At 65.5% G+C, this 111,483-nt stretch carries 109 protein-coding genes and 1 tRNA gene (2 of these 110 running past the window's edge); 59 read left to right on the top strand and 51 right to left on the bottom strand.

All coding sequences use genetic code 11. The features are described from left to right. The 11 genes from plsX to AC3RCE_RS18370 form a co-directional block, all read left to right on the top strand. Positions 1–1,006 carry the 3' portion of a phosphate acyltransferase PlsX gene (gene plsX / locus AC3RCE_RS18420; RefSeq protein WP_218295604.1) on the top strand. It extends 50 nt beyond the left edge of the window, so the window shows 1,006 of its 1,056 coding nt (coding positions 51–1,056); its start codon lies off the left edge, out of view; the stop codon is at positions 1,004–1,006. Next, a complete protein-coding gene (locus AC3RCE_RS18415; RefSeq protein WP_218295603.1) occupies positions 1,006–1,983 on the top strand; it encodes a beta-ketoacyl-ACP synthase III in 978 nt (325 codons plus the stop codon). Before plsX ends, AC3RCE_RS18415 begins: the two co-directional genes overlap by 1 nt. A 60-nt stretch (positions 1,984–2,043) precedes the next feature. Continuing rightward, the gene (gene fabD / locus AC3RCE_RS18410) at positions 2,044–2,994 is read left to right on the top strand and encodes an ACP S-malonyltransferase (protein WP_218295602.1); all 951 of its coding nucleotides are present in this window, start codon (positions 2,044–2,046) and stop codon (positions 2,992–2,994) included. Beyond that, entirely contained in the window at positions 2,991–3,737 is a 747-nt protein-coding gene (gene fabG / locus AC3RCE_RS18405) for a 3-oxoacyl-ACP reductase FabG (protein WP_218295601.1), read from the top strand. The genes fabD and fabG overlap by 4 nt, the downstream gene beginning before the upstream one ends. A gap of 103 nt (positions 3,738–3,840) precedes the next feature. Then, positions 3,841–4,080, top strand: coding sequence for an acyl carrier protein (gene acpP, locus AC3RCE_RS18400; protein WP_003058049.1), 240 nt, complete (start codon positions 3,841–3,843; stop codon positions 4,078–4,080). Positions 4,081–4,128: 48 nt separating this feature from the next. Beyond that, a complete protein-coding gene (gene fabF, locus AC3RCE_RS18395; RefSeq protein WP_218295600.1) occupies positions 4,129–5,373 on the top strand; it encodes a beta-ketoacyl-ACP synthase II in 1,245 nt (414 codons plus the stop codon). A gap of 135 nt (positions 5,374–5,508) precedes the next feature. Further along, complete coding sequence (locus AC3RCE_RS18390; RefSeq protein WP_218295599.1) at positions 5,509–6,021, top strand: hypothetical protein; 513 nt, start codon at positions 5,509–5,511, stop codon at positions 6,019–6,021. A 6-nt stretch (positions 6,022–6,027) separates the two neighbouring features. Continuing rightward, a complete protein-coding gene (gene rpoE, locus AC3RCE_RS18385) occupies positions 6,028–6,654 on the top strand; it encodes an RNA polymerase sigma factor RpoE (RefSeq protein WP_218295598.1) in 627 nt (208 codons plus the stop codon). Positions 6,655–6,663: 9 nt separating this feature from the next. After that, entirely contained in the window at positions 6,664–7,332 is a 669-nt protein-coding gene (locus AC3RCE_RS18380) for a sigma-E factor negative regulatory protein (protein WP_218295597.1), read from the top strand. A 231-nt stretch (positions 7,333–7,563) separates the two neighbouring features. After that, on the top strand, positions 7,564–8,445 hold the full coding sequence (locus AC3RCE_RS18375) for a MucB/RseB C-terminal domain-containing protein (protein WP_369643006.1): 882 nt from the start codon (positions 7,564–7,566) through the stop codon (positions 8,443–8,445). Between the two features lie 166 nt (positions 8,446–8,611). Beyond that, complete coding sequence (locus AC3RCE_RS18370; RefSeq protein WP_492255407.1) at positions 8,612–10,078, top strand: Do family serine endopeptidase; 1,467 nt, start codon at positions 8,612–8,614, stop codon at positions 10,076–10,078. A gap of 120 nt (positions 10,079–10,198) precedes the next feature. Here the strand turns inward: AC3RCE_RS18370 and AC3RCE_RS18365 are convergent, their stop codons facing one another. Continuing rightward, positions 10,199–10,597, bottom strand: a complete 399-nt coding sequence (locus AC3RCE_RS18365) for a hypothetical protein (RefSeq protein ID WP_218340104.1) — start codon at positions 10,595–10,597, stop codon at positions 10,199–10,201. Between AC3RCE_RS18365 and lepA the strand changes: the two genes are divergently transcribed. From lepA to nagZ, 9 genes are all read left to right on the top strand, one after another. Then, positions 10,587–12,395: a translation elongation factor 4 gene (gene lepA / locus AC3RCE_RS18360; RefSeq protein ID WP_218295594.1), complete on the top strand. Its 1,809-nt coding sequence runs from the start codon at positions 10,587–10,589 to the stop codon at positions 12,393–12,395. The genes AC3RCE_RS18365 and lepA overlap by 11 nt on opposite strands. Continuing rightward, on the top strand, positions 12,395–13,369 hold the full coding sequence (lepB, locus tag AC3RCE_RS18355; RefSeq protein ID WP_369643004.1) for a signal peptidase I: 975 nt from the start codon (positions 12,395–12,397) through the stop codon (positions 13,367–13,369). The genes lepA and lepB overlap by 1 nt, the downstream gene beginning before the upstream one ends. A gap of 39 nt (positions 13,370–13,408) precedes the next feature. Next, a complete protein-coding gene (locus AC3RCE_RS18350) occupies positions 13,409–13,774 on the top strand; it encodes a DUF4845 domain-containing protein (RefSeq protein ID WP_218295592.1) in 366 nt (121 codons plus the stop codon). Continuing rightward, positions 13,774–14,457: a ribonuclease III gene (rnc, locus tag AC3RCE_RS18345; protein ID WP_218295591.1), complete on the top strand. Its 684-nt coding sequence runs from the start codon at positions 13,774–13,776 to the stop codon at positions 14,455–14,457. Before AC3RCE_RS18350 ends, rnc begins: the two co-directional genes overlap by 1 nt. Further along, the gene (era, locus tag AC3RCE_RS18340) at positions 14,454–15,458 is read left to right on the top strand and encodes a GTPase Era (protein ID WP_218295590.1); all 1,005 of its coding nucleotides are present in this window, start codon (positions 14,454–14,456) and stop codon (positions 15,456–15,458) included. Before rnc ends, era begins: the two co-directional genes overlap by 4 nt. A gap of 94 nt (positions 15,459–15,552) precedes the next feature. Continuing rightward, on the top strand, positions 15,553–16,317 hold the full coding sequence (gene recO / locus AC3RCE_RS18335; protein WP_218295589.1) for a DNA repair protein RecO: 765 nt from the start codon (positions 15,553–15,555) through the stop codon (positions 16,315–16,317). Then, a complete protein-coding gene (locus AC3RCE_RS18330) occupies positions 16,314–17,102 on the top strand; it encodes a pyridoxine 5'-phosphate synthase (RefSeq protein WP_492253634.1) in 789 nt (262 codons plus the stop codon). The genes recO and AC3RCE_RS18330 overlap by 4 nt, the downstream gene beginning before the upstream one ends. 59 nt (positions 17,103–17,161) lie before the next feature. Then, entirely contained in the window at positions 17,162–17,578 is a 417-nt protein-coding gene (gene acpS, locus AC3RCE_RS18325) for a holo-ACP synthase (RefSeq protein WP_218340109.1), read from the top strand. A 52-nt stretch (positions 17,579–17,630) separates the two neighbouring features. Next, a complete protein-coding gene (gene nagZ / locus AC3RCE_RS18320; RefSeq protein ID WP_218340110.1) occupies positions 17,631–18,722 on the top strand; it encodes a beta-N-acetylhexosaminidase in 1,092 nt (363 codons plus the stop codon). 60 nt (positions 18,723–18,782) lie between these two features. Here nagZ and AC3RCE_RS18315 read toward each other — a convergent pair whose 3' ends face one another. The 12 genes from AC3RCE_RS18315 to AC3RCE_RS18260 all read right to left on the bottom strand — a co-directional run bounded on the left by AC3RCE_RS18315 (position 18,783) and on the right by AC3RCE_RS18260 (position 31,236). Continuing rightward, a complete protein-coding gene (locus AC3RCE_RS18315; RefSeq protein ID WP_218295818.1) occupies positions 18,783–19,439 on the bottom strand; it encodes a mechanosensitive ion channel family protein in 657 nt (218 codons plus the stop codon). A gap of 62 nt (positions 19,440–19,501) precedes the next feature. After that, on the bottom strand, positions 19,502–20,527 hold the full coding sequence (locus tag AC3RCE_RS18310) for a GGDEF domain-containing protein (protein ID WP_369643777.1): 1,026 nt from the start codon (positions 20,525–20,527) through the stop codon (positions 19,502–19,504). A gap of 81 nt (positions 20,528–20,608) precedes the next feature. Further along, the gene (gene lysS / locus AC3RCE_RS18305; RefSeq protein ID WP_218295584.1) at positions 20,609–22,153 is read right to left on the bottom strand and encodes a lysine--tRNA ligase; all 1,545 of its coding nucleotides are present in this window, start codon (positions 22,151–22,153) and stop codon (positions 20,609–20,611) included. Between the two features lie 87 nt (positions 22,154–22,240). Then, positions 22,241–22,852, bottom strand: coding sequence for a sugar transferase (locus AC3RCE_RS18300; RefSeq protein ID WP_218340111.1), 612 nt, complete (start codon positions 22,850–22,852; stop codon positions 22,241–22,243). A 1-nt stretch (position 22,853) separates the two neighbouring features. Further along, positions 22,854–24,029: a DegT/DnrJ/EryC1/StrS family aminotransferase gene (locus AC3RCE_RS18295; protein ID WP_218340112.1), complete on the bottom strand. Its 1,176-nt coding sequence runs from the start codon at positions 24,027–24,029 to the stop codon at positions 22,854–22,856. 28 nt (positions 24,030–24,057) lie between these two features. Further along, positions 24,058–24,756 (bottom strand): class I SAM-dependent methyltransferase, encoded by a 699-nt coding sequence (locus AC3RCE_RS18290; protein ID WP_492253633.1) that lies wholly within the window; start codon positions 24,754–24,756, stop codon positions 24,058–24,060. Beyond that, positions 24,753–25,784, bottom strand: coding sequence for a glycosyltransferase family 2 protein (locus AC3RCE_RS18285; protein WP_218295580.1), 1,032 nt, complete (start codon positions 25,782–25,784; stop codon positions 24,753–24,755). The genes AC3RCE_RS18290 and AC3RCE_RS18285 overlap by 4 nt, the downstream gene beginning before the upstream one ends. Positions 25,785–25,789: 5 nt before the next feature. Further along, the gene (locus AC3RCE_RS18280; RefSeq protein WP_492253632.1) at positions 25,790–26,845 is read right to left on the bottom strand and encodes a glycosyltransferase; all 1,056 of its coding nucleotides are present in this window, start codon (positions 26,843–26,845) and stop codon (positions 25,790–25,792) included. A gap of 1 nt (position 26,846) precedes the next feature. Continuing rightward, positions 26,847–27,425 carry an acyltransferase gene (locus AC3RCE_RS18275; RefSeq protein WP_218340116.1) on the bottom strand — a complete coding sequence of 193 codons (579 nt, stop codon included), beginning with the start codon at positions 27,423–27,425 and terminating at the stop codon, positions 26,847–26,849. Further along, the gene (locus tag AC3RCE_RS18270) at positions 27,409–28,641 is read right to left on the bottom strand and encodes a lipopolysaccharide biosynthesis protein (protein ID WP_492244128.1); all 1,233 of its coding nucleotides are present in this window, start codon (positions 28,639–28,641) and stop codon (positions 27,409–27,411) included. The genes AC3RCE_RS18275 and AC3RCE_RS18270 overlap by 17 nt, the downstream gene beginning before the upstream one ends. Next, positions 28,638–30,548 carry a polysaccharide biosynthesis protein gene (locus AC3RCE_RS18265; protein WP_492253631.1) on the bottom strand — a complete coding sequence of 637 codons (1,911 nt, stop codon included), beginning with the start codon at positions 30,546–30,548 and terminating at the stop codon, positions 28,638–28,640. Before AC3RCE_RS18265 ends, AC3RCE_RS18270 begins: the two co-directional genes overlap by 4 nt. A gap of 46 nt (positions 30,549–30,594) precedes the next feature. Continuing rightward, a complete protein-coding gene (locus AC3RCE_RS18260; RefSeq protein WP_218295575.1) occupies positions 30,595–31,236 on the bottom strand; it encodes an LON peptidase substrate-binding domain-containing protein in 642 nt (213 codons plus the stop codon). A gap of 79 nt (positions 31,237–31,315) precedes the next feature. On the opposite strand from AC3RCE_RS18260, the gene AC3RCE_RS18255 reads away from it, so the two are divergent. Further along, positions 31,316–31,864: a YggT family protein gene (locus AC3RCE_RS18255; protein ID WP_218295574.1), complete on the top strand. Its 549-nt coding sequence runs from the start codon at positions 31,316–31,318 to the stop codon at positions 31,862–31,864. Between the two features lie 241 nt (positions 31,865–32,105). Here AC3RCE_RS18255 and accD read toward each other — a convergent pair whose 3' ends face one another. The 7 genes from accD to asd form a co-directional block, all read right to left on the bottom strand. Continuing rightward, the gene (accD, locus tag AC3RCE_RS18250; protein ID WP_218295573.1) at positions 32,106–32,978 is read right to left on the bottom strand and encodes an acetyl-CoA carboxylase, carboxyltransferase subunit beta; all 873 of its coding nucleotides are present in this window, start codon (positions 32,976–32,978) and stop codon (positions 32,106–32,108) included. A gap of 177 nt (positions 32,979–33,155) precedes the next feature. Further along, positions 33,156–33,965 (bottom strand): tryptophan synthase subunit alpha, encoded by an 810-nt coding sequence (gene trpA / locus AC3RCE_RS18245; protein ID WP_492244126.1) that lies wholly within the window; start codon positions 33,963–33,965, stop codon positions 33,156–33,158. Next, a complete protein-coding gene (gene trpB, locus AC3RCE_RS18240) occupies positions 33,962–35,239 on the bottom strand; it encodes a tryptophan synthase subunit beta (RefSeq protein ID WP_218295571.1) in 1,278 nt (425 codons plus the stop codon). Before trpB ends, trpA begins: the two co-directional genes overlap by 4 nt. Beyond that, entirely contained in the window at positions 35,217–35,972 is a 756-nt protein-coding gene (locus AC3RCE_RS18235) for a phosphoribosylanthranilate isomerase (RefSeq protein ID WP_369642983.1), read from the bottom strand. The genes trpB and AC3RCE_RS18235 overlap by 23 nt, the downstream gene beginning before the upstream one ends. After that, a complete protein-coding gene (truA, locus tag AC3RCE_RS18230; protein ID WP_492253630.1) occupies positions 35,969–36,790 on the bottom strand; it encodes a tRNA pseudouridine(38-40) synthase TruA in 822 nt (273 codons plus the stop codon). The genes AC3RCE_RS18235 and truA overlap by 4 nt, the downstream gene beginning before the upstream one ends. A gap of 49 nt (positions 36,791–36,839) precedes the next feature. After that, positions 36,840–39,500, bottom strand: coding sequence for a motility hub landmark protein FimV (locus AC3RCE_RS18225; protein ID WP_218295568.1), 2,661 nt, complete (start codon positions 39,498–39,500; stop codon positions 36,840–36,842). Positions 39,501–39,789: 289 nt separating this feature from the next. Beyond that, the gene (gene asd / locus AC3RCE_RS18220; protein ID WP_492253629.1) at positions 39,790–40,920 is read right to left on the bottom strand and encodes an aspartate-semialdehyde dehydrogenase; all 1,131 of its coding nucleotides are present in this window, start codon (positions 40,918–40,920) and stop codon (positions 39,790–39,792) included. A 367-nt stretch (positions 40,921–41,287) separates the two neighbouring features. Between asd and AC3RCE_RS18215 the strand changes: the two genes are divergently transcribed. Then, the gene (locus tag AC3RCE_RS18215; protein ID WP_218340123.1) at positions 41,288–41,962 is read left to right on the top strand and encodes a dihydrodipicolinate reductase C-terminal domain-containing protein; all 675 of its coding nucleotides are present in this window, start codon (positions 41,288–41,290) and stop codon (positions 41,960–41,962) included. Between the two features lie 75 nt (positions 41,963–42,037). Here the strand turns inward: AC3RCE_RS18215 and leuB are convergent, their stop codons facing one another. The 6 genes from leuB to AC3RCE_RS18185 all read right to left on the bottom strand — a co-directional run bounded on the left by leuB (position 42,038) and on the right by AC3RCE_RS18185 (position 47,920). Further along, entirely contained in the window at positions 42,038–43,111 is a 1,074-nt protein-coding gene (gene leuB / locus AC3RCE_RS18210; protein ID WP_218295565.1) for a 3-isopropylmalate dehydrogenase, read from the bottom strand. Positions 43,112–43,200: 89 nt separating this feature from the next. Then, positions 43,201–43,851: a 3-isopropylmalate dehydratase small subunit gene (gene leuD / locus AC3RCE_RS18205; protein ID WP_218295564.1), complete on the bottom strand. Its 651-nt coding sequence runs from the start codon at positions 43,849–43,851 to the stop codon at positions 43,201–43,203. Between the two features lie 13 nt (positions 43,852–43,864). Then, on the bottom strand, positions 43,865–43,990 hold the full coding sequence (locus AC3RCE_RS18200) for an entericidin A/B family lipoprotein (RefSeq protein WP_010463809.1): 126 nt from the start codon (positions 43,988–43,990) through the stop codon (positions 43,865–43,867). Between the two features lie 12 nt (positions 43,991–44,002). Then, positions 44,003–45,424, bottom strand: a complete 1,422-nt coding sequence (gene leuC, locus AC3RCE_RS18195; RefSeq protein WP_218295563.1) for a 3-isopropylmalate dehydratase large subunit — start codon at positions 45,422–45,424, stop codon at positions 44,003–44,005. 32 nt (positions 45,425–45,456) lie between these two features. Further along, entirely contained in the window at positions 45,457–46,410 is a 954-nt protein-coding gene (locus AC3RCE_RS18190) for a LysR family transcriptional regulator (RefSeq protein WP_218295562.1), read from the bottom strand. Between the two features lie 139 nt (positions 46,411–46,549). Beyond that, positions 46,550–47,920, bottom strand: coding sequence for an MBL fold metallo-hydrolase (locus tag AC3RCE_RS18185; RefSeq protein ID WP_218295561.1), 1,371 nt, complete (start codon positions 47,918–47,920; stop codon positions 46,550–46,552). 245 nt (positions 47,921–48,165) lie between these two features. Between AC3RCE_RS18185 and AC3RCE_RS18180 the strand changes: the two genes are divergently transcribed. Beyond that, entirely contained in the window at positions 48,166–49,104 is a 939-nt protein-coding gene (locus AC3RCE_RS18180; RefSeq protein ID WP_492253628.1) for a lytic transglycosylase domain-containing protein, read from the top strand. Between the two features lie 40 nt (positions 49,105–49,144). Here the strand turns inward: AC3RCE_RS18180 and dnaJ are convergent, their stop codons facing one another. The 3 genes from dnaJ to grpE form a co-directional block, all read right to left on the bottom strand. Then, positions 49,145–50,290 (bottom strand): molecular chaperone DnaJ, encoded by a 1,146-nt coding sequence (dnaJ, locus tag AC3RCE_RS18175; RefSeq protein WP_218295559.1) that lies wholly within the window; start codon positions 50,288–50,290, stop codon positions 49,145–49,147. Between the two features lie 89 nt (positions 50,291–50,379). After that, positions 50,380–52,335 (bottom strand): molecular chaperone DnaK, encoded by a 1,956-nt coding sequence (gene dnaK, locus AC3RCE_RS18170; protein WP_218295558.1) that lies wholly within the window; start codon positions 52,333–52,335, stop codon positions 50,380–50,382. 94 nt (positions 52,336–52,429) lie between these two features. Next, a complete protein-coding gene (grpE, locus tag AC3RCE_RS18165; protein WP_218295557.1) occupies positions 52,430–52,981 on the bottom strand; it encodes a nucleotide exchange factor GrpE in 552 nt (183 codons plus the stop codon). Positions 52,982–53,290: 309 nt separating this feature from the next. On the opposite strand from grpE, the gene rpsF reads away from it, so the two are divergent. From rpsF to dnaB, 5 genes are all read left to right on the top strand, one after another. Beyond that, positions 53,291–53,680: a 30S ribosomal protein S6 gene (gene rpsF / locus AC3RCE_RS18160; RefSeq protein WP_094285575.1), complete on the top strand. Its 390-nt coding sequence runs from the start codon at positions 53,291–53,293 to the stop codon at positions 53,678–53,680. Between the two features lie 15 nt (positions 53,681–53,695). Continuing rightward, positions 53,696–53,986, top strand: a complete 291-nt coding sequence (gene priB, locus AC3RCE_RS18155; RefSeq protein WP_492253627.1) for a primosomal replication protein N — start codon at positions 53,696–53,698, stop codon at positions 53,984–53,986. 17 nt (positions 53,987–54,003) lie between these two features. Further along, complete coding sequence (rpsR, locus tag AC3RCE_RS18150) at positions 54,004–54,285, top strand: 30S ribosomal protein S18 (protein WP_005795932.1); 282 nt, start codon at positions 54,004–54,006, stop codon at positions 54,283–54,285. Between the two features lie 12 nt (positions 54,286–54,297). Further along, positions 54,298–54,750 carry a 50S ribosomal protein L9 gene (gene rplI, locus AC3RCE_RS18145; RefSeq protein ID WP_218295555.1) on the top strand — a complete coding sequence of 151 codons (453 nt, stop codon included), beginning with the start codon at positions 54,298–54,300 and terminating at the stop codon, positions 54,748–54,750. Positions 54,751–54,998: 248 nt separating this feature from the next. Further along, entirely contained in the window at positions 54,999–56,411 is a 1,413-nt protein-coding gene (dnaB, locus tag AC3RCE_RS18140; protein WP_218295554.1) for a replicative DNA helicase, read from the top strand. Positions 56,412–56,538: 127 nt separating this feature from the next. Here dnaB and AC3RCE_RS18135 read toward each other — a convergent pair whose 3' ends face one another. The 4 genes from AC3RCE_RS18135 to AC3RCE_RS18120 form a co-directional block, all read right to left on the bottom strand. Beyond that, on the bottom strand, positions 56,539–56,925 hold the full coding sequence (locus tag AC3RCE_RS18135) for a hypothetical protein (RefSeq protein ID WP_492244118.1): 387 nt from the start codon (positions 56,923–56,925) through the stop codon (positions 56,539–56,541). 1 nt (position 56,926) lies between these two features. Further along, complete coding sequence (locus tag AC3RCE_RS18130) at positions 56,927–58,684, bottom strand: PhoH family protein (RefSeq protein WP_218340131.1); 1,758 nt, start codon at positions 58,682–58,684, stop codon at positions 56,927–56,929. 190 nt (positions 58,685–58,874) lie between these two features. Then, positions 58,875–59,360, bottom strand: coding sequence for a peroxiredoxin (locus AC3RCE_RS18125; RefSeq protein WP_184858228.1), 486 nt, complete (start codon positions 59,358–59,360; stop codon positions 58,875–58,877). Between the two features lie 236 nt (positions 59,361–59,596). Next, the gene (locus AC3RCE_RS18120; protein ID WP_218295551.1) at positions 59,597–59,968 is read right to left on the bottom strand and encodes an Mth938-like domain-containing protein; all 372 of its coding nucleotides are present in this window, start codon (positions 59,966–59,968) and stop codon (positions 59,597–59,599) included. A 150-nt stretch (positions 59,969–60,118) separates the two neighbouring features. On the opposite strand from AC3RCE_RS18120, the gene AC3RCE_RS18115 reads away from it, so the two are divergent. The 7 genes from AC3RCE_RS18115 (at position 60,119) to moaD (ending at position 67,534) form a co-directional block, all read left to right on the top strand. Continuing rightward, positions 60,119–61,360 carry a pyridoxal phosphate-dependent aminotransferase gene (locus tag AC3RCE_RS18115; RefSeq protein WP_492253626.1) on the top strand — a complete coding sequence of 414 codons (1,242 nt, stop codon included), beginning with the start codon at positions 60,119–60,121 and terminating at the stop codon, positions 61,358–61,360. A 31-nt stretch (positions 61,361–61,391) separates the two neighbouring features. Further along, positions 61,392–62,414 (top strand): DUF1176 domain-containing protein, encoded by a 1,023-nt coding sequence (locus tag AC3RCE_RS18110; protein WP_492253625.1) that lies wholly within the window; start codon positions 61,392–61,394, stop codon positions 62,412–62,414. Between the two features lie 68 nt (positions 62,415–62,482). Beyond that, on the top strand, positions 62,483–63,817 hold the full coding sequence (locus AC3RCE_RS18105) for a homoserine dehydrogenase (RefSeq protein WP_218295817.1): 1,335 nt from the start codon (positions 62,483–62,485) through the stop codon (positions 63,815–63,817). Beyond that, positions 63,817–65,256: a threonine synthase gene (gene thrC, locus AC3RCE_RS18100; RefSeq protein WP_492253624.1), complete on the top strand. Its 1,440-nt coding sequence runs from the start codon at positions 63,817–63,819 to the stop codon at positions 65,254–65,256. The genes AC3RCE_RS18105 and thrC overlap by 1 nt, the downstream gene beginning before the upstream one ends. Positions 65,257–65,404: 148 nt before the next feature. Then, positions 65,405–65,962, top strand: a complete 558-nt coding sequence (gene mobB, locus AC3RCE_RS18095; RefSeq protein ID WP_218340137.1) for a molybdopterin-guanine dinucleotide biosynthesis protein B — start codon at positions 65,405–65,407, stop codon at positions 65,960–65,962. Then, the gene (locus tag AC3RCE_RS18090) at positions 65,959–67,200 is read left to right on the top strand and encodes a molybdopterin molybdotransferase MoeA (RefSeq protein ID WP_492253623.1); all 1,242 of its coding nucleotides are present in this window, start codon (positions 65,959–65,961) and stop codon (positions 67,198–67,200) included. Before mobB ends, AC3RCE_RS18090 begins: the two co-directional genes overlap by 4 nt. Positions 67,201–67,279: 79 nt before the next feature. Continuing rightward, the gene (gene moaD, locus AC3RCE_RS18085; protein ID WP_218295545.1) at positions 67,280–67,534 is read left to right on the top strand and encodes a molybdopterin converting factor subunit 1; all 255 of its coding nucleotides are present in this window, start codon (positions 67,280–67,282) and stop codon (positions 67,532–67,534) included. Here moaD and dapA read toward each other — a convergent pair. The 4 genes from dapA to AC3RCE_RS18065 form a co-directional block, all read right to left on the bottom strand. Then, positions 67,521–68,417: a 4-hydroxy-tetrahydrodipicolinate synthase gene (gene dapA / locus AC3RCE_RS18080; RefSeq protein WP_492253622.1), complete on the bottom strand. Its 897-nt coding sequence runs from the start codon at positions 68,415–68,417 to the stop codon at positions 67,521–67,523. The two genes, moaD and dapA, sit on opposite strands and share 14 nt — an antisense overlap. A gap of 279 nt (positions 68,418–68,696) precedes the next feature. Continuing rightward, positions 68,697–69,056, bottom strand: coding sequence for a hypothetical protein (locus tag AC3RCE_RS18075; protein WP_218295543.1), 360 nt, complete (start codon positions 69,054–69,056; stop codon positions 68,697–68,699). A gap of 61 nt (positions 69,057–69,117) precedes the next feature. Further along, the gene (locus AC3RCE_RS18070; RefSeq protein ID WP_492253621.1) at positions 69,118–70,029 is read right to left on the bottom strand and encodes a hypothetical protein; all 912 of its coding nucleotides are present in this window, start codon (positions 70,027–70,029) and stop codon (positions 69,118–69,120) included. A 29-nt stretch (positions 70,030–70,058) separates the two neighbouring features. After that, positions 70,059–70,313, bottom strand: a complete 255-nt coding sequence (locus tag AC3RCE_RS18065; protein WP_218295541.1) for a hypothetical protein — start codon at positions 70,311–70,313, stop codon at positions 70,059–70,061. 76 nt (positions 70,314–70,389) lie between these two features. On the opposite strand from AC3RCE_RS18065, the gene AC3RCE_RS18060 reads away from it, so the two are divergent. The 6 genes from AC3RCE_RS18060 (at position 70,390) to AC3RCE_RS18035 (ending at position 79,347) form a co-directional block, all read left to right on the top strand. Further along, positions 70,390–70,620: a hypothetical protein gene (locus AC3RCE_RS18060; RefSeq protein ID WP_218295540.1), complete on the top strand. Its 231-nt coding sequence runs from the start codon at positions 70,390–70,392 to the stop codon at positions 70,618–70,620. Between the two features lie 57 nt (positions 70,621–70,677). After that, entirely contained in the window at positions 70,678–71,154 is a 477-nt protein-coding gene (locus AC3RCE_RS18055; RefSeq protein ID WP_218340141.1) for a molybdenum cofactor biosynthesis protein MoaE, read from the top strand. A 183-nt stretch (positions 71,155–71,337) separates the two neighbouring features. After that, positions 71,338–74,586 carry an IPTL-CTERM sorting domain-containing protein gene (locus AC3RCE_RS18050; protein WP_492253620.1) on the top strand — a complete coding sequence of 1,083 codons (3,249 nt, stop codon included), beginning with the start codon at positions 71,338–71,340 and terminating at the stop codon, positions 74,584–74,586. 159 nt (positions 74,587–74,745) lie between these two features. Further along, the gene (gene clpB / locus AC3RCE_RS18045) at positions 74,746–77,352 is read left to right on the top strand and encodes an ATP-dependent chaperone ClpB (protein ID WP_218340143.1); all 2,607 of its coding nucleotides are present in this window, start codon (positions 74,746–74,748) and stop codon (positions 77,350–77,352) included. A gap of 75 nt (positions 77,353–77,427) precedes the next feature. After that, a complete protein-coding gene (locus AC3RCE_RS18040; RefSeq protein ID WP_218295536.1) occupies positions 77,428–77,787 on the top strand; it encodes a hypothetical protein in 360 nt (119 codons plus the stop codon). Between the two features lie 120 nt (positions 77,788–77,907). Beyond that, positions 77,908–79,347: a coniferyl aldehyde dehydrogenase gene (locus AC3RCE_RS18035; protein WP_492253619.1), complete on the top strand. Its 1,440-nt coding sequence runs from the start codon at positions 77,908–77,910 to the stop codon at positions 79,345–79,347. Here AC3RCE_RS18035 and AC3RCE_RS18030 read toward each other — a convergent pair. Beyond that, a complete protein-coding gene (locus AC3RCE_RS18030) occupies positions 79,319–81,199 on the bottom strand; it encodes an ATP-binding response regulator (RefSeq protein ID WP_255591106.1) in 1,881 nt (626 codons plus the stop codon). The genes AC3RCE_RS18035 and AC3RCE_RS18030 overlap by 29 nt on opposite strands. Next, positions 81,186–81,821: a response regulator gene (locus AC3RCE_RS18025; protein WP_218295534.1), complete on the bottom strand. Its 636-nt coding sequence runs from the start codon at positions 81,819–81,821 to the stop codon at positions 81,186–81,188. Before AC3RCE_RS18025 ends, AC3RCE_RS18030 begins: the two co-directional genes overlap by 14 nt. A 163-nt stretch (positions 81,822–81,984) precedes the next feature. On the opposite strand from AC3RCE_RS18025, the gene AC3RCE_RS18020 reads away from it, so the two are divergent. The 3 genes from AC3RCE_RS18020 to AC3RCE_RS18010 all read left to right on the top strand — a co-directional run bounded on the left by AC3RCE_RS18020 (position 81,985) and on the right by AC3RCE_RS18010 (position 84,666). Then, positions 81,985–82,584: a hypothetical protein gene (locus AC3RCE_RS18020; RefSeq protein WP_218340144.1), complete on the top strand. Its 600-nt coding sequence runs from the start codon at positions 81,985–81,987 to the stop codon at positions 82,582–82,584. A gap of 199 nt (positions 82,585–82,783) precedes the next feature. Beyond that, on the top strand, positions 82,784–83,305 hold the full coding sequence (locus tag AC3RCE_RS18015) for a GNAT family N-acetyltransferase (protein ID WP_055393295.1): 522 nt from the start codon (positions 82,784–82,786) through the stop codon (positions 83,303–83,305). A 185-nt stretch (positions 83,306–83,490) separates the two neighbouring features. Next, complete coding sequence (locus tag AC3RCE_RS18010) at positions 83,491–84,666, top strand: methyltransferase (RefSeq protein WP_492255406.1); 1,176 nt, start codon at positions 83,491–83,493, stop codon at positions 84,664–84,666. A gap of 36 nt (positions 84,667–84,702) precedes the next feature. Here the strand turns inward: AC3RCE_RS18010 and AC3RCE_RS18005 are convergent, their stop codons facing one another. Then, on the bottom strand, positions 84,703–85,221 hold the full coding sequence (locus AC3RCE_RS18005) for a hypothetical protein (protein ID WP_218295532.1): 519 nt from the start codon (positions 85,219–85,221) through the stop codon (positions 84,703–84,705). Positions 85,222–85,463: 242 nt separating this feature from the next. Here AC3RCE_RS18005 and AC3RCE_RS18000 point away from each other — a divergent pair, with 242 nt between their 5' ends. Then, complete coding sequence (locus AC3RCE_RS18000) at positions 85,464–86,423, top strand: tRNA dihydrouridine synthase (protein ID WP_369642971.1); 960 nt, start codon at positions 85,464–85,466, stop codon at positions 86,421–86,423. Between the two features lie 46 nt (positions 86,424–86,469). On the opposite strand, the gene AC3RCE_RS17995 is transcribed toward AC3RCE_RS18000, so the two are convergent. The 11 genes from AC3RCE_RS17995 to AC3RCE_RS17945 all read right to left on the bottom strand — a co-directional run bounded on the left by AC3RCE_RS17995 (position 86,470) and on the right by AC3RCE_RS17945 (position 99,128). After that, positions 86,470–88,386 (bottom strand): phospholipase D family protein, encoded by a 1,917-nt coding sequence (locus AC3RCE_RS17995; protein ID WP_492253618.1) that lies wholly within the window; start codon positions 88,384–88,386, stop codon positions 86,470–86,472. 118 nt (positions 88,387–88,504) lie between these two features. Next, positions 88,505–89,707 (bottom strand): ammonium transporter, encoded by a 1,203-nt coding sequence (locus AC3RCE_RS17990; protein WP_492253617.1) that lies wholly within the window; start codon positions 89,705–89,707, stop codon positions 88,505–88,507. A gap of 154 nt (positions 89,708–89,861) precedes the next feature. Continuing rightward, the gene (gene ribD, locus AC3RCE_RS17985) at positions 89,862–90,971 is read right to left on the bottom strand and encodes a bifunctional diaminohydroxyphosphoribosylaminopyrimidine deaminase/5-amino-6-(5-phosphoribosylamino)uracil reductase RibD (protein ID WP_492253616.1); all 1,110 of its coding nucleotides are present in this window, start codon (positions 90,969–90,971) and stop codon (positions 89,862–89,864) included. Positions 90,972–90,995: 24 nt separating this feature from the next. After that, on the bottom strand, positions 90,996–91,445 hold the full coding sequence (locus AC3RCE_RS17980) for a type IV pilin protein (protein ID WP_218295527.1): 450 nt from the start codon (positions 91,443–91,445) through the stop codon (positions 90,996–90,998). Between the two features lie 10 nt (positions 91,446–91,455). Next, complete coding sequence (locus tag AC3RCE_RS17975) at positions 91,456–95,214, bottom strand: pilus assembly protein (protein ID WP_492253615.1); 3,759 nt, start codon at positions 95,212–95,214, stop codon at positions 91,456–91,458. Positions 95,215–95,306: 92 nt separating this feature from the next. Further along, positions 95,307–96,065 (bottom strand): pilus assembly PilX family protein, encoded by a 759-nt coding sequence (locus AC3RCE_RS17970; protein WP_218295525.1) that lies wholly within the window; start codon positions 96,063–96,065, stop codon positions 95,307–95,309. A 21-nt stretch (positions 96,066–96,086) separates the two neighbouring features. Continuing rightward, positions 96,087–96,995, bottom strand: coding sequence for a PilW family protein (locus AC3RCE_RS17965; RefSeq protein WP_255594725.1), 909 nt, complete (start codon positions 96,993–96,995; stop codon positions 96,087–96,089). A gap of 1 nt (position 96,996) precedes the next feature. Beyond that, the gene (pilV, locus tag AC3RCE_RS17960; protein WP_218295524.1) at positions 96,997–97,668 is read right to left on the bottom strand and encodes a type IV pilus modification protein PilV; all 672 of its coding nucleotides are present in this window, start codon (positions 97,666–97,668) and stop codon (positions 96,997–96,999) included. 5 nt (positions 97,669–97,673) lie between these two features. Further along, the gene (locus AC3RCE_RS17955) at positions 97,674–98,237 is read right to left on the bottom strand and encodes a GspH/FimT family pseudopilin (RefSeq protein WP_492253614.1); all 564 of its coding nucleotides are present in this window, start codon (positions 98,235–98,237) and stop codon (positions 97,674–97,676) included. Further along, positions 98,231–98,671, bottom strand: coding sequence for a GspH/FimT family pseudopilin (locus tag AC3RCE_RS17950; RefSeq protein WP_370628500.1), 441 nt, complete (start codon positions 98,669–98,671; stop codon positions 98,231–98,233). Before AC3RCE_RS17950 ends, AC3RCE_RS17955 begins: the two co-directional genes overlap by 7 nt. 169 nt (positions 98,672–98,840) lie before the next feature. Continuing rightward, positions 98,841–99,128: a hypothetical protein gene (locus tag AC3RCE_RS17945; RefSeq protein WP_492253613.1), complete on the bottom strand. Its 288-nt coding sequence runs from the start codon at positions 99,126–99,128 to the stop codon at positions 98,841–98,843. A 173-nt stretch (positions 99,129–99,301) separates the two neighbouring features. Between AC3RCE_RS17945 and rpsO the strand changes: the two genes are divergently transcribed. From rpsO to nuoH, 14 genes are all read left to right on the top strand, one after another. After that, positions 99,302–99,568, top strand: coding sequence for a 30S ribosomal protein S15 (gene rpsO / locus AC3RCE_RS17940; protein ID WP_005793232.1), 267 nt, complete (start codon positions 99,302–99,304; stop codon positions 99,566–99,568). Positions 99,569–99,775: 207 nt separating this feature from the next. Continuing rightward, positions 99,776–102,022, top strand: coding sequence for a polyribonucleotide nucleotidyltransferase (gene pnp, locus AC3RCE_RS17935; RefSeq protein WP_492253612.1), 2,247 nt, complete (start codon positions 99,776–99,778; stop codon positions 102,020–102,022). A gap of 104 nt (positions 102,023–102,126) precedes the next feature. Then, positions 102,127–103,113, top strand: coding sequence for an NAD(P)H-quinone oxidoreductase (locus AC3RCE_RS17930; RefSeq protein ID WP_492253611.1), 987 nt, complete (start codon positions 102,127–102,129; stop codon positions 103,111–103,113). Between the two features lie 2 nt (positions 103,114–103,115). After that, positions 103,116–103,865, top strand: a complete 750-nt coding sequence (gene tpiA, locus AC3RCE_RS17925) for a triose-phosphate isomerase (protein ID WP_492253610.1) — start codon at positions 103,116–103,118, stop codon at positions 103,863–103,865. 39 nt (positions 103,866–103,904) lie between these two features. Further along, positions 103,905–104,279 (top strand): preprotein translocase subunit SecG, encoded by a 375-nt coding sequence (gene secG / locus AC3RCE_RS17920; protein ID WP_218295517.1) that lies wholly within the window; start codon positions 103,905–103,907, stop codon positions 104,277–104,279. A gap of 114 nt (positions 104,280–104,393) precedes the next feature. After that, positions 104,394–104,478, top strand: a tRNA-Leu gene (locus AC3RCE_RS17915). Positions 104,479–104,551: 73 nt separating this feature from the next. Further along, a complete protein-coding gene (locus AC3RCE_RS17910; protein WP_055393226.1) occupies positions 104,552–104,911 on the top strand; it encodes an NADH-quinone oxidoreductase subunit A in 360 nt (119 codons plus the stop codon). A 24-nt stretch (positions 104,912–104,935) separates the two neighbouring features. Beyond that, positions 104,936–105,415: a NuoB/complex I 20 kDa subunit family protein gene (locus tag AC3RCE_RS17905; protein ID WP_007849129.1), complete on the top strand. Its 480-nt coding sequence runs from the start codon at positions 104,936–104,938 to the stop codon at positions 105,413–105,415. A gap of 10 nt (positions 105,416–105,425) precedes the next feature. Further along, the gene (locus AC3RCE_RS17900) at positions 105,426–106,034 is read left to right on the top strand and encodes an NADH-quinone oxidoreductase subunit C (RefSeq protein ID WP_218295516.1); all 609 of its coding nucleotides are present in this window, start codon (positions 105,426–105,428) and stop codon (positions 106,032–106,034) included. Positions 106,035–106,061: 27 nt separating this feature from the next. Beyond that, positions 106,062–107,315 (top strand): NADH-quinone oxidoreductase subunit D, encoded by a 1,254-nt coding sequence (locus AC3RCE_RS17895; protein WP_369642959.1) that lies wholly within the window; start codon positions 106,062–106,064, stop codon positions 107,313–107,315. Continuing rightward, positions 107,312–107,845 carry an NADH-quinone oxidoreductase subunit NuoE gene (nuoE, locus tag AC3RCE_RS17890; protein ID WP_218340157.1) on the top strand — a complete coding sequence of 178 codons (534 nt, stop codon included), beginning with the start codon at positions 107,312–107,314 and terminating at the stop codon, positions 107,843–107,845. Before AC3RCE_RS17895 ends, nuoE begins: the two co-directional genes overlap by 4 nt. Further along, positions 107,842–109,200, top strand: coding sequence for an NADH-quinone oxidoreductase subunit NuoF (gene nuoF / locus AC3RCE_RS17885; RefSeq protein ID WP_218340158.1), 1,359 nt, complete (start codon positions 107,842–107,844; stop codon positions 109,198–109,200). The genes nuoE and nuoF overlap by 4 nt, the downstream gene beginning before the upstream one ends. A 15-nt stretch (positions 109,201–109,215) precedes the next feature. Then, on the top strand, positions 109,216–111,351 hold the full coding sequence (nuoG, locus tag AC3RCE_RS17880; protein ID WP_492253609.1) for an NADH-quinone oxidoreductase subunit NuoG: 2,136 nt from the start codon (positions 109,216–109,218) through the stop codon (positions 111,349–111,351). After that, positions 111,348–111,483 carry the 5' end (the start) of an NADH-quinone oxidoreductase subunit NuoH gene (nuoH, locus tag AC3RCE_RS17875; RefSeq protein WP_218295511.1) on the top strand. The gene runs 941 nt beyond the window's last position, so only the first 136 of its 1,077 coding nucleotides appear in the window; the start codon lies at positions 111,348–111,350; its stop codon lies off the right edge, out of view. The genes nuoG and nuoH overlap by 4 nt, the downstream gene beginning before the upstream one ends.

The raw sequence follows: 111,483 nt of genomic DNA, 5'->3' as shown, positions 1-111,483 counted from the left end.
CACGCTCGCGGCGTGCCGTCAGTTCCTAGATAACCACCCTGATGCCCGCCTGCTGCTCGTTGGCCTGGCGGACAGCCTGCAGTCGTTCTCGCACGACCGCGCCACCATCGTGCCCGCTTCCGAAGTGGTGGCCATGGATGACCCCGTGGAGGTGGCCCTGCGCAGGAAGAAGGACTCTTCGATGCGCGTGGCGATCCAGCAGGTCAAGGATGGCGCCGCCTCGGCGGCTGTCTCCGCAGGCAATACCGGCGCCCTGATGGCCATTGCCCGCTATCTGCTCAAGACGCTCGACGGCATCGACCGCCCGGCCATCGCCACGCAGATGCCCAATGCCGCCGGCGGCGCCACCACGGTACTGGACCTGGGCGCCAACGTGGATTGCTCTGCGGAGCACCTGCTTCAGTTCGCCGTCATGGGCTCCGCGCTGGTGTCCGCCCTCAGGGATGGCGGCGAGCCGACGGTGGGTCTCCTCAATATCGGTGAGGAAGTCATCAAGGGCAGCGAAGTGATTAAAAAAGCAGGTGAACTCCTGCGATCTGCTGCCAATTCTGGCGATCTGAATTTCTATGGAAATGTCGAAGGCAATGACATCTTCAAGGGAACGGTGGATATCGTCGTGTGTGACGGCTTTGTCGGCAACGTGGCCCTCAAGGCCAGCGAAGGCGTCGCGTCGATGATCATCGGTGCGCTCAAGACCGAGTTCTCGCGCAACATCTTCACCAAAGTTGCTGCCATCACTGCCTATCCGGTCTTAAAAGCGCTGATGAAGCGTATGGACTACCGTCGGTACAACGGTGCGGCCCTTCTGGGGCTGCGTGGACTGGTGTTCAAGAGCCATGGGTCGGCTGACACAATGGCCTTCGAGCAGGCGTTGAACCGGGCGTATGATGCAGCCCGCAACAACTTGCTCGACCGTGTCCGGACCCGGATTGCGCATGCAGCGCCTCTTCTGGTGCCTGCAGATGCACAGCCCCAGCCTGGCGTTGCGGCGACGATCACACATTGATGAGACGCTACTCCCGCATTACCGGCACCGGCAGCTACCTGCCCCCGCGCCGGCTGACCAACGCTGATCTGGTGGCCGAACTGGCCCAGCGCGGCATAGAAACCTCGGACGAATGGATCGTGGAGCGCACGGGCATCCGCGCCCGCCATTTCGCGGCGCCTGATGTCGCCAGCAGCGATCTGGGGCTGGAAGCCGCGCGCAACGCCCTGGAGGCCGCGGGGCTGCAGCCCACGGACATCGATCTGATCATCGTGGCCACGTCCACGCCGGACATGGTGTTTCCTTCGGCTGCCTGCATATTGCAGAACAAGCTGGGCGCCAATGGTTGCCCGGCGTTTGATGTGCAGGCGGTGTGCAGCGGTTTTGTCTATGCCCTGTCCGTGGCGGATGCCATGATCCAGACGGGGGCCGCCAACCGCGCGCTGGTCATTGGCGCTGAGGTTTTCAGCCGTATCCTGGACTTCAACGACCGTACCACCTGCGTGCTGTTTGGCGATGGGGCGGGTGCTGTGGTGCTGGAAGCCTCTGAGACGCCCGGCATCCTGTCCAGCGACCTGCACGCCGACGGCAGGCATGTGGGAATCCTGTGCGTGCCCGGCAACGTGGCCGGTGGCCAGGTGCTGGGGGACCCGGTCCTCAAGATGGACGGGCAGGCTGTTTTCAAGCTCGCTGTCGGGGTGCTCGAAAAGGCCGCACATGCGGTGCTCGCGAAGGCGGGCATGACGGAGGCCGACATCGACTGGCTGATCCCGCACCAGGCCAACATCCGCATCATGCAGGGCACCGCCCGCAAGCTCAAGCTGTCCATGGACAAGGTGGTGGTCACGGTGGACCAGCATGGCAATACATCGGCCGCTTCCATTCCCCTCGCGCTGGACCACGCGGTGCGCTCCGGCCAGGTCAAAAAGGGCGAGACCCTGCTGCTCGAAGGTGTGGGCGGTGGCTTTACCTGGGGCGCGGTGCTCCTGAAGTTATAGCTTTCAGCGCTTATTGAATAAGCGCTGGGACTCGATTTCAATCATATTTCTGGATTTTTCATGAAATCTTTTGCATTTGTCTTTCCGGGGCAAGGCTCGCAATCGGTGGGCATGCTCGACGGATGGGGCGATCACCCGGTGGTCGTCCAGACCCTGCAGGAGGCATCGGATGCCCTGGGCGAGAACGTCGGCCTGTTGATCAAGGACGGCCCCAAGGAGGCGCTTGCGCTGACCACCAATACGCAGCCCGTGATGCTGGTGGCGGGGGTCGCTGCATGGCGCGTGTGGCGCGCGGAGGGCGGCGCGGCTCCCGTGGCTGTGGCTGGCCATTCGCTGGGCGAATATTCGGCGCTGGTGGCGGCGGGGGTGCTGACGCTGGCCCAGGCCGCGCCACTGGTGCGCCTGCGGGCGGCCGCCATGCAGGAGGCCGTGCCCGTCGGCACCGGAGCGATGGCGGCGATTCTGGGCATGGAAGCCTCCAAGGTCATCGCGGGCTGCGCCGAGGCGCTGGCTTCGCTGGGTGCGGGCACGTCCGAGGTGGTCGAGGCGGTCAATTTCAACGACCCCATCCAGACCGTCATTGCAGGGACCAAGGCTGGTGTCGACAAGGCCTGCGAAGTTCTCAAGGCGGCGGGTGCCAAGCGTGCATTGCTGTTGCCTGTCTCCGCACCCTTTCATTCCAGCCTGATGAAGCCCGCCGCCGAGAAGCTGCGGCTGGCGCTGGCGGATGTGGCGTTTGCCGTTCCCCAGATCCCTGTGCTGAACAACGTGGATGTCGCGGTTCGCCAGGACGCGGATGCGATCCGGGATGCGCTGTACCGGCAGGCCTTTGGCCCCGTGCGCTGGGTGGAATGCGTGCAGGCCCTCAAGGCGCGCGGCGTGACCCATATTGTTGAAAGTGGCCCTGGCAAGGTGCTGGCTGGCCTGACCAAGCGCATCGACCCCGAGTTGGTGGGTGGTGCAATGTTTGATCCGGCCACGCTGGCCGAAACCCGGGAGTTGCTGGCATGACGGAAACCTCATCGGCCGCGCAGGTGGCGTTGGTGACAGGCGCATCGCGCGGCATTGGCGCGGCCATTGCGCTGGAACTGGCTGTTCGTGGCTATCAAGTGGTGGGCACGGCCACGACCGACGAGGGGGCTGAGCGCATCAGCCAGGCCCTGTCGGCCTATCCGGGCTGCCGCGGCGCCAACCTGAACGTGAACGATGCGGCCGCCGTTGATGCGCTGCTGGATGCCATCGTCAAGCAGCAGGGCGGATTGCATGTGCTGGTGAACAATGCGGGCATCACCCGCGATACGCTGGCCATGCGCATGAAGGACGACGACTGGGACGCGGTGCTCGACACCAATCTCAAGGCCGTCTTTCGCGTGAGCCGTGCGGCGATCCGTCCGATGATGAAGCAGCGTTTTGGGCGCATCATCAGCATCACCAGCGTGGTGGGTGCCTCGGGCAATCCAGGCCAGGCCAACTACGCGGCCGCCAAGGCGGGCGTGGCCGGCATGGCGCGCGCACTGGCCCGCGAACTGGGCAGCCGCGGCATCACGGTCAACTGTGTGGCGCCGGGTTTTATCGAAACCGACATGACCTCCGTGTTGCCCGAAGACCAGCAAAAAGCGCTCAATGCGCAGATTCCCCTGGGCCACATGGGCAAGCCCGCAGACATCGCCCATGCGGTGGCCTACCTGGCTTCGCGCGAGGCTGGCTATGTCACCGGGCAGGAGTTGCATGTCAATGGCGGCATGTATATGTAATTGATGGAAGATAACGCCGGTTCATCCGGACGGCGGGCTGCTGAGGGGCTTCTCCTGAAGCAGCTAGAATCGCGGATTCATTCACAACCCCCAGAGGGAAACCATGAGCGATATCGAAGCACGCGTCAAAAAAATCATTGCCGAACAACTCGGCGTGGAAGAGTCCCAAGTCACCAATGAAAAGGCCTTCGTGGCAGACCTCGGTGCCGACTCGCTTGACACGGTGGAGCTGGTGATGGCGCTGGAAGACGAATTCGGCATCGAGATTCCGGATGAAGACGCCGAGAAGATCACCACGGTGCAAAACGCCATCGACTACGCCAATACCCACCAGAAGGCCTGAGCGGCGCTCTGCGCCTGACTCAAGCGATCAGCAGAAGGTTTTTTACGCATGAGCCGTCGTCGCGTTGTCGTGACCGGCCTGGGATGCGTCAGCCCCGTGGGCAACACGGTGGCCGAATCCTGGGCCAACCTCCTTGCCGGAAAATCCGGCATTGATCTCATCACCAAGTTCGACGCGTCGAACTTCGCCTGCAAGATCGCGGGGGAGGTCAAAGGTCTTGACCTGGAGTCGTACATCAGCGCCAAGGATGCGCGCGCGATGGACAGCTTCATTCATTTCGGCATCGCGGCAGCTGCGCAGGCGGTGCAGGATGCCGGCCTGCCCACGGGTGAGGCGCTCAGCGAAGAGTTCGCCACGCGCATTGCCTGTGTGATCGGATCGGGGATTGGTGGCCTGCCACTGATCGAGAACACCCACGCGGAACTGGTCAGCCGCGGCCCCCGTCGCATCACGCCGTTCTTCGTGCCGGCGTCCATCATCAACATGGTGGCGGGCCACGTGTCCATGCGCTTTGGCTTCAAGGGCCCCAACCTGGCGGTGGTCACTGCCTGCACCACGGGCCTGCACTGCATCGGCGAGGCCGGCCGGATGATCGAGTACGGCGATGCCGACGTGGTGGTCGCCGGTGGCACGGAATCCACCGTATCGCCGCTGGGCATCGGGGGGTTCGCGGCCATGCGTGCCCTGTCCACCCGCAACGACGACCCCAAGACAGCATCCCGCCCCTGGGACAAGGACCGCGATGGTTTTGTGCTGGGCGAGGGCGCCGGCGTGATGGTGCTGGAAGAATACGAGCATGCCAAAGCCCGGGGTGCCAAGATTTACGCAGAATTGAGCGGCTTTGGCATGAGTGCCGATGCCGGGCACATGACGGCCCCCAACATGGATGGCCCGCGCCGCGCCATGCTGAACGCCTTGCGCAATGCGGGCATGAATGCCGACCAGGTCGACTACCTGAACGCCCACGGTACTTCCACGCCCCTGGGTGACATCAACGAAACAAATGCCATCAAGGCGGCCTTGGGCGACCATGCCTACAAGACCGTGGTGAGTTCTACCAAATCCATGACCGGCCACTTGCTGGGCGGCGCGGGTGGTATCGAGAGCATCTTCACGGTGTTGGCGCTGCATGAGCAAAAGGTGCCGCCGACCATCAATTTGCTGAATCAGGATCCGGAGTGCGATCTGGATTACTGCGCCAACACGGCGCGTGACATGAAGATCGACGTGGCCGTCAAGAACAACTTCGGTTTTGGCGGCACCAACGGAACCCTGGTCTTCAAACGCGTCTGATCCTCTGGCACCACATCCTGCCGCGCTGGATGACAAGGCCTTTCTGCCTTGTTGTTGCCTTGAGCCCGAGGGCGGGCCCGCCGCGAAGCTGTGCCCCTGCTTGGGCCGTGGGCTTTTGGTGACCGGTGGCGCGCCATGGACGTGATCTCCTCGCGGCGGCCGCCGGCGGTGCTGTACCCCCTGCGGCGCAGCCGTGCCCTGGGCTGTGTGCTGGCTGGCGTGCTGCTGGCAGGCGCGGGCGGGCTCGGGGCGTGGTTCTTTCGAGGCTCGGGTGCGGGCTCCCTCTGGCCTGTTCTGGCCGGCGGCGGGCTCTGGCTCGTGGCCGCCGCCAGCGCACTGCACTTCTGGGTTCACCAGCTTTCTGGTGCCATTCGCTGGGACGGACAGTCCTGGGCTCTGGAGAGTGGGCAGCCCGGCGACACATTGGCGGCACTTTCCGCTTCCCCGGAAGTCCTTCTCGACGTGCAATCGCATCTGTGGCTGCATGCGCGGCCCGCGGGGCGCGGCCGCATCTGGCTGTGGCTGGAGCGTTCCACCCAGCCTGAACGTTGGATGGATCTGCGCCGTGCGGTATATTCGCGCCCCAGACCGGGCGCTGGCAACGCTGACGAAACCGCCCCGGCAGCAGCCGTGGGGCGTGAATCCTGAGTATCCATGACTGTAATTCCGCCTTCCCCTTCCGAAGACAGCGATCTCCAACTGGTGGAGCGCACGGTGGCGGGCGATCAGCGCGCCTATGAGCTACTGGTCATCAAGTACCAGCGCCGCATCGAGCGCCTCATTGGACGCATGGTGCGCGACACCGACCTCGTGCAGGACATCGCACAGGAGACGTTCATCCGTGCCTACCGCGCACTGCATCAGTTCCGCGGCGATGCGCAGTTCTATACCTGGCTCTACCGGATTGCCGTCAATACCGCCAAGAAGGCGCTGATGGACATGAAACGCAATCCCGTCATTTCGGAGAATGCGCTGCGAGGGAATGAGGATGAAGATGAAACTTCCCGCCTCGGACACGAACTAACCAGCGAAGAAACCCCCGAAACCGTGCTCGCGGCCCGAGAAATCGCGCAAGCCGTCAATGCGGCCATGGAGGCATTGCCCGAAGATCTGCGCCAGGCGGTGACCTTGCGCGAGATCGAGGGATTGAGTTACGAAGAGATCGCAACGGCCATGGATTGCCCCATTGGCACGGTGCGGTCCCGGATTTTCCGGGCGCGTGAGGCCATTTCGGCAAAAGTGCGCCCCTTGCTTGAAAACCAGTCGGGCAAACGGTGGTGAGGTAATGAAATGAACAAGGCTGTACGTAGCGATGGATTGGCAGAGGGCGCCGTGGTGAATGAGATGCACAGGCGCGAACAGTTGTCTGCACTGGCCGATGGCCAGTTGCAGGGGGATGAGTTGGCTGATGCCCTGGCCTACGCGGAGCAAGCCGAGGGGCATGCGGCGTGGCAGCTCTACCACCTAGTGGGTGACGTATTGCGTTCGTCCGATCTGGCGCGGCCCTCCAGCCCGGATTTCATGGCACGGCTGCGCGATGAGCTCGCCAAGGAAGGGCCTGCCCTGGGCGTTCAGCCCCCGGTGCAGGTGGCAGTGGTGGCTCCCGTGATGGAGAGTGCCGCCAATGCGTCCGTCTTCCGCTGGAAGATGGTCGCTGGTTTTGCGTCGCTGGCGGCGGTGGCCGCGATTGGATGGACCTCCTTGGCCAGCCTGCAAGGCACTGGTGCGGCGGGTCCGTCGGGCGGTGCCCAGCTCGCTCTTGCGCCGGAATCCGCTCCCAGCACCGCTGGCACGCCCGTGGTGGCCGTGGCGGATGCCGAAGGTGGGGCACAGGTGATGATTCGCGATCCCCGCCTGGACGAGTTGCTGGCGGCGCACAAGCAGTTTGGCAGCACTTCCGCCCTGCAGATGCCCGCGGGCTTCCTGCGCAATGCGACATTTGAGACACCCGGCCGCTGAGTCAAGGATGGCTCTTTGTGCTGAGACCGTGCGATGACCAATACAAGGGTTGCGGGCAATAGCGTGATTGCGCCATGTCGGTGGTTCAGGTCCGGGTGGGTGGCGGTGCTTCTGTGCGTGGCGGGGCTTTCCGCCGCGATGGGGGAGGCGCAACCGGAAAAGTCGCCTCGTCCGTTGGGAGACGCGGCCCCGGTGCCCGCGGCGCGCACCATCGTGCAATGGATTGAGCGCATGCACAGCGCGCCCTGCATCCGGCCCTATGCGGGAACCTTCGTGGTGCTTGCAGCGTCGGGCGCGATGGCCAGTTCGCGCATCTGGCACGCCTGTGAAGGGCAGCAGCAGATGGAGCGCGTGGAGGCGCTGAGCGGCACGCCGCGGACTATTTTCCGGCGCGATGACGAGGTGCGCACTTTCTGGCCCCAGTCCCGGGTGGTCCGCTCGGACCGCCGCGAAGCCTCGGGGCAGTTTCCGCGCGTTCCTGTGGTCAACGGTACGTCGATCTCCCAGTTCTATGTCTCGCGTTCGGTGGGGCAGGAGCGGGTGGCGGGTTTTGTCGCGGACGTGGTGTGGTTCAAGCCGGTGGACTCCCTGCGTTTCGGCTACAGGCTGTGGAGCGAGCGGGACACCGGCCTTGTCGTGAAGCTGCAGACACTGGCTGCGGATGGCCGCGTTCTGGAGCAGGCCGCCTTTTCAGAGCTGGATCTGAATGCGCCCGTGCGAGTGGAGCAGCTCTCGCGCCTGATGGATGCCACGGAGGGCTACAAGGTCGTGGCACCGGCCGTGGTCAAGACCACCGCGTCGGCAGAGGGGTGGGCTTTGCGCCAGCCGGTCGCGGGATTTGTTCCGGTGAGTTGCCATCGGCGCGCGGTGTCTGCCGCGGACGATGCCCAGGGCATTCTGCAATGCCTGTACTCCGATGGCCTCGCGTCGGTCTCGCTGTTCGTGGAGCCGTTTGATCCCCAGCGGCACCCGGCGCAGCCCCAGGTGTCGAGCATGGGCGCCACCCAATTGCTGGCGATGCGGGTCTTGCCCGATGTGTGGCTCACCGCGGTCGGAGAGGTACCGCTGCAGACCCTTCGTCTGTTTGCCGGGCAACTGGAGCGCACCCGCTGATTGCACGGCTGCCACTCCGTGGGGTGGCGGGCCGCTGCGGGTTGCGGCCTGCCCTTCAGAGGGGCATGCAGACAGCACGTCAGCGCGGGAACCAAATGGCCGCACACTCTTCACAGTTACATACAGTTTGATGACTGCGTTCGTCACAATTCACGAAAGGTCGATGATGCCGAAGTTCGATGGAAATGCGCTGCGCTCCGTAGCATTTGCGTGCATGTTCGCCGGGGTTGCCGGTGGAGCGTTTTTGCCCCAGGCCGCCTTCGCGCAGCCCGCCGCAGCTGTGCGTGGCCTGCCAGACTTTACCGACCTGGTGGACCAGGTGGGCCCGTCCGTGGTCAACATACGGACCGTGGAAAAGGCGTCGAGCCGCGCGAGCGCGAATGGCATGGACGAGGAAATGCTGGAGTTCTTCCGCCGTTTCGGAGTGCCGATTCCCAACGTGCCGAGGCAGCAGCGCCCGCAGCGGCCCCAGGACGACGAGCAGCCCCGTGGCGTGGGCTCGGGCTTCATCCTGACCACGGACGGGTTTGTCATGACGAACGCGCATGTCGTGGAGGGGGCCGATGAAGTGATCGTCACGCTGACCGACAAGCGTGAGTTCAAGGCCAAGATCATCGGCGCGGACAAGCGCACGGACGTGGCCGTGGTCAAGATCGAGGCCACCGGGCTGCCCGCAGTGAAGGTGGGTGATCTGGGACGCCTGCGTGTCGGAGAGTGGGTCATGGCGATTGGCTCGCCTTTCGGGCTGGAGAACACGGTGACCGCGGGCATCGTCAGTGCCAAGCAGCGCGATACCGGCGACTACCTGCCCTTCATCCAGACCGACGTGGCCATCAACCCTGGGAACTCGGGGGGGCCCCTGATCAACATGCGCGGCGAGGTGGTGGGGATCAACAGCCAGATCTATTCGCGCTCGGGTGGATTCATGGGTATTTCGTTTGCCATCCCGATGGATGAAGCCATCCGGGTGAGCGAACAATTGCGCGCGTCCGGGCGGGTCACGCGGGGTCGCATCGGCGTGCAGATCGGACAGGTCACCAAGGACGTGGCGGAATCGATTGGCCTGGGCAAGGCGCAGGGGGCCCTGGTGACCGGCGTGGAGGCTGGATCGCCGGCAGACAAGGCCGGGGTGGAAGCGGGGGACATCATCACCCGTTTCGATGGCAAGACCATCGAGAAGGTGGCTGATTTGCCCCGGCTGGTGGGCAACACCAAGCCCGGCACCAAGAGCACCATGACCGTATTCCGCCGGGGCGCTTCGCGGGATCTGGGCATCACCATTGCCGAGATCGAGCCTGACAAGCCCGCGGCCGCCAAAGCGGCAGAACGGGAAGAGAAGCCCAAGGCATCGGCCGCTGCGCAGCAAATCGGGCTGGCGGTGATTGAACTTTCCGATGTGCAGAAGAAGGAACTCAAGGTCAAGGGCGGGGTACTGGTGGCGACCGCCACGGAGGCTGCCGCGCGTGCCGGCCTGCGCGAAGGTGACGTGATTCTTGCGATCGCAAACACCGAGGTATCGGGGGTCAAGGAGTTCGAAGCCGTGCTGGCAAAGGCGGACAAGAGCAAGGCTATCAATGTGCTGTACCGACGTGGAGAGTGGGCGCAATATGCCTTGATCCGGCCCGGACGCTGAGGCGTCGGATGTGCGGGTGGGGGCGCCTGGGCGGCGATTCCCCACTTTTGCAATGGGCTATTTGACCGCGGCGAAAGGTTTTTTGGCGTTTTTGCTGGAACCTCTCCGAAGGCATGAATGTTAGCTTTTGCTAACTTTTTCAAGGTCTATCAACTGGATTCGATAGAATAGAGGCTCCTGTTCAACGCTAATCTGTATATTGGCCAGGCGCGGATTCACGATGCGGGATGCGCTGGTGCAATGCACAGCTGATCCACAGCTCACCCACAAGTTGTCCAGCGTTGTTGTTGTGCAGACTGTGAATAAGTTGTGAATAAAAGCCCTGTTGCACCCTGGCAACTCCCCCTGGATGCAGTCGTATGGGCTTTTTCCTGCGGGCTTTTTGCCTACAATGAAGCTCCAACTATCGCAGTTGCCAATGATTGTTGGTTCAGGGCGCGTCGCCATTCGACGCGCCCTTTTTTCTTGTGTGCTCCGTTTTAATTCAATCACTTGACGCTTTCCGTTGATGAACCACATCAGAAATTTTTCCATCATTGCGCACATCGACCATGGCAAGTCGACGCTCGCTGATCGCTTGATCCAGCGCTGTGGCGGCCTTGCGGACCGTGAGATGGAGGCCCAGGTTCTGGACTCGATGGACATCGAAAAGGAGCGTGGGATAACCATCAAGGCGCAGACGGCGGCACTGCAATACAAGGCACAGGATGGCCAGGTCTACAACCTCAATCTGATCGACACGCCGGGTCATGTGGACTTCTCGTATGAAGTGAGCCGCTCGCTGTCTGCCTGCGAGGGCGCGTTGCTGGTGGTCGATGCATCCCAGGGCGTCGAAGCCCAGACGGTCGCGAACTGCTACACGGCGCTGGACCTGGGTGTCGAGGTCGTGCCGGTGCTCAACAAGATGGATCTGCCCAATGCGGATCCGGACAACGCCAAGGCCGAGATCGAGGACGTGATCGGCATCGACGCCACGGATGCCATTCCATGTTCCGCCAAGACGGGCATGGGCATCGAGGAGATCCTGGAAGCCATCGTCGCCAAGGTGCCCGCGCCGCGCGGCAATGCGCAGGGTCCGCTGCGGGCCATGATCATCGACAGCTGGTTTGACAGCTATGTCGGCGTCGTGATGCTGGTGCGCGTGGTGGACGGGCGGCTGCTCAAGGGCGAGCGCATCAAGATGATGGCCAGTGGCGCCGTGTACAACGCCGACAACCTGGGGGTGTTCACGCCCGCCAACGAGCCGCGCAATTCGCTGGATGCGGGGCAGGTGGGCTACATCATCGCGGGCATCAAGGAGCTGCAGGCCGCCAAGGTCGGCGACACGATCACGCTGGAAAAGAAGCTGCCCAACAACGCAGGCCCCGCCGCCGAGGCCTTGCCCGGCTTCAAGGAAATCCAGCCGCAGGTTTTCGCGGGGCTGTACCCCACCGAAGCGAGCGAGTACGACTCGCTGCGCGATGCGCTGGAAAAGCTCAAGCTCAACGACGCCTCGCTGCACTACGAACCCGAAGTGAGCCAGGCGCTGGGCTTTGGTTTTCGTTGCGGATTCCTCGGGCTCCTGCACATGGAAATCGTGCAGGAGCGCCTGGAGCGAGAGTTCGACCAGGACCTCATCACCACGGCGCCCAGCGTGGTCTACCAGGTGGTCAAGGCCGATGGCGAAGTGATCATGGTCGAGAATCCCTCCAAGATGCCGGACCAGGGGCGGCTGGAGGAGATCCGCGAGCCCATCGTCACGGTGCATCTGTACATGCCGCAGGACTATGTGGGCCCGGTGATGACACTGGCCAACCAGAAGCGCGGCGTGCAGATGAACATGGCATACCACGGCCGCCAGGTGATGCTCACCTACGAAATGCCGCTGGGCGAAATCGTGCTCGACTTCTTCGACAAGCTCAAGTCGGTGTCGCGCGGCTATGCCTCCATGGACTACGAGTTCAAGGAATACCGCGCCTCCGATGTGGTGAAGGTCGACATCCTGCTCAACGGTGAAAAGGTCGACGCGCTGTCCATCATCGTGCACCGCTCGCAATCGCAGTACCGCGGACGTGCCGTGGTCGCCAAGATGCGCGAGATCATCAGCCGCCAGATGTACGACGTGGCCATTCAGGCCGCCATCGGTGCCAACATCATTGCGCGCGAAACCATCAAGGCATTGCGCAAGAACGTGCTGGCAAAATGTTACGGCGGTGATATCACCCGCAAGCGCAAGCTCCTCGAGAAGCAGAAAGCAGGTAAGAAACGCATGAAACAGATTGGATCGGTCGAGGTGCCCCAGGAGGCCTTCCTGGCCATTTTGCAGGTGGAAGACTGATGCAGGCCATGCAGATTCTCACCTCTGTGGTGCTGGCCGCATTTGGCGGGTATATCGGCGCTTGGTACTTTGGGGCCGTGGAAGGCAACTTTGCCCTGCTGTTGTTCCTGGCCACGGTGGTCACGGGTGCCTACTGGCTGGCCGAGCGGCTGTACTTTTTGCCGCAGCGCCGCCGGGCGGCCCAGGCCGTGGAAGATGCCGCGGTGCAGCGCCGCGCCGAACTGGACCGCATGGGCATCCAGAAAGTTGATGTGGATGTCCAGGAAGCCAAGGGGAGGCTGCTCATGCAGCCCTGGTGGCTGGACTGGACCGCAGGACTGTTCCCGGTGATCGTCGCGGTGTTCCTGCTGAGGTCATTTCTGTTCGAGCCTTTCAAGATTCCGTCGGGTTCCATGATTCCCACGCTGCTGGTGGGCGACCTGATCCTGGTGAACAAGTTCACCTACGGTATCCGCCTGCCGGTCATCCACACCAAGATCACCGAAGGCACCAAGCCTGCGCGGGGGGATGTGCTGGTGTTTCGCTACCCGCCGCAGCCCAGCCTGGACTACATCAAGCGGGTGGTCGGAGTGCCGGGGGACGAGGTCGCCTACCTCAACAAGCGCCTCACGATCAACGGCCAAGCCGTGGATACCAAGGCAGCGCCGGATTTCTTCGAAGAGGATTCGATGCGCTACTTCAAGCAGTTTGAAGAGCAACTGGGCCCGCAGCCGCATCGCTTGCTGAACAACCCCGATGTTCCTGCCTTCGTGCAGGGCGCGAGCAATTTTGCCTACCGGCAAAACTGCCGCTACAGTGTCGAAGGCGTCGTCTGCAAGGTGCCGGAAGGCCACTATTTCATGATGGGGGACAACCGGGACAACTCGCTCGATTCGCGCTACTGGGGATTCGTTCCAGAAGGCAATATCGTCGGGAAGGCCTTTTTTGTCTGGATGAATTTCGGTAACCTCAAGCGCATCGGTTCATTCCACTAAGCCACGGCCGTCAAGGCAAACAAGGAGAGGGAATACATCATGGTGAAAGTCCATCGCGTGGCCAGCCGGTCGCGCCAGCGCGGATTGTCTTTTTTTGGTCTGGTCTTCATTGGTGTCCTGGCTGTGGCCGTTTTCGCCATTGGCGGCCAGTCGGTCCCCATTTTTCTTGAATATGTGGCCATTAAAAAAGCCGTTGAAAAGGCCAAAGTAGAAAGCTCCGTGGCTGGTGTTCAGGCGGCGTTTGACCGCGCAGCGGCAATTGACAACATTGCCTCCATCCAGGGCAAGGACCTGGAGGTGGGCAAGCGTGGCGACAAGGTCGTGGTGTCCTACAAGTACTCCCGCGAAATCGCGCTGGCGGGTCCGGCCTATCTTGTCTACCGCTTTGAAGGACACACAAACTAGTGCACGCCGGCCTTCAAGCGCTGCAGTCCCGCCTGCAGCATGTTTTTTCCGATCCATCCCTTCTCCAGCGCGCCACCACGCACCGCAGCTTTTCGGCCGACCATAACGAGCGGCTGGAGTTTCTGGGTGATTCCGTGTTGAATCTGGCGGTCGCAAGCCTGCTCTATCGGCAATTGTCGGCCTTGCCGGAAGGCGATTTGTCCCGTGTCCGTGCCAACCTCGTCAAGCAGGACACCCTGCACCAGCTGGCGCTGGGCCTCAAGATTTCCGAGGTGCTGCGTTTGGGGGAGGGGGAGTCCAAATCCGGCGGCCAGCAGCGGCCGTCCATCCTGGCCGATGCGCTGGAGGCGCTCATCGGCGCGGTGTACCTTGACGCGGGGTATGGCAGCGCGGAGGCGCTGGTGCACCGCCTGTTCCAGGGTGTCGAGATCAACCCGCAGATGCAGGCGGCGTCCAAGGATGCCAAAACCGCGTTGCAGGAGTGGCTCCAGGGCCGCAAAATGAAGCTGCCGCAGTACCGCGTGGTGGCGACGGTCGGGGCGGCGCACCGCCAGACCTTCGATGTCGAATGCGACATTCCCGAGTTGGGCCTGACCGAGCGTGGCATCGGCGGCTCCCGCCGGGCCGGCGAGCAGGCCGCAGCGGTGGCCATGCTGGCCACATTGAAAGCAAAGAATCTATGAATGATGCTACCAAAGACGTAGCTGGTGACGAAGGTGCAGCAAGCGCAGGGGCGCAAAATGACCTGGAGGCCATGCTCGCGGCGGCGGGCGCCCCCGCGGCCGTCCCCGGCCAGCGCTGCGGCGTGATCGCCATCGTGGGCAAGCCCAACGTGGGCAAGTCCACGCTGCTCAATGCGCTGGTGGGGCAGAAGATCAGCATCACCTCGCGCAAGGCGCAGACCACGCGCCACCGCATCACCGGCATCCGCACCCGCGAGCAGACGCAGTTCATTTTCGTGGACACGCCGGGCTTCCAGACGCGCCACGCCACCGCGCTCAACAAGTCCCTGAACAAGACCGTGATGGGGGCGATCGGCGACGTGGACCTGATCCTGTTCGTGGTGGAGGCCGGCAACTTCACGCTGGCCGATGCCAAGGTACTCTCGCTGTTCAAGCCCGGCATTCCCACGCTCCTGGTGGCGAACAAGCTCGACATGGTGCACCGCCGCGCGGAGATCGCGCCCTGGCTCAAGAGCATGCAGGAGCGCCATCCGTTCACCGAATTCGTGCCCATGTCGGCTAAGAACAAGGGCGACATCGAGCGCCTTTTCGGCATCTGCGAAAAATACCTGCCCGAGCAGGGCTGGTGGTACGGCGAGGACGAACTGACCGACCGCAGCGAGAAATTCCTGGCCTCCGAAACCGTGCGCGAAAAGCTGTTCCGCTTCACCGGGGATGAACTGCCCTACACCTCCACCGTCGTCATCGACAAGTTCGAGGAAGAGGCGAGCAAGCAGCACAAGCGACTGGTCAAGATCGCCGCCACCATCGTGGTGGAGCGGGACAACCACAAGATGATGGTCATCGGCGACAAGGGTGAGCGGCTCAAGCGCATCGGTACCGAGGCGCGGCAGGAGCTGGAAAAGCTCATGGATGCCAAGGTGTTCCTGGAGCTGTGGGTCAAGGTCCGCTCCGGCTGGGCTGACGATGAAGCCCGGGTGCGTTCCTTCGGCTACGAGTAAGTGCATGCCATCAGCGCCCGCTGCCCGCCGGGTGGCCGGCGTTGGTTGAGCCGCCGCCACACTCCATCCTCACGCCTACCCCTGCGACCCCCACGTGGCTGCCGCCAAGCGCATCTCCGATGAACCTGCCTTCGTGCTGCACAGCTACGACTGGAGCGAGTCCAGCCTGATCCTGGAGGTCTTCAGCCGCCACTACGGCCGTGTCGCCCTGGTGGCCAAGGGCGCGAAGAAGCCCAGCTCCAACTTCCGACCGGTGCTGCTGCCGCTGCAGCCCCTGCTGCTGACCTACACCCTGGCCGGCAATGGCGACGCGGACATCCACGCGCTCAAGGGCGCCGAGTGGGTGGGCGGCCACGTGATGCCCACGGGCGACGCCCTGCTGTCGGGCCTGTACCTCAACGAACTGCTGCTGCGCCTGCTGGCCCGCGCGGACCCGCACGCCGCGCTGTTCGACGCCTACGCGGGCGTGGTGCGGGTGTTGGCCAGCGAGCATGGCGACGCCCTGGAGCCCGTGCTGCGCAGTTTCGAACTGCTGCTGCTGCGCGAGATCGGCCTGTTGCCGAGCCTCGACGTTCAGACCATGACCCTGGCCCCCCTGCAGGCCGGCACGCGCTACACGCTGGTCCCCGAAGGAGGCCTGCGCGCTGCCTCGGCGGTCGAGCGGGGCGGGCTGCCGGGCAGCCAGTGGCAGGCATTGCAGCGGGCGCTGGACGATGCCGCCAGCTATACCGCCACACTGCGGGCCTGCGTTGCCGTCTCGGCCGAACTCAAGCCCCAGCTGCGGGCCCTGCTGCAATACCATTGCGGCAGCCCGACGCTGCGCACCCGCCAGCTCATGATCGACCTGCAGGCCCTATGAACCAGCCACACCGCCCCTCGCACCCGACCACCGCCCTGTCGGTCAACGTCAACAAGGTCGCCCTGGTGCGCAACACGCGCCACCTGGGCATTCCGAGCGTCACGCGCGCGGCCGAGCTGTGCCTGCGGGCGGGCGCGCAGGGCATCACCGTGCATCCCCGGCCCGACGAGCGGCACATCCGCGGCCAGGACGTGTTCGAGCTGGCCGCCTTGATGAAGGCCTGGCCCGATCGCGAATACAACATCGAAGGCAACCCGTCGCAGAACCTGATGGACTTCATCCGCCAAGTGCGCCCCCACCAGGCGACCTTCGTGCCCGACAGCGAAGACCAGTTCACCAGCGACCACGGCTGGAGCTTTCCGCAGGATGCCGGGCGCCTGGCGCCTCTGATCGCCGAGTGCAAGGCACTGGGTGTGCGCGTGAGCCTGTTCATGGACCCGGTGCCGGAGCAGATGGCCGCCGCCAGGGCGGTGGGCGCTGACCGGGTGGAGCTGTACACCGAGCCCTACGCCGCCGCCTGGGAGACTCCGCAGCAAGCCTTTGAGCTTCAGCGCTACGCCGCGGCCGCACAGGCCGCGCTGGATGCGGGCCTGGGCGTGAATGCGGGCCACGACCTCAACCGCGACAACCTCGCCGCCTTCGTGCGCGGCGTGCCCGGCGTGCGGGAGGTCTCGATTGGGCATGCACTGATCGCCGACGCGCTGGAGCTGGGCTACGCCGCCACGGTGTTGGCCTACCTGGGCTGCATCCGGTCGGGTTTCGCGGCACAGGCAGATAACTCCTGATTTGATAGCTGCTTGCGCTTGATAGATAAGCGCTAGCAGCCAATTTGATTCAACAAAACATGATCTACGGCATTGGCACCGACATCTGCGACGTGCGCCGCATCGCGGCCAGCCTGGAGCGCCACGGCGAACGCTTTGCCCAGAAGGTGCTGGCCGACGGCGAACTGGCCACCTGGCGCGAGAGGAGCAGCCGCTGGCCCGACCGGGGCCTGCGCTACCTGGCCACGCGCTTTTCCGCCAAGGAAGCCTTCAGCAAGGCCATCGGCCTGGGCATGCGCATGCCCATGACCTGGCGCCACTGCGAGGTCGCCAAGCTGCCATCCGGCCAGCCAGTCATCGTGCTGCACGGCGCGCTCAAGGAATGGTTCGAGGCCCGGGGGCTGCAGGCGCACCTGAGCGTGACCGACGAGACCGACTACGCCGCCAGTTTCTGCGTGGTCGAGAGGGCTGAAGAAAAATCGGCATCCAGCGCTTGATTGGCAAGCGCTGATAGCTATTATTTGCATAGCAAAATCATTCTTGAAACCCATGACCGAACACGCACCCCTTATCCTCGACGTGGCTGGCAAAGAGCTGACCAGCGCTGACCGCCGCCGCCTCGCGCACCCGCTGACCGGCGGCATCATCCTGTTTGCCCGCAACTGGGAGAACCGCGCGCAGCTGCTGCAGCTCACGAGCAGCATCAAGGCCGTGCGCGACGACCTGCTGATCTGCGTGGACCACGAAGGCGGCCGCGTGCAGCGCTTTCGCACCGATGGCTTTACGCACCTGCCGCCCATGCGCGCGCTGGGTGATATGTGGATGGACGACGGCAAAGGCGCCAAGGCCGTGCCCGGCAGCGGCGCGCTGCGTGCGACCAATGCGGCCACGGCGGCGGGCTATGTGCTGGGCGCCGAGCTGCGCGCCTGCGGTGTGGACTTCAGCTTCACGCCCGTGCTCGACCTCGATTGGGGTGAAAGCGGTGTGATCGGCGACCGCGCCTTTCACCGCGACCCGCGCGTGGTGGCGCTGCTCGCCAAGAGCCTCATGCATGGTCTGCTGCAGGCCGGCATGGCCAACTGCGGCAAACACTTTCCCGGCCATGGCTTCGTCAAGGCCGACTCGCACACCGAGGTACCCGTGGACAAGCGCAGCCTCAAGGCCATCCTGGCCGACGACGCCGCCCCGTACCCCTGGCTCAGCAGCACGCTCACCAGCGTGATGCCGGCCCATGTGATCTACCCCAAGGTCGACAGCCGCCCCGCGGGTTTCTCGCAGCGCTGGCTGCAGGACATCCTGCGCCGCCAGATGCGCTTTGATGGCGCGATCTTCAGCGACGACCTCAGCATGGAAGGCGCACGCCGCCTGGACGGCCAGGTGGTCGGCTACACCGATGCGGCCGTGGCGGCGCTCCAGGCCGGCTGCGACCTCGTGCTGCTGTGCAACCAGAGCGTGGGCGATGGCCGCGCGGTGGATGAACTCATCGCCGGCCTGGACCAGGCCCGCGCCCAGGGCCGCTGGCAGCCGAGCGTGGACAGCGAGTCTCGCCGTCTGGCGCTGCTGCCCGAAACCTTGCCCCAGGCGTGGGACGAGCTGATGTACCAGCCCGCCTACCTGCAGGCGCTCGACCTGCTGCCCTGACGCAGAGCAACCGCTTGCGCGCGGCCTGGCGCAGGGCAGTGCCGCGCCCGGTTGGTTGCGCTATGGCGTGTTGAAAGGCCCGGGCGTGACCGGTGGCGGGGCCGCCGGCGCACTTTCCGCGGCATGCGCAGCGCTGGCGGGGGGCGCGGGCGGCGGTGGCACCCCCTGGAATCTGCGCACCACCCGCTGAAACACCAACGCATTCGGAATCTGCAACCAGGCCACCTGGCCCGCTGCTGCGCCATGGTCCTCCAGCGTGGTGTACAGCAGGTTGATGTCCACCACCCGGCCCTTGGCGCCCGGTTTCTCCGCGGTGTCCAGCACCTCGATGTAGTCGCCGATGCGAAAGGGCCGTACCGTGAAGATGAGCAGCGCGCAGAACAGGTTGGAGAGCACGCTCCACGCGGCAAAGAACGCCACGGCGCCCACCGTGGCGAAGCCCGTGAATGCCGTCCAGAGCACGGTGGCGGACACTCCCATGCGCTCGAGCACCAGCAGCAGGGCGCCCGCCACGATGAACCAGCGGATGAGCCCATTCATGGGCACGACCAGCTCGTCGGGCACCTGGTAGTGCGCACTGGCGCGGCGCACGATGCGGCGCAGCATGCGCTGCAGCAGCCAGGCGACAAACAGGATCAGCAGGATCTGCGTGCCGGGGATGATGACTTCCAGCCAGTCCTGCACCCAGTCGGGCAGGCGGGCCTTCAGGATTTGCATGCGCGAAACGGCGGTGCGCGCGCTGCGCTCGGTGGCGTCGAACGAGAAGGCGGAAAAGAAACTCAATTGCGCAATTGCTCCACGGTGTCCATCTGCATTTCAAAGCTGAAGAAGCGGTTGCGGCCCTGGGCCTTGGCGGCATACAGGGCCTGGTCGGCGCGCATGATCATGCTTTCGGCATTGGTGCTGTCGTCGGGCACGCAGGTGGTGATGCCGCCCGACAGTGTCAGGATGCTGCCCAGTGGCGAATCCGCATGCGGTATGGCGCGGACCTTGAGCAGCTGCGCCAATGCCCTTGCAAAGGTCATCGCGCCCGAGCGCGGCGTGTTCGGCAGGATGAGTGCGAATTCCTCGCCGCCATAGCGCGAAGCCACATCCCTGGGGCGCACGCAGACCTCGCGCAGCAGGCGGCCCACCTCTTTCAGGCAGGCATCGCCCTGCACATGCCCGCTGGCATCGTTGAACAGCTTGAAGTGGTCCAGGTCGCACAGCATCAGCGTGAGCGGCGTGGCATCGCGGCGTGCGGCCAGGATCTCGTTGTGCAGGATGCGGTCGAAGCCGCGGCGGTTGACCAGGCCGGTCAGCGCGTCGACCTCGACCATTTCGTTGAGGCGCTGGTTGGCCAGGTGCAGCTCGGCCGATACCGACACGAGCCTGCGGCGCATGTCCAGCAGCCGCCGCATGGCCCGCAGCTTGGCCATCAGCACGATGGGCCTCACGGGCTTGACCAGGTAGTCATCGCCCCCCACTTCGATGCCGCGCCAGACGTCGAGCTCGTTGTCCAGGCCCGACAGGAAGATGATGGGCGTCCAGTCGCCGGCCTCGCTCTCGCGCATCTGCTGCGCCACCCAATAGCCATCCTTGCCGGGCAGCTTGATGTCCAGCAGCACCAGGTCGGGCCGGTGGGCCTTGAACAGGTGCAGTGCCGCGCTGCCCTCCGGGGCCTCGAAGATGGCGGACACGCCCGCGCGCCGCAGTTCGGCCACCAGCGCGGCCCGCACGGAGCCCTGGTCCTCGACCACCAGCACCGAAAAGCCTGCGCCCGCGGGCAGTGGCGCGTTGGCCGGATAAGGGGCGGTGCTGGAGATGAATGGCACGGTGGCTCCTGGTGTGTCCTGTGAAACGGCGCGATCAGGCGGACGTGGCGGCCGGGCGCTGCGGATGCGGTCTCAGGACTCCCGGCGCAGCGCTGGGAAAAGAATCACGTCGCGGATGCTGGGGCTGTCGGTCAGCAGCATCATGAGGCGGTCGATGCCGATGCCGCAACCCCCCGTGGGGGGCATGCCGTATTCCAGCGCCCGCACGAAGTCATGGTCGTAGAACATGGCCTCGTCGTCGCCGCTGTCCTTGGCGGCCACCTGGGCATGGAAACGCGCGGCCTGGTCTTCGGCATCGTTCAGCTCGCTGAAGCCGTTGCCGAACTCGCGGCCCGTGATGTACAGCTCGAAACGCTCGGTGACCTCGGGACGGGCATCGTTGGCGCGTGCCAGTGGCGAGATCTCGGTCGGGTGCTCCATGATGAACGTCGGCTGCCAGAGCTTGTCTTCCACCGTTTCTTCGAAATACAGCACCTGCAGGCTGGCCAGCGTGCGTGCCGAGAGCTTGTCCTTCTCCTCGGTCATGCCCAGCTTCTTGAGCGCGCTGACCAGCCACGCGGCATCGTCCACGTGGGCGCCGGCTTCGGTGTACTGGAAGATCGCTTCGCGGATGGTCAGGCGCGCGAACGGCTGCGTCAGGTCCACGGCGCGGCCCTGGTAGGTCATTTGCAGCGAGCCCGTGGCCTTGAGCGCCACTTCGCGGATCAGCGTCTCGGTGAAGTCCATCAGGTCCAGGTAGTTCCAGTACGCCGCGTAGAACTCCATCATGGTGAACTCGGGGTTGTGGCGCACCGAGATGCCCTCGTTGCGGTAGCTGCGGTTGATCTCGAATACCCGCTCGAAACCGCCCACGATCAGGCGCTTCAGGTACAGCTCGGGCGCGATGCGCAGGTACATCTCCTGCTCCAGCGCGTTGTGGTGCGTGACGAACGGCTTGGCATTGGCGCCGCCCGGGATGGGGTGCAGCATGGGCGTTTCGACTTCAAGGAAGCCGTGGCCCACCATGAACTCGCGCAGGCCGCTCACCGCCTTGCTGCGCGCCATGAAGCGCTTGCGGGCCTGCTCGTCGGTAATCAGGTCCACATAGCGCTGGCGGTACTTCTGCTCCTGGTCGGCCATGCCGTGGAACTTGTCGGGCAGGGGGCGCAGGCTCTTGGTCAAGAGGCGCAGGCCGGTCACCTTGACCGACAGCTCGCCCGTCTTGGTCTTCATGAGCGTGCCTTCGGCGCCCACGATGTCGCCCAGGTCCCAGTGCTTGAAGGCGGCATACAGCTCTTCGCCCACGGCGTCGCGGGTCACGTAAAGCTGGATGCGCCCGCCCACGTCGCCCAGCGAGCCATCCTGCACCGTGGCAAAACTGGCCTTGCCCATGACGCGCTTGAGCATCATGCGGCCGGCCACCGAGACGTTCACCGGCGTGGCTTCCAGGGCCTCGTTCGTGGCAGCGCTGTGCTCCAGGTGCAACTGGGCGGCCTTGTGGCCGGGCTTGAAGTTGTTGGGGAAGGCAACGCCACCGCCGTTGGCCTGGGCCTCGCGCAGAGCGCGGAGCTTTTCGCGGCGCTCGGCGATGAGCTGGTTTTCGTCCTGGGGAGCGGGGGCGTGGTTTTGGTCTGACATAGGTGCCGTCGGTGCGGGGGCGTGAAATTTTGGGGCTGGGTTCAGCCAAACCCCTGATTTTATCGGCTACGGGGTGCCGACTGGTCCTTATCCCCTGGACGGACGGTCGCTCCACAGCGCGGATGCCGTTCCGGCGATGATCTTCAGGTCGGTCCAGAGCGTGTGCGAGCGGGCGTAGTCGGCGGCGTAGCGGAGCTTGATGGGCAGGATCTGCTCCACGTAAGTGCGCTCCGGATCGCCGCTCTGGCCCAGCAAGGTGCTTTCGTCGCGGAATTCGATGGAGGCGCGGTCTGTGATGCCCGGCCGCACGCTGAGCACCAGTTCCCGCACGGAATCCGGGTAGAGCGCGACATAGTGCGGCACCTCAGGCCGGGGGCCGACGAGGCTCATGTGGCCCAGCAGCACGTTGAAAAGCTGGGGCAATTCATCGATCTTGGTGCGCCGCAGCCAGTGGCCGGCCCGGGTAATGCGGGCATCGGCCCCTACGGTAATCGCCGGGCCCAAGGCTTCGGCGCGCGGGTGCATGGTGCGGAACTTGTAGATGCGGAACAACCTGCCTGCGCGGCCCACGCGCTGCTGGCGAAAGAATGCTGGACCGGGCGAATCCCGCACCACCCACAGTGCCACGGCCAGCAGCACGGGGGCGAGCAGCAGCAAGCCGAGGGCAGCAAAGAAAAGGTCGAACAGCCGCTTGGGCATGTCAGCGCAGCACCTCGTGCAGCGCTGCAATCACGCGGTCCTGGTCGCTGTCACTCATGGCGGTGAACAAGGGGATGCTGATCATGGCCTGGTAGGCTGCATCGGCCTGGGGGAACATGGCGGGCGTCAATTGGTACCGGTCGCGCCAGTACGGGTGCCGGTGCAGCGGCACATAGTGCACGCTGGTGCCGATGCCCCTGTCCGACAGTGCCTGGATGACCTCGTCACGCCCCAGTGGCGCGTCCGCCCGCAGCCGGATGACATAGAGGTGCCACGCATGGGTGTCGCCTGGTGGCGCAGTGGCTGGCAAGGTCAGGGGCAGGGGCGCCAGCTGTTCGTGGTAGCGGATTGCCAGGTCTTGCCGTCGCTGCACGAATTGCGGCAGCCGCGCCAGTTGCTCCACGCCCATGGCGGCTGCAACGTCCGTCATGTTGTACTTGAATCCCGGAGCCACCACCTCGTAGTACCAGGCGGGCGTCTTGGACGTGAAGCGGTCGAAGGCATCCCGGTTCATGCCGTGCAGGCGCATCACGCGCATGCGCTTGGCGAGCTCCGGGTCGCGCGTCATCGCCATGCCGCCTTCTCCGGTGGTGATGGTCTTGTTGGCGTAGAAGCTGAACACCGTGACATCGGACTGCAGTTGTCCCACCAGGGTGCCGCGCCAGGTGGTGGGCAAGGCATGGGCTGCGTCTTCCACCACCTTGAGCTGGTGTTCTTTGGCGATGGACAGGATGGCGTCCATGTCGCAGGCCAGGCCCCCGTAGTGCACGGGCATGATGGCTTTTGTTCGGGGCGTGATGGCGGCGCGCACCTTGGCCGGGTCGATGTTGAGGGTCACCGGGTCCACATCCACCAGTACCGGTTCGGCGCCCAGGTAGCGCACCACCTCCACGGTGGCGGTGAAGGTCAGTGTGGGCGCGATCACCTCGTCGCCGGGGCCGATGCCCAGGGCTTCCAGCGCAAGGTGCAGACCCGCCGTGGCGGAGTTGACGGCAAGGCTCTGGAGCCCGCCGCCCCCCAGGAAGGCGGCGAATGCCTGCTCGAACTCCTTGGTCTTGGGCCCGGTCGTGACCCACCCCGAAAGCAGGGCTGCGCTGACGGCATCGATTTCCGCAGCACCGATATCGGGGCGGGCGAACGGCAGGAAGGGCAGGTCAGGGGAAGAAGGGTGGGGCATGGAGGGCGTCCAGACGGGCAGGCGGTGCTCAGCGGGGCTTCACGGCCCAGGTCAGGCGGTGGGTGCGCAGGAACCAGAGCAAGGTGGATGCGGGAGGAATCATCGGTGGGGGCAGGCACCGCGCGAGCGGGGGCGCCAGGGTAAGGCGGCACGAGTGTATCTGCGCGGCGGGAAACAGCGTTTTCAATTCGCGCAGGGGCATGCCTCGCACATCGGCATTGGCAGGGTTGTTGACGACAAAGTCATAGACCAGCACTCCGCCGCCGGGCGCGACCCATTGCCAGATCGCCTGGGCCAGATGGCGGCGATAGCCCTCGTCGAGCAAAGAGCTGAAGAGCGTGAAGGCGAGCACGGCATCCTGGCTGGCAGGCTGCACCGGGGCCAAGACGGCATCTCCTTCCACAATGGCCGCGTCCGCTGGCAGCGAGGCGCGCGCTGCGGCGGCTCGTTCGGGAAGAAGCTCCAGGCCCGTCAGGCAGGCGGGGGTGGCACCCAGCCGCACCAGGTCGTGCAGATTGCCCGCGCTTCCGCAGCCAACTTCCAGCATCGGCCGGTGGGCCAGGCTGCTCCAGCCGTGGGCCTGCCAGATGCCTGCCATGGTACGGAGGCGCTCCTGCTGCGCCTGCAGCGCCGCCGCATTGGCATACAGGCTGTAGCGCGCTTCATCGGCCGCTGGGTCTCGCCGTGCGTAGCGGGCCTTGACGGCCTGGGGTTCGTTGTCGGTCATCGCGTGATGCGTGCAAAGTCGGAGGAAGGCGCGCGCGAGCGTGCAACGTCCCACAGCCCTCGCCAGGTGCCCAGGCCGTAGCCCACATGAAACGCCGCAATCGTCGCCGGGAGGCGGGGCAGCAGCCCCCAGTTGCGGGCCGATCGGGCTGCCGCCACCGATGCCGCCAGAAGATAGGTTGCGTAGGCGAGGCCCAGCGCGGCCCCGGGCCAGGCGGACCAGGGCAACACCACGGCGCTGGCCACCGCGCTGGCCACAAATGCTGCAGGCACCAGCTGCCGCACGGAGCCTGGCTGCCCATGTTTGCGCATCACAAAAGGCCGCCAGTAGCCGTACTGCCGTTGTTGCGCGAACAGGTGCCTGAGCGAATTGCGCGGGTGGTAGGTGGAATGGATGAGCCGGCTCTGCCAGATGCGTGCCCCCCCCAGGCGCATGCGCAGGTTGTGCTCGTCGTCCTGGTTGCGCACCAGGGCTTCGTCAAACAGTCCGAACCGGTCAAACACGCTGCGGGGCCAGCATCCCAGGTAGACGGTATCCACCTCGCCTTCGTACTGGTCATCGCGCGAGCGCGCGCCGCCCACCACCCAGCGGCACTGGAAGGCGGCGGCGACGGCGGCCCCGGCGGGCCCGGTTCCCCGGGCCACCCACGGGCCGCCCACGTTGTCGGCGCGGGTGCGTTCGAGCGCCTCGATGCACTGCGCAAGGTAGTCGGGGGCAAACTGGCTGTGCACGTCCATGCGGGCAATGGTGCCGCCCCGCGCGCGGGCAATGCAGGCGTTGAGCCCGGTGGAGACAATGCGGCCGGGGTTGTCCACCAGGACGAGCCGTGGGTCCGCAGCACAGCGCTGCAGGAGGTGCTCGCGCGTGCCGTCATCGCTGTCGCCGTCTGCAATCAGCACTTCCATGCGCCAGCCCGCCGGGAGTTGCTGGCGAAGGGCGGAGTCGCAGAATGCGTCAATGTGCTGGCGCTCGTTGCGGCACGGCACGATCACGCTGATCAGGTTGTCCAATTCAAGGCCTTGGGGCATGGGGTTCAAGGTGTATGGAGCAACTGCTGGTACAGCGCGTGCATGCGGTTCATCTGTACCGCGCGGTCGCCGTCCTGGGCGATGCGGGTGGCATTGTGCAGGCCGGCTTGTTCCGCCAGGGTGTCGTTGGCGATCAGGGCTTCCAGCCGGGCGGCGAGCGCTGTGGCGTTCCCCGCCTCAACCAGCCACTGCGGGTCGATCCAGTGCCGGTTGGCCTGCAGTTCGCTGGCGACCACCGCGAGGCCACACGCCATGCTCTCCAGCATGGCGACGGATGTTGCGTCACTGCTGGGCACCGAGACAGATATCTTGCCTTCGCCCAGTACCCGGGTCATGCCCGCATCATCGAGTCGGCCGTGGAACTGCACCTTGTTGTCCAGCTGCGCCTTGTGCACCTGGCTGCGCAGGGCGCTTTCCATGCTGCCTCCTCCGAGCAGGTGCAAGCGCAGGTCGGCCGAGGGCAACCGCGCCTGCAGAAGAGCGAATGCCTCGATGATGGTGTCGATGTTGTAGTTGGGTTCCCAGGCGCGCAGGCTCACCAGCTGGCTGCCTTGCTTGTGGCTCCAGGGAACGGGGTGGAAGCGCTGCAGTTCCACCCCCCAGTGGATTTCCTCGGCGGTGCAGCGGGGTCGGAATTGGGCCACTGCGCTCATCAGGCTGGCGGAGTCGCCGGTGATGAGGTCGGCCTGGCGCAGTATCCAGCCGGTCAGCCAGCGCATCCAGGCGCTCTTGCCGGGGGTCACCAACAGGTCGCTTCCCCAGGCGGTCATTACCACCGGATGTTTGCCGCAACGTGCGGCCAGATAGCCGTAGGAGGTGACGTAATGGGCATGCAGGAGGTCGGGGGCCAGTTCGGCCACGTGGCGCCTGGTTTCCCGGACACGGAACAGCCAGTCGAGCGAGCGGTGCACGGGCCGGATGGCCCGCACGGTGACGCCATCGATGGACGCGGGGCGTGCCGTGATCAGCGAAACGCGGTAGCCACGCTGGAGCATTTCCCGCGCCCACCGCTGAACATGGGGGCTGGTGGCATCACCCAGGAGGCACAGGTGTGTTGCCATGTCAGATTGTCCGCGTCCAGGATTCGTAGTGCGGGCGCAGTTCTGGATGCTGCGAAAGCAGGCGCTCATCCTGTTCGCGCACGTCGCCGATCTGCCGCGCCGGGACCCCCGCCACGATAGCGAAGTCGGGCACTTCGCCGCGCACCTGCGAGTAGGCACACACCACCACCCCCTTGCCGATGCGCGTGCCGGCTTCGATCAGGCTGTGGGGGCCGATGAAAGTGTAGGCGCCGATCTCGATGGGCGCGCTGATGTAGCCAGGCTTGGAGCCCTCGTGGACTGCGTAGCCGCTGCCCAGGAGGCGAATGGCGCGGTGGGAGCTGTGCGTCACGATGCTGACGAAGTTGGTGATCTGGACCCCTTGCCCAATCTGCAGGCCCGCTGTGGCGTCGATGAAATTGAATTGGCCGATGAACACGTGGTCTGCCAGCCGCAGTGCATGCTCCCCCTCGATGCAGGTGCTGGGGGCGATGCGGGTGTTTGGCAGAGGCTGGCCGAGGTGGTTGCTTTCCCCGAAGACGATGCGATGGAGCAGCGCATGCCAGAGGCGGCGGCGCCATCGGTTAAACACGGCTCTCATGGGGCACCTCCCTCCAGTTCGCCAACACCCAGAAATAATAGGCAAAGTAGGCCAGCATGCTCGCTGACACGCCCCATCCGGCACCTTGCAGGCCGCCCAGGTACAGGCCCAGCAGCAGTCCGGCGAAGAAAAGGCATTGTCCGATCAATGCCAGGCGCAGCGCCCAGGCCTGTGCATTCCAGGCCATGGTGACCACGGCGAGGGGTGACGCCACGAAGTGCAGGGCGATGTACGGGGCGATGGCCCGTGCAAGTTCCCCCGTCTGGGCCCATCTTGCCCCAAAGGCCAGGGCGAAAATATCCGGCCCCCAGAGGAGAAGGATCGCCGCGAGCGGGCAGGCCAGGGCAGCGAGCCCCAGCATGGCCCGGCGCACCAGCGCCCGGGCGTCGCCAGGGCTCTCTGCCTTCAGAAGGCGCGGGTACAGGGTTTGCGACAGCGCACCCCCGACGAGGGTTGCCGGGGCCTTGAGATAGCGCAGTGCCAGGGCCCAGAACCCCGCTGAGGCGTCCCCTGTCCACGCCGCCACCAGCACCAGCGTGAGCGTATCCTGCAGCGCACCCATGAACGCGTGTGGCGTGTTGAGCAGCGGGAAGTCCTTGTGCTGCAGGGCCATGGACCGCAGCCTGGCAAGGGGCTGGCGCCACATGGCCGTCCAGCCCCCGGCTGGCGCCGGCCGGGCCAGCATCCAAGCCCCTCCCAGGCTGGCCAGCGTGGCCCCGAGCACCAGGCCCAGGGGGCCGGCCTTCAGCAGGCCGAGCACGAGCTGCAGGATGGCGCCCCCACCTTGCTGCAGCAGCCTTGCCGCCGACAGCAGTCCAAAACGCTGCGACCGGGTGGCCCACATGGTGAGCCATTGCATGGCGCCGCCCGCCAGCACCGCGAAGGGCAGTGCCCAGGCCATCGGCATGCGTTGCCAGAGCATGAGCACGGCAGCAGTTGCGGCGGAAGCCGCCGTCACCGCGAGCAGCACGCGCGCGCACAAAGCCATGAGTTCGGCAGCCCGTGGCTCCGTGGATTCCAGGGGGAGTGCGAATTCGTAGCGCGCGCAGCCGACCACCGCCATGTTGGTGGCCAACGCCCACAGCAGCGCGAACTGCCCGAAGGCCTCCGGGCTGTACAGGCGCGTGAGCGCCGGGCCCAGCACGAGTGGAATGGCGTGGGCCGCAACGCTGCCCGTGAGCAGGGTCAGCGTTGCCCGCAGGAGTCCCGGCTTCATGGCAGTGCTTGTGTTTCAGGACGGTAGCCCGGCACCAGCTGGCCCAGCAGGGCCGTCATGGCGGCCCGATCGCCATCGCGCGCGGCCTGCTGCAGTGACTGCAGCAGGGCCTGCAGTTCGGCCCAGGGGCGAAACTCCTCGCGGGCCCGCAGTATGCGGGGGTGGACGGTGGGCAGCGGGTTGTCTCCAATCAGCAGCTCTTCGAAGAGTTTCTCGCCGGGGCGCAATCCCGTGAAGACGATTTCGATGTCGCCCTCGGGGTGCTGGTCGTCGCGCACTGTCAGGCCCGACAGGGCCACCATGCGTTGCGCGAGGTCCAGGATCTGTAGCGGCTCGCCCATGTCCAGCAGGAATACGTCGCCCCCGTCCGCCATCGTCCCCGCCTGCAGCACGAGCTGGGCCGCTTCGGCGATGGTCATGAAATAGCGCGTGACATCGGGATGCGTCACCGTGAGGGGGCCGCCGGCCGCGATCTGCTGGCGGAACAGCGGTATCACGCTGCCGCTGGAGCCCAGCACATTGCCAAAGCGCACCATGGACAGGCGTGTCGGGCATCTCCAGCCCGGTGGGCTTTCGGCCGAGAGCCCGAAAGGCATGCGCTGGGACGCCGCGACGGCTTGCAGCACCATTTCTGCCACACGCTTGGTGGCGCCCATGATGTTGGTGGGGCGAACAGCCTTGTCTGTGGAAATCAGGACGAAGTGGCGAGCGCCATGCTTCAGCGCGACCTGCACCATATTGAGCGTGCCGAACACGTTGTTCAGGATGCCTTCGCCCGGATTGGCTTCCACCATGGGCACGTGCTTGTAGGCGGCTGCGTGGTAGATGGAGGTGGGGCTGTACTGCTGGCAGATGTCGTCCATGCGCTGCTTCTGGTTGACGCTGGCGAGCAGGGGTACCAGGGCGCACTGGTGCGCGCCCTGGTGGGCGAGCGCCTGCAGCTCGTGGTGAATGGAATACAGCGCATATTCGCTGTGATCCACGAGCAGCAGCTGGCGGGGGCCCTCGCGCACGATCTGCCGGCACAGTTCGCTGCCGATGCTGCCGCCGGCGCCGGTGACCATCACCACGGCGCTCTCGAGATCGCGCCCCAGCAAGCCAGGGTCCGGGGCCACCGGTTCGCGGCCCAGCAGGTCCTCGATCTCGAGGTCCTGGAAGTCGGTGACCGTGACCCGGCCGCTGGCGAGGTCCGACAGGCCGGGCAGGGTGCGTATCCGAACGGGCAATTGGCGCAGGCTTTCGATGATCTGCCGGCGCCGCAGGCGCGTGGTGCTGGGCAGTGCCAGCAGCACATCGGTGATCGCGAGCCGGCGCGCCACCTCGGGCAGTGCAGTGGGGGAATGCACCCGCACTCCGTTGATGCTGCGTCCGACCTTGCTCGGATCGTCATCAACAAAGCCCTTGAGCACGTACTGGCGCATGGCGCCCAGTCCCGCTGCGGTCTGGGCGCCAGCGCTGCCGGCTCCGTAGATCAGCAGGCGGTAGGGGGCATGGCTGCTGTGGCCGGCCAGCGCCAGCCACCCCAGTGCGCGGCTGGAGCCCACCAGGAGCATAAACAGCAGAGGCTGCAGAATGCCGACGCTGCGTGGCACGCCTTCCCATTGCGCTGCCAGGAGGCAGCCCAGCAGGAGTGCTCCATAGATGGCCACCGCCTTGCCGGTGGTGATGAGTGCCGTGATTCCTGTGTAGCGGAATATCGCGCGGTACAGCCCCAGTTTGGCGAAAATGGGAAACGCCAGGGCCGGGGCCAGTGCATACGCGAGCCACTGCATGCCTTCGGGCCAGTGCGGTGTCTCCAGCCTCAGCGTGAAGGCGAGCCACATGGCGACGAGGCCCAGGCAAACGTCCATCGCCACCACCACAACGCGCTTGGCTGCGCGCGACCAGCCCAGGATGCGGTTCAGCATGGGCGTTCAAAGGGGAGGCTGGGTGGGATGGCGGTGGGTTTGCGGCTCATTGTGTTGGCGCGATCCCCGTGCGCTCGAGCACGTCCCCGACCAGCTCCAGCCGCACCAGCGGGTTGTCCAGTTCCATCAGGCGCTGCTTGAGTTCCAGGGGCACGGGCAGCAGTTCGCACCAGCGGTTGGCCACCCATCCGCAGTCGTCCAGCTGCGCAGCCGTCGGGATGATCGCGGTCGGGGTGTCCGGGTCACGCTGGTGCAGGGTGTGGAGCACCTGCGCCAGCGCCGTCGCGGCCTTCTTCAGATCCTCTGGCACCGCGACGGTCAGGTCCTGGTCGATATGCCCCACATCGGCGATCCACAGGCCATGGGGCAGGTGGCTGCGCTGGGTGATGCGAAAGCGCTGGCCGCCGCGGCACAGCAACGTGATCAGGCCGGGCTGCGGCGTGTCGATCTGCTCGATGACCGCCAGGGTGCCCACGTCGTTGAATTGCTCTTCGGGCGCGCCGGCCTGACGCACTTCGCGGCCTTGCGTGAGGGCCACCACGCCAAAAGGCGCACCGGCCTGATGGCATTTGCGCACCATGTCCAGGTAGCGCACCTCGAACACGCGCAGGGCCAGCACACCGCCCGGGAACAGCACGGAACCCAGGGGGAAAAGGGGCAAGGATGACAGGGTGAGGGGTTGTGTCATGAATGGGGGAATGCCTTGGCCCGCTATCATCCCATGGCGCAGCCTGCTTTCGCAGCGGCCCCTTGCTTTTGTCTCATCCATGCTCTACCAGATCGCCTCATTCCTGCTCGACGTTGTTGGTGGCCTGCTCACGGGGGCCTGCCTGCTGCGCCTGTATATGCAATGGCAGCGCATCCCGTTTTCCAACCCTGTCGGCGGGCTGGTTTTTGCACTGACGGACTGGCTGGTCATGCCGCTGCGCAAGGTGATTCGGCCCGTGGGGCGCTGGGATGTGTCAAGCCTCGTCGCGGCCGCGCTGTTGCAACTGCTGCAGTATTTCCTGCTCACGCTCCTGCTGGGCGCGGCGTCCGCATGGGCGTGGCTGCCGTGGCTTGCCTTGTTCGGGCTGGCGCGTGTGGCGGTGTCGGGGCTGATCGGCCTCCTGATCGTCCATGCCGTGATGTCCTGGGTGCAGGCACGGTCGCAACTCTCGGACGTGATCGCCCGGCTGTGCGAGCCGGTGTTGCGGCCATTTCGCCGCATCATCCCGCTGGTCGGAGGGATCGATCTGTCGCCCCTGGCCGTGCTGGTGCTGCTGCAGGTGGCCATGATCGTGCTGGGCCATCTGCAGGCCAGCGTGATGAGGTAACCCCCCTGAGTCGCCTTCGGCGCCTTCCCCCTCAAGGGGATGAGGGGGACGCGGGCCTCGCTGCGGGGCAGCCCTTCCTTGCCCTCTCTGGCAGGCACCGCGCCGGTATCAACGGCTGCGTGCTGTGCGGGGGGCTGATCAAATATGCCTCTAGCGCTTATGTGGTAAGCGCTGAAAGCTATCAAAAAAGAAGCATCCCTCTCGTGGGGCACCTTTGCGGACCCGCTGTCCCGCAGATGACTTACATCACTGCGTCGGCGGGCAGACGCTGCAGCATGGCCAGGCTGCTGGCCACGGTGTTGCGCAGTTCGCGGCGGTCGCAGATGAAGTCCACGGCGCCCTTGGTCTGCAGGAATTCGGCGCGCTGGAAGCCTTCTGGCAGCGTCACGCGCACGGTGGATTCGATCACGCGCGGGCCGGCAAAGCCGATCAGGGCCTTGGGCTCGGCGATCACGATGTCGCCCACGAAGGCAAAGCCCGCGCTCACGCCGCCCATGGTCGGATCGGTCAGCACGCTGATGTAGGGCAGGCCCTTCTTGGCCAGGCGGGTCAGGGCGGCATTGGTCTTGGCCATCTGCATCAGCGACAGCAGGCCTTCCTGCATGCGCGCGCCGCCGGTGGCGGTGAAGCAGATGAAAGGCACTTTCTGTTCGATGGCGGTTTCCACGCCCCGCACGAAGCGCTCGCCCACCACGGAGCCCATGGAGCCGCCCATGAAGTCGAACTCGAAGCACGCGGCCACCACGTTGATGCTCTTGACCGCGCCGCCCATGACGATGAGGGCGTCGGTCTCGCCGGTGTTCTCCAGGGCTTCCTTCAGGCGCTCGGGGTATTTGCGGCTGTCCTTGAACTTGAGGGCGTCCACCGGCAGCACTTCCTGGCCGATTTCGTAGCGGCCTTCGGCGTCCAGGAACGCATTCAGGCGCGCGCGGGCGCCGATGCGGTGGTGGTGGCTGCAGTGGGGGCAGACGTTCTGGTTGTGCTCCAGATCGGCCTTGTAAAGCACCGTTTCGCAGCTCGGGCACTTGATCCACAGGCCTTCAGGCACCTGGCGGCGCTCGGTGGGGTCCGTTTGCTGGATCTTGGAGGGCAGAAGTTTTTCGAGCCAGGACATGGTTTTCCTCTGTATGAATGGGCCAGCAGCGGCGGCACGGCCTTGAAAACTGGCGCGGCCCAAAGGCCACGGCTCCCGCGCAAGGGCCGCCCCGCCGCGCTGGGAGCGTCCCCCTTCCCGCGCGAAGCGCGAGAGAAGGGGGAAACGGCAAAGCCGCTCAGGGGGATGCTCTTTATTCTACGCGTCCAAAGCCTTGCGGATGCCGCGCAGGAAGTCGATGGTCAGGGGCACCACCTTGGCGTGTTCCTGGTCCTCGATGAGCTGGATGATGCGGCTGCCGATGACCACGGCATCCGCCACCTTGCCGATCGCCTGGGCCGTCGCCGCATCGCGGATGCCGAAGCCCACGCCCACGGGGATGGTCACATGCTGGCGGATGCGGGGCAGCATCTGCTCCACGGCCGAGGTGTCGAGCGCGCCCGAACCGGTCACGCCCTTGAGCGATACGTAGTACACATAGCCGCTGGCCACGCGCGCCACCTGGGCCATGCGTTCATTCGTGCTGGTGGGGGCCAGCAGGAAGATCAGGTCCATGCCGTGCGCGCGCAGGCTGGCCGCGAAGGCCTCGCATTCCTCGGGCGGGTAGTCCACGATGAGCACGCCATCGACACCGGCCTCGGCGCTGTCGCGCACAAAGGCGCCTGCGCCGTGGATCTGGTCATAGCGCTCCACCGGGTTCGCGTAGCCCATCAGCACCACGGGCGTGGTGCTGTTGCGCTTGCGGAACTCGCGCACGTGGTCCAGCACCTGCACCATGCCCACACCCAGGCCCAGCGCCTTTTCGCCCGCCTTCTGGATGACGGGGCCGTCGGCCATGGGGTCGGAGAAGGGCACGCCCAGTTCGATCACGTCGGCACCGGCCTCCACCATGCCGTGCATGAGGGCGGGCGTGATGTCGGCAAACGGAAAACCGGCGGTGACATAGGGAATCAGCGCCTTGCGGCCCTGGGCTTTCAGCTGTTCGAAAGTGGTGTCTATGCGGCTCATGGCTTGGCGTCTCCTGGGGCGCCCTTGACGGTCAGGCCGCGCATGGAGGGGCGGTCGTAGAAATCTTCTCCCGACAGGTCGGCCACGGTGCCGATGTCCTTGTCGCCCCGGCCCGAGAGGTTGACCAGGATGGACTGGTCGGGCCGCATCGTGGGTGCAAGCTTGAGGGCATAGGCGAAGGCGTGGCTCGATTCCAGCGCCGGGATGATGCCTTCGGTGCGGCACAGGTGGTGGAAGGCGGACAGCGCTTCCTGGTCGGTGATGCCCACGTACTCGGCGCGTCCGATCTCCTGCAGCCATGCGTGCTCGGGACCTACGCCGGGGTAGTCCAGGCCCGCGCTGATGCTGTGCGTCTCGGTGATCTGGCCGTTGGCATCCTGCAGGATGAAGGTGCGGTTGCCGTGCAGCACGCCACTGGAGCCACGCTGCAGCGATGCCGAGTGCTTGCCGCTGTCCAGGCCTTCGCCGGCGGCCTCCACGCCGATCAGGCGCGTCTTCTCGAACGGAATGTACGGATGGAAGATGCCCATGGCATTGCTGCCGCCGCCCACGCAGGCGATCACGGCATCGGGCTGCTCGGCGGCGATCTTCTGCGCGGCGAGCATGGGGGGCATCTGTTCGATGGCTTCCTTGCCGATCACGCTCTGGAAATCGCGCACCATCATCGGGTAGGGGTGCGGGCCCGCCACCGTGCCGATGATGTAGAACGTGTTGTCCACATTGGCCACCCAGTCGCGCATGGCCTCGTTGAGCGCGTCCTTCAGGGTCTTGCTGCCCGACTCGACAGGCACGACGGTGGCGCCTAGCAGTTTCATGCGAAAGACGTTCGGGCTCTGGCGCTTCACGTCCTCGCTGCCCATGTAGACCACGCATTCCAGGCCGTAGCGCGCGCAGATCGTGGCCGTGGCCACGCCGTGCTGGCCGGCGCCCGTCTCGGCAATGATGCGCGGCTTGCCCATGCGCTTGGCGAGCATGGCCTGGCCGATCACGTTGTTGATCTTGTGGGCGCCGGTGTGGTTGAGGTCTTCGCGCTTGAGGTAGATCTGCGCGCCGCCCGTTTCGCGGCTGGTGCGCGCGGCGTGGTACACGGGCGATGGGCGGCCCACGAAGTGCTTGAGCTCGTAGTGGAATTCTGCGAGGAATTCCGGGTCGTTCTGGTAGCGGGCATACGCCTCGCGCAGTTCCTGGATGGCGTGGGTCAGTGTCTCGCTGACGAAACTGCCGCCGTAGGAGCCGAAATGGCCTGAAGCATCAGGTTGCTGATAGGAATTCATGAGGGTTCTTTGCAAGTTGGGCATCTGCCGCGCGCACGGCGGCGATGAACCGATGGATTTTTCCGGCGTCCTTGATGCCCTTCAGGGGCTTGCCATCGGGGCTGTTCGGATCTACGGCCTCGACGCCGGAGCTGACATCAACCGCCAGCGTCTTGCAACGCGGGCGGACTTGCAAAATGCCATCGGTCACGTTTGCAGGCGTGAGTCCACCAGACAAAACGAGGTGAGAGCTGACGCTTGGTGGAAGGAGTGACCAATTGAATGCCTTGCCGCCGCCGCCGTACCCCTCGACATGGGCGTCGAGCAGGATGGCCTGGGCGTGGGAGTAATCGTGCGCGTATTTTACGAGGTCGAACCGTGCCGCACCGTCGCCAAGGGGAATGCGCGCGGCCCGCAGGTAAGGCCGTGCCCCCTGGCCGGTGGCGGCCAGGCAATCCTCGGGCGTCTCGTCACCATGAAATTGCACGGTGGCGCCCGCTATCAAAGCGCTGGCAGCTATCACTTTGGGAGCGGTTTCATTCACGAAGAGCAAAACCGGCGTGACAAAAGGGGGCAGGCGCCTGGCCAGCTGTGCCGCGCGTTCGGGTGTCACGGCCCGTGGGCTGGGCGCGTAGAGCACGAATCCGACGGCATCCGCGCCAGCCGCCACGGCCGCGTCGACGTCTTCTTCGCGGGTCAGGCCACAGATCTTGATGCGGGTGCGGGCCGGGGAGGGGACTTCTTTGGCTTTCATGGCAGCCAATCATACGCAGCCGTGCGCTGGGGCAGGCCCCACGAGGCGTCGTAGACAGGGCCTTGAAAATACAGTCCATCCGGAGAGAACGTGGGTGCCGCGGCGTCGCGCGATCTTGCCGCGAGTACTTGCGCTACCCACTGCGGAGGGTATTTGCCTTGGCCCACGGCCACCAGGCAGCCCATGATGTTGCGGATCATGTGGTGCAGGAACGCGTTGGCCTCGAACTCGAAGCGCCAGTAGCAGGAACTCCAGCCCAGTTCCGGGTGCGGGGCGTTGAGGCCCCGGCGCGAGATATCGATGCGCTGCAGGGTCTTGACGGGCGACTTGGCCTGGCACGCGGATGCACGAAACGAGGTGAAGTCATGTTCGCCCAGCAGGTGGTTTGCGGCCTGGCGCATCGCATCGTGATGGAGCGGGTGGAATACCCATCCCACGCGCCCCGAGTCCACGCTGGGCCGCACGGGTGATTGCAGCAGCACATACGCATAGCGCCGCGCGACGGCGCTGGCCCGGGCGTGAAAACTGTCCGGCACGTGCTGCGCCCATTGCACGGCAATGTCGGCAGGGAGGAAGGTATTGGTGCCGCGCACCCACGAAGCGCAGGGGCGGTTCAGTGGCGTGTCGAAGTGCACCACCTGCATCAGCCCATGCACGCCCGCATCGGTGCGGCCTGCGCACAGCGTGCTGACGGGGTGCGTGGCAAAGCGGCCCAGGGCCGCTTCGAGCTTGTCTTGAATGGTGTCGCCGGACAGCTGGCTTTGCCAGCCGCTGTAGGCCTGGCCGTTGTAGCTGACACCCAGCGCCACCCGGGTCATGGAGTGGCGGCCTGGGGGCGGGCGGGGGCGGCCTGCGGGGCGGGCCGCATCAACCCAGTTCGGCCAGCATGCGCTGGGCGCGGGTCTTGAGCGCGCCGCTGGACTCGGCAACCACTTCTTCGATCAGCGTGCGTGCACCATCCGTATCACCGATGGCATTGAACTCTTCGGCGAGCGCGAGCTTGGTGGCCAGTGGGTCGTCCTGCGCCGCCGCCGAGCCGTCGTCGCTCAATTCAGGGGCCGGCAGAGGGGCCTTGGCTGCGGGGGCCGCCATGGGCTTGGAGGGGGCGTTCAGGTCCAGCGACAGGTCGCCGAGGTCAAACTCCATCGGGCCGGAGTCCTGGGCATCCGCGGTGAGCGGCATGGGGCCCGAGGGCGCCATGCTCAGGTCGTCCGCCGAAGGAAAGTCCAGATTGGCCACGGGCGGAGGCGCCATCGTGCCCGAGGCTGGTGCCACTTCTGGCGCATTCCAGGCGGGGGCGGTCGCCGAAGGCAACTCCGGCAGGTCCAGTTCAGGGCGCAGTGTCTGCGGCTCGTCGGCCGGGTCCGCTGCGCGGCGGGCGCCGCCCGATGCCGCGGCCGCGGCTGCCGCTGCGGCAAATCCGCCGGGAGGTGCCGGGGCCACCGCTGGCGCATCGGTCAGCGCGTCGTCGGGCAGGTCCAGATCCAGGTCGAGGTCCAGGTCGGGGGGCAACGCAGCCGTCGCCGCCGCACCGCCCACGCCCGTGAACGTGCTCGGGAATCCGCCTGGGGGCAGCGATGGCGACTCGTCCTCGGCCATGCCTGGGCGGCCGCCAGGCTGGTAAAGGCGGTTTTCGGGATCCAGATCGCGGCCAAGCTCGGCAATGCGGTTCCAGTCCGGGCCTTCGCCCTGGGTCAGCTTGAACACGTCCCCTGCCACCGCCTCCAGGGCCTTGCGGTCCTGGCGCTTGGCGTAGATCTCACCGAGCTTCACATGCACCGACACGCGGGCAGGGTTGTGGCGGATCGCCTCCTTGAGGATTTCCTCGGCCTGCAGGTCACGGCCATAGGCCAGGTACACGTCGGCTTCGGCCACAGGGTCCACGTCGCCGCCGGCATCGAGCTGGCTGGGCGAGTAGGCCATGGACGAGCCCGTGGTCATCTCGCTGTTGGCGGTATCGACGCGCTGCCCGCCGCTGGCGCCGAAGAACGAATCCGGCTGGATGCGGCTTTCCAGGAAGGAGCTGTCGACGCCCGCATTCTGGCGGCGGCGCTGAACCACGCGGTAGGCGCCATAGCCCAGCAGCAAGGCCAGGAGCCCGCCACCGGCGAGCGGCAGCAGCGGGTCGTCCATGAGGCCGGACAGGAAACCTGGCTCTTCAACTGGTGCGGGAGCCGGTGCGGGAACGCGGACTGGCTTCGCTGGCGCCGATGCGGCCGGAGCGGGTGCGGAGGCAGGCTCGGACGCGGCTTCCGCCGGCACGGCTGCATCTGCCGGCGCGCTGGCTGCGGGAGCAGGGGCTGGTGCCGGGGTTTCCGGCACGGCAGGGGCCGTGGGCGTGGCAGGAACGGCGGGTGCCTGCACTGCCACCGCGGCAGGAGCGCTGGCGGCGCCGGCGGGCGCCGGTGCGGCGCTGCCCGCAGCGGCCGACGCGGCGCCCAGCTTGTTGAGGTCCGTGATGTTCTTGGACAGCTCGGCCATGCGCGTGGCGGCCTCTCCGGCTTGCTTGTCCTTGGCGAGCTGGTCCTCGGCCGCCTTCTGGCCCTTGACGGAACCTTTGGACAGCGTGAGCTTGTCGGGCGCGGCCGTGGCAGGTTTCTTGTCCTCCACACGGGCCTGCACCGCGCCGGAGGCCGAGCGTTCTGCGGCGGCGACCGCGGCGGTGGGGGCGGCACCCGCCAGCTTGCGGCGGAATTCGTTGAAGTCCCGGGCCTGCGCGGCAAGGATCTGACGCGCCTCGGGTGCCGACGTGGACTGCGCCGCAGCCTGGTCGGGCATCTGCAGGACCGCGCCAGCCTTCAGGCGGTTGACATTGCCCTGGATGAAAGCATCGGGGTTCGCGCGCATCATGGCGACCAGCATCTGGTCGAGGGACACGTCGGCGGGGCGGTGGGCGTTCGCAATGCGGCCCGCCGTGTCGCCTGCCTGCACCCTGACTCCATCGGCGGGGGCGGGGCGGGCGGCCACGGCTGGCGGACGCGGCGTCGGCGGTGCGGCAGGGGCCGCCGCTGCGGGGGATTCGCTGGCCCGCGGGGCGACCGGCGCGCGCACGGCAGGAGCCTGCTGGGTGGCCGGCGCAGGCAACTGCGGAGAGGCCGCCACCGCTGGCGCGGGACGGCGCAGCGCGGGCGGGTCGAACAGCATGGTGTAGCTGCGCACGATGCGGCCCGAGCCCCAGTTGGCGTCCAGCACCAGGTCGAGGAAGGGTTCGTTCACGGGCCGGCTGCTCGTCAGGCGCAGCACGGCCGTGCCATCCGGGCGGCGCTGCAGCTGGATCTGCAGATTGTTGATGGTGGGCGTGTATTCCATGCCCTGGGCGCGGAACACGTCCGGGGAGGCCGTGGTGGCCCGCAAGCTGTCCGCTTCGGCGGGAGTGATCTGGGGCAGGTCGATTTCGGCGCGCAGGGGCTCGCCCAGGGCAGACTGCACTGTGATGCGGCCCAGCGCCAGGGCCGAGGCGTCGCCCGCGTACAAGCCGGCCGACACTACGGCTGCCGCCGCCAGGGCAGAGAATTTCCAACGATGCATGTTTGCCAACAACTGAGTAGGTTTTTGTGCGGCTCGGTCGAGCGGTGCTTTTTTTCTCATGGTCTGGTCCCGCCCCGGCGCGTGAAAATATGTAAAAAGCACCATAGCATCAATGTTTTGCACTGACAAGCTGAGGTGGCGCCGAAGCTTTGAGAGGGGTCCTGGCGCCCCAAGTTGGGGCGCCAAGATGTTGCCAATTGCCAACGTGGCGTAACTGAGTGTGTCAAGACCCCTGGCGCAAAAAAGCGCGCGCAGCCGGGGCTGCGCGCGCTTTTCGGGGGGCCGGAGCTCAGGCGTCGAGCAGGATGCGCAGCATGCGGCGCAGCGGTTCGGCCGCGCCCCACAGCAGCTGGTCGCCAATGGTGAACGCGCCGACATATTCAGGCCCCATGGCCAGCTTGCGGATGCGGCCCACGGGGATGTCCATGGTGCCGGTCACCGCCACGGGCGTCAGGTCCTTGATGGTGGCTTCCCGGGTGTTGGGCACGACCTTCACCCACTCGTTGTCGGCGGCGATCATTGCCTCCAGGTCCGCCAGGGGCACGTCCTTCTTCAGCTTGAAGGTCAGCGCCTGGCTATGGCAGCGCATGGCGCCCACGCGCACGCAGAAGCCGTCCACCGGCACGGCGGGGGCGCTGAAGCCCTCGCCCTGGCCCAGGATCTTGTTGGTTTCCGCCATGCCCTTCCATTCTTCCTTGGACATGCCGTTGCCCAGGTCCTTGTCGATCCAGGGGATCAGGCTGCCGCCCAGCGGCACGCCGAAGTTGGCGGTTTCAGCGCCCGTCAGGGCGCGTTGCTTGGCGATCACCTTGCGGTCGATTTCCAGGATGGCGCTCTTGGGGTCATCGAGCAGGGTCTTCACTTCGGCGTTGAGCGTGCCGTACTGCGTGAGCAGCTCGCGCATGTGCTGCGCGCCGCCGCCGGAGGCCGCCTGGTAGGTTTGCGTGCTCATCCATTCCACGAGACCCGCCTTGTACAGGGCGCCTACGCCCATCAGCATGCAGCTCACGGTGCAGTTGCCGCCAATCCAGTCCTTGCCGCCCTGGGCCAGGGCGTTCTTGATCACGGGCATGTTGACCGGGTCCAGCACGATGACGGCGTTCTTCTCCATGCGCAGGGAGGAGGCGGCGTCGATCCAGTGGCCGTTCCAGCCGGCGGCGCGCAGCTTGGGATAGACCTCGTTGGTGTAGTCGCCGCCCTGGGCGGTGATGATGATTTCGCAGCGCTTGAGGGCCTCGATGTCGAACGCGTCCTGCAGGGTGGTCTCGTTCCGTGCCTGCGCGGGAGCCTTGCCGCCTGCGTTCGAGGTGGAGAAGAACATCGGCTCGATCAGGTCGAAATCCTTCTCCTGCGCCATGCGGTCCATCAGGACCGAGCCGACCATTCCGCGCCAGCCAACCAACCCTACCAACTTGCTCATTTCAACGCCCTTTCTAAATAAGAAACAGTGCCAGACCGGACTGCTCGCCTGGCTCGTCTGGCCAGGGAGGGCGCACGACGAACCAGGCTGAGTCAGCCCTTAATGGTCGTGGTTTTGGTGATGGTTGCGCGCGCAGCCACACCGGCCGGGGCGGCGGGTGCGATGTTCAGAGCGAACGGGCGGGCGGCAAACATAGGCGAACATTGTACCGGATACGGCCTGGATCCGGGTGCGCCGGCGGCCCTGCGGCGCGCGCCCTCCGTGGGCGGCGCGAAAAGAGCCCGCCCAGCCGGGCTGGCCGCGCGCCACGCCGGTGCGGCGGTCTACAGTGCTGCCTTTGCCTCCTTTGTTCAATTCGAAAGTAGAAATGCAAGTCATCGTTGTAGGGTCAGGCAAGCTGGCCAAGGAGCTTCTGGGGGCGCTGCCTGCCCGTGGCGAAGCGCAGGTTTTGCCATGGGCCGGTGAGGGGCAGCGTGCAGAAAAATCTGTCGTGCTGCATGCCGGTTCCGGCAGGGAGCTGGAGGCTGCCTGCGCCTTTTGCGAATCCACGCATTCCCCGTTGGTGGAACTGGCCACCGGGTCCGGGCTGGAAGGGCGTGTGGTGGGTTTTCCGGTCGTCCTGTGTCCGAACACCAACATCCTCATGCTCAAGTTCATGGCCATGCTGGAGCGCAGCGGGCCTCTGTTTCGCGGCTACCGCACCGGGCTGACCGAATCCCACCAGGCCCAGAAGTCCTCGGTGCCGGGCACGGCCGTCAGCATGGCGCAGGCGCTGGGCCTGGCGCCGGGGGACATCCGGTCCGTGCGCGATGCCGGGGTGCAACGGGACGTGCTGCACATTCCCCAGGAGCATCTCGCCCGCCACGCTTACCACCGGGTGCTGATCGAGGATGGCGCGTGCAGCGTGACGCTGGAAACCCGTGTCTATGGCGATGCACCGTATGCGGAGGGTGTCGCGCACATCGTGGCGGCCGTGCGCGAGCGGCCGCTGGAAAACCGGTGCTATTCCATCATGGAGTTCATCGACAACGCGTGGGTGTAGGCGGCACGCGGGCGCCACAAGAATAAAAAAGCGCCGGAGGACCGGCGCTTTTTCGTGACCGCCGGGCGGTGCGGTTCAGGCGGCCAGCGCCTTGACCACTGCATCGCCCATCTGCGCCGTGCCCACCTTGGTAGTGCCTTCGCTGTAGATGTCGGGGGTGCGCAGGCCCTGGGCCAGCACCTTCTGCACCGCGGCTTCGATGCGCTGGGCGGCGGCTTCCTGGTTCAGGCTGAAGCGCAGCATCATCGCGGCCGACAGGATGGTGGCCAGCGGGTTGGCCACGCCCTTGCCGGCGATGTCCGGCGCACTGCCGTGGCTGGGCTCGTACAGGCCCTGGTTGGTGCTGTTCAGGCTGGCCGAGGGCAGCATGCCGATGGAGCCGGTGAGCATGGAGGCTTCGTCCGACAGGATGTCGCCGAACATGTTGCCCGTGACCACCACGTCGAACGCCTTGGGCGCCTTCACGAGCTGCATGGCCGCGTTGTCCACGTACATGTGCTGCAGCTCGACGTCGGGGTATTCCTTGTGCACGTCGGTGACTACGTCCTTCCAGAACTGGAAGGTTTCGAGCACGTTGGCCTTGTCCACGCTGGTGACCTTCTTGTTGCGCTTGCGCGCAGCCTGGAAGGCGACGTGGGCGATGCGCTCGATCTCGGGGCGGCTGTAGCGCATGGTGTCGAAGGCTTCCTCGGCACCGGGGAAGTGGCCGTCGGTGGCCACGCGGCGGCCGCGGGGCTGGCCGAAGTAGATGTCGCCCGTCAGCTCGCGGATGATGAGGATGTCCAGGCCCGCGATCAGCTCGGGCTTGAGGCTGGATGCACCCACCAGCTGCTCGTAGCAGATGGCGGGGCGGAAGTTGGCGAACAGGCCCAGGTTCTTGCGCAGGCCCAGGATGGCTTGCTCGGGGCGCAGGGGGCGGTCGAGCTTGTCGTATTTCCAGTCGCCCACGGCGCCGAACAGGATGGCGTCGGCTTCCTTGGCGAGCTTGAGCGTGGACTCGGGCAGTGGATGGCCGTGCGCGTCGTACGCCACGCCGCCCACCAGGGCGGACTCCATCTCGAACGGGAGTTCCAGGGCCTCCAGAACCTTGACGGCTTCAGAGACGATTTCGGTGCCAATGCCGTCACCCGGCAGAACTGCGATTTTCATTGAATTTGCTTTGTTTTTGATGGCTATCAGCGCTTGTGGGTAAAGCGCTAGATGCCAATTTGACTGATATTTTGGATGCCCACGCCGACTCACGACACCATGGTGTGCGCCAGCCAGGGCTTGGTCGCCAGGCGCTCTACTTCAAAGGCCTTGATCTTGTCGGACTGGCGCAGGGTCAGGCCGATGTCGTCAAAGCCGTTGAGCAGGCAGTATTTGCGGAAGGCCTGCACCTCGAACGGGATTTCTTCGCCCTGGGGACGCACGATGACCTGGCGCTCCAGGTCGATGGTGAGCTGGTAGCCGGGGAAGGCCAGCACTTCGTCGAACAGCTGGGCCACCGTGGCCTCGGGCAGCACGATGGGCAGCAGGCCGTTCTTGAAGCAGTTGTTGAAGAAGATGTCGGCGAAGCTGGGCGCGATCACGGCGCGGAAGCCGTACTGGTCCAGCGCCCAGGGCGCGTGCTCGCGGCTGGAGCCGCAGCCGAAGTTCTTGCGCGCCAGCAGCACGGAGGCGCCCGCGTAGCGCGGCTGGTTCAGCACGAAGTCGGGGTTGGGCTTGCGGCTGGCGGGGTCCTGGCCGGGCTCGCCGTGGTCCAGGTAGCGCCACTCGTCGAACAGGTTCACGCCAAAGCCGGTCTTCTTGATCGACTTGAGGAACTGCTTGGGGATGATCGCGTCGGTATCGACGTTCTCGCGGTCCATCGGGGCCACGAGGCCTTTGAGCAAGGTGAATTTCTGCATGGCGTTCTCTGGATTACTTGGCGGCGCGCTCGAGGGCGCCGCCGGCACGCTGTACGTCCTGGCCCACGCCCTTGACGGTGTTGCAGCCAGCCAGCACGAAGGTGATGGCGAGCACGATGAGGGTTGCGGTCTTTTTCATGACAGGGCTCCTTCAGGCAAATTGACGAATGTCCACAAAGTGGCCGTGCACGGCGGCGGCGGCGGCCATGGCGGGGCTCACCAGGTGCGTGCGGCCGCCAGCGCCCTGGCGCCCTTCGAAGTTGCGGTTGCTGGTGCTGGCGCAGCGCTCGCCGGGCTCCAGGCGGTCGGCATTCATGGCCAGGCACATGGAGCAGCCGGGTTCGCGCCACTCAAAGCCCGCGGCCACAAAGATCTTGTCCAGGCCTTCGCGCTCGGCCTGTTCCTTGACCAGGCCCGAGCCGGGCACGACCATGGCCAGCTTCACGTTGCTGGCGACCTTGCGGCCCAGGTTCTTCACCACGGCGGCGGCTTCGCGCATGTCTTCGATGCGGCTGTTGGTGCACGAACCGATGAACACCTTGTCGATGGTGATGTCGTTGATCGGCTTGCCCGGCTGCAGGCCCATGTAGGTCAGCGCGCGCTCGATGGCGCCGCGCTTGTTGGCGTCCTTTTCCTTGTCGGGGTCGGGCACGCGGGCGTCCACGCCCAGCACCATCTCGGGCGAGGTGCCCCAGGTGACCTGCGGCACGATGTCGGCGGCGTCGAGCTTGACGACGGTGTCGAACTTCGCGTCGGCATCCGAATGCAAGGTCTTCCAGTACGCCACGGCCTGGTCCCATTCCACGCCCGTGGGCGAGAGGGGGCGGCCCTTGACGTAGTCAATGGTCTTGTCGTCCACCGCCACCAGGCCCGCGCGCGCGCCGCCTTCGATGGCCATGTTGCACACGGTCATGCGGCCTTCCATGCTCATGGCGCGGAAGACGGAGCCCGCAAACTCGATGGTGTAGCCCGTGCCGCCGGCCGTGCCGATCTTGCCGATGATGGCCAGCACCACGTCCTTGGGGGTCACGCCTTTGGCCAGCGTGCCGTCCACCTGCACTAGCATGTTCTTGGCCTTCTTGGCCAGCAGCGTCTGCGTGGCCATCACGTGCTCGACCTCGCTGGTGCCGATGCCGTGGGCCAGTGCGCCAAATGCGCCGTGGGTGCTGGTGTGGCTGTCGCCGCACACCACGGTCATGCCGGGCAGGGTGGCGCCGTTCTCCGGGCCGATCACGTGCACGATGCCCTGGCGCTTGTGCATGAACGGGAAGAACGCAGCGGGCGAGATCTGCGCCATGTTGTCGTTCAGCGTGGTGATCTGTTCCTTGCTGATCGGATCGGTGATGCCGTCATAGCCTGCCTCCCAGCCCGTCGTCGGCGTGTTGTGGTCGGCCGTGGCCACGATGGAGCTCATGCGCCAGACCTTGCGGCCCGCCTCGCGCAGGCCTTCGAAGGCCTGCGGACTGGTGACTTCGTGCACCAGGTGGCGGTCGATGTAGAGGATGGAAGTGCCGTCCTCTTCGGTGTGGACGACGTGTTCGTCCCAGATCTTGTCGTACAGGGTGCGTCCCATGGGGTGGCTCTCTTCCTTCAGGTGGGGTGATTTTAGTGTTGGGGCCCGGGCGACACGGCCGCGGCGCGGGGAGCAAGGTGCTCCACCAGCAGACGGGCGGTGACGGGCAGGGCGTCGAAATCGCGGGCCACCACGCGCAGCTCGCGGTGGGCCCAGGCGTCCGTCAGTGCAATGGCCTGCAGCCGGCCCACGCCGCGCATGAGCTCAAAGGCGCGGTCGGGCAGCAAGCCCACGCCCAGGCCGCTGTCGATCATCCGGCACATGGCGTCCAGCCCGGTGACCTGGATGCGCTGGCGCAGCGGGCGCCCGGCCGCCGCAGCCGCCGAGCGCATGGCCAGGCTGATGCTGCTGTTGGCATGCAGGCCAACGATGTCCCAGTCCAGGATGTCTTCAAAATTGATAGCGTCACGTCCCGCCAGTTCATGCGCCTGCGGCACAACCAGCACCAGGTTGTCGGCGCGGTACGGGCGGCTTTGCAGTTCCATGGCGCCGTTGCCGCTGGCCATGCTGACATTGCAGATGCCCAGGTCCGCCGCGCCCTCCTGCACGGCATGCAGCACGTCGCTGCTCAGGTGTTCCTGCAGGTCGATCTTGATCTGGCTGTGCTCCCGGGCGAACGCGCCCAGGTCTTCCGGCAGGAACTGGAAGATGGCCGAGATGTTGGCGTGCATGCGCACATGGCCACGCACGCCGTCGGCGTATTCGCTGAGTTCACCCTGCATGCGTTCGAGCCCGAACAGCACGGTGCGCGCGTGGTGCAGCAGGCTTTCGCCCGCGGGCGTCAGCGTGACGCCGCGGCTGTGGCGGTAGAGCAGGGCGGTGTCCACGGCTGTTTCCAGGTCGGACAGGCGCTTGCTCACGGCCGATGCGGCAATGAACTCCCGCTCGGCCGCCCGGCCGATGCTGCCCAGCTCGCACACCGCCACAAACAGCTGCAGCGAGGTCAGGTCGATACGGCGCGCAAAACTGCGCTCGGAGCTTTTCATCGTGTCATTGTCTTCTCGAAAAGAGAAGGTTCTGTATTTTCTTCCTATTATGAATTGGTTGCCATCGTTGTGCGCGATGGCTGGGCTGCCGCTCCGCTGTGACCCCAGCGGGCGGTGCGTGCTCAAGAAGCCGCCGGGCTCAGGCGGCGCAGGTGCTGCCGTGCTCCGGCACCAGGGCGTGCCAGCGCAGTTCGTGTTCGATGCGCTGGCGCAGCATGTCGGCGGCGCCCATTTCTCCGTGCACCACGTACACCTGGTCCGGCGCATGGCCCATGCTGCGCAGCCAGGCGATGAGCTGGTGGCCGTCCGCATGCGCCGAGGCGGACGACAGATGCACCACCTCCGCGCGCACGGCCACGTCCTGGCCGTGGATGCGGATGTTCTTCTCGCCCGCCGCCAGGCGCGCGCCCCGGGTGCCGGGGGCCTGGTGGCCGGTCAGGATGACCATGTTGCGGTGGTCACCCGCGTGCAGCGCCAGGTGGTGCAGCACGCGGCCCCCCGTGGCCATGCCACTGGCCGACAGGATGACCATGGGGCCATGCAGCCTGGCCAGCCCCTTGGATTGTTCGGGCGTCTGGACCATGGTGGCGCCATGCTCCAGCGCCTGCACCTCGCGGCCGCTCAGCCGGTGTTCCTGCATGTGATGCTGGAACAGCCCCGTGGTGCTGACCGCCATGGGGCTGTCCAAAAACACCTTGAGCGAGGCGGGCACCACCCCGCGCGCCTTGAGCTGGCCGATGGCATGCAGGACCACCTGCGCGCGGCCCACGGCGAACACCGGCACCACGGCAATGCCGCCACGGGCCGCCAGGCGCTGCAGGGCGGCACCCAGCTCGCCCTGCAAGTCTTCTGCGGGGTGCTCGCGGTCGCCATAGGTGGACTCGATGAGGACCGTGTCCGCCGGGGGCGGAGCATCGGGCGGGTTCATGAGCAGGTCGTCGGGTCGCCCCAGGTCGCCCGAGAACAGGATGCGGCGGCCCCCCACTTCCAGCAGCACGCTGGCCGCCCCCAGGATGTGGCCTGCGGGGGAAAAGGTCACGCGCCAGCCCGGCAGGGGCTCGAACACCTGGTGGAAGGCATGGACCTGGAACTGCTTGAGGCAGTGCAGTGCGTCGAGCCGGGTGTACAGGGGCAGGGCGGGGGTGTGGCTGCTGAGCTGGTGCCGGTTGAGGTACGCGGCGTCTTCCTCCTGCAGGTGTCCGCTGTCGGGCAGCAGGATGGTGCACAGGTCGCGTGTGGCCGGTGTGCAGTGGATGGCGCGGGCATAGCCGTCGCGGGCCAGCAGGGGCAGGTAGCCGCTGTGGTCCAGGTGCGCATGGGTCAGCACCACCGCATCGATCTGCCGGGGCGTGACTGGCAAGGGCTGCCAGTTGCGCAGGCGCAGCTGCTTGTACCCCTGGAACAGGCCGCAATCGACCAGCAGGCACCTGCCGTTGTGGCGGACCAGGTATTTGGACCCAGTGACCGTGCCGGAGCCGCCCAGGAAGGTGAGGTTGACGTCGTTGTTCATGCCGGATGCTCCTGCGCGATGGTCCTGGGGCCGTGGGGCCGCCCTGGAGGGCGGCAGCGTGGATTTCCATGCTACTTCGCGGGTGGGTGGGTGGGGGCGGCCTGCCGGCGGCTTCTTGCCTCAGATCAAGAAATGGCGACTGGCAATGTTTTCCTGTTGCCATGGGGACTTCGGTGCTACGGTGGGGCATCGCTTCCACTCGGGTGAGCGGTTTTGGGCGGATGTCTCCGCAGGCGGGTTCTGGCATGCAACCCTGGTTTTCCTCTCCAGCGCACGGTCCCGTGCTGGCGGCGGTCCTGATCGCCGCGGGCACGGGTGTGCACGCGCAGGTGCCGGACGAGCCGCCCGAGTGGGCCGACGAGCCCCCCGTGCTGTCGCGCTGGCTGGAAGAGGGCTACGACGCGGAGGTGCGGCGCCAGCCGCACCGCGCCGCCTCGCGGTATTGCGACGCGGCGCGCTATGGCAGCGTGGAGGCGCAGTACCGCCTGGGCCACCTGTTGCTGCGTGGACGTGACGTGGTGCCCGATCCCGCGGCGGCGGCCACCCTGCTCGCCATGGCCGCCCAGCGTGGGCATGAGAAGGCCCGCAGCCTGGCGCAGGGCATGGTGCCCGGCGACCACCTCCCCGACTGCCTCACCACGGGTGAGGCCCCTCGGCTGGAGGTCAGGGACTCCGCCCAGGAGGTGGTGCCGCAGGAGGTGGTGGACCGCTACGTGAGCAACCTGCCGGACGACAAGCGCCGCCACGCGGAACTGGTGCAGCGGCTCGCGCCCCGCTTCGACGTGGACCCACGGCTGGCGCTGGCCATCGTGCGGTCGGAGTCCAACTTCCAGGCCCGTGCGCTGTCGCCCCGCAATGCGCAGGGGCTGATGCAGCTGATTCCGGAGACGGCGGAGCGTTTTGGCGTCCGGGACGCCTGGAGCCCCGAGCAGAACGTGCGGGGCGGGCTGGCCTATCTGCGCTGGCTGCTGGACCGTTTTGCCGGCGATGTCGCCCTGACATCGGCCGCCTACAACGCTGGCGAAAAGGCCGTGGAGCGCCACGGCGGTGTTCCTCCCTATGCGGAGACCCGCGAGTACGTGCGCCGCATCCTGGGTTTTTACCGCTCTGAGCAGCACGAGCGGCCTGTGGCCGGCCCGGCATCGCTGGCGTCGGCGCGCGCAAAAAAACCGCCTGGGCCGTAGATAGGCCGCAGGCGGTTTTTGGCAGGCGCTGGCGCCCGGATCAGCTGAAGAAGTTCTTCAGCCGGTCCGTCCAGCTCTCGCCGCTGGGCGAGTGGCGGGCGCCACCCTTCTTGAGGGAGTCTTCCAGCTCGCGCAACAGCTTGCGCTGGTGCTCGGTGAGCTTGACCGGCGTTTCCACCGCGATGTGGCAGTACAGGTCGCCGGGGTAGCTGGCGCGCACGCCCTTGATGCCCTTGCCGCGCAGGCGGAACTGCTTGCCGGCCTGGGTGCCTTCAGGGATGTCGATGGCCGCCTTGCCCGCGAGCGTGGGCACCTCGATCTCGCCGCCCAGCGCCGCCGTGATGAAGCTCACGGGCACCTGGCAGTGCAGGTCGTCGCCGTCGCGCTCGAAGATGTCGTGCTTCTTCAGGCGGATCTCGATGTACAGGTCGCCGGGCGGGCCGCCGTTGGTGCCTGGTTCGCCGTTGCCCGTGCTGCGGATGCGCATGCCGTCGTCGATGCCGGCGGGGATCTTCACTTCCAGCGTCTTTTGCTTCTTGAGCTTGCCCTGGCCGTGGCAGGTGGTGCAGGGTTCGGGAATGATCTTGCCCGTGCCGCGGCAGTGCGGGCAGGTCTGCTGCACGCTGAAGAAGCCCTGGCGCATCTGCACCGTGCCCGCGCCCTGGCAGGTGCCGCAGGTCTTGGCGCTGGTGCCGGGCTTGGCGCCGCTGCCGTGGCAGGTGTCGCAGCTTTCCCACGAGGGGATGCGGATCTGCGCATCCTTGCCGCGCGCCGCTTCTTCCAGGGTGATCTCCATGGCGTAGCTGAGGTCGCTGCCCCGGTACACCTGGCGTCCGCCAGCACCGCGCCCACGCCCGCCCTGCTGGCCGAACATGTCGCCGAAGATGTCGCCGAAGGCCTCGGCGAACCCGCCGAAGCCTTCCGCGCCCGGGCCCCCGGGGCCGCGCATGTTGGGGTCCACCCCGGCATGGCCGTACTGGTCATACGCGGCCCGCTTTTGCGGGTCGGAGAGCATCTCGTAGGCCTCCTTGGCCTCCTTGAATTTCTCTTCGGCAGGCTTGGCCGCATCCCCCTGGTTGCGGTCAGGGTGGTGCTTCATCGCCAGCTTGCGATAGGCCTTCTTGATTTCTTCGTCCGAGGCGTTCTTGGGAACGCCCAGGATTTCGTAAAAGTCTCGTTTGGACATGGTCTTTCTGAGCCCGGTTGGAACAGGAACGCCGCGCAAGCCCCCCTGTCAGGAAACTCGCGCGGCGGCTCGGGTCAAACGGGGCGTGTTCAGCCCTTCTTGACTTCCTTCACCTCGGCATCGACCACGTTGTCGTCGTCGGGCTTGCTGCTGGAGGAGGACGATGCCTGCTGACCACCCGATGCGTCGCCCGCACCGGCGCCGGCTGCCGCCTGCGCTGCCTGTGCGTCGGCATACATCTTCTCGCCCAGCTTCTGGCTGGCGGCCATCAGGGCCGTGGTCTTTTCGTCAATCGCGGCCTTGTCCTCGCCCTTGAGGACTTCTTCCAGCGCCTTCACGGCGGCGGTGATCGCGTCCTTCTCGCCCGCGTCGAGCTTGTCGCCGTGTTCGGCCAGGCTCTTGTTCACGCTGTGCACGGCGGCCTCGCCCTGGTTGCGGGCCTGCACCAGCTCCAGCTTCTTCTTGTCGTCGGCGGCGTTGAGCTCGGCGTCCTTCACCATCTGCTGGATTTCTTCTTCCGACAGGCCGGAGTTGGCCTTGATGGTGATCTTGTTTTCCTTGCCCGTGCCCTTGTCCTTGGCGCCCACGTGCAGGATGCCGTTGGCGTCGATGTCGAACGACACCTCGATCTGCGGCACGCCGCGCGATGCGGGTGGAATGCCTTCCAGATTGAACTCGCCCAGCAGCTTGTTGCCTGTGGCCATCTCACGCTCGCCCTGGTAGACCTTGATGGTCACGGCGGGCTGGTTGTCGTCAGCCGTCGAGAAGGTCTGCGCGAACTTCGTCGGGATGGTCGTGTTCTTCGTGATCATCTTGGTCATCACGCCGCCCAGCGTCTCGATGCCCAGCGACAGTGGCGTCACGTCCAGCAGCAGCACGTCCTTGCGGTCGCCCGAGAGCACCTGGCCCTGGATGGCGGCGCCCACGGCCACGGCTTCGTCGGGGTTCACGTCCTTGCGGGGTTCCTTGCCGAAGAATTCCTTGACCTTCTCCTGCACCTTGGGCATGCGCGTCATGCCGCCCACCAGGATCACGTCATGGATGTCGGAGACCGACACGCCAGCGTCCTTGATCGCCATGCGGCAGGGGGCGATGGTGCGCTCGATCAGCTCTTCCACCAGCGCTTCGAGCTTGGAGCGCGTGAGCTTGATGTTCAGGTGCTTCGGGCCCGAGGCATCGGCGGTCACGTAGGGCAGGTTGATGTCGGTCGAGGCCGAGTTCGACAGCTCGATCTTGGCCTTCTCGGCCGCTTCCTTCAGACGCTGCAGGGCCAGAACGTCGTTCTTGAGGTTGACGCCCGACTCCTTCTTGAACTCGTCAATGATGTAGTCGATGATGCGCTGGTCGAAGTCTTCGCCGCCCAGGAAGGTGTCGCCGTTGGTCGACAGAACTTCGAACTGCTTTTCGCCGTCCACGTCGGCGATTTCGATGATGGACACGTCGAACGTGCCGCCACCCAGGTCATACACGGCGATCTTGCGGTCGCCCTTTTCCTGCTTGTCCAGGCCGAAGGCCAGTGCCGCGGCGGTGGGCTCGTTGATGATGCGCTTGACGTCCAGGCCGGCGATGCGGCCGGCGTCCTTGGTGGCCTGGCGCTGTGCGTCGTTGAAGTACGCGGGCACGGTGATGACGGCTTCCGTCACGGGCTCGCCCAGGTAGTCCTCGGCCGTCTTCTTCATCTTGCGCAGGATGTCGGCGGACACCTGCTGGGCCGACAGCTTGTTGCCGCGCACTTCGATCCAGGCGTCGCCGTTGTCGGCCGCCACGATCTTGTAGGGCATCAGGTCGATGTCCTTTTGCACTTCCTTCTCGGTGAACTTGCGGCCGATCAGGCGCTTGACGGCGTACAGCGTGTTCTTGGGGTTGGTCACGGCCTGGCGCTTGGCCGAGGCGCCGACGAGGATCTCGCCGTCTTCCTGGTAGGCCACGATGGAGGGCGTGGTCCGCGCGCCTTCGCTGTTCTCGATCACGCGCGTCGTGTTGCCTTCCATGATGGACACGCAGCTGTTGGTGGTACCGAGGTCAATGCCGATGATTCTTCCCATGATTTTTCTCCGAATGCTGGAATGGTTTGGATGGCTAGTAACTTGTGGATAACTCGTGGGGGTTCAAGTCATCCGTGCTGATTTATTTGAGGATTTACTTCGGGGCCGCAACGGTGACAAGCGCCGGGCGCAGCACGCGCTCGGCGATCACATAGCCCTTTTGCAGCACGGCCACGACGGTATTGGCTTCCTGCTCGGCAGGCACCACGCTGATGGCCTGGTGCTGGTGGGGGTCGAACTTGGCGCCGGCGGCGGGGTTGATGGCCAGCACCTTGTTGCGCTCCAGGGCCGAGGTCAGCTGGCGCAGGGTGGCGTCGGCGCCCTCGCGCAGCTGCTGGGGCGTGGCTTCCTTGATGGCCAGCGCGGCATCCAGGCTGTCGGCCACGGGCAGCAGGCTTTCGGCAAAGCTCTCGATGCCGAATTTCCGCGCCTTGGAGACCTCGTCTTCGGCGCGGCGGCGGGCGTTCTCGGCCTCGGCCTTGGCACGCAGGAACTGGTCGGCCAGGTCAGCGCTCTTGGCCTTGAGTTCGGCCAGCTCGCCCTGCAGCCGCGCCAGCTCGTCGGAGGCGTGGGCTGCCATGGCGGCTTCAACTTCTTCGGGGGCGGGGGCGCTCTGTGGGGGGATGGGTTGGCTGGTGTCTGACATGTCGTGGTCTAAAAGTGGATAAACAAACAGTAGTACGCGCGGGAGGTGGGGACATGCCCGCGCATTTCAAGGTCCGGCGAAGGGGCATGTGGCTGTGGGCCCATGCCCGGCGTGTTTTGCTGTAAAGCATGTCGTCCCGCCCGGCGGATTTGCAAGGGCCAGGGCGCGACAAGGCCGCATTTTCGGGAGGGATGCCGCTCTTGGAAAGCTCCTGAGTGTACAAGCGGCCAGGAGCGGGCTATAATTGCCGGCTTTGCCTTGCCACACTGCTCACGACGCAGCAGGTGGTCTTACCCAAAAGGAGTATGCATGCGTCATTACGAAATCATTTTGTTGATCCATCCGGATCAAAGCGAACAGGTTCCAGCCATGCTGGAGCGCTACAAGGGCATGATCACCGCTGGCGGTGGCAAGGTGCACCGCGTGGAAGACTGGGGCCGCCGTCAACTGGCGTACCTGATCAACAAGCTGGCCAAGGCCCACTACCTGTGCGTGAACATCGAAGCCGACCAGGCCGTGATGGCTGAACTGGAGCACGCCTTCAAGTTCAACGACGCCGTGCTGCGCCACCTGACGGTTCAGAAGAAGAAGGCCGATACCGGTCCGTCTTCCATGATGAAGACCGTCGAGCGCGAAGAAGCCCGCAAGGCCAGCCAAGCTGAATACGCTGCGGCCGGCGGCGAGCGCGGCGAGCGCTGATCCTTCCTCGTTGGAGTGGAGAACCGCGTTGTCTTGACCGCCTGTATCGCAGATGCTGAACCCTTGCGCTACACGCCCGCCGGATTGCCTGCCATCGCCCTGCGGCTCGAACACGAGTCCCAGCAAACCGAAGCAGGCCATCCCCGCGAGGTCAAGGCCACCATGAAAGCCGTCGCCTTTGGTGCGATGGCCGAGCGCCTGGCAAGGCAGAACATCGGAAGTCTCTGGACTTTCAGTGGATTCCTCGCCACACCGCGCAATGGCAAGAACGCAGTGCTCCACATCCAGGATATTCAACAAAATTAATTTGCAAGGGGTCCGCAATGGCCACGTTCAAGAAGTTCAACAAAGACAAGCGCCCAAAGCGCAACACCCAGTCCCTGCTGTTCAAGCGCAAGCGCTTTTGCCGCTTCACGGTGACGGGTGTTGAAGAAATCGACTACAAGGATGTCGACACGCTGCGCGATTTCATCGCCGAAAACGGCAAGATCATCCCCGCGCGCCTGACCGGCACGCGCGCCATCTTCCAGCGTCAGCTGAACACCGCCATCAAGCGCGCCCGCTTCCTGGCCCTGGTGCCTTACAGCGACCAGCACAAGATCTAAGGAGCACAACCCATGCAAATCATCCTGCTCGACAAGGTTGTGAACCTCGGCAACCTCGGCGAAATCGTCAAGGTCAAGGACGGCTACGCCCGCAACTTCCTGATCCCCGCTGGCCGCGCCCGCCGTGCCACCGAAGCTGCCAAGGCAGAATTCGAAGCCAAGCGCGCTGAACTCGAAAAGGCAGCTGCCGCCAAGCTGGCAGAAGCCCAGGCCCAAGGCGAGAAGCTGGCTGGCACCACCGTCAAGCTGACGCAAAAGGCTGGCGTGGACGGCCGTCTGTTTGGTTCCGTGACCAACCACGACATCGCCGAAGAGCTGAACAAGCAAGGCTACAAGGTCGCGAAGTCGCAGATCCGCCTGCCCAACGGCCCTATCAAGGTCGTGAGCGAAAGCACCGTGAACGTTGCTCTGCACACCGATGTGGTGGTGGAAGTGACCGTGTCGGTCTACGGCGAGACCGCCTGATCGGCCATTTCCGGCCCTGGAGCTGGAATGTCGCAAGGCCGCCTTCGGGCGGCCTTTGTTTTTTGGCCCCACTGCGCCATACAGGCTTGCCCACCGGCTGCCCACCCGTTATCCACAGACTTGTGCCATGACGGCGCGCCGTGCGCACGCTAGCATGCAAGGCTTGCCGTGCGCTGCGGTTTGCCGCCGGACCACGCGCCCAGCCGGCCGTCGGCGCATCCCTTTCCGCTTTCAAGAAACTGTTGCCCATGTCCGCCGTCTTTCCTGCCCTTGATGATGGCTTCACGCCCGTGCCCGACCGTGAAGTGGCGCAGCTGCGCGTGCCGCCGCACTCCATCGAGGCCGAATCCAGCGTGCTCGGCGGCCTGCTGCTGGACAACAACGCCTGGGACCGCGTGGGCGACCTGCTGGTGGAGAGCCACTTCTACCGGCACGAGCACCAGATGGTGTATTCGGCCATCGGTGCGCTGATCAATGCCAGCAAGCCGGCCGACGTCATCACCGTCTTCGAGCACCTGCAGAACCAGGGCAAGGCGCAGGAAATGGGCGGGCTGGCCTACCTGAACAACCTGGCCCAGTACGTACCCAGCGCCAGCAACATCCGCCGCTATGCGGAGATCGTGCGTGAGCGCGCCATCCTGCGCAAGCTGGTCACGGCCAGCGATGAAATCTCCACCAATGCGTTCAACCCGCAGGGCAAGACGGTCGAGCGCATCCTGGACGAGGCCGAGGCCAAGATCTTTGCGATCGGGGAGGAGGGTTCCCGCACCAAGCAGGGCTTCCAGTCGCTCGACACCCTGGTGATCGACCTGCTCGACCGGGTGCAGGAGATGGCGGACAACCCGGTGGACGTGACCGGCGTTCCCACCGGCTTTGCCGACCTGGACCGCATGACCTCGGGCCTGCAGGCGGGCGACATGGTGGTGCTGGCGGCGCGTCCGTCCATGGGCAAGACCTCGTTCGCGGTGAACATCGCCGAGCACGTGGCGCTCAACGAAGGCTTGCCGGTCGCCATCTTCTCGATGGAAATGGGCGCCGCCCAGCTGGCGGTGCGTATCGTGGGTTCCATCGGCCGCGTGAACCAGGGCAACCTGCGCACGGGCAAGCTGACCGACGACGAGTGGCCCCGCCTGACCGAGGCGATCGAAAAGCTGCGCACCGTGTCGCTGCACATCGACGAGACGCCGGGCCTGACACCTGGCGAGCTGCGCGCGAACGCCCGGCGCCTCGCGCGCCAATGCGGCAAGCTCGGACTGATCGTGGTGGATTACCTGCAGCTCATGAGCGGCTCGGGGGCCGGCAGCTCCGACAACCGTGCCACTGAGCTGGGCGAAATCTCCCGGGGCCTCAAGATGCTGGCCAAGGAACTGCAGTGCCCGGTGATCGCGCTGTCGCAGCTCAACCGCTCGGTGGAGCAGCGCACCGACAAACGCCCCATGATGTCCGACCTGCGCGAATCCGGCGCCATCGAGCAGGATGCCGACATCATCATGTTCATCTACCGCGACGACTACTACAACAAGGACTCGAAGGAGCCCAACGTCGCGGAGGTCATCATCGGCAAGCAGCGGAACGGCCCCACCGGCACCGTGAAACTGTTCTTCCAGAAGAACCAGACGCGTTTCGAGAACCTGGCGATGGGCTCGGGCGACGATTTCTAATAAAAATAGCTGCCAGCGCTTGTTGTATAAGCGCTGGCAGCTATTGAATTGATAGCGTTCTCTCAGTGCCCGGGTGAGGGGACTGTGCAACGCCTGCGTGGCTGCTGACGTTGTGTGGTGGTTGCCCTTACTGTCGCAGCGCCCACACCAGCAAGCCAGCGCAGCCGGCCGCCAGAACACCCATGGCCACCGTGAGCCGCCGGTGGCGCTGGCGCAGCACTTCCACCGCCTGCACCACCTGGGCGTTCTGTTCGGCCAGGGACTGGATCAGCACCGCTGATTCCTGCTGCTCCTGCTCCAGCCGCGCGACGCGGTCCCGCAGATGCTGCAACTGCAGCGCGACCGGAATGGCGGGCTCGCCGCCGGCACCCTCGAGTGCACCTGCCGCAGCATCGGCATTCCCTTTTTGCGTGGTGCCCAGCAGCTTCCTGGCCGCCTGCAGGATCTGGGGCGTCGCCTCGATGACGTCGCCCCAGGGCACCAGTTTCAGTGCCGCGACCCAGCCCGCCGCCAACTCAGAGCACCTCGCTGGCGAAGTCCGCCAGGCGCGAGCGCTCGCCGCGCGCCAGCGTGATGTGCCCGCTGTGTGGCCAGCCCTTGAAGCGGTCCACGGCGTAGGTCAGGCCTGACGAGCCTTCGGTGAGGTAGGGCGTGTCGATCTGCGCCAGATTGCCCATGCAGATGATCTTGGTGCCGGGGCCGGCCCGGGTGATCAGCGTCTTCATCTGCTTGGGCGTCAGGTTCTGTGCCTCGTCGATGATCACGTACTTGTTCAGGAAGGTGCGCCCGCGCATGAAGTTCATGCTCTTGATCTTGATGCGGCTGCGGATGAGTTCGTTGGTGGCGGCGCGGCCCCACTCGCCCGCATTGCCGCCGTCGCCCTTGGCCAGGAACTCCAGGTTGTCGTCCAGCGCGCCCATCCAGGGGCCCATCTTTTCCTCCTCGGTGCCGGGCAGGAAGCCGATGTCCTCGCCCACGCTCACCGTGGCGCGGGTCATGATGATCTCGGTGTAGCGGCGGTCGTCCAGCACCTGGGTCAGGCCCGCGGCCAGGGCCAGCAGGGTCTTGCCGGTGCCCGCCGTGCCCGTCAGGGTCACGAAGTCGATCTCGGGGTCCATGAGCAGGTTCATGGCGTAGTTCTGCTCGCGGTTGCGCGTGGTCACGCCCCACACCGCGTGCTTGGCCGAGCCGTAGTCCTTGAGCGTCTGCAGCACCGCCGTCTTCTCGCGGATCTCGCTCACGCGGGCGAACAGGCTGGGCTCGCCGGGCGCTTCGAAGTACACGAACTGGTTGATCATCAGCTGCGGCACGATGGGCCCGCCGATGCGGTAGTAGGTGTGCGCGCCGCTTTGCCAGCTTTCGACGTTCTTGCCGCTCTTGGCCCAGAAGTCCGGGGGCAGGGCCAGCACACCGGCGTAGAGCAGGTCGCCGTCCTCCAGCGTCTTGTCGTTCTGGTAGTCCTCCGCCGTCAGGCCCAGCGCGCGCGCCTTCACGCGCATGTTGATGTCCTTGGACACCAGCACCACTTCACGCGGGGCGTGCAGCTTGCGCAGGGCCTCGACCACGCCCAGGATCTGGTTGTCGGCCTTGCCCGGTGGCAGGCTGGTGGGCAGGCTGTAGTCCAGGGGCGCGGTCTGGAAATACAGGCAGCCGCCGGCCGCGCGCTGCCCCGTGGAGTCAAGTTTCAGGCCGCGCGCGATGTCGGCGCCTTGTGCGGCTGCCAGCGCATCCAGCGTGCGGCTGGCCTGGCGGCCATTGCGGGCCACTTCGGTCATGCCCTTCTTGTGGCCGTCGAGTTCTTCCAGCACGATCATCGGCAGGAAGATGTCGTGTTCCTCGAAGCGGAACAGGCTGGTCGGGTCGTGCAGCAGGACGTTGGTGTCCAGCACGAAGAGCTTGGTGGGACCTTGCGGCGCGGACTTTCTGCCGCGCGTGCTGGCGGGTGCGGCAGCAGCGCCGGCCGCCACGGAGTTGCCGCCGGTGGTGCGTGCCTTGCGGGTGCTGGTCGGGCGGGAGGCGGGCACGGCTGCGGGCTCCGGCGCGCGGGAGCGGGTCTCCACCTGGACAAGGGGTGCCGTGCTCGGTGCGGCCGTGGCCGAAGCCACGCTGTCCGCCTTGCGCCCCGAGCGGGCAGCGGGTGTGGCCGCACGTGCTGGTGGCGCCACAACGGGTTCATTGGCGGAGGCTTGCGACACCCGGGGGCGGGCTGCGACTTCAAAGGCTTCTGGCGCGAGGAGTGCGGCGCGCCGGCTGGGGGCGGGGGGCAGGGGCATGGTGGCGGGGCCTCGGTCGGTAATGGGAAAGACGGTCAGAAAGCAAAAAGCCGCCTGGAGACCAAGGCGGCTTTGGGGTGGCAGGGGGCAGGCGTTGCGGTAACCAGGGGCATAAATCCATTATGCCTACTCGCGATGTCTTGCCTGGGCAAAACCAGCGGGTTGTCGCTTTGAAGCCCCAAGGTGCGGATCAGGCGGCTTTTTTCAGGGCCTTGATGGATTTGACGGCCTTCAGGACTTCGTCCACGTGGCCCGGCACTTTCAGGCCGCGCCACTCTTGCACCAGCAGGCCATCGGGGCCGATCAGGAAGGTGCTGCGCTCGATGCCCTTGACCTTCTTGCCGTACATGATCTTGTTCTTGACCACGCCGAACATGTGGCACATCTTCTCTTCGGTGTCGGCGATCAGTTCGAAGGGCAGTTCCAGCTTTTCCTTGAAATCGTCGTGCGACTTCATGTTGTCGCGCGAAACGCCGAACACCGCGGCGCCTGCCTTCACGAAGTCCTTGTACTTGTCGCGGAACTGCATGGCCTCCGTCGTGCAGCCAGGCGTGTTGTCCTTGGGATAGAAGTAGAGAACCAGAATCTGGCCAAGGTGGGAGGTATTGGAAACCTTGATACCACCGGTTGCGTTGGCTTCAAATTCAGGGAGGGGTTTGTTGACAACGATCGCCATATCACTTCAATCTCTCAGGATGTAGTCGTTGGTAAGCCGGGGGAGCGGGTGTGTTATTGCTCTTGGAAGTGCCCCCGACCGCAACCGGTGATTTTACCCCGAAATCGATTGCCAGCCAAATGTAAGACAGTGTGTCCGCGTCGGCGTCTGCGGGTATGGAGGGAGGGGCTGCCGGGGCGCTGCGGGGCTGGGGAGCCGGGTCTCCGCCGGCGGGCGGCCTGCCCTCTGGCGGCGTTTCAGTCTTCCAGGATCAGCGCGGCCACCACGTTGCGGCCTTCGCTGGCCAGGATGTTGTAGGTGCGGCAGGCCGCGGGCGTGTCCATGGTCTCCAGGCCCAGCCTCCGCGCAATGAGGGGGGCGAGCCAGGCCGGCGGCGGAAAGCGGTTGCGCGTGCCGCTGCCGAAGATGATGAGTTCCGTCTCCAGCTGCGCCAGCTGCGCGAAGTGTTCCGGCGTCAGGTCTTCGAAGCGGGCACACGGCCACGCCTGGCGCAATCCGCCAGACCCCACGATGACGCTGTGGGTGATCTTTTCCGCGTCGATGCCGATCCAGCCGGGGCCGTAGCCGCTGATGGTCTGTGCGTTCGAGCGGTCGGGCTGGAATTTCATGGGCGTTGGTGCGGGTTGCAGGCGCTGGCGCAGCGGGTGCGCAAGGGCGCACGGCCCGGCAGCGGTGGTGATCTGTGGTCAAATTATAGGTTTCGCCAAGGTGCCAGCCGCTCTGGCCGCCACCTGACCCCACTGCACCACCGTCAGCGCATGAAAACCGTCCAAAAATCCGCCAAGCTCGCCAACGTCTGCTACGACATCCGGGGGCCCATCATGGACGCGGCCAAGCAGATGGAGGAAGACGGCCACAAGATCATCAAGCTCAACATCGGCAACCTGGCCGTGTTCGGCTTCGATGCGCCCGAGGAAATCCAGCTGGACATGATCCGCAACCTGCCCAATTCGGCGGGTTACTCGGACAGCAAGGGCATCTTCGCGGCGCGCAAGGCGGTGATGCACGAGACGCAAAAGCAGGGCATCAAGGGCGTGATGCTCGATGACATCTACCTGGGCAACGGCGCCAGCGAACTCATCGTGATGGCCACCAATGCGCTGCTGGACAACGGCGACGAGCTGCTGCTGCCGTCACCCGACTACCCGCTGTGGACGGCGGCCGCCAGCCTGTCGGGCGGTACGCCCGTGCACTACCTGTGCGACGAGGCCAATGGCTGGATGCCGGACCTCGATGACATCCGCGCGAGGATCACGCCCCGCACCAAGGGCATCGTGGTCATCAACCCGAACAATCCCACGGGCGCGCTGTATTCGGACGAGCTGCTCAAGGGCATCGTGGCCATCGCGCGCGAGCATGGCCTGGTGATCTTTGCCGACGAGGTGTACGACAAGGTGCTGTACGACGGCGCCAGGCACACGGCCATTGGCTCGCTGAGCGAGGACGTGCTCACGCTCACCTTCAATTCGCTGTCCAAGAGCTACCGCTCCTGCGGCTACCGCGCCGGCTGGCTGGTGGTGTCGGGCGACAAGAAGCCCGCCAGGGACTACATCGAGGGCCTGAACATGCTCTCGAACATGCGCCTGTGCGCCAACGTGCCGGGCCAGTGGGCGGTGCAGACGGCGCTGGGCGGCTACCAGAGCATCAACGAGCTGGTGAACGAAGGCGGGCGCCTGCGCAAGCAGCGTGATCTGGCGTATGAGCTCATCACCGCCATCCCCGGCGTCACCTGCGTGAAGCCGCGTGCGGCGCTGTACATGTTTCCTCGCCTGGACCCTGCGGTCTATCCCATCGCGGACGACCAGCAGTTCTTCCTGGAGCTTCTGCAGGAGACCAAGGTCATGCTGGTGCAGGGCACGGGCTTCAACTGGGCAGCGCCGGACCATTTCCGCATCGTGTTCCTGCCCCACGAAGACGACCTGCGCGACGCCATCGGCCGCGTGGCGCGCTTCCTGGAGCAATACCGCAAGCGCGCGCAGGCGGCTTCGGTGGCCGCATGAGGCGGCGCGCCGCCGCGTGAAGGCCTGCTCCATGCGCATCCGCTCAGCTGCCTGCCGCACCGGGGTGTTCCTGGCGTATGCGCTGGCGCTCGCCGCCGCATTCCTGCCGCCTGCGCAGGCGGATGGCAAGGGCGCCGTCAGCTTCCAGCACAAGGACTGGGCCCTGCAATGCGACAACACCCTCGCCTGCCGCGCCGTGGGCTACCAGTCCGAGTCCGGCGACTCCGGGCCCGTCTCCATCCTCCTGGTGCGCGAAGCCGGGCCCGGCACGCCGGTGCGGGCCGATCTGCAGGTGTCCACGGAAAAAGCCAGCCCCGCCGCGCTGCACCTCAAGGTGGGCAGGCTGTCGCTGCCCGGGCTGAAAGGCGACGCCCCGCAGGTGCCCGCGGACCAGGTGCCCCGCCTGCTGCAGGAACTGCTCAAGAATGAAGAGGCCACCGTGAGCGCTGGCAAGGAACAGTGGACGCTCTCGCTCGCCGGGGCCAGTGCCGTGCTGCTCAAGATGGACGAGGCCCAGGGCCGCGTGGGCACCCCGGGCGCGCTGGTGCGCCGTGGCACGCGGCCCGAGTCTTCCGTCCTGCCACCCGTGCCGGCCCCGGTGGTCAAGGCCGTGAGCCCGCTGCCCACGCGCCCGGGGGATGCCGCCCTGGCCAAGCCCCTGCTCGCGGCGCTGGACCGTGCCAGCGTGGAAGACCAGTGCAATGGCGACCCGTTCAACCCGGCCAATGCGCAGGTGCACCGCCTGACGGAGCGCAAGGTGCTGCTGTCCTTGCCCTGCGGCATGGGAGCCTACAACTTCAGCAGCCTGCTCTGGATCGCCAGCGACCGGCCTCCCCACAAGCCAGTGTTCCTGGCCGATGTGGACGGGGACTTCGACCCCGCCACGGGCAGCGTGCATTCGGCGATGAAAGGGCGCGGCATCGGCGACTGCTGGTGGGTGCGCCAGTGGCAGTTCGATGGCCAGGGCTTTGTGCTGGCCAGCGAATCCGGAGACAGCATGTGCCGTGGATTTGCCGGTGGCGCATGGCAATTGCCCACCTATGTCACGCGGTGATCCTGGTGCTGCACCCCATCGCTTCCTGGTTCCTTTAAAAAATCCTTAGTTACTCCACCACCATGGCTATGAAACCCATCCAAGTAGGCCTTCTGGGCATCGGCACCGTCGGCAGCGGCGTATTCAACGTGTTGCAACGCAACCAGGACGAGATCAGCCGCCGCGCTGGCCGTGGCATCGAGATCACCATGGTGGCCGATCTGGACGTGGAGCGTGCCAGATCGGTCGTGGGCGCCGGCATCCAGGTCGTCAACGATGCCCGCGCCGTCATCGCCAACCCCGAGATCGACATCGTCATCGAGCTCATCGGGGGTTATGGCATCGCCCGCGCACTGGTGCTCGAGGCCATCGCGGCCGGCAAGCACGTGGTCACCGCCAACAAGGCACTGCTGGCCGTGCACGGCACCGAGATCTTCGCGGCCGCATCGGCCAAGGGCGTGATGGTGGCCTTCGAGGCCGCCGTGGCCGGGGGCATCCCCATCATCAAGGCGCTGCGCGAAGGCCTCACCGCCAACCGCATCCAGTGGATCGCGGGCATCATCAACGGCACCACCAACTTCATCCTGTCCGAGATGCGCAGCAAGGGCCTGGACTTCGACGTGGTGCTCAAGGAAGCCCAGCGCCTGGGCTACGCCGAGGCCGACCCCACCTTCGACATCGAAGGCGTGGATGCCGCGCACAAGGTCACGCTGATGAGCGCCATCGCCTTCGGCATCCCGGTGCAGTTCGACAAGGCTTATGTCGAAGGCATCACCAAGCTCGGTGCCGCCGACATCAGGTACGCCGAGCAACTGGGCTACCGCATCAAGCTCCTGGGCATCACCAAGCGCGCCGACAAGGGCATCGAACTGCGCGTGCACCCGAGCCTGGTGCCTTCCAAGCGCCTCATTGCCAACGTGGAGGGCGCCATGAACGCCGTGGTGGTGCAGGGGGATGCCGTGGGCACCACGCTGTACTACGGCAAGGGCGCGGGCAGCGAGCCCACCGCCAGCGCCGTGATCGCCGATCTGGTGGACATCGCCCGCCTGCACACGGCCGACCCCGAGCACCGCGTGCCGCATCTGGCCTTCCAGCCGCACACGCTGACCGACGCCATGGGCGCGTCGCCGGTACTGCCCATGAGCGAAGTGGTTACCAGCTACTACCTGCGCTTGCGCGTGGCCGACCAGGCCGGCGTGCTCGCCAAGGTCACGGGCCTGCTGGCCGAGGCGGGCGTGAGCATCGACGCGGTGCTGCAGCGCGAGGCCGATGAAGTGGGCGGCGAAGGCTCCACCCAGACCGACCTCATCATCCTCACGCACGACACCCGCGAAGGCACCATGGACGCCGTCATCGCCCAGATGCAGGCCCTGCCCACGGTGCTGGCGCCCATCACGCGCATCCGCAAAGAGGAACTGAACTGATGCTGTACATCTCCACCCGCGGCCATGCCGACCGCAAGCATTTCTGCGACATCCTGCTCGAAGGCCTGGCCCCCGATGGCGGCCTGTACCTGCCCGAGCACTACCCGCAGGTCAACGACGCCATGCTCACGCGCCTGCGCAAGGCCTACCACGAGCAGGGCTACGCCGAGCTGGCCTTCCAGATCCTGTCGCTGTACATCGACGACATCCCTGCCGCCGATCTGAAAGCCATCTGCGCCAAGACGTACACCGCCGAAGTCTTCGGCACGGGCGAGATCGTGCCCCTGCGCCACCTCGAGGACGGCCTGTGGCTCGAAGCCCTGTCCAACGGCCCCACGCTGGCCTTCAAGGACATGGCCATGCAGCTCCTGGGAAATCTGTTCGAGTACGAACTGAACCGCCGTGGCGAAGAGCTCAACATCCTGGGTGCCACGAGTGGCGACACCGGAAGCGCGGCCGAGTACGCCATGCGCGGCAAGAAGGGCGTGCGCGTCTTCATGACCAGCCCTCACGGCCGCATGAGCGTCTTCCAGCAGGCGCAGATGTTCAGCCTGCAGGACGAGAACATCCACAACATCGCCATCGAAGGCGTGTTCGACGACTGCCAGGACATCGTCAAGGCCGTCTCGAACGACCTGGCCTTCAAGCGCAAGTACAAGATCGGCACCGTCAATTCCATCAACTGGGCGCGCCTGCTGGCGCAGGTGGTGTACTACTTCGCGGGTTACATCCAGGCCACGGAGAACAACAGCCAGAAGGTCAGCTTCACGGTGCCTTCGGGCAACTTCGGCAACGTCTGCGCCGGCCATGTGGCGCGCATGATGGGCCTGCCGATCGACAAGCTGGTGGTGGCCACCAACGAGAACGACGTGCTCGACGAGTTCTTCCGCACTGGTGCGTATCGCGTGCGCGCCGCGGCCGATACACACGAAACATCGAGCCCCTCGATGGACATCAGCAAGGCCAGCAACTTCGAGCGGTTCATCTTCGACCTGCTGGGCCGCAACGGCCAGCGCACGAACGCGTTGTTTGCCAAAGCACTGCCCGCATATGGCCGGTTCGATTTGAGCGCCGACCCGCTGTTTGCCGAGGCCGCCACCAAGTACGGCTTTGAAAGCGGCAAGAGCACCCATGCCGACCGCCTGGCCACCATCAAGGACAACTATGAGCGCCATGGCGTCACCATCGACACCCACACGGCCGATGGCGTGAAGGTGGCGCGCGAACACCACCAGGACGCCACGGTGCCCATGATCGTGCTGGAGACCGCGCTGCCCATCAAGTTCGCCGAGACCATCGTCGAAGCCCTGGGCCATGCGCCCGAGCGGCCCGCCAAGTTCGCGGGCATCGAAGACCTGCCCAAGCGGGTGCACGTCATGCCTGCCAACGTGCAGTTGGTGAAGCAATACATCGAGCGCCACTGCGCGCCAGCCCTGTAGGCGGGTGGCCAGACAATCCAGGGACGTTGTGCTGCTGCGCAGGCGGTGGACGGCTCTGGATGGCTTGATTTGATATGAAAAATGCCCCTGGCGCTTGTCTGATAAGCGTTAGCAGCTATAAATACAATAGCTAACCAAGGAGCAGTGGATGAAGGTTGTCGGTTTCGCCGGTTTTTCCGGCAGTGGCAAGACCACGCTGGTCGAGCAGTTGATTCCCGAGCTGCGGCTGCGGGGGCTGCGCGTGTCGGTGGTCAAGCATGCCCACCACAGTTTTGACCTCGACCATCCGGGCAAGGACACCTACCGCCACCGCGAGGCAGGCGCCTTCGAGGTGGTGGCGGCCTCCGACAAGCGGCTCATGCTCGTGCGCGAGTTCGAGCGGCCCGCCACGCTCAGCGTGCACCACCTGATCGCGGAGCTGTACCCGGGCGTGGACTGGGTGCTGGTGGAGGGCTTCAAGGACAGCGACCTGCTCAAGGTGGAGGTGTGGCGTGCACCCGAGCCCGGGCAGGTGGCCAAGCCCGTGCGCTACCCCGAGGACGACTTCGTGGTCGCCATCGCCACCGATGCACCGCGGGGCCTGCCCGTGTCCACGCAGCTGCCCTTGCTGGACCTCAATGCGCCGGGGCAGGTGGTGGACTGGCTGATCGAGAACCAGCACCGCTTCGACTACGACTGCGAACTCTATGGAGCCGGTCTCGCATGAACCGCCCGAACAACCCCTTGAAGCCCCTCGACGCAGCGTTGGAGGACCTGCTGCCGCAGGCCGCGCCCCTGCAGGGCACCGAGACGGTCACCACCTTCGATGCGGACGGCCGCGTGCTGGCGCAGGACTGCGTCTCGGCCCTGCAGGTGCCCCCGCAGGACAACAGCTCCATGGACGGCTACGCGGTGCGCTGCGCCGATGTGGCGGCCGTGGGGGTGGTGCTGCCCGTGTCGCAGCGCATTGCGGCGGGCAGCGCGGGCGATCCGCTGGTGCCGGGCAGCGCCGCCCGCATCTTCACGGGCGCGCCCGTGCCTGCCGGGGCCGATGCGATCCTGATGCAGGAAGACTGCGAAGCCCTGGCCATGGAGGACGGCCTGGGCCAGGTGCGCATCAACGCCGTGCCCCGGCGGGGCCAATGGATCCGCAGTGCGGGCGAGGACATCACCCGGGGTGCCGTGGTGCTGCTGGCCGGCACACGCCTCACCCCGGCCGAGCTGGGGCTGGCCGCCAGCATCGGGCTGCAGCAGCTGCAGGTGGCCCGCCGCCCCCGCGTGGCGCTGTTCTCCACGGGCGATGAACTCGTCATGCCCGGCGAGGTTCCGCCCGAGCTGATGCGCCCTGGCGCCATCTACAACAGCAACCGCTTCTTCCTGCGCGCCATGCTGCTGCGCCTGGGCTGCGAGGTGACCGACTTTGGCATCGTGCCCGACCGGCGCGACGCCACCATCGACGCCCTGCGCGAGGCGAGTGCCGCACACGATCTGATCCTGACCAGCGGCGGCGTGAGCGTGGGCGAAGAAGACCACATCAAGCCCGCCGTGGAGACGCTGGGCACGCTGGACCTGTGGCAGATCGCCATGAAGCCCGGCAAACCCTTCGCCTATGGCCGCATTGGCGCGGCCCATTTCATGGGCTTGCCGGGCAATCCCGTGTCGAGCTTCCTGACCTTTGCGCTGCTGGTGCGGCCGTTTGTGCTGCGCCTGCAGGGTGTGCAGGACGTCGCTCCTCAATCCCTGGCTGCTCGCGCCGATTTCACCTGGCCCAAGGCCGACAAACGCCGCGAATTTCTGCGCGTGCGGCACAACGCGGCGGGGGGGCTGGAGCTGTTCAACAACCAGAGCTCGGGCGTGCTCACCTCCGCCGCCTGGGGCGATGGCGTGGTGGACAACCCGGCGGGCCAGACCATTGCATCTGGCGATACGGTGCGATTTATCTCCTTTGCGGAGTTGTTGTCATGAGAAACCACCCCCACGCTCTCCACTGTGTGTGGTCGCTGCCCCCCGAGGGGGCCGCTTTTCATCTTGGGGCGGCCCGGCGATGAAAAAGATCACCGTGCGCTACTTCGCCTCGATCCGCGAGGCCATCGGGCAGGGCAGCGAGGCACTGGAGACCTCCGCCACCACGCTGGGTGCCTTGCGCGACGAACTCATCGCACGCGGCGGCGCCCACGCCAGCAGCCTGGCGCGCGGCAGGGCGGTGCGCATGGCGCTCAACCAGACCTTGAGCGACGAATCCGCCACCCTGGCCGAAGGGGCCGAGGTGGCGTTTTTCCCTCCGGTTACGGGCGGCTGACGCCAGGCAGCGCCCGCAGGCGCTGCTCCAATGCCTCAGAGGCCGCCGTCATGGGTGCCCGCAGGCCATTGCAGATCTCCCCTGCGTGCGCCAGCATGGCCTTGAGCGGGGCAGGGTTGGGCTCTGCAAAACACGCGTCCACCCAGGGTTGCAGGGCCTGCCACAAGTCGCGGGCTGCGGGCAGATCGCCCAGGCGCAGCAGGGCAACCAACTCCACGAAACGCGGTGTCTGCCAGTGCGCGCAGGCAGAGATGGCACCCGCGCCGCCGAGGGCCAGCGTATGGAAGATCTGCGCGTCTTCGCCCGTCAGCACCTGCAGCCGGCCATCGGCGATCAGGGCTTGCGTCTTGGCGGGGTTGCCGCCGCAGTCCTTGATGGCCTGGATGCGCGGATGCCCCGCCAGCGCCAGCAGCGTCTCGGTGGTGAGCGTGGCGCCCGTGCGGTAAGGAATGTCATAAATCAGCACGGGCGCCGCGCTGGCGTCGGCCAGCGTGCGGAACCAGTGCAGCAGGCCTTCTTGCGAGGGACGGATGTAGTGGGGGGCGGACACCAGCAGGCCCGCAACCGGGTAGTGCGCAAGGGCCCGCACCTGCTCCAGCATCTGCCCCTGGTGGTAGCCCGACAGGCCCATCACCACGGGCAACCCCTGGGCGGCGCTGAGCACTGTTTCCAGCACCTGCAGTTGCTCGGCCTTGTCGAGGGCCGCAGCCTCACCGGTCGAGCCGCAGGCAACGAAGCCCGAAACACCGTCGGCACACAGCCGGGCGGTGAGGGCGGCAAGGGCCGGATGGTCCACGGCGCCGTCCTTGAACGGCGTGACCAGGGCGATCCAGAGCCCGCTGAACGGGGGCTGGTGGGAGGTGGCGGTATCGGTGGCAGACATGCGAAGCATCCTTTCAGGGTTCGACCAGGGGAAGAACCGTCCGGAGGGAGTGCGTGCGGAATGCCGGGGAGTGAAAAGAGAAAAGAAAAAAGGGAATTTCTCTACCAGGTGGTTCCGTCGCTCATCCGGACGGAACCACAGCTCCGGTCAGATGAGCTCTGGTTTTTTGGCTTTGCCCACGCACCGCAACGCCACCGCAGGTGCGGCGGTCATGGCAAAGGGGGTGTGTGTGGACATGGGCCGCAGTATAGCGAAGCGCCTGCCGTGTCCCAGGAGTGGTCAGCCTGCCTGCGGTGGCTGGGCCGCATCGTGTGCAGGTTCAGGCTGGGGCGGCACCAGCCCGGGGCATGGCCACGCCAGCAGTTCGGCCAGGCGCGTGACGATCCATGTGGCCTCGGGCACCGACACGCCGGATTCAAGGGTGCACAGCCCCGCATGGATGCGCCGCAGGATCTCGGCCTCGGAAGGCGCCTGCACGTGGTACAGCGTCTGTGCGTGCTCCACCAGGTGGCCCGCCAGGTCTTCGCACAGCTCGTAGCGGGCGCGCACGCCGTCTGCCTTTTCCGTCAGGCGTCCTCGGGTGTCGGTGTACACCGCCATGAAGGAGGGCGGCACGTGGATCTGGTTGTCGTCGTACATGGCTGGGTAGGTGGTGGGATCGATCAGGCGGCAGAAAAAAATGCCCGCCAGAGCGGTTCAGTCAGGGGCTTTGCATATCCGCGGCTTGGTGGTGCGCGGGGGCTTGCGAGCAGGTTTGCAGGTGGTTGTGCGCCATGGCCGCTGTCTCGGCAAACCAGCCCAGCAGGTGTTGCAGCCAGATTTGCAGTTCAGCCTGAAAGCGGGGCGTGAGCGCGACCAGGCCCCGGGGGGCGTCCTGGGTGAGGTGGCCCTGCGCCGTTGCCTCGTTGACCAGGTTGCGCACATGCGAGTGCGAAAAGCCCAGGCGCTGCGCAAGCTCGCTGGCGCGCAGGGCAAACGGCGTGGGCCCTTCATCGCCGGGGCGGTGCACCCGGCAGTGTTCGCGCAGCAGCAGCATGGCAATGCGCCCGCCGCCTTCGCGCTGGTCAAACCAGTCCCAGCCGCCGAAGCGGCCCCGGGTTTCGGCCAGGCGATCCAGGATGTGGTCGGCCCCGGCCAGAAAGGCGGCAAAGTAGTCCGCGTCGCTGTCCAGCCGCTGCGCATGGCCCGCGGGCAGGGCGCCCAGGGCCTCGGCGCAGTGCAGGTGGTGCCGCACCCAGGTGCGCAGGCCGTCCAGCAGCCGGGGGGTGGGCGCGAGGTAGCGGAGCCGGCGGTCGGCGGGATCGGTGTCCACCGCCACCATGCCCGCCAGCCGCAGCACGGCGAAGAACGTGGCCAGCGTGCGGGCGCCCCCCGGCATGCGTTGCTGCAGGAGCGTCAGCGTGGGGCGGGGCGCGCCCCGCAGCTGCCATTGGTAGTGCTGCACCACCAGCCGGCCCGCCGCGTGCGACTGCAGCGCCCGGCCGAAGATCTTGTTGATGAGCCGTTCGTTCCAGTGCAGGCGCAGGATGCCGTCGCAGTAGGCCTCCACGGCCTGGGTGTAGGTGTCCGGAGCCTGGGAGTCGAGCGCTTCGAAGGATTCTTGCAGGTCCATGGCGCGTGTTGCGGTGCAGGGTTGCTGTTTCAGTCCGGCGTGAACAGGCGCTCGAACTTGGCCTGGTCTGCGGCCAGCTCGAAGGTCACCACCTGGCCCATTTTCATGTCCGACAGGCGGCAGGCCCCAAACAGGGTGGTTTTGCCTGCCAGCTCCATCACCTCCAGGTCGATGATGGCGTAGGGGTGGGGCACGAAGACCTGGTGCTTGAACACATCGCGGACCGTGTTGCGCGGGGACGGGTAGAGCTTGTAGAGATCGGTCTCGATCGTTTGTGTGGCCATGGGCTTAAGGTGCGAGGGTGGCTGCAGTACGGGTACAGTGTGGGCGAATCGTACAGACAAACCTTTTTACCAATCTATGGCACGCAACAAAAGTGAATGGCCCTCCAAGGTGCTGGCGCTGGTCCGCGGCGGCAACCTGCCCGCCGCCATCGCGCAGATCAAGGTGGCACCCACCGTCGGCGACGTCACCCGGCTGCAGACCCTGCTGGCCCAGCTGCCCCCTTCGCCCGCGCTGGCGCAGCTGAACAAGGTGGTGGAAGAAGAGCGTGCCTTGCTGGCCGCGCCACGGCTGCACCGTTCGCCGTAAGCGGCCACGCCGCGCCATTCCGCCTTGCCGCCATTCGCCCTGTAGAGAGCTTCTGCCATGACCTTGCCCCGCGTTTCCATCCAGACCGAGGACTTTGACCTGTCCACCGAAATCGCCGCCCTGCGCCGCGAGAACAAGGGCGTGGGCGCGGTGTGCAGCTTTGTGGGCACGGTGCGCGACCGCAACGAAGGCGACCAGGTGTCCTCCATGGAGCTGGAACACTACCCCGGCATGACCGAAAAATCCATCGAGGCCATGGTGGACGAGGCGTTCCGGCGTTTCGACATCTTTGGCGCCCGCGTGATCCACCGCGTGGGGCTGCTGCAACCGCTGGACCAGATCGTGCTGGTGGCCGTGACCAGCGCCCACCGGGGCCAGAGCTTTCAGGCCTGCGAGTTCCTCATGGACTACCTCAAGACCCAGGCCCCGTTCTGGAAGAAGGAAGAAACCGCCCAGGGCGCGCGCTGGGTGGACGCGCGGGTGAGCGACGACGCTGCGCTGGCGCGCTGGGGCATCGTGGCCACCAACGCCTGAACGCACCCGCCGGCCGGCCGGAATGCCCCTGCTGCCGGCGCTGCAGCCGCGCGCCAGGCCGGCGGTTTTGCAGATCGATGCAATCTTTGGACTTGTGCGGCGCTGGTCCCCTTTTGAGAATCGCCTGCTGTCCCGCTGGCACCTTTCTTCTGCCCGGCGAGGGCTGACAGGGAGGAATGTGTCATGGAACTTCAAGCGCGGGCATTTTCACGCGCGTGCCGATGGTGCCTGGCGGCCGTGGGGCTCATGCTGGCGCTTTCGGGTCCGGCCCGGGCCGACGTGGCCTTTGTCGCCGCCAGCAGCCTTTCCCTGGGGGGGCTGCTCGGCGAGACGGCGCGCGGCGACTTCAATGAAGACGGCCAGCCGGACCTTGCCGTGGTGGACCGGCAAGACAACACCGTCAGGATCCTGCTCAATACCGGCGGCGCTGCGGGCTTTTCGGCCGCGGGTTCGTTCGGCGTGGGCGCGGCCCCTTACGGCCTGGTGGCGGCCGACTTCAATGGGGATGGGCATCTGGACATCGCGGTGGCCAGCTTCAACGAAGGCACCGTCACGGTCCGCCTGGGCGACGGCCATGGCGGGCTGTCTGCAGCAACCGCCTTCGGCGCCGGCCCCAATCCTTATGGCCTGGCGGTGGCGGACTTCGATGGCGACGGGCGGCTGGACGTGGCCGTTGCGGTCTTCTCGGGCGCGGCCAAGGGGGTTTCGGTGCTGTGGGGCGACGGGACAGGCCGGCTGGATGGGCGTCCCCGCACGGAGATCGGCATGGGCGTGTCGACGACACGCATCGTCTCGGGCGACTGGAATGAAGACGGGCATGCCGACATCGTGGTGGGCTCGGGCGATGGCGTCTTCTGGCTGCGGGGAGACGGCGCGGGCGGCTTCGCGGCGGCCCAGCGCCTGACGGGCGATGAGTACGTGCCTTTCGTGGCCGTCGGCGATGCCAACGGAGACGGCCACCTGGACATCCTGGCGCTGGTGCAGAACACCTCGGCCAGCCCGATCCTCCTGACCGGGGACGGCACGGGAAACTTTTCACGCCGCGGCGTGGGCTCCCCCGGATGGTTCTCGAGCGCTGCCATCGTGGATGCCACGGGCGATGGACGGGCGGACCTGGTGCTCGCGCGCTCCAGCGGCACCGTTGTGGTGTGGCCCGGCCTCGCCGGTGGCGGGTTCGGCTTCAACGCAGGAGGCCAGGAGTACTCGGTGGGTGATGACGAAAGCACCCTGGCGGTGGCCGATTTCAACGGCGACGGCCACCCGGACATTGCCGTGGCCAACGGGTGGGGCGGGCGAATGGTCCGGTTGCTGGGAGACGGCGCGGGCCACTTTGCCGCCGCACGCAGCTACGGCATCCCCGAGCGGGACGCGCGCGCGGTGGCGGTGGCCGACTTCAACGAGGACGGGCGGATCGACCTGGCCGTCGCCTACGCGGATGAATCCAGCGTCTGGATCCTGCGGGGCGATGGCCAGGGCGGCTTCGTGTTGTCCACGCGGCTCGATACCGGGGCGCAGGTGCGCGCGCTGGCCGCTGGCGACCTCGACGGGGATGGCCACACGGACCTGGCGGTGGTCAGCGAAACCGACCGGAGCGTCATGGTCTATCTGGGCCGGGGGGCGGGCGACTTCTCCCTGGCGGGCCAGGGTTTCTTTACCGGGCTGTCGCCCAGGTCGATCGTCACCGGGACATTTCGCGGGCCGGGCTACCCTGCCCATGCCGCCGTGTGGGCGCTGGAGACGACCAGCTCGCTCGAAGCCATCCGATGGGTGGGCGTCACGCCCCAAGGCGCCGTCGACATGCTGGACATGACGGTGTGGCAGGGCGTGCGGGGCTTCGCGCCGGTCGATGTCAACCAGGATGGGCGCACCGACCTGGTGGCCGCGACCTCGGCGGGCACCGTGGGCACTTCGCTGTCCGCCGCTTCGCAGCCGCTGGAGCCGGTCTACCTGCCTGTCTCGGCCGGCCCGCTGGGCGCGGTCGCGGGGTGGGGCGTCGCGGGGCGGGCGGGGGTGTTCACGGCCGCCGGCACGCAGATCGCGTCCCTGGCCGCGGCGCCCGGGCAGGCGCTGGGCGTGGTGGGACAGTACGGCGCAGGGCTCGCGGCCAAGGCGCTCGCGGCCGCGGATTTCGATGGCGACGGGCTGCCCGACGTGGTGGGCGCCGACGCGTCGGGTGGGATCGCCATCCTGCGCGGGCAGGCCGGGGTGGGCGCGCTGGGCCTGCCTGTCGCGCGGTTCACCGGAGGCACGGCCGAGCAGATGGCGGTGGCCGATTTCAATGGCGACGGCAGGCCGGACGTCGCCATTGCCAACGGTATCGCGGGCATCACGGTGCTGATGAATGCCTCCCCGTCGGCCGATGCCGCATTGGCGTCCCTGGCGCTGTCGCAGGGTGTCCTCAGCCCCGCGTTCCAGCCGCAGGTGGCGGCGTATGCGGCTGGCGTGCCGCATGCGGTGACCGCGCTTTCCCTGACGCCCGTCGCCGCCGATGCCGGGGCCTCCATCACCGTGAACGGCACGCCCGTGGCCAGCGGCTCCGCGACGCCGCCCCTGGCCCTGGTGCCGGGTACCAATGTGATCCAGGTGGAGGTGCTCGCGCAGAACGGCGTGGCCCGCCGGACGTACACCATCACCGTGGTCCGCGACCAGACGGTCCGGCACGCGGTCACGGCCCTGGCGGGCTCGGGTGGCAGCATCGGCCCGGCCGGCACGGTCGACGTGGCGCAGGGACAGACGCAGGCCTTCACCGTCACGCCCGGCGCGGGTTACCGCATCGCGTCCGTGGCGGGCTGTGGCGGCAGCCTGGCCGGTAGCACCTACACCACGGCAGCGGTGACGGCCGCCTGCACCGTGCAGGCGCGTTTTGAAACCCTGCCCACACCCACGAACACCGGATCGGGGCCCGTCAACGTGGGCGTGGTGGATGGCAGCACGGGCTGCCAGCTGGACCTGGCGGGCACCGGCCCGGTGGCGGCGCCGGCGCCGTACCCCGGCGCCACCTTGCCGCACGGGGCGTTCCGCCTGCGGCTCATCCATTGCCAGCCGGGTGAGACGGTGCGTGTGGCGGTGACCTTTCCAGACCTCACGGGCTTCACCGTGAAGAAGTACGGGCCCACACCCGACAGCCCTTCCTCCAGCCGATACTACGACCCCGTGAACCTGCAGATCAGCGGCAACACCGTGACCTACGATGTGACGGACGGTGGCTGGGGGGACGACAGCTTTGGCGCGCAGGATGGCACCATCAACGACCCTGTCGTCCCCGTGCTGCTGGCGCCTGGCCCGGTGGCGATCCCCACGCTGTCGGCCGGGGGCCTGGGTGGGCTGGCTGCCCTTCTGGGGTTGCTGGCCTTGCGGGGCGGCCGGCGCACGGCCCTGCGGGCCCACTGGGCCGGTACCTGGTCCGGAGTTTCGAGAGAAATCAGCCGCTAGCGCTTGATGGTAAAGCGCTGGCGGCTATAAAAATGGTAGCTAATGGGGAAGCCATCGGCTGGATGATTCGCTGACGCAGGTCAATCGGTGGGCGGGGGCAGTGTCTTGAAATCAGGCATACCCCGCCTCAAGTGCTCTGCAATTCGGAGGACATCCACCATGCGTCTCGACAAATTCACCACCAAGTTCCAGGAAGCCCTGAGCGATGCCCAGAGCATCGCCCTGGGCAATGACCACGCCTACATCGAGCCCGTGCACATGCTCGTGGCCATGCTCAAGCAGGACGACGGCCCCAAGGCGCTGCTGCAGCGTGCGGGCGCCAATGTGCCCGGCCTGCTGGCTGCGGCCGAGGCCGCCGTCAAGCGCCTGCCCCAGGTGCAGGGCAACGAGCAGGTGCAGGGCGGCCCGGAGCTCGGCCGCGTGCTGCAGGCCACCGAGAAGGAGGCCATCAAGCGCGGCGACCAGTTCATCGCCAGCGAGCTGTTCCTGCTGGCCGTGATCGACAGCAAGGGCGAGGCCGCCAAGATCGCCAAGGACAACGGCCTGACGCGCAAGAGCCTGGAAGCCGCCATCGATGCCGTGCGCGGCGGCCAGAAGATGGACAGTGCCGAGGCCGAGGGCCAGCGCGGCGCCCTGGCCAAGTACTGCATCGACCTGACCGAGCGCGCGCGCATCGGCAAGCTCGACCCCGTGATCGGCCGCGACGACGAGATCCGCCGCGCCATCCAGGTGCTGCAGCGCCGCACCAAGAACAACCCGGTGCTCATCGGCGAGCCCGGCGTGGGCAAGACGGCCATCGTCGAAGGCCTGGCCCAGCGCATCGTGGCCGGCGAGGTGCCCGAGTCGCTCAAGAACAAGCGCGTGCTGTCGCTGGACATGGCGGCGCTGCTCGCGGGCGCCAAGTTCCGCGGCGAGTTCGAGGAGCGCCTGAAGACCGTGCTGAACGAACTGGCCAAGGACGAGGGGCAAACAATAGTCTTCATCGACGAGCTGCACACCATGGTGGGCGCGGGCAAGGCCGAGGGCGCGATGGACGCGGGCAACATGCTCAAGCCAGCGCTTGCGCGCGGCGAGCTGCACTGCGTGGGTGCGACCACGCTCGACGAGTACCGCAAGTACATCGAGAAGGACGCCGCGCTGGAGCGGCGCTTCCAGAAGATCCTCGTGGGCGAACCCACCGTGGAGGCGACCATCGCCATCCTGCGCGGCCTGCAGGAGAAGTACGAGGTGCACCACGGTGTGGACATCACCGATCCGGCCATCGTGGCCGCGGCCGAGCTGTCCAACCGCTACATCACCGACCGCTTCCTGCCCGACAAGGCGATTGACCTCATCGACGAGGCCGCGTCCAAGATCAAGATCGAGATGGACTCCAAGCCCGAGGTGATGGACAAGCTCGACCGCCGCCTGATCCAGCTGCAGATCGAGCGCGAGGCCGTGCGCCGCGAAAAGGACGAATCCTCGCAAAAGCGCTTTGCGCTCATCGAGGAAGAGATCGCCAAGCTGCAAAAGGAAATCGCCGACTACGACGAGATCTGGCAGTCCGAAAAGGCCCAGGCGCAGGGCAGCGCGCACGTGCGCGAAGCCATCGACAAGCTCAAGTTCCAGATCGAGGAATTCACCCGCAAGGGCGACTTCAACAAGGTGGCCGAGCTGCAGTACGGCAAGCTGCCCGACCTGGAAAAGCAGCTGAAGGAAGCGCAGGCGCAGGAGGATGGCAAGGACGGCGCCCCAGCCACCCGCCGCCTGCTGCGCACACAGGTGGGTGCCGAAGAAATTGCCGAGGTGGTGAGCCGCGCCACGGGCATTCCGGTGGCCAAGATGATGCAGGGCGAAAAGGACAAGCTCCTGCTGATGGAGGCCAAGCTGCATGAACGCGTGGTGGGCCAGGAGGAGGCGATCGCCGCCGTGGCCAACGCCATCCGCCGTTCGCGCTCGGGCCTGAGTGACCCCAACCGCCCCACGGGCTCGTTCCTGTTCCTGGGCCCCACGGGCGTGGGCAAGACCGAGCTGTGCAAGGCGCTGGCGGGCTTCCTGTTCGACAGCGAGGACCACCTGGTGCGCATCGACATGAGCGAGTTCATGGAAAAGCACTCGGTGGCCCGCCTGATCGGCGCGCCGCCCGGCTACGTGGGCTACGAGGAGGGTGGCTACCTCACGGAGGCCGTGCGCCGCAAGCCCTACAGCGTGCTGCTGCTCGACGAGGTGGAGAAAGCCCACCCGGATGTGTTCAACGTGCTGCTGCAGGTGCTGGACGACGGCCGCCTGACCGACGGCCAGGGCCGCACCGTGGACTTCAAGAACACGGTGATCGTGATGACGAGCAACATCGGCTCGCACCTGATCCAGGCCATGGTCGGACAGGACTCCGAGGACATCAAGGAAGCGGTGTGGGGCGAGCTCAAGAACCACTTCCGGCCCGAGTTCCTCAACCGCATCGACGAGACCGTGGTGTTCCACGCGCTGGACGCGCAGCACATCGCCTCGATCGCCAGGATCCAGCTGCAGCTGCTGCAATCCCGGCTGGCCAAGATGGATTTGGAATTGCAGGTGTCGGATGCGGCCTTGGCAGAATTGGCCAAGGTGGGGTTCGACCCGGTGTTCGGCGCGCGGCCGCTCAAGCGGGCGATCCAGCAGCGCATCGAGAACCCGCTGTCCAAGTTGTTGCTGGAAGGGCGTTTCCCGCCCAAGAGCGTGATTCCGGTCACCGTGAACCCCGTGCTGGAGCCGGGTGTGTTCCAGTTCGGCGTGGCCCCGCAGGAGTGATGTGGGCCGGGAAAGGGATTGCGGCGCTGGCCAGGGCTGCAATCCCGACCCCAAGTTGTGAAGGAGAGGTGTCGTTTGAATGAATTTGTTGCGGGCGTTGTGCGCCTGTTGCTGCGGGTGGTGGTCATCGCCATGGGCTTGGTGCTGTTCGCCAGCCTGCTGGTCGCCGTGATGGTGCTGGCGCTGGTGTGGGCGCTGCGCGCAGGCTGGGCGCGCCTCACCGGCCAGCCGGTGACCCCCTGGGTGATGCGCATGGACCCCCGCACGGGTTTCAGCACCGTGTTCCGCTCCACCGAGCGCTGGTCGTCCGGCCGCCGTGGCCCGGCGCCCGCGCCCGACGATGCCGGCGGCGAGGCCGCGGCCGCGTCGCGCCGTGGCGGCATCCTGCCCGGCGCCGCCGAGGTGACCGACGTCGAGGCGCGGGACGTGCGCTGACCCGGCGCCGCACCCTGCCTTCTTGCACTGCGCGGCGCCCCCGCCTGCGCGGCCCGTCCGCGCCCTGCCTCCCCGGTTTTTTCGTGGCGCGCCTGTCGGGGCGTCTTCTATGATCCGACCATGACACCTGCCGATATCCACGCCCACTTCGATCTTCAACGCCAGGCCAGCCGCGAGCATGTCGATGTGCCGCTGCTGGTGCGCCGCGAGCGGCTGCTGCGCCTGTCCAAGATGCTCAACGAGCACGGCCCGGTGCTGGCGGCTGCGGTGCAGGCCGATTTCGGCATGCGCTCCCCGCGCCTGACCGAGGTGGCCGATTTCTTCGTGCTGCGCACCCTGCTGTCGCACACGCTGCGCCATCTGGCGAAATGGATGAAGCCCCGGAAAGTGCGCACGCCGCTGTACCTGCAGCCCGCCCGTGCCTGGGTCCAGCGCCAGCCCCTGGGGGTGGTCGGTGTGATCGCGCCGTGGAACTACCCCGTCCAGCTGGCCCTGGCGCCCGCCATCACCGCGCTGGCGGCGGGCAACCGCGTGATGCTCAAGCCCAGCGAGCTCACGCCGCACACCTCGGCGCAGCTGGCGCTGCTGGTGGCGCAGTTCTTTTCGCCCGACGAGTTCTGCGTGGTGCAGGGCGATGCGAACCTGTCGGCGCTGTTCGCGTCGCTGCCGTTCGACCACCTGGTGTTCACCGGCTCCACCGCCGTGGGCCGCAAGGTGGCCCAGGCGGCGGCGCAGCACCTCACGCCCACCACGCTGGAGCTGGGCGGCAAATCGCCGTGCATCATCGACGGCCATTGCGACATGCAGGACGCGGCGCTCAAGATCGCGCACGGCAAGCTGCTCAACGCGGGCCAGACCTGCATTGCCCCCGACTATGTGCTGCTCCCCCGGGGCCGCGAGGGGGAGTTCGCGCAGGCCTACCGGGCCGCCGTGGGCCGACTGTTTCCCACCATCGAGGGCAATGCGGACTACGCCTCCATCATCACGGCGCGCCACCATGCCCGCCTGCGCACCATGCTGCAGCAGGCGCAGACCCAGGGCGCCGAGGTGCAGACCATCGAGCCGGCCGAGGGCAAGCCTGTCGTCCACACCGTGGGCACGCTGGGCGATGGCGCCAGCCGCCAGATGCTGCCCACGCTGGTGTTCGGGGCCACGTCCCAGATGCAGCTCATGCAGGAGGAGATCTTCGGCCCCATCCTGCCCGTGATTTCCTATGAACGGCTCGACGACGCCATTGCCCACATCAATGCCGGGCCGCGCCCGCTGGCGCTGTACTGGTTCGGCCAGAGCGAAGCGGTGCGCGACGACGTGCTGCGCCGCACCGTGAGCGGCGGCGTGACGGTGAACGACACGCTGATGCACATTGCCCACGACAACCTGCCGTTTGGCGGCGTGGGCGACAGCGGCTGGGGCGCCTACCATGGCGAGCAGGGCTTTCTGCGCTTTTGCCACCAGAAATCCGTGCTGGTGCAGTCGCGCTGGGCGATGGGTTCGCTGTTCTATCCGCCGTACGGCGCGAAGTTCGACCAGGTCATGGGGCTGCTGCGGCGCTGGCTGTAGCCTCCGTGCCGCCGTCCGGCGGCAAGGGCTCCATCGTGCTGGCGGTTTGAGGGTGCGTGATGAGCTGGACCATGGCGCTGCGCAGCTGGCCCGTGGACACGGGCTTGTGCAGCAGCAGCGCTGACGTGGACTGCGCATCGCGCAGGCGCTGGGGCGATGTGTCCCCCGTCATGATGATCGCGGGCACCGGCGTTCCCAGGTAGGCGCGCAGGGCCTGCAGCACCTGTTTGCCGGTTTCTTCGTGGCGCAGGCGGAAGTCCGTGATGATGATGTCCGGCGTGATGTCTTCCAGGCGCTCCAGCGCATCGGCGCTCGATTCCGCGGTGATGCACTGGCAACCCCAGCTTTGCAGCAGCGACTGCATCCCGATGCGCACGGCTTCGTCGTCGTCGATGGCCAGCACCTTCAGGCCCGCAAGGCTTCGGGCATCCGGAGCGGGGGCGGTGTCGTCTTCCAGCGCGCCCTGCCAGCGGTCCAGCCACAGCCGAAACACCGAGCCCCGTCCCGGCTGGGAGAGCACTTCCACGGAGGTGTTCATCTCCCGCGCCAGCCGCTGCACGATGGCCAGGCCCAGCCCCAGGCCCTTGCGCCGGTCGCGCTCGGGGTTCCCGAGCTGGTGGAACTCCTTGAAGATGTGTTCCCACTGGTGCTGCGGGATGCCGGCCCCCGTGTCCCACACCTCCAGTGCCAGGCGCTTGCCGCGTGTGCGGCAGGCGATCAGCACGCCGCCCCGGGCGGTGTAGCGCAGGGCGTTGGAGATGAAGTTGTGCATGACCAGCCCGACCAGCGAGCGGTCGGCATGGGCCGCGGCCGAGGTCTCCCGCGTGCGGTACACGAGGCCCGCCGTATCCGCCTGCACGCCGAATTCCTGCTCCAGCGCCGTGAGCAGCGGCTGCACGGCAAAGGCTTCGGGCCGCACCTTGACGACACCGGCTTCCAGCCGCGAGTAGTCGAGCAGGGTGGTCAGCATCTCGGCGGCGGCGCCCGAGGCCGCATGGGCGTGCCCCAGCACGGTGAGCTGGTGGTCGTTGAGCGGGCTGCGCTGCAGCGACTCCAGGAACAGGCCCATGGCATGCAGGGGCTGGCGCAGGTCGTGGCTGGCGGCGGCCAGGAAGCGGGACTTGTCGCGGTCGGCCTGCTCGGCGGCCCCCTGCGCGGCCAGGGCGCGCTGCGACTCGGCGCGCAGCTCGTTGACGAGCCGGTCGTTCTCCAGCTTGAGCGCGATGCTGCGCCGGGTGGCCCGGTCGGCGGTGCGCGCCTGCATGCCGGTGAGCGCGTAGTAGACCCCCGTGAGGAACAGCGCGGGCCACATCACGGGCCCGCCGGCCAGGGCGACGGCCATCATCACGCCGCCGATCGCGCAGGTGAGGTAGGTGACATAGGCGCGGTACAGGGGGGCGCCCAGCCCCAGCGCGCCGGACGACACCGTGCTGATGATGCCGATGGCGTAGATCACGCTGTCGGACGTGCCCCAGTAGAGCACCACATACCCCAGGCTGCCCCAGCTCAGGCCCATGGCGGCCATGCAGGCGATCAGCTTGCGCGCCGCCTGCGGCGCCGGGTCGGTGAAGGGCGCGATGCTGCGCAGGGTGAGGTACACCCCGGCCACCACCAGCGTGTGCGACACCAGCCAGACCGTGATGGCCTGCGTGTCGGCCACCCGCGCCATGACCCACAGCGTGCCCAGGGCGGTGGCCAGCGACGCCAGCAGCGTCATCGGGAAGTTTTGCCGCAGCAGGGCCACCTGTTCGCGCAGCACCTCGTCGCGCTCCCACACCGGCCACCCCCAGCGGGTGGGGGGCAGCACGGCATCGGCGGCAGGCGCCCCCCGCAGGGCCTCAGAGTGTGTCATGGAGCTGGGGTGTGGACAGGCCCAGGCGCTGCGCGGCGAGCAAGGCCGCGCTGCGGCTGTTGACGCCCAGCTGCGCGAAGATGGCGGCCACGTGCACGCGCACCGTGTTCTCGCTCAAGCCCAGGTCGCGCGCGATGACCTTGTTGGGCTTGCCGGTGCACAGCAGCGACAGCACGTCGAGCTGGCGCGCGGTCAGCGAGGGCGTGTCGGGGCCGCGCGTGGTGGCGCTGTTGCCGCTGTTGATCGGAAAACACGGCTGGCCCGACAGGGCGCAGGTGATGGCTTCCAGGATGTCTTCGGCGCTGGCGGATTTGGGCAGGAATCCATCGGCGCCGCGCGCGCGCGCTTCGTGGATCGCATCGGGCGCCACGCTGGCCGAGACCAGGACGATGCGGGCCCTGGGGCAGGCCTGGCGCAGCAGGCGCAGGCCGTCCAGGCCGCTCATGCCGGGCAACTGGATATCGAGCAGCACCAGATCCGTGTCCGCCAGCTGCTGCGCGCAGGCATCGGCGATGGAGCCCGCCTCCGCAATCGTGCCGACGCTCGGATGGTCCTGCACGATCAGGCGCAGGCCTGTGCGGAACAGGTTGTGGTCATCCACAAGCAAAAGGCGGGCAGTCATACGGCAAGTATTGCGCACAACACGCTGTTGCGGACTAGTCCATTTGTGCGATGGACGCCCGGTTATGCACTTTCTAGACTTTCCGTCAAGCATTGAAAAGCACCTGGAGTGCGCACCAATGCGCAAACCTCGTCTTCATCCTTCGTTTTTCAAAGGTGCTCCCATGACAGCCAATGCCTTCCTCGATGGTTCAGCTTCCCCCGATGCGTCCCACCGCCGCGATGAGCGACGACCGGCCGCCGCAGGGGGAGGGCATGGCACGGCCTCCTCGGGCCTGGGGGGCAATACGGTGGCGCGGATCGTGGAGGAAAACTGCCCCGGCATGCTGGCATCGGCCGGGGTGGTGATCGAGCACCTGGACGCCCAGGCCGGGACCTGGCAGTTTTCGACGGACGACGGGTGCACATGGCGCGCCATCCGCACCGACCTCGTCAACCGCCCCGGCAACCTGGGCCTGGCGCTGGACCGGGATGCGCGGCTGCGCGTGCTGCCCTTTGGCGGCCACCGCGTGAGTGGGGCGCGCGTGGCATTTCACACCGTGCAGCGCAGCCATGCGCAGGGCAATGGCAGCTACCGGGCCTATGCCAGCGACGAACGCGAGGACGGGTCGCGCACGGTCACGCTGGTGCTGGGCCTTGCGGCCATTAACGGCACGCCCCCGGCGGTGCATGTGCCGCGCCCCCGCAACAAGCGTGCGCTGGTCCAGCGTGCCGCCGCCGCCGCGGCCGGTGCCTCGCTCTCGGGTTCCATGGCGCTGGCCTGACGCGCGCAGGGCCGCCCGCGCCAGCGTGCTGCGGTGCAGCATCAGCGGTGTGCCAGCCCTGGCTGGACGCGGTGGACGCAGGGGGTGGACAGGGCGTGAATGGGGGGCCGGGCAGGGGGCCGTACAAGGGTAAAAACCGTTTGCGGCGACAATGCCGGTCCTTTCGTTTTTTCATTCCCCGTTTTCGTTCGGTTTTTCCATGTCCAGTATCCAGGTTCGTCCCGCCACGCTTCGCGATGCCAAAGCCATTGCCCAGATCCATACCGTCTCAGCCCAAGAGGTCTACAAAGGGCTGGTGCCAGACGAGCAGTTGAAATCCATGTCGGTCGAAAAGCGCCAGGCCTACTGGCGCGAGGCCATCGAATATTGCGAGCCCCAGGTCCAGGTGGCCGTGGACGGCGAGAAGATCGTCGGCTTCGTGGGCTACGACCGCTCGCGCGATGAAAAATCCCGCCCCACCACCGGTGAAATCTGGGCCATCTACGCCGCCCCCACCCACTGGAACCAGGGCGTGGGCCTGGCCTTGTGGGATGCCGCCCGCGACGGCCTGCAGGAAGAAGGCTGCACCAACGTCACGGCGTGGGTGCCCCTGCGCAACGAGCGCGCCATCCGGTTCCACGAGCTGGCGGGCTTCAAGCGCGAACTCTCCACCGCCAAGACGGCCGTGGTGGGGGGCGTCAAGATCGAAGAAGTGCGCCTGAAGCGCCCCATCAACGCGTAGGATGAACAACCACCCCCTGAGCGACTTCGTCGCGTCCTCCTTCTCTCGCGCTTTGCGCGGGAAGGGGGATGCCGCTAGCGCGGCGGGGCGGCCCTTGCACGGCGGCCTTGGCAGGGGCCGCGCCAGTTTCACGGGCTGCTGTTAACGCCCGAAGCAATAGCAATCTGATGCCCACACTTCTTCCTATGATCGAATGGAGCCGCCAGGGCCAGATTCAACAAGTCCAGTGGCGCTCCGAGAGCGGTGCCCCGGCCCCGCGCCGGGTCGTCACCGCCGACGATACCTTGGCCGCAGACACGGCCTACCGCATGGCCTGTGAAGGCACCGGCCTGTTGTGGCAGGGCGACTTTCAGAACGCCCGCATGCTGCTGCAGGCGCTGATGCGCCGGGCCGATGCCAGGTCCGGCAAGGGGGGCAAGTCGGCCAGACCCCGCAAGTGCGCCGCCAGGGCGGCCGACAAAGCCGCTGCCGCCACCCCGGCCGAGGCCTTTCACCTGCACCGCCAGGCGCAGGCGCAGCGCGCGCGGGTGCTGGCGTCGGTGCTCATCCCGCTCGAAGGCGACTACGGCATCGACCTGCGCCGTGCGCCCGACTGGCGCCAGGCGTGCACCGAGGCCTGGGGCCCGGCCACGGGCGAGCGTTCGGTGGCCACGCTGCGCGAGCTGCTGGGCCTGGTGGGCGCGCACGAGTGGCGCAAGAAAGGCGTGGAAGTGCCCGCCCTGGGTGCGCCGCCGCTCAACCGCATCCACCCGCACTACGGCGTGTTCTCGCCCGTGCGCGGCGAATATGTGGGCCTGGTCGCCGACACGGCGCTGCCCACCAAGACACTGGCCTTTGACATTGGCGTGGGCACCGGGGTGCTGTCTGCGGTGCTGGCCCGCCGTGGCGTGCAGCGCGTGGTGGCCACCGACCAGGACCCGCGCGCCCTGGCCTGCGCGCGCGAGAACCTGCAGCGCCTGGGTGTGCTTGCCCAGGTGGAACTGTTGCAGGCCGACCTGTTCCCCCCGGGGCGCGCGCCGCTGGTGGTGTGCAACCCGCCCTGGGTGCCGGCCCGCGCCAGCTCGCCCATCGAACACGCGGTGTACGACGAAGGCAGCCGCATGCTCAGGGGCTTCCTGGCAGGCCTGCGGGAGCACCTGGAGCCAGGCGGCGAAGGCTGGCTGATCCTGTCGGACCTGGCCGAGCACCTGGGCTTGCGCCCGCGTGAGCAGCTGCTGCAGTGGATTGCCGATGCGGGGCTGGTGGTGCGGGGCCGGCACGATGTGAAGCCGGGCCATGCCAAGGCGGCAGATGCGGGCGATGCGCTGCATGCGGCCCGCGCGGCCGAGGTCACGTCGCTGTGGCGCCTGGCCGCCGCCTGACGGACGGCCCGTCTCCACTCCATTGCCCCGGGGCGTCTAGGACTGCGCGTGCCGGGGCAGCAGCTGCTCGAACCTTTCGCGCAGGCTCGCGGCCCGTTCGGCGCCGGCGGCAAGCGCCACTTCCTCGAACATGGCCTCGCCCACGTCCAGCATGCTCGTGCGGTCCTTGGCGGCGCGCAGCGCCTGGCGGAACTGCTCTGCCAGCGTGGGGTCGCGGCGCGCGAACAGCCGCTCGCAGGTGTCGAAAAGGTACATGCGCGCACCGGCGAGCGAGCGCAGGGATTCGCCAGGCTCCGGGCGCTGGACCGATGGCCCGCCCGGTGGCGCGGTGCTGGGCGAGGGCGCGGCGGAGGGCAGCCCGGCCGCGGGGCCGGCCAGATAGCCCTGGCGCATGAGGTTGTCGACGATCTGCGCGCCGATGCCGTTGTACATGGCCTGCAGGTCCGACAGCGATTTGCCGTCGACCAGCAGCAGCAGAGAGCGCTCGCGCAGGCTCAGGGTGCGGACGCCGGGCAAGAGTTCCAGGCGGGCTTTTTCGGTTTTTTGTAGCAGCATGGGAGCCTCCATTCACGGGTGGATGGCGGCGATTGCATCAGTCCGCCGTGACGCGGTGATGACCTCGCTGCCGCACAATGGCGAGCTGCTCCCCGGCGTGCAGGACCCTGGGGGGTAGATGCTATATATTTAATAGCTGCTAGCGCTTGTACATCAAGCATTGCGGCCCTTTTTGACTCATATCCTGGCTGTGTGCCGGCCGCGCCCCGTGCGGGGCGCAGGGCGCGGCGGCCTTTCTCGCGATGACCTTGCTGCTTGCCCCCATGGAGGGGCTTCTGGATTTTGTGCTGCGTGATGTGTTGACCCGCGTGGGCGGGGTGGACCGCTGTGTCTCCGAGTTCATCCGCATCACCGGCACCCTGCTGCCCGACAAGGTGTTCCTGCGCTATGTGCCCGAGCTGCGCAACGGCAGCCGCACGCTCGCGGGTGTGCCGGTGCGTGCGCAGTTGCTGGGCTCCGATCCGGTCAGCATGGCCGAGAACGCGGCCCGCCTGGCGGACCTGGGGCCCGAGGGGATCGACCTGAACTTTGGATGCCCTGCCAAGGTCGTCAACCGCCATGGTGGCGGCGCCGCGCTGCTGCAGGAGCCCGAACGCATCGCCGCCGTCGTGGCCGCCGTGCGCCGCGCGGTGCCTTCGCACCTGCCGGTGTCCGCCAAGATGCGGCTGGGCTTCAACGACACCGGGCTGATGCGCGAATGCGCCCAGGCGATGCAGTCGGGCGGCGCCGCCGAGCTGGTGGTGCATGCGCGCACCAAGGCCGATGGCTACCGGCCCCCGGCGTACTGGGAGCACATTCCCGCCATCCGCGCGGCGGTGCAGATACCGGTGGTGGCCAATGGCGAGATCTGGACGGTGGCCGATGCGCTGCGCTGCCGCGAGGTGTCGGGCTGCGCCACGCTCATGCTCGGGCGCGGCATGGTGGCAGACCCGGGGCTGGCCCGAGCCATCCGCGCGGCCGATGCGGGCCGGCCTGGTTCGGACACGGTGGCTTGGAGCGACCTGCTGGCGCACATCGCGGCCTTCTGGCAACTGGTGTGCGAGGACCTGGAGCCCCGCCAGCGCGCGGGGCGCCTCAAGCAGTGGCTCAATCTGCTGCGCAGGCGCTTTCCGGAAGCCGAGGCCGCCTACCAGCACGTGCGCACGATGACGGACCAGCGGGCGATCACCGCCTGGGTGGAGGCGCTGCGGGCCGGGGACTAGCCGCGCATCGCGGCGCGGTGCCGCAAAGAGGCGCCTGGACAGGTGCCTAGAGCAGGTGGTCGGGCGCCAGCGGGCCCAGGAGCTGCAGCATCAGCCGCAGCGGAGCGCTGGCGTCGGGCTCGGACGTCGCGTCCGCCAGGCCGCTGCCCTCGGGCGCGCGCCATACAAGGCGGCCGTCGTTCAGCTGCACATGCCAGGCGACCTCGCGCAATGCGGCCTCGATCTGCGCGGTGGCGCGGCGCGACAGGTCGCCGCTGCGGATCAGCAGCGCGATTTCCGTGTTCTGGCGCTGCGACCGGATGTCCAGGTTCATCGAGCCCACGGCCAGCAGGCGGCCATCCAGGATCAGAAGCTTGGAATGCAGCATGGCCCGCGAGCTGCCCACGGCACCAGAAGCGCCAGCCTTGCCGCCCCCGCCGGTGCTGCCCGTGGAGCCCAGGGCGCCCCGCAGCACGCCCGTGAGTTCGCTGCGCATCTCATACAGCTCGACGCCCATGGCCAGCAGGTCGGGGCGGTGGCGCGCATAGCCTGCGTGAGCAATGGGCGCATCGTTGGAGGCGAGCGAGTTGGTGAGCACCCGCACCCGAACGCCGCGCGCGCGCGCCGCCGCGAAGGCCTGTTTCATGTCCGGGCCGGGCACGAAGTAGGGCGAGATGATGAGCAGATCCTGCCGTGCCTGGCCCATCAGCTGCAGCAGGCCGTCCACCACGGTGTCGGTCTGGGCATCAAGGGCTTCGGCGCCGGGCACCCCGGGCGCGGCGGAGGCGGTGGAGGGTGGGTTGGGGCCGGGGAGGGGGCCGCTGGCGGTGTCCGTGGCACGTGCAGGCACTGGCGCCGATGCCACGGCGCCAGCCGTCGCCGCACGCGGCCCGCGCGAGGTGATCGCCATGGGGGATGCCCTGGCGGGGGCTTTTTCCGGCAGCGCACCCGTGGACGTGCCGTCTGGGGGGATCTTGGCGGGCTTGTCCACCAGCACCGCCGCGGGGGCCCAGGTGAACTGCGCTTGCGCCAGGTCCATGGGCTGGTAGTCCCAGATGCGGGCGCGTTGCGCGGTGGTGGTCTGGCTGCCGTCTTGCACCGGCTGGCTGTCGGGCGCCAGGGTGCCGCCCTGGCCGGCGATCCGGTCCCGCCGCGCCGCGTCGGAAGTGCGCGTGCGCTCGCGCAGGGTGTCAAGCTCCTGCTGCGTGACGAGCGACTGCACGGGATAGGCGCGCTCGTTGTTCCAGTAGCTGTCGAAACTGCGGGAGAGGTCCTGCACCACGGGCCCGGCCGCCAGCACGTCCAGATCCACGAAGTTGCCGGAATCGGCGTTGCCGAAGTACGCGTCGCCCAGGTTGCGGCCACCCGTCACGCCCATGGCGTTGTCGGCGATGAAGAGCTTGTTGTGCATGCGCTGCTGCACGCGGGAGAAGTCCCCCAGCGCGCCCAGCATGCGCCCCAGGGGCGAGCCGCGCGCACCCGTGAGCGGGTTGAACATGCGCATCTCGATGTTGGGCACGAAGGCCAGCCGCATGACCTGCGCATCGCGCCCCGTGCTGTGGAAGTCGTCCAGCAGCACACGCACACGCACGCCGCGCTGGGCCGCCGCGATCACGCCCAGCAGCAGGCGCTCGGTACTGGCGTCAGCGTGGATGGCGTAGTACTGCAGGTCCAGCGTCTTCTGTGCGGCGTCGACCAGGGCGAGGCGGCTGCTGTAGGCCGCCTGGGGCCCGCTGAGCAGCAGGAACCCGGAAGGATGGCGGCCGCCCACCGACGCGCGGCGCGTTTCCACCAATTGGCCCAGGGCCGTGTCCGCAGGCGACGCCAATGCGCTCGACACCGGCCGGTCCACATCCTTGGGCAGGCCGGCGCAGCCGGTGATGGCGCTTGCAATGCACATGGCCAGGACGGCCAGCCAGCCATAGCGGGCGGTGGTGCCCAGGAACGGCGCTGGAGCGGCGGGAGCAGGGGGCAGTGCAGGCATGGCGCGATTGTGACCGTGCGGCGCCGCTCGCGCTTGTCAGACGCGGCGCCAACGCAGCCACGGTGGCGATCGGGTGGATGCGGGCGCATCGCGGTGCGGTGCCCTGGCGCCGCGGCGGCTACCAGCTCACTTCGCGATCGGGTGTGGCGCTGATCTTGTGGATCGACAGGTCCGCACCGTCGAACTCCTCTTCCTGCGAGAGCCGCAGGCCGACCGTGCCTTTGAGAATGCCATACACCACGAAGCCGCCCGCCAGTGCCCAGGCCACGCCCAGGGCGGTGCCGACAAGCTGGGCGGAAAAGCTCACCCCGCCGAGCCCGCCCAGCGCCTTGCTGCCAAAAATGCCCGCCGCCAGCCCGCCCCAGGTACCGCACAGGCCGTGCAGCGGCCAGACACCCAGCACGTCGTCGATCTTCCACCGGTTCTGCGTGAGCGTGAACATCAGCACAAAAATGGCGCCAGCCACCGCACCCACCACGAGCGCACCCAGCGGGTGCATCAGGTCGGAGCCCGCGCACACCGCCACCAGCCCCGCCAGCGGGCCGTTGTGGACGAAGCCGGGGTCATTCTTGCCCAGCACCAGGGCGGCCAGCGTGCCGCCGACCATGGCCATCAGGGAGTTCACTGCCACCAGGCCGGAAAGCTTGTCCACGGTCTGCGCGCTCATCACATTGAAGCCGAACCAGCCCACGACGAGCACCCACGCGCCCAGCGCCAGAAACGGAATGTTGGAGGGCGGGTGCGCGGAGATGGCGCCATCTTTGCGATACCGGTTGGCGCGGGAGCCCAGCAGGATCACGGCAGGCAGGGCGATCCACCCTCCCATCGCGTGCACCACGATGGAGCCTGCGAAATCATGAAACTCCTCGCCGGCGAACCCTTTGATCCAGGCCTGCACGCCAAAATGCTGGTTCCAGGCAATGCCCTCGAAGAATGGATACACAAAGCCGACGATGACCGCCGTGGCCATGAGCTGCGGCCAGAACTTGGCGCGTTCCGCGATCCCCCCCGACACGATGGCCGGAATGGCCGCTGCAAAGGTGAGCAGGAAGAAGAACTTCACCAGTGCATAGCCGCTTTGCTGCACCAGCGACTCGGCCCCCACGAAAAAGTGCGTGCCGTAGGCCACGCTGTACCCCACGGCAAAGTACACGACCGTGGACACAGAAAAATCCACCAGGATCTTCACCAGCGCATTCACCTGGTTCTTCTTGCGGACCGTGCCCAGCTCCAGGAAGGCAAAACCGGCGTGCATGGCCAGCACCATGATGGCCCCCAGAAGAATGAACAGGGCATCCGTGCCCTGTTTGAGTGCTTCCATAACGTCCTCTTGCAGTAAATTGATCCGTTCTGGTGCGGTTTGAGTGGGTGCACCAGATTTGCACCAAATTGAAGCAAGAAGCGCGCCAGAGGTTGGTGCGTGGCTTTTGCACTGCCTTGGGGCGGTGCGGCCGAAGGCGATCGCGAGGGCCGGATTAAAAACTATCCCGACCCTGGACCCGTGCCAGGACGCGAAGGTCCGGTCCGATCATCTCTGCGGATGTGAACTGCAGCGCAAGCCCGTCCGCCAGCGCATGGAGCGGGTCCAGGTTCGCCATGCTCAGCCCGGGGCCCAGCAGGCGAGGGGCCAAGTACACAAGCAGTTCATCGACGAGGCCTTCTCGGACGAGGGATCCATTGAGCTTGTGGCCTGCTTCCACATGCAGCTCATTGATTCCCCGCTGGCCAAGGTCTTTCAGCATCGCTGCCAGATCCACTTTGCCGCTGGCATTGGGCAGATGGATCACCGTGGCACCGCGAGCTTCCAAGGCGGCTTTCTTTTCCTTGCTTGTGTTGGCTGTGTAGACAAGGCAATCACGTCCGCCCATCAGCAGGTTGGCATGCGGGGGCAGCTGCAATTGACTATCCACCAAGACCACATGGGGCTGGCGGGGTGTAGGTACTTCCCGGACGTCCAGGCGGGGGTTGTCGTCCAGCACGGTGCCAATGCCGGTCAAAATGGCACAGGCCCTTGCCCGCCAGGCATGCCCATCCGCGCGCGCCGTGCGCGAGGTGATCCACTGGCTGGCGCCGTTGTGAAGCGCCGTGGTGCCGTCCAGGGACGCTGCCGTCTTGAGCCGCACCCATGGCGTGCCCCGAACCATGCGGCTGAAAAAACCGATGTTGAGTTCGCGTGATTCTTCTGCCCCTGGGCCCACGACAACCTCGATACCCGCCGCCCGCAATCGCTCGAATCCGTGGCCTGCGACCAGAGGGTTGGGGTCGGTGATGGATGCCACCACTTTTGCAATCCCGGCTTCGATCAATGCATCGCAGCATGGACCGGTGCGGCCATGGTGAGAGCATGGCTCCAGGGTGACATAGGCGGTGGCACCGCGCACGTCGCGGCCAGCTGCTGCGGCATCGCGCAGCGCCATGATTTCTGCATGGGGGCCACCAGCACGCTGAGTGAATCCTCGGCCCAGCACCTCACCGTCGGGAGCGGTGATGACGCAACCAACGCGAGGATTGGGGCTGGAAAGAAAAAGCGCCTGGGCGGCTAGCCCAAGCGCTTGGTTCGCATAGTGGAGCGCTGTAATGGTCATTGCTCCAGGATGGTAGCGCAGTGCTTACTTGTTCCAGCAGTCTGCTGCGGTAATGCTTGCATCGCGATTGATTGCATCGCGCGTGCCCGTATTGGTCAAAGTGAAATCTCCGCAGCGATCTGTAGCTTGGGGACCAGGGGCCTTGCGGGTGGCCACCAAGGTGAAGACAGCGTTGGTATTGCCTGCCTGAAAACCAATGGTGTAGCGCTTTGTCGGATCGGCTGTACCACCTGCAAGACGCCATTGCAGATTGTTCGGCAGGACCGTGGGATAGACACCTGTTGCAGTCGAGGCTCGTTCTAGCCATTGCTGTGCCTGCAGCAGCCCGGCGCGGGCCTCTGCTCTATGCCCGCGCCGAACGTACTCGGTATAGCTGGGATAAGCAATGGCCGAGAGGATTCCAACGATGGCGACCACGATCATAAGTTCGATGAGGGTGAAGCCATGCTGCGCTTTTCGCAGAGGTCGGTTCATGATGAATTTCTCACTTCAGTTGGCGCCAACTTGGGCGCAGTGATTGCTCGGGCATACACTGCATGTTGAAACCATTGCCCTTGGCATCGATATCCCGATTCTGGCACTTGTCTCCGGTTTCTTTTTTGATCAGCGTGTGCGAGCCTTTGGTCACCGATGCGCGCGACACGGATTTGTCATCGCCACATGTAGTGCATACTGGACTACCTCCTCCAGGAGGGGTGTAAAACGTGCCGTTCTTGTCAGAGTCGAGAATCTGCACCGTGGGTCGTTTGCCGTCCATGATGTTGACAAGAGTGAGGTACTGACGTTCTTCGTCCACCGTATTGGATTCGCAGCTTTCCACGTTAGGGTCTATATCCGATCCCTTTGCTGGTACTTGAGAGTACACAGCCAATACATTGCTGCCGTCATAGAACTCCATGGGTTTCAGCAACCGCTCGCCGACGGCTGGCAAATCCATGTACCAGCCATTGAAATTGACCCAGGTGTCCTTTTTCAATTCATCCGTGATGTCCACAGTGGCGTAGTTGGCATCCACAGCGGTAATTTTCTGGGCAGCCAGCTTAGCGTTGACTACTCCTACGCCCAAAGGCACCGGAGCAGGAATGCAGTCGCTCCCACTGGGGCAGGTACCGGCGCCCGGGTGCACCTGAAGACGTTTGCCCTTCGTTGTGTCGACAACGCGATAACGAGTGTTGTCCAGCACCGAGTACAAGGATTGCACATTTGAATCGTTCTCGTCTGCCTTGGTGACATTGCGGCCTGTACCAAAGGCGATCATCATGCCTCCTACTGATAAGGTCTTGGCGCTAGAGCCCGTTCCGATGGTCATGGTGCGATCATTGGCACGCACCGTGGGGGCGGCGGTGATTGGCTGTCTGATAGAGCCAGCAATGTCCACACGGGCGCGAGTACTGCCCAGTGTCGCAGGGCCGGTGGTCGTAAAGAGCGGCTGTCCACCCAAAGCAACGCCCCAACTGGCGTCGTCGATGTCCGTCAGGTCGAATTTCCAAAGGTTGCCCCGGTTGTCGCCAGCGTACACAACATCGGGGCGGCTGTCGCCGTTCAGATCAACCAAGCGCGGCGTCGCCAAACCGTTGTCAGTGGCTTCGCCAGTGCCCACGGTATCGGAAGCCGCGGCGGCAATGCGTTTCAGTTCCTTGTTGCCATCCAGGTACTGAATCAACAAAACGGGCCGCTGATTAGTGCTGTTATAACCGTTGCCCATGACCACGGCCCAGCGGTCATTGTTCATGCGCGTGATCTGGGTGGTGCGCATAGGGTTGTTCTCATCCAGCACAGGGCGGGCCGTGATATTGCCGATGTCCTTATCCTCATCCACGGCTTTATCGCACGCGGTCTTTTGAGCGCCAGTCATCGCCGCACAGTTGGGGGCGGTTTCGGTGCCTCTGGTGCGGTCAAGCACCACCAGCTTTTGGGCATTTCCTTCCGAGAAGCCTGGGAGGCCGGCCGGCGTATCTGCGGTGGCAGGATTAGTTACATCCAACACGAAGTAGCCTTTGCCTCCGGCACCCATCGTGCCTACCAGAAGAGTCCGCCAATCGGGCACATAGATGGCGGGATCGGCCGGGTCTGGTTGCCCTTGATCTACGTCGCCAGTCATGGGTGAACCATCCACAAAAAATCTGTGCTTATTGTTGTAAGTGGGGTCGCTCAGCAGAGGAAGGTTGGCAAGCACGCCACGTGGGGCGTAGGCAATTTTCTCTGTGCCGTCTGTGGCTGAAAAGCCGTGCAGCAGGCCATCGTTGCCACCCACATAGAGCATGGGCGTCCGGGATTTGTTGGCGCGCGTGAAGGCGCTATAGCCCTTGAGTGGGTAATTGCTCACCGGGGGGCCGGAGTACCATACCACGGAATTAATAATGTCGCCTTGGCGGCTCTTGCGCTCGCGGAAGGGTTTTGCTGCGGTGTAGCCACTGGTCTCGGAACCTTCCAGAATGCGATCCCCGCGAATGAAGTTGAGCCGATTCTGACCGTTGGTGGCGACGATCACGGTGGGATCACCCGGGTCTTTGCCCAGCAGGTTCTTCTGTGCGGTACTGAGGTTGCTTTGATCGCTGGCCCATTTGAAGGGCACCCCGCCCTTGTCTTTGGTGCTGATCCACTGATCGCTCCAGCTCAGAATGACGCGACTGCTGACCGTAAAAGTGGCGTCGTCCAGCTTATCAGCTGTATTTTTCCCATCCCAACTTGTAGCAGGCACAGTGGTACCATCTTTTTTCACTGTTTCTGCGATCACGAAACCCTTCCATGCATTCTTCGGTTCGTAATTGCCGGTGAATTTACCGACGTCGGTACGTGAAACATTGGAACCACTAGTGGCGGTAGAAGTGAGGTCGGGATCAACCTGTGTATTGATTTGCTGGAAAATATCGCGAAAAGCCTTTGCAAGATCTTCCCCTTTGTCCACGGCATAGAAACGTCCTCGACCATTGAGAGCCGAATGCCATAGATCCAATGACCGAACAGACTCGCCACCGCTGCTTATATTGGGCCACTTGATGTTGCCTGTAATGAAGTCAGGCAGAGTCCCGTTGGAGCCTTTGTCGTAACTGAAAGGTACCATCAGATCTGTTGTGAAGGTGGCCTTGTTGCCTGCGGCGCATCCTTGGCCCGGCGCCTTGATGACAGTACACGCTGTATCAGGTGCAGCAGGGTCCACGCTTCCAGAAATTTTGTTTCCTGGCCATGTATAGGCCATTTTGCTTAGGCCTATGGTATAAGTCACCATGTGTGGCCAATTGGCCGGGTTATAGCGTGGGTTCCAGAAGCGATCAAGAACTGCGTCTTTTCCTGCAGTGTCCTTGCCAAAATCTTCCGTTGCAGGGGCCTTGTTGTACTCTGCCGTAGGCTGTGGGGAGCCCTTCAAACCAGTAACGCCGTTGACATCTGTGGCCGTTTGCAGCTTAGTGGACCAGCTTTTGAAGGCCCAATCAGCCAAATTATCGCTGTAAGTATCTGCGTAAAGATCGTTTTTGGGGCGGCTGGCGGCGACTGTACTGCCGTAGACCGTTCCATTGGGCAATGTGATGTTCTTGGTATTGTCATCTTGCGTGCCGCCGGATACGGTGCCATTCCAACGGCCGTCAGTCATAAATATATGGTAGTTGCGTCGGCACCCTAGGTAAGGTGTGGCGGTAGTACCCGGTACAGAGGCCCAAGGTCCATTCTTGTCCAAGTTGGCGCGCATGTATTCGTCCGCCTGCTTGAACATCTTGTGCGAAGGTGTTGAATTGTTCGGGGACAGGTTAGTGACAAAAGTGAGAAAGTTGGTCCGGTGGGTACCAGCCAGTATCTGCATGGAATTGGTGGCGAGTGTGGGGGTGCTACCGGTCGTACCGGGAAGCGAGCCTGGTGTGCCATTATTGGCATTCATTGCTTGCCATGCCATACGAATTTTTTTATCCGGTAGCAAGGAACTATCGTATTTGGGATGTGTGGGGTCAAAGATAGATTTAAGCGCGTACTTGAGTACATTCATGCGGCGGCTAGTTCCCGGCCAGGTTCCATCCGCGTTTGGAGTTGTACCATTGGTCGCGCCAGATTCACTTTCTCTGTCCACGCGGTAATTCATACTGCCTGAGTCGTCGATGGAGATGATGACATTAGGCGTCACATAAGGCTGCACGGTCCCGGGAGGTGCCTGTACTAAGTCGATGGCCCAGGCTCCTGGGGACGCCAAGGCAGCGCCTATTGCCAGCGTGAGTAGATTTTTGCGAAAGCGAGGTGGCGTATTGCGGTGCATGGGGTGCTCCTCTTTGTCTGGAATTTCAGGCTAAATCGTCTTTAGCTTGTATGTGAATTGAACTAGAAGCCGATTTTTGAATAGTGCAGGTGTTAATTGAGAGTTCTTTGCTGCGCATAGGTTTGCTGCAGTGCTACCAAGGTCCCTGACTTGCGGCCATAGGCTAAAGCGGTAATGCGATAAACCACGAGGGACTTCGGATTAATGGCTAGCAAGTTGGAGCGAGATGCATCCATGATCACTTTGGAGTTTTTGAGATCTAGGTAAGGCAGGACTTCGATCCAGTACCAGCCACCTGAGTTGGCTGGCGTGGTGGCGTCCCATTGCAAAATCGGATTGATTGGGGTGGAGATGCTGCCGGTTCCTGCTCCCGTGAACTGGCCGTACCGCGCTCCCGCTGCTGCGGTGGCCATCTGGGCCAGTGTGACGCCTTTGGCGGGATCGCTGTTGTTCCAGAAGTCTTGTTTGCCTAAGCGCTTTACGCACAGGCCCTTGCTGCATAAGGCGGTCTTTTCCTCTAAATCGGCGAGCAAGGGGCCCACGTCCTTGGTTTCAAGAGGGATTTTTTCATTAATTCCTGTGCGACAAACGTCAAGGGTGCCCAGGCATTCGGTTCCATCCGCTTTCTGGTTGCGGATGTCCAACTCTGCATCCTGCAGCAGGGCTTGCGCGGCTTCGTAGGCGCGCTGGTAATCGGCATCGTTGCCGACCACTAGTTCATTGAACAGCGAGGTGCGTGACGCCCACAGTGCCAACAACATGGAAAGCATGACAAAAACGATGACAACAAACAGTGCGATACCGCGTTGTGAATGGCTGCGTGGGGAGAGGGGGGGGCGCACGGAGTACATGGCGATTTTCTTGAATGGGATTCAGAGTGCAATGCCCACCAACCCTTGGCTGCGGAGTTGAAACACATTGCGATAGACAACGTGCATGCGCCGAGCGCGGGCACCGGCGAGGGTAGCCATGTCCACCGCGGTGTTGCCATCGCAGTCGGTGTAGGACGTAGCTGTTGAACTCAGGCCATTCATGTCGATGACTTCAGTGCCAAAAAGCACCAAACACACCTCTACCGCCTGCACCCGGCCCCAATCTGTACTGCCCACGTCGGTTGCCGCGACGTATCGAATGGTGGGGGCGCCAGGAAGGGTGTTGTCTTGCAGGAGGTAGCGCACCTGAAAGTTGGCTACATTCTGTGCGATAGGCTGCGCTGCGGCGCCGTTGCCCTGGCATCGCAATTCGGTGCCGTTGAGTTGGAAAATGCTTTCCACCCGCTGATCGTCACTTCCGTTGGTTGGGCCGCCAACGCAGTTTCGTGCTATGGCTTGGTCTGTGGTTGCATAGTGGACAGGCTCCTTGTAGCGGCGGTAGCCCACTGTGAGGGCCGTGGCTGTGGCGCTCAGGGTGTTGGTGGTAGGGTCGAAGCTGTTGCCTGCGCCTGAAGCGGGGGCGACAGTTTCAAATGCAACGGGAACCGCATTGGCGAGGGCTGTGGGTGCGCTGTCGGGATTGAGGTTTAGGTATAGCGAGCCGGCTTGGCGCAACTGCAGGCCAATGACTCGCATGACGTAGGCAGACTGCTGCTGAATGCTACTGGCATCACTGACTGAGCCGGAGACACCACGGGACACCATTAACGCGCCCATTGCAACCGCAACGACAAACAAGCCAATCGCGATGCCCACCATTAACTCGATCAACGTGACTCCACGCTGGCTTTTGCCCTGAAGTGGCATATTTACGGTGCGCACGTTGGGGTGTGTGTTATTAGTCTGCATTTCAGGTTCCGGGGCAGTAGTACTGTTTGACACCGCCGCCAATGTCGGTGGATGCGCATCGTGCTGAAACGGGGATGTACTGCAGATGGCAGGTGTATCCGGGGGTGCAGGATGCAGCCGCCCCACCTCCTGCGCTGAGTGTGCCGTCTGAGGCACGAACTTGCGTGGCGTCGATGTTGTCCCTGTGGATTTTTTTGTCTGCAGCGGTATCGATATCAATCTCGTTTTCACGCCAACGAATCATGATGCCCAGTTGCCGGCGATTGGTGGCATCCGTGTCGCCTGGAGCCAGAAAAATCGTGGCGTCCCCCACCGGCAGCGCGCGTTGCACTGCACGCCGCCAATCAGCGACGTCGTAAATGGTCAGTTCAGTGCTGGTGCATGCCGCACTTGCGCAATTCTTGGTGGGCGCAGTGACGGGGGTAGATGGCGTTGTCCACGCGCTGGCATAGCTGCTGAGGCTCATCAGAGCGTTGGGGTGCGCTTTCAAGCGTTCGCTGAGATCTTCAGTCAACCGAATGGCCTGGGCTCGACGCACGGTGGTCTGGGTATCGCTCAGGGTTCGCATCTGTACGCCTAGGATGCCCAGAATTCCCAGTGCGGCAATGACGATAGCGACAAGGGACTCAATCAGTGTGATACCGCGTTGGCGTTTGTGCAGTGTGATGGTCATGGTGATCAGCCGGTGCATGGGACGGCTTCTTGAGGAATGACGCGAATACGGCCACCGGAACTCATACAGAGGCCGCGTACGCCTGGATGGGAAATACTCTTACCCAGCGGCACAAAGGTGAAGCTCAAATAAGGACCACTGACGAGACCCCAGCGATTGAGCGCGATCCCTGCGCCGCCGCTTATGAAATTGACATGAACCCTGGCGGAAGATTCCGTGCGCTGCAACACGGGTTCGGCAGCATCGCAGATACGGTTGCCGCTGGTGTCATGGCATACCACCCAGCCACAATCCCAAGTGTCGGTATCAACAGCGCTGGAGCAGCCGTTGGTGTTGTTGGGAATTTTCTGAATAACTACTTGACCGCCACGTTTGATGGCCTCCGAGCGTGCGTAGTACAGCGTAGATTGGAGCAGTTCCACGGACTCGCGGACGCGCCACCCTTCAATCAGGGGAATGAAGCTGGGTGCCGCCAAGGCCGCTAGTACACTCATGATGGCAACCACGACCATCAACTCGACGGCGGAGAAGCCCGCAGAGGCTATTGCTGGAGGTGAGGGGCTCAGCATGCATTTGCTCCTTTCTCTGTTTTGATTCGGCCTCCGGCGCTGACGCATACACGCTGCGCGCTGACGTCGTCGTCAGCCTTCCCGTCAGGCTTAATCAGGAAGTCCGCTGCCACCGTAAGCGTGCCCCATCTGTCGACGGCAATGACGTTGGCAGGAAAGGTAATGCTTAGCCGTGGAGGAGAACTGGTGGATTGCAATACCTCGTTAGCCTCGTTGTTCCCGTTGCTATTTGCGTCAAAATACACAGCCCAGCCGTTGTTGCTGTTCTGCACAATGCTTATGCCCCCGCCACGCTTGATGGCTTCGGAGCGGGCGTAATAGAGTGTGGATTGCAATTCTTCGGTGGCCTGACGCACGCGCCAGCGTTCGATCAGGGGGGTGAAGCTGGGGGTTGCCAGTGCGGCCAATATTGCAACGATGGTGATTACGACCATCAACTCAATGGCGGTGAAACCGCTCTGTGCTTGAGGGCTTAAAGGGACGAGCGGCCTTCCTCGAAGTTGTAATGGTGGCGATGCATGCATGGGACAATCTTATTAGCCTGCTGGTGCGGCAGGCTGATGCTGCTCGACCAATGGTGCTCGCATTGGGATGAGCGGTTTGCTACTTGCGCGTATACCCCCGGCAAGCCCCCGCGTTGTGCATGCCTTTGCATTCCCGGTACATCCGGCGATCACGCTGGGCGGGTGTCTCTTCGGAGCTGCTGCGCTGATAGGTGACTTTGCTAACGCTTTTCTTCTTGGAAGAGATGTTGGCGGTGGTGGCGGTGTCACTGGCAGAGCGCTTGGCCAGTGCGTAGCCAGGGCTTGTGATCAGGACCAAAGCGACGCCTGTGGCCAGCAAGGCATGGCGGACTGTGGTGTGTGAAAGGAAAGCGTCAAGTTGCGTCATGAGGGGGCTTTCAGGTGTGGGGCGGGAACCTGGGCGGGGCAAGAATTCCACGTGGGGGTTATAATCGACAAGTTTTGCATGGTGCAAGACGCACGCCTGCGGCCGTTCCAGCTGCTGGCGCAAGTAAGAACCAAGGCTCGGCAAGTCTGTCGAGACTCCATCAAGGAAAAATTATGATCGCATCCTCCATCAAGGCCGAAGTCGTCAAGGCCAATGCCCGTGCTGCCAACGACACTGGCAGTCCAGAAGTGCAAGTGGCCCTGCTGACGGCCCGCATCAACGAACTGACCCCTCACTTCAAGACGCACGCCAAGGACCACCACGGTCGCCGCGGCCTGCTGCGCATGGTGAGCCGCCGCCGCAAGCTGCTGGACTACCTGAAGGCCAAGGACGCTGACCGTTACACCGCGCTGATCGCCAAGCTGGGTCTGCGCAAGTAATCTTCATTGCATGCGAAAACGCCTGGGTTAGTCCGCTAGCTCAGGCGTTTTTTACTTCGGAGCCGCAAAACAGAGCGAAGCTGTGTCATTCCAATGGGGTTGCCGCCGCAGTGCAGCAGGCAGGTCCACTGGAATGGCATCGTGTTCTGAATTGCTCTCCGCCGCAGTCTGGTAGAGCGCTACCAGCTATTAAAAAAGGAGCTGAACATGAGCATTTTCAACAAAGTCACCAAGACCTTCCAATGGGGCGACAAGACCGTCGTCATGGAAACCGGCGAAATCGCACGCCAAGCCTCTGGCGCCGTGCTGGTGAACATTGATGACACCGTGGTGCTGGCCACCGTGGTGGCATCCAAGGGCGCCAAGCCCGGCCAGGACTTCTTCCCCTTGACGGTGGATTACATCGAGAAGACCTACGCCGCCGGCAAGATCCCCGGCAGCTTCTTCAAGCGCGAAGCGAAGCCCAGCGAGCACGAAACGCTGACCAGCCGCCTGATCGACCGCCCGATCCGCCCGCTGTTTCCCGAAGGTTTCTTCAACGAAGTGCATGTGGTGATCCACACGGTGTCGCTGAATCCCGAAGTGGATGCTGACATCGCTGCCCTCATCGCCACCAGTGCGGCGCTGGCCATCTCCGGTATCCCGTTCAACGGCCCCATCGGCGCCGCACGCGTGGGCTACATCAATGGCGAATACGTGCTCAACCCCGGCCAGACGGCGCGCAAGAGCTCGCAGATGGATCTGGTCGTGGCCGGCACCGAAGCCGCCGTGCTGATGGTCGAATCCGAAGCCCAGCAACTGTCCGAAGAAATCATGCTCGGCGCCGTGGTGTTTGGCCATGAGCAAGGCAATGTGGCCATCAACGCCATTCATGAACTGGTGCGCGATGCTGGCAAGCCCGTGTGGCAGTGGGAAGCGCCCGCCAAGGACGAAGCCCTGAGCGCCAAGGTGGTTGCGCTGGCCGACGACAAGCTGCGCGCCGCCTACCAGATCCGCAACAAGCAGGCCCGCACCCAGGCCTGCCGCGAGTCCTACGCCGCCGTGATGGCCGCGCTGAAGGCCGATGGCGTCGAGTTCGATGCCGTGAAGGTCGAAGGCATGCTGTTCGACATCGAGGCGGGCATCGTGCGCAGCCAGATCCTGGCCGGCGAGCCCCGCATCGACGGCCGCGACACGCGCACTGTGCGCCCCATCGAAATCCGCAGCAGCGTGCTGCCGCGCGCCCATGGCTCGTCGCTGTTCACGCGTGGCGAAACCCAGGCGCTGGTCGTGACCACGCTGGGTACCGAGCGCGATGCGCAGCGCATCGACGCCCTGGCTGGCGAGTACGAAGACCGCTTCATGATGCACTACAACATGCCTCCCTTCGCCACGGGCGAAGTGGGCCGCATGGGTTCGACCAAGCGCCGCGAAATCGGCCACGGCCGCCTGGCCAAGCGTGCCCTGGTGGCTGTGCTGCCCACCAAGGAAGAATTTCCCTACACCATGCGCGTGGTGTCGGAAATCACCGAATCCAATGGCTCTTCGTCCATGGCTTCGGTCTGCGGCGGCTGCCTGTCCATGATGGACGCCGGCGTGCCCATGAAGGCCCACGTGGCGGGTATTGCCATGGGCCTGATCAAGGATGCCAACCGCTTCGCCGTGCTGACCGACATCCTGGGTGATGAGGATCACCTGGGCGACATGGACTTCAAGGTGGCGGGTACCACCGGCGGCATCACCGCGCTGCAGATGGACATCAAGATCCAGGGCATCACCAAGGAGATCATGCAGGTCGCCCTGGCGCAGGCCAAGGAAGCACGCATGCACATCCTGGGCAAGATGCAGGAAGCCATGGGCGAAGCCAAGACCGAGGTGTCCACCTTCGCGCCCAAGCTCTACACCATGAAGATCAACCCCGAGAAGATCCGCGACGTGATCGGCAAGGGCGGCGCCGTGATCCGTGCGTTGACCGAGGAAACGGGCTGCCAGATCAACATCGAGGAAGACGGCACCATCACCATCGCGGCCACCGACGCTGCCAAGGCGGACGAAGCCAAGAAGCGCATCGAGCAGATCACGGCCGAGGTCGAGATCGGCAAGATCTACGAAGGTCCCGTGACCAAGATCCTGGACTTCGGCGCGCTGATCAACCTGCTGCCCGGTAAGGATGGCCTGCTGCACATCAGCCAGATCGCCCACGAGCGTGTCGAGAAGGTGTCCGATTACCTGACCGAAGGCCAGATCGTGAAGGTCAAGGTCATGGAGACCGATGAGAAGGGCCGCATCAAACTGTCGATGAAGGTGCTGGCCGACCGCCCGGCGGGTGGCAGCGATCGTCCTGCTCCCGCGGAGCGCGGTGACCGTGAGCCTCGCCGTGACCAGGGGCGCGACGGCGGCCGCCAGCCGGCGGAGCAGCAACAACAACAGCAATCCCTGCCTTCGGACAACGGTTCCGGGCAGATCGTGGGCTGAGTTGGTGATTTGCTATTGATTTTGTAGCTGCTGGCGCCTGTGAAAAGGGTGTTGGCAATCAAAATCACTCAAACCAACCAACCAACTGTCCAAGGAATCGCAACATGCGTGCTGTCGAGATCACATCCTTTGGTGGGCCGGAGGTGTTGCAGCTGGGGGAACGCCCCATGCCGCAGCCGGGCGCCGGCGAGTTGCTGATCCGTGTTGCCGCCAGCGGGATCAACCGCCCTGACGTGCTGCAGCGACTGGGGCACTATGCTCCGCCGCCCGGCACCTCGGACCTGCCGGGCCTGGAGGTCGCGGGCGTGGTGGAGTCGGGTGATCCTGCTGCCATGGCGCAGGCGGGCATTGGCGTGGGCGACCGCGTCTGTGCCTTGGTGGCGGGCGGGGGGTATGCGCAGTGGTGCGTGGCACCTGTCGCGCAGTGCCTGCCCGTGCCCGAGGGCTTGAGCGACGTCGAGGCGGCATCGTTGCCGGAAACGTTCTTTACCGTGTGGAGCAACGTCTTCGACCGGGGGCGTCTGCAGGCGGGCGAAGGCCTGCTGGTCCAGGGGGGCACCAGCGGCATTGGCGTGACTGCCATACAGCTGGCGCGGGCGTTCGGAGCGACCGTCATTGCCACGGCGGGCAGCGACGACAAGTGCGCGGCCTGTCTGCAGTTGGGGGCCCACCATGCCATCAACTACAAGACGCAGGACTTCGTGGCGGAAGCAAAGCGCATCACGCAGGCCAAGGGCGTGGACGTGGTGCTGGACATGGTCGCTGGCGACTATGTGGCGCGCGAGGTGGAGTGCGTGGCCGAAGACGGGCGCATCGTCATCATCGCGGTGCAGGGTGGTGTCAAGAGTGACTTCAATGCGGGCCTGGTGCTGCGGCGCCGGCTCACCATCACGGGCTCCACCCTGCGCCCGCGTCCCGTGGCATTCAAGGGCGCCATCGCCCGCGCGTTGCGCGAGCATGTGTGGCCCTTGCTGGCGCAGGGGAGGGTGCGTCCCGTCATCCACAGCACGTTTGCTGCGGCGGATGCCGCCAATGCCCACGCCCTGATGGAGTCGAACCAGCACATCGGCAAGATTGTTTTGACGTGGTGACCATGAACAGCAAGAAAAAACTCATCGCAGGCAACTGGAAGATGAACGGCAGCCTGGCTGCCAACGATGCCCTGTTGAAAGGCATCATTGCCGGCCTTGAGGGCGCGGCCTGCGACGTCGCTGTCGCCGTGCCTGCTCCGTATCTGGCGCAGGCGCAGTCCGTCACGTTCGGATCCGTGGTGGCGATTGCCGCCCAGGATGTGTCGCAGCACGATGCAGGGGCGTACACCGGCGAGGTCTCGGCTGCCATGCTGAAGGAATTTGGCGTGCGCTATGCGCTGGTGGGGCACTCGGAGCGCCGCCAGTACCATGGGGAAACCGATGTCGCCGTTGCCGAGAAGGCGCAGCGGGCACTGGCCGCGGGCATCACGCCCATTGTCTGTGTCGGCGAGACCCTGCAGGAGCGCGAGGCCGGCCAGACCGAGGCCGTGGTCAAGCGTCAGCTGGCGGCGGTGATCCATCTCAATGGCCATTGCATCAGCGAAGTGGTGGTGGCATACGAACCGGTCTGGGCGATCGGCACGGGCCGCACGGCCACGCCCGAACAGGCGCAGGCCGTGCACGCGGTGCTGCGTGCGCAGCTGTCTGCGGCCAGCGAGCACGCCGACCGCATCCGCCTGCTGTACGGCGGCAGCATGAATGCCGTCAATGCGGCGCAATTGCTTGCGCAGCCTGACATCGATGGCGGCCTCGTCGGGGGGGCATCGCTGAAGGCGCCCGATTTCCTGCAAATTATTGCGGCTGCCCGTTGAGGCGGCCCTTCCAGCTATTCAATCAGGAGTGAACAGAGAATGAACGTGATCGTGAATGTGGTTTTGGCGGTGCAGATGCTGACGGCCCTGGGGATGATTGGCCTGATCCTTGTCCAGCATGGCAAGGGTGCGGACATGGGGGCGGCATTTGGCAGCGGCAGTTCCGGAAGCCTGTTCGGCGCCAGCGGCAGTGCCAATTTCCTGTCGCGCACCACGGCAGTCCTGGCTGCGGTGTTTTTTGTCGCAACGCTGGCGTTGGCCTACTTTGGCAATGCGCGTCCCGCCAGTTCGGGCAGCGTGCTGGAAAGCCCGGCTGCTGCAGTGCCCGCGGGTGCTCCTGCGGCCTCGGCTTCGGATGCTGTTGTGGCTCCTGCGGTGCCCGCTTCAGGCGCCGCGCAGATCCCCACCAAATAATCTGCACTAAATTGGGCTTCGTAAGCCGAAGCAGGGTTTTTCCGGAGTAGAATTCTGGATTGTCTGGAAAGCCAAAGCCGCAAGGTTCCTCATGCCATCCAGATGCAAAAAACAGCCGTCGTGGTGAAATTGGTAGACACGCTATCTTGAGGGGGTAGTGGCGAAAGCTGTGCGAGTTCGAGTCTCGCCGACGGCACCAAAACAAAGGCCTGCCTGCATGACCCGGCTCGGGTCCTGACGGGCAAGGCCACAGCGGTGAGCACATCCTCAAGATGAACCTCGATCAGTACCTCCCCGTCCTTTTGTTCATCTTGGTCGGCATCGCCGTCGGCGTTGTCCCCCTTGTCCTCGGCTACATACTGGGCCCCAACCGCCCGGATGCCGCGAAGAACTCCCCCTACGAATGTGGCTTTGAAGCCTTCGAGGATGCGCGCATGAAGTTTGACGTGCGCTACTACCTCGTGGCCATTCTCTTCATTCTTTTCGATCTCGAAATCGCATTTCTCTTCCCATGGGCGGTGACGCTGCATGAGGTGGGTATCGCCGGCTTCGTGGCCGTCGTGATTTTCCTGGCCATCCTGGTCGTGGGCTTTGCCTACGAGTGGAAAAAGGGTGCCCTGGATTGGGAATGAGCGGGCCTCAACAAGGATGATGCAATGATTGAAGGCGTGATGAAGGAAGGCTTCATCACCACGAGCTATGACTCCGTGGTGAATTGGGCCAAGACGGGCTCTCTGTGGCCCATGACTTTTGGCCTGGCGTGCTGTGCGGTGGAGATGATGCATGCCGCCGCCGCGCGCTATGACATCGGCCGCTTCGGTGCGGAGGTGTTTCGTGCCAGCCCCCGCCAGTCCGATCTGATGATCGTGGCCGGCACGCTGTGCAACAAGATGGCGCCCGCCCTGCGCAAGGTGTACGACCAGATGTCGGAGCCCCGCTGGGTGCTGTCGATGGGTTCGTGCGCCAACGGCGGCGGCTACTACCACTACAGCTATTCCGTGGTGCGCGGCTGCGACCGTATCGTGCCCGTGGACGTGTACGTGCCCGGCTGCCCGCCCACTGCCGAAGCGCTGATCTACGGGATCATCCAGCTGCAGCAGAAGATCCGCCGCACCAACACCATTGCTCGCGTCTGAAGGGTTGATGATGACTGCTGTTGCCATTCGGCCCGAAAACCTCAAAGACAACATTGCCGCGGCGTTGGGCGCGAAAGTGCGCCAGATCACGGTGGCCCTGGATGAGGTCACGGTGGTCGTTGCTGCCGCCGACTACCTCGATGCCATGCGCGTCCTGCGTGATGCGGAGGGTTGCCGTTTCGAACAGCTGATCGATCTGTGCGGCGTGGACTATTCCGCCTATGCAGACGCAGTGAACGAGGGAGCCCGCTATTGTGTCGTGTCGCACCTGCTGTCCGTGAGCCTGAACCAGCGCCTGCGCGTGAAGGTGTTCTGCGCGGATGACGATTTCCCTGTGGTGGCTTCGGTCTCCGATCTCTGGAACTCGGCCAACTGGTACGAGCGCGAGGCGTTCGACCTTTTTGGCATCGTGTTCGACGGCCACAACGACCTGCGCCGCATCCTGACCGACTACGGCTTCATCGGCCACCCCTTCCGCAAGGACTTCCCGCTGTCCGGCCACGTCGAGATGCGCTACGACGCAGAGCAGCGCCGGGTGGTCTACGAGCCGGTGTCGATCGAGCCGCGCGAGATCACGCCGCGCATCATCCGCGAAGACAAGTACGGAGGCCTGCACTAAGGCGCTCCGCGCCCCACGTGACCCACCATGGCTGAAATCAAGAACTACTCCCTGAACTTCGGACCGCAGCACCCTGCAGCGCACGGCGTGTTGCGCCTGGTGCTCGAGCTCGACGGCGAAGTCGTCCAGCGTGCCGACCCGCACATCGGCCTGCTGCACCGCGCCACCGAAAAGCTGGCCGAGCACAAGACCTACATCCAGTCGCTGCCCTACATGGACCGCCTGGACTATGTGTCCATGATGTGCAACGAGCACGCCTACTGCCTGGCCATCGAAAAGCTGCTGGGCCTGGAAGTGCCTATCCGCGCCCAGTACATCCGCGTGATGTTCTCCGAGATCACGCGCCTGCTGAATCACCTGATGTGGCTGGGTTCGCACGGCAACGACTGCGGCAGCTCCACCATCCTGATCTACACCTTCCGCGAGCGCGAAGATCTGTTCGACATGTACGAAGCCGTCTCCGGCGCGCGCATGCACGCGGCGTACTTCCGTCCGGGCGGCGTGTACCGCGACCTGCCGGACTCCATGCCGCAGTACAAGGTCAGCAAGATCAAGAACGCCAAGGCCCTGGAGGCCATGAACAAGAACCGCCAGGGTTCGATGCTCGACTTCATCGACGACTTCACCCAGCGCTTCCCGGCCTGTGTGGACGAATACGAGACCCTGCTCACCGACAACCGCATCTGGAAGCAGCGCACCGTGGGCATCGGCGTGGTGCCGCCCGAACGCGCGCTGAACCTGGGCATGACCGGCCCCATGCTGCGTGGTTCCGGCATCGCCTGGGACCTGCGCAAGACCCAGCCCTACGACGTTTACGACCGCATGGACTTCGACGTGCCCGTGGGCAAGACGGGTGACTGCTACGACCGCTACCTCGTGCGCGTGCAGGAAATGCGCGAGTCCAACCGCATCATCAAGCAGTGCGTGGACTGGCTGCGCGCCAACCCCGGCCCGGTCATCACCGACAACCACAAGGTGGCTGCGCCCGATCGTGAATCCATGAAGTCCAACATGGAAGAGCTGATCCACCATTTCAAGCTCTTCACCGAAGGTTTCCATGTGCCCGAGGGCGAGGCCTATGCCGCCGTCGAGCATCCCAAGGGCGAGTTCGGCATCTACCTGGTGAGCGACGGGGCCAACAAGCCCTACCGCCTGAAGATCCGTGCGCCGGGCTTCGCCCACCTGGCCACGCTCGATGAAATGGCCCGCGGCCACATGATCGCCGACGCGGTGGCCATCATCGGCACCATGGATATCGTGTTCGGAGAGATTGACCGATGAGTACGACCGAATCGAAGAACCAGACCGCTGGCGCCACCGCCATCACCGAGACGACGCTTGCCCGTTTTGCGCGCGAAGTCGCCAAGTACCCCCCCGAGCAGAAGCAGTCGGCCGTGATGGCCTGCCTGTCCATCGTGCAGCAGGAGCAGGGCTGGGTCAGTGTCGAGAGCGAGGCCGTGATCGCCGAGTACCTCGGCATGGCCCAGATCGCGGTGCACGAAGTCACCACGTTCTACAACATGTACAACCAGCAGCCGACGGGCAAGTACAAGCTCAACGTCTGCACCAACCTGCCTTGCCAGCTGCGCGACGGCCAGAAGGCGCTGCACCACCTCGAGAAGAAGCTCGGCGTGGCCATGGGCGAGACCACTTCCGACGGCCTGTTCACGCTGCAGCAGTGCGAATGCCTGGGTGCCTGTGCCGATGCGCCCGTGATGCTGGTCAACGACCGCACCATGTGCAGTTTCATGGACAACGACAAGCTTGACCAGCTTGTGGATGGCTTGCGCGCTGCGGAAGGACAAGCATGACCACCGCCGCACAGATCCTCTCGCAGTTCCAGGCCACCGGCGTCCAGACCTGCTTCCACGACCGCCATATCAACCCGCAGATCTATGCGGGCCTGGACGGCACGAACTGGAGCCTCAAAGACTACGAAGCGCGTGGCGGCTACGCCGCGCTGCGCAAGATCCTGGCGCAGGGCGAAGGCGAAGGCCTCACCCAGGACCAGGTGATCGCCACCGTCAAGGAATCGGGCCTGCGCGGCCGTGGCGGCGCGGGCTTCCCCACCGGCCTCAAGTGGAGCTTCATGCCCCGCTCGTTCCCGGGCCAGAAGTACCTGGTGTGCAACTCCGACGAAGGCGAGCCGGGCACCTGCAAGGACCGCGACATCCTGCAGTTCAACCCGCACATCGTCATCGAGGGCATGATCATCGCGGCTTACGCGATGGGCATCTCCGTGGGCTACAACTACATCCACGGCGAAATCTTCCAGACCTACGACCGTTTTGAAGAAGCGCTTGAAGAGGCACGCGCCGCAGGCTACCTGGGCGACAAGATCCTGGGCAGCAACTTCAGCTTCCAGCTGCATGCCGCGCACGGCTTCGGCGCCTATATCTGCGGCGAAGAGACCGCGCTGCTCGAATCGCTGGAAGGCAAGAAGGGCCAGCCGCGCTTCAAGCCGCCGTTCCCGGCCAGCTTCGGCCTGTACGGCAAGCCCACCACCATCAATAACACCGAGACCTTCGCGGCCGTGCCGTGGATCATCCGCAACGGCGGTGCTGCCTATCTTGAATGCGGCAAGCCCAACAACGGCGGCACCAAGATCTTCTCGGTCTCGGGCGACGTGGAAAAGCCCGGCAACTACGAAGTGCCCCTGGGCACGCCCTTCGCCAAGCTGCTCGAACTCGCTGGTGGCGTGCGCAAGGGCCGCCAGCTCAAGGCCGTGATTCCCGGCGGCTCGTCCGCACCGGTGCTGCCGGCTTCCATCATCATGGAATGCACGATGGACTACGACTCCATCGCCAAGGCCGGCTCCATGCTGGGCTCGGGCGCGGTCATCGTGATGGACGACTCCCGCAGCATGGTCGAGAGCCTGCTGCGCCTGTCCTATTTTTACTCGCACGAGTCCTGCGGCCAGTGCACGCCGTGCCGCGAAGGCACGGGCTGGATGTGGCGCGTGATCGACCGAATCCAGCATGGTCAGGGGCGCGATGGCGACCTGAACCTGCTCAATTCGGTGGCGGACAACATCCAGGGCCGCACCATCTGCGCACTGGGTGACGCAGCGGCCATGCCGGTGCGCGCCATGATCAAGCACTTCCGTCCGGAATTCGAAGCGCTGATCCGCCAAGAGAAGACCCCGCAGGCTTCCGCCTCCGCCTGATCGCGAGAAACGCATATGGTTGAAATCGAACTCGACGGGCAGAAGGTAGAAGTCGCCGAAGGCTGCATGGTGATGCATGCAGCCGAAAAGGCCGGCACCTACATTCCCCATTTCTGCTATCACAAGAAGCTCTCCATCGCCGCCAATTGCCGCATGTGCCTGGTGGACGTGGAGAAGGCCCCCAAGCCCATGCCCGCCTGCGCCACGCCGGTCACGCAGGGCATGATCGTGCGCACCAAGAGCGACAAGGCCATCAAGGCCCAGCAGTCGGTCATGGAATTCCTGCTGATCAACCACCCGCTGGATTGCCCCATCTGCGACCAGGGCGGCGAGTGCCAGCTGCAGGATCTGGCCGTGGGCTACGGCGGTTCCTCCTCGCGCTACGAGGAAGAAAAGCGCGTGGTCTTCCACAAGGATGTGGGCCCGCTGATCTCCATGGAGGAGATGAGCCGCTGCATCCACTGCACCCGCTGCGTGCGCTTCGGCCAGGAAGTGGCCGGCGTGATGGAACTCGGCATGATCCACCGCGGCGAGCACTCCGAGATCACCACCGTGGCGGGCGATACCGTGGACTCCGAGCTGTCGGGCAACATGATCGACATCTGCCCCGTGGGCGCGCTCACGAGCAAGCCGTTCCGCTACAGCGCCCGCACCTGGGAACTGTCGCGCCGCCGCTCCGTCAGCCCGCACGACTCCACCGGTGCCAACCTCATCGTGCAGGTCAAGAACCACAAGGTGATGCGTGTCGTTCCGTTCGAGAACGAAGCCGTCAACGAATGCTGGATCGCCGACCGTGACCGCTTCTCGTACGAATCGCTCAACAGCGACGAGCGGCTGACCCAGCCCATGCTCAAGCAGGGCGGAGTCTGGAAGACCGTCGACTGGCAGACTGCGCTCGAATACGTGGCCAACGGCTTGAAGAACATCAAGAACGACCATGGCGCTGGCGCCATCGGTGCCCTGGTCAGCCCGCACAGCACGCTCGAAGAACTGTACCTGGCCTCCGCCCTGGTGCGCGGCCTGGGCAGCGACAACATTGACTACCGCCTGCGCAACGCCGAATTCGCGGCGCCCGAAGGCATCCGCTGGCTCGGCACGTCCATCGCCTCGCTGTCCACGCTGCAGCGCGTGCTGGTGGTGGGCTCCAACCTGCGCAAGGACCATCCGCTGTTCGCGCAGCGCATCCGCCAGGCTGCGCGCCATGGCTGCCAGGTCAGCGTGGTCGACTCGGCCCTGGCCGATTGGGCCATGCCCGTGAAGCACTCCCTGCTGCAAGGCGCCGGTCAGTGGCTGCAGGCGCTGGGCACCATCGCCGCTGCCGTGGCACAGGAAAAGGGCACGGCCGCACCCGCAGGTTCCGGTGATCCCACCGAAGCCTCCCTGGCCATCGCCCGCTCATTGCTGGGCGGCGAACGCAAGGCCATACTGTTGGGCAATGCCGCAGCGCACCATGCCCAGGCAGCCCGGCTGCTGGCGCTTGCCAACTGGATTGGTGAACAAACCGGGGCAACCGTCGGCTACCTGACGGAAGCCGCCAACACCGTGGGCGCGCAATTCGCTGGCGCCCATCCCGTGAACGGAGGCCTGAGTGCAGGCCAGATGCTGGCGGGTGGACTGAAGGCGGCCTTGCTGCTCAATACCGAGCCTGTCCATGACTCTGCAGCCGGCCTGCAGGCCGCCACGGCCCTGGGAGGGGCGGAGATGGTGGTGACCTTGAGCCCGTTCAAGGCCAATATGGAATTCAGTGATGTGCTGCTGCCGGTGGCGCCGTTCACGGAAACCTCGGGCAGCTTCATCAATGCGGAAGGCCGCCTGCAGGGTTTCCATGCCGTGGTGCGTCCTCTGGGCGATACCCGTCCGGCCTGGAAGGTGCTGCGCGTGCTGGCCAATCTGCTGGGCGTGCCGGGTTTTGATTTCGAGACGTCGCAGGATGTGCTGGCCCGCGCCACGAATGCGCCTGCTGGCACCTTCGCGCAGGTCCCGGCCGCTCAATTGTCGAATGCCGTGAGCACTGCTGTCCCTGTCGCCCCCGCAGTGGTGGGCGAGCCCGTGGTGGCCTCGATCTATCAACTGGACGGCCTGGTGCGCCGTTCCACGTCGCTGCAGCTGACCGCCGACGCGCGCTTGGCACGCGAAGGAGTGGCAGCATGATCGACGCGATCTACAACGCGGGCCTAAACCTGCTTTCCTTTGGCTGGTGGACCGGCGTGGTCTGGCCGGTGCTCTGGATCCTGCTCAAGATCGTCTGCATTCTGGCGCCCCTGATGGGGGCGGTGGCCTATC

The sequence above is a fragment of the Acidovorax sp. GW823-FHT05D11 genome, assembly GCF_058795695.1.
The sequence above is the reverse complement of the archived record's forward strand: the minus strand, read 5'-3'. Positions and strand labels throughout refer to the sequence as shown.

Bases quoted from the DNA above. Each gene is read 5' to 3' on its own strand.
- AC3RCE_RS18415 (WP_218295603.1), top strand. From the start codon at position 1,006: ATGAGACGCTACTCCCGCATTACCGGCACCGGCAGCTACCTGCCCCCG.
- fabD (WP_218295602.1), top strand. From the start codon at position 2,044: ATGAAATCTTTTGCATTTGTCTTTCCGGGGCAAGGCTCGCAATCGGTG.
- fabG (WP_218295601.1), top strand. From the start codon at position 2,991: ATGACGGAAACCTCATCGGCCGCGCAGGTGGCGTTGGTGACAGGCGCA.
- acpP (WP_003058049.1), top strand. From the start codon at position 3,841: ATGAGCGATATCGAAGCACGCGTCAAAAAAATCATTGCCGAACAACTC.
- fabF (WP_218295600.1), top strand. From the start codon at position 4,129: ATGAGCCGTCGTCGCGTTGTCGTGACCGGCCTGGGATGCGTCAGCCCC.
- AC3RCE_RS18390 (WP_218295599.1), top strand. From the start codon at position 5,509: ATGGACGTGATCTCCTCGCGGCGGCCGCCGGCGGTGCTGTACCCCCTG.
- rpoE (WP_218295598.1), top strand. From the start codon at position 6,028: ATGACTGTAATTCCGCCTTCCCCTTCCGAAGACAGCGATCTCCAACTG.
- AC3RCE_RS18380 (WP_218295597.1), top strand. From the start codon at position 6,664: ATGAACAAGGCTGTACGTAGCGATGGATTGGCAGAGGGCGCCGTGGTG.
- AC3RCE_RS18375 (WP_369643006.1), top strand. From the start codon at position 7,564: ATGCACAGCGCGCCCTGCATCCGGCCCTATGCGGGAACCTTCGTGGTG.
- AC3RCE_RS18370 (WP_492255407.1), top strand. From the start codon at position 8,612: ATGCCGAAGTTCGATGGAAATGCGCTGCGCTCCGTAGCATTTGCGTGC.
- lepA (WP_218295594.1), top strand. From the start codon at position 10,587: ATGAACCACATCAGAAATTTTTCCATCATTGCGCACATCGACCATGGC.
- AC3RCE_RS18365 (WP_218340104.1), bottom strand. From the start codon at position 10,597: ATGTGGTTCATCAACGGAAAGCGTCAAGTGATTGAATTAAAACGGAGC.
- lepB (WP_369643004.1), top strand. From the start codon at position 12,395: ATGCAGGCCATGCAGATTCTCACCTCTGTGGTGCTGGCCGCATTTGGC.
- AC3RCE_RS18350 (WP_218295592.1), top strand. From the start codon at position 13,409: ATGGTGAAAGTCCATCGCGTGGCCAGCCGGTCGCGCCAGCGCGGATTG.
- era (WP_218295590.1), top strand. From the start codon at position 14,454: ATGAATGATGCTACCAAAGACGTAGCTGGTGACGAAGGTGCAGCAAGC.
- AC3RCE_RS18330 (WP_492253634.1), top strand. From the start codon at position 16,314: ATGAACCAGCCACACCGCCCCTCGCACCCGACCACCGCCCTGTCGGTC.
- acpS (WP_218340109.1), top strand. From the start codon at position 17,162: ATGATCTACGGCATTGGCACCGACATCTGCGACGTGCGCCGCATCGCG.
- nagZ (WP_218340110.1), top strand. From the start codon at position 17,631: ATGACCGAACACGCACCCCTTATCCTCGACGTGGCTGGCAAAGAGCTG.
- AC3RCE_RS18315 (WP_218295818.1), bottom strand. From the start codon at position 19,439: ATGCAAATCCTGAAGGCCCGCCTGCCCGACTGGGTGCAGGACTGGCTG.
- lysS (WP_218295584.1), bottom strand. From the start codon at position 22,153: ATGTCAGACCAAAACCACGCCCCCGCTCCCCAGGACGAAAACCAGCTC.
- AC3RCE_RS18300 (WP_218340111.1), bottom strand. From the start codon at position 22,852: ATGCCCAAGCGGCTGTTCGACCTTTTCTTTGCTGCCCTCGGCTTGCTG.
- AC3RCE_RS18295 (WP_218340112.1), bottom strand. From the start codon at position 24,029: ATGCCCCACCCTTCTTCCCCTGACCTGCCCTTCCTGCCGTTCGCCCGC.
- AC3RCE_RS18290 (WP_492253633.1), bottom strand. From the start codon at position 24,756: ATGACCGACAACGAACCCCAGGCCGTCAAGGCCCGCTACGCACGGCGA.
- AC3RCE_RS18285 (WP_218295580.1), bottom strand. From the start codon at position 25,784: ATGCCCCAAGGCCTTGAATTGGACAACCTGATCAGCGTGATCGTGCCG.
- AC3RCE_RS18280 (WP_492253632.1), bottom strand. From the start codon at position 26,845: ATGGCAACACACCTGTGCCTCCTGGGTGATGCCACCAGCCCCCATGTT.
- AC3RCE_RS18275 (WP_218340116.1), bottom strand. From the start codon at position 27,425: ATGAGAGCCGTGTTTAACCGATGGCGCCGCCGCCTCTGGCATGCGCTG.
- AC3RCE_RS18270 (WP_492244128.1), bottom strand. From the start codon at position 28,641: ATGAAGCCGGGACTCCTGCGGGCAACGCTGACCCTGCTCACGGGCAGC.
- AC3RCE_RS18265 (WP_492253631.1), bottom strand. From the start codon at position 30,548: ATGCTGAACCGCATCCTGGGCTGGTCGCGCGCAGCCAAGCGCGTTGTG.
- AC3RCE_RS18260 (WP_218295575.1), bottom strand. From the start codon at position 31,236: ATGACACAACCCCTCACCCTGTCATCCTTGCCCCTTTTCCCCCTGGGT.
- AC3RCE_RS18255 (WP_218295574.1), top strand. From the start codon at position 31,316: ATGCTCTACCAGATCGCCTCATTCCTGCTCGACGTTGTTGGTGGCCTG.
- accD (WP_218295573.1), bottom strand. From the start codon at position 32,978: ATGTCCTGGCTCGAAAAACTTCTGCCCTCCAAGATCCAGCAAACGGAC.
- trpA (WP_492244126.1), bottom strand. From the start codon at position 33,965: ATGAGCCGCATAGACACCACTTTCGAACAGCTGAAAGCCCAGGGCCGC.
- trpB (WP_218295571.1), bottom strand. From the start codon at position 35,239: ATGAATTCCTATCAGCAACCTGATGCTTCAGGCCATTTCGGCTCCTAC.
- AC3RCE_RS18235 (WP_369642983.1), bottom strand. From the start codon at position 35,972: ATGAAAGCCAAAGAAGTCCCCTCCCCGGCCCGCACCCGCATCAAGATC.
- truA (WP_492253630.1), bottom strand. From the start codon at position 36,790: ATGACCCGGGTGGCGCTGGGTGTCAGCTACAACGGCCAGGCCTACAGC.
- AC3RCE_RS18225 (WP_218295568.1), bottom strand. From the start codon at position 39,500: ATGCATCGTTGGAAATTCTCTGCCCTGGCGGCGGCAGCCGTAGTGTCG.
- asd (WP_492253629.1), bottom strand. From the start codon at position 40,920: ATGAGCAAGTTGGTAGGGTTGGTTGGCTGGCGCGGAATGGTCGGCTCG.
- AC3RCE_RS18215 (WP_218340123.1), top strand. From the start codon at position 41,288: ATGCAAGTCATCGTTGTAGGGTCAGGCAAGCTGGCCAAGGAGCTTCTG.
- leuB (WP_218295565.1), bottom strand. From the start codon at position 43,111: ATGAAAATCGCAGTTCTGCCGGGTGACGGCATTGGCACCGAAATCGTC.
- leuD (WP_218295564.1), bottom strand. From the start codon at position 43,851: ATGCAGAAATTCACCTTGCTCAAAGGCCTCGTGGCCCCGATGGACCGC.
- AC3RCE_RS18200 (WP_010463809.1), bottom strand. From the start codon at position 43,990: ATGAAAAAGACCGCAACCCTCATCGTGCTCGCCATCACCTTCGTGCTG.
- leuC (WP_218295563.1), bottom strand. From the start codon at position 45,424: ATGGGACGCACCCTGTACGACAAGATCTGGGACGAACACGTCGTCCAC.
- AC3RCE_RS18190 (WP_218295562.1), bottom strand. From the start codon at position 46,410: ATGAAAAGCTCCGAGCGCAGTTTTGCGCGCCGTATCGACCTGACCTCG.
- AC3RCE_RS18185 (WP_218295561.1), bottom strand. From the start codon at position 47,920: ATGAACAACGACGTCAACCTCACCTTCCTGGGCGGCTCCGGCACGGTC.
- AC3RCE_RS18180 (WP_492253628.1), top strand. From the start codon at position 48,166: ATGCAACCCTGGTTTTCCTCTCCAGCGCACGGTCCCGTGCTGGCGGCG.
- dnaJ (WP_218295559.1), bottom strand. From the start codon at position 50,290: ATGTCCAAACGAGACTTTTACGAAATCCTGGGCGTTCCCAAGAACGCC.
- dnaK (WP_218295558.1), bottom strand. From the start codon at position 52,335: ATGGGAAGAATCATCGGCATTGACCTCGGTACCACCAACAGCTGCGTG.
- grpE (WP_218295557.1), bottom strand. From the start codon at position 52,981: ATGTCAGACACCAGCCAACCCATCCCCCCACAGAGCGCCCCCGCCCCC.
- rpsF (WP_094285575.1), top strand. From the start codon at position 53,291: ATGCGTCATTACGAAATCATTTTGTTGATCCATCCGGATCAAAGCGAA.
- rpsR (WP_005795932.1), top strand. From the start codon at position 54,004: ATGGCCACGTTCAAGAAGTTCAACAAAGACAAGCGCCCAAAGCGCAAC.
- rplI (WP_218295555.1), top strand. From the start codon at position 54,298: ATGCAAATCATCCTGCTCGACAAGGTTGTGAACCTCGGCAACCTCGGC.
- dnaB (WP_218295554.1), top strand. From the start codon at position 54,999: ATGTCCGCCGTCTTTCCTGCCCTTGATGATGGCTTCACGCCCGTGCCC.
- AC3RCE_RS18130 (WP_218340131.1), bottom strand. From the start codon at position 58,684: ATGCCCCTGCCCCCCGCCCCCAGCCGGCGCGCCGCACTCCTCGCGCCA.
- AC3RCE_RS18125 (WP_184858228.1), bottom strand. From the start codon at position 59,360: ATGGCGATCGTTGTCAACAAACCCCTCCCTGAATTTGAAGCCAACGCA.
- AC3RCE_RS18120 (WP_218295551.1), bottom strand. From the start codon at position 59,968: ATGAAATTCCAGCCCGACCGCTCGAACGCACAGACCATCAGCGGCTAC.
- AC3RCE_RS18115 (WP_492253626.1), top strand. From the start codon at position 60,119: ATGAAAACCGTCCAAAAATCCGCCAAGCTCGCCAACGTCTGCTACGAC.
- AC3RCE_RS18110 (WP_492253625.1), top strand. From the start codon at position 61,392: ATGCGCATCCGCTCAGCTGCCTGCCGCACCGGGGTGTTCCTGGCGTAT.
- AC3RCE_RS18105 (WP_218295817.1), top strand. From the start codon at position 62,483: ATGAAACCCATCCAAGTAGGCCTTCTGGGCATCGGCACCGTCGGCAGC.
- thrC (WP_492253624.1), top strand. From the start codon at position 63,817: ATGCTGTACATCTCCACCCGCGGCCATGCCGACCGCAAGCATTTCTGC.
- mobB (WP_218340137.1), top strand. From the start codon at position 65,405: ATGAAGGTTGTCGGTTTCGCCGGTTTTTCCGGCAGTGGCAAGACCACG.
- AC3RCE_RS18090 (WP_492253623.1), top strand. From the start codon at position 65,959: ATGAACCGCCCGAACAACCCCTTGAAGCCCCTCGACGCAGCGTTGGAG.
- moaD (WP_218295545.1), top strand. From the start codon at position 67,280: ATGAAAAAGATCACCGTGCGCTACTTCGCCTCGATCCGCGAGGCCATC.
- dapA (WP_492253622.1), bottom strand. From the start codon at position 68,417: ATGTCTGCCACCGATACCGCCACCTCCCACCAGCCCCCGTTCAGCGGG.
- AC3RCE_RS18075 (WP_218295543.1), bottom strand. From the start codon at position 69,056: ATGTACGACGACAACCAGATCCACGTGCCGCCCTCCTTCATGGCGGTG.
- AC3RCE_RS18070 (WP_492253621.1), bottom strand. From the start codon at position 70,029: ATGGACCTGCAAGAATCCTTCGAAGCGCTCGACTCCCAGGCTCCGGAC.
- AC3RCE_RS18065 (WP_218295541.1), bottom strand. From the start codon at position 70,313: ATGGCCACACAAACGATCGAGACCGATCTCTACAAGCTCTACCCGTCC.
- AC3RCE_RS18060 (WP_218295540.1), top strand. From the start codon at position 70,390: ATGGCACGCAACAAAAGTGAATGGCCCTCCAAGGTGCTGGCGCTGGTC.
- AC3RCE_RS18055 (WP_218340141.1), top strand. From the start codon at position 70,678: ATGACCTTGCCCCGCGTTTCCATCCAGACCGAGGACTTTGACCTGTCC.
- AC3RCE_RS18050 (WP_492253620.1), top strand. From the start codon at position 71,338: ATGGAACTTCAAGCGCGGGCATTTTCACGCGCGTGCCGATGGTGCCTG.
- clpB (WP_218340143.1), top strand. From the start codon at position 74,746: ATGCGTCTCGACAAATTCACCACCAAGTTCCAGGAAGCCCTGAGCGAT.
- AC3RCE_RS18035 (WP_492253619.1), top strand. From the start codon at position 77,908: ATGACACCTGCCGATATCCACGCCCACTTCGATCTTCAACGCCAGGCC.
- AC3RCE_RS18030 (WP_255591106.1), bottom strand. From the start codon at position 81,199: ATGACACACTCTGAGGCCCTGCGGGGGGCGCCTGCCGCCGATGCCGTG.
- AC3RCE_RS18025 (WP_218295534.1), bottom strand. From the start codon at position 81,821: ATGACTGCCCGCCTTTTGCTTGTGGATGACCACAACCTGTTCCGCACA.
- AC3RCE_RS18020 (WP_218340144.1), top strand. From the start codon at position 81,985: ATGACAGCCAATGCCTTCCTCGATGGTTCAGCTTCCCCCGATGCGTCC.
- AC3RCE_RS18015 (WP_055393295.1), top strand. From the start codon at position 82,784: ATGTCCAGTATCCAGGTTCGTCCCGCCACGCTTCGCGATGCCAAAGCC.
- AC3RCE_RS18010 (WP_492255406.1), top strand. From the start codon at position 83,491: ATGATCGAATGGAGCCGCCAGGGCCAGATTCAACAAGTCCAGTGGCGC.
- AC3RCE_RS18005 (WP_218295532.1), bottom strand. From the start codon at position 85,221: ATGCTGCTACAAAAAACCGAAAAAGCCCGCCTGGAACTCTTGCCCGGC.
- AC3RCE_RS18000 (WP_369642971.1), top strand. From the start codon at position 85,464: ATGACCTTGCTGCTTGCCCCCATGGAGGGGCTTCTGGATTTTGTGCTG.
- AC3RCE_RS17995 (WP_492253618.1), bottom strand. From the start codon at position 88,386: ATGCCTGCACTGCCCCCTGCTCCCGCCGCTCCAGCGCCGTTCCTGGGC.
- AC3RCE_RS17990 (WP_492253617.1), bottom strand. From the start codon at position 89,707: ATGGAAGCACTCAAACAGGGCACGGATGCCCTGTTCATTCTTCTGGGG.
- ribD (WP_492253616.1), bottom strand. From the start codon at position 90,971: ATGACCATTACAGCGCTCCACTATGCGAACCAAGCGCTTGGGCTAGCC.
- AC3RCE_RS17980 (WP_218295527.1), bottom strand. From the start codon at position 91,445: ATGAACCGACCTCTGCGAAAAGCGCAGCATGGCTTCACCCTCATCGAA.
- AC3RCE_RS17975 (WP_492253615.1), bottom strand. From the start codon at position 95,214: ATGCACCGCAATACGCCACCTCGCTTTCGCAAAAATCTACTCACGCTG.
- AC3RCE_RS17970 (WP_218295525.1), bottom strand. From the start codon at position 96,065: ATGTACTCCGTGCGCCCCCCCCTCTCCCCACGCAGCCATTCACAACGC.
- AC3RCE_RS17965 (WP_255594725.1), bottom strand. From the start codon at position 96,995: ATGCAGACTAATAACACACACCCCAACGTGCGCACCGTAAATATGCCA.
- pilV (WP_218295524.1), bottom strand. From the start codon at position 97,668: ATGACCATCACACTGCACAAACGCCAACGCGGTATCACACTGATTGAG.
- AC3RCE_RS17955 (WP_492253614.1), bottom strand. From the start codon at position 98,237: ATGCTGAGCCCCTCACCTCCAGCAATAGCCTCTGCGGGCTTCTCCGCC.
- AC3RCE_RS17950 (WP_370628500.1), bottom strand. From the start codon at position 98,671: ATGGTCGTAATCACCATCGTTGCAATATTGGCCGCACTGGCAACCCCC.
- AC3RCE_RS17945 (WP_492253613.1), bottom strand. From the start codon at position 99,128: ATGACGCAACTTGACGCTTTCCTTTCACACACCACAGTCCGCCATGCC.
- rpsO (WP_005793232.1), top strand. From the start codon at position 99,302: ATGATCGCATCCTCCATCAAGGCCGAAGTCGTCAAGGCCAATGCCCGT.
- pnp (WP_492253612.1), top strand. From the start codon at position 99,776: ATGAGCATTTTCAACAAAGTCACCAAGACCTTCCAATGGGGCGACAAG.
- AC3RCE_RS17930 (WP_492253611.1), top strand. From the start codon at position 102,127: ATGCGTGCTGTCGAGATCACATCCTTTGGTGGGCCGGAGGTGTTGCAG.
- tpiA (WP_492253610.1), top strand. From the start codon at position 103,116: ATGAACAGCAAGAAAAAACTCATCGCAGGCAACTGGAAGATGAACGGC.
- secG (WP_218295517.1), top strand. From the start codon at position 103,905: ATGAACGTGATCGTGAATGTGGTTTTGGCGGTGCAGATGCTGACGGCC.
- AC3RCE_RS17910 (WP_055393226.1), top strand. From the start codon at position 104,552: ATGAACCTCGATCAGTACCTCCCCGTCCTTTTGTTCATCTTGGTCGGC.
- AC3RCE_RS17905 (WP_007849129.1), top strand. From the start codon at position 104,936: ATGATTGAAGGCGTGATGAAGGAAGGCTTCATCACCACGAGCTATGAC.
- AC3RCE_RS17900 (WP_218295516.1), top strand. From the start codon at position 105,426: ATGACTGCTGTTGCCATTCGGCCCGAAAACCTCAAAGACAACATTGCC.
- AC3RCE_RS17895 (WP_369642959.1), top strand. From the start codon at position 106,062: ATGGCTGAAATCAAGAACTACTCCCTGAACTTCGGACCGCAGCACCCT.
- nuoE (WP_218340157.1), top strand. From the start codon at position 107,312: ATGAGTACGACCGAATCGAAGAACCAGACCGCTGGCGCCACCGCCATC.
- nuoF (WP_218340158.1), top strand. From the start codon at position 107,842: ATGACCACCGCCGCACAGATCCTCTCGCAGTTCCAGGCCACCGGCGTC.
- nuoG (WP_492253609.1), top strand. From the start codon at position 109,216: ATGGTTGAAATCGAACTCGACGGGCAGAAGGTAGAAGTCGCCGAAGGC.